This window comes from Akkermansia sp. NBRC 115031, from assembly GCF_030268505.1.
Taxonomy (GTDB): Bacteria; Verrucomicrobiota; Verrucomicrobiia; order Verrucomicrobiales; family Akkermansiaceae; genus Akkermansia; species Akkermansia massiliensis.
Map to the genome: position 1 here is coordinate 1 of NZ_BSQU01000003.1, position 115,343 is coordinate 115,343.

The following is a 115,343-nucleotide window of genomic DNA, read 5'->3' on the forward strand; positions in this document are numbered from 1 at the left end:
GCTCGGAGGCGGTGGGCATCTGCCCACCCCAGAAGAGAGGGCTGGAGTGCTGCCATGTCTTGGCGCGGTAGTCCTTGCCTTCCGGGTAGGCTCCGATCACCGGAGGCTTGCCCCATTTGACCGATACCCCGTAGTAGGCGATGAATGTGGAATCCAAAGAGGGAGTTCCGTATTCGCCCGCCTTCTTGGCTTCTTCATTGGTGCCTTCATTATGTTCCCACATTTCCGCCGGAAGTTTAATCTGGTCGACCAGAGGTTTTTCCCACGCGCCCCAGTTCAGGTTGAGGATAGCCGGCATGGTTTTGGCGAAGATGTCGATTTCAGCCGTGTTTTTCCCATTCAGGGAGGAGGAGCTGTTCATCTTGTTGGGATTCATGAGACCGGCCCCCATGACGAAGGTTCCCAAGGCCTTTGATGCTCCCTTGTCCCCGTATTTGACGGCGAGGACATGATTATCGGGCGTACCATTGAGTTGGCTGGTATCTTCCGCGAAGATAATGGAAGCCTTGGCGATGCCCTGCTGATTATATCCACTGCCGTCCAGCAGTTCGTAGCGAACACCGTCCGTCAGGTTGACGGCATAGGAGCTGACCTGGCCAGGCTCCTGGGACCAACCTTCCTTGAGCGGGAACCTGTCCGGTTTGAAATCACCGCTGTTGGGTTTTGTCTTATAAACCTCATTGCCATTGGCAATGTTGGAAACGACCGGCTGGGCAAAGACAACGATTTCTCCAGCCTTCAAGGTAGAAGGTTCTCCCTTGATCGTGGCCCCATCTCCACTGAGTTTGGATGTGGTGCGGAAAGAGGCGCCAAAGTCGGCTACCTGGCGGTTGTTATAAGAGGCGTTTAAGTAGGGGACCAGGCAGGATTCCCCGTAATTGGACAATTGGCCTTCATCCAGCTGGTTCCATGCGAATTTGATATTGTGGGAAAGCAGCAGGGGCATGAAACGATGTTCGCCGAAGTAGGCGCCCCAGACGCCGCCGTCGGCTCCGGTCAGTTTCATATCCACATTGTAGGGGTTCCACCAGACGTACACCGGAATGACGGCGATACGGAAGTCAATCCATCCACCGCGGTTGGGATGCTTGTTGCCGTGTTTGACATAGTTAAGTCCCACGAAAGAATAAAAGCGCAGCAGGATGGGATGGCGCATGTACGTGTAGCGGTTGTCCATCATTTCCATACTGGCCGCAGAGTCCGCCGCAATCAATGTGCTGGGGGAGCGCCCATTCCATTGCAGGGTGGCGGAAGAATCTTGTCCGTCCCTCTTCGTGGAGGAGTCCCACACGTTGGCCCACAGGTAGAGCTGGTTCCAGGAACCGATCGGGCGGTTCTGTTCCGATGGGTTTCCGTCCTCGGACGTATACGGCCGGAGACCGATATCCGAGGTGTCTCCGCGGAAATCTTCAGGCAGCTTTTCCTGGGAAAACATAATGTTGAGGTCCTTTTTAAGACCTCCGAATTTAGAATCCGTCAAGAGACTGGAAGAAACCAGGGAGATGTCATGGTACACCTCTCCCAAGTCTTTCAGCCGGCCGTTTTTACTGTTAGCCAGTATCGTATCAAGGGAGATGAGTTTTCTGACTGTGGACATGTCGTTTCCGGAACTCGATGCCATCATGGAAGAAAGGTTGAGGGGCTCCAAATCAGGACCGGGCGTGTCCCACGTGGAGCGCATCACCGTCAGGGCATCCGTGCTTTCTTCCGAGGCATGCGGCATCAGGTTGATGCGCGCCTTCTGGTTTTCTCCCGTTACCCACCACGCAATGTATTTGCGCACGCTGGAATTTCTTTTAAGGCCAATGGTTTTGGATGAATCGTCCACACGCACCATACGGGCGTAGATTTCCTTTTTGTCTTGGTTCTTGGCGCCTACGGGCGTTCCTACTGTGCCATGGTCCACCAAGGCGACACTGCGGAAATTCTGGTTGGTAAGGGAACGTTTGCCCAGCAGGCTTTTGCCCGCTTCCAGCGTGCTGAGCCTGCGCAGGTCCGGATCGGAAATGAGCCAGCGGCGGAACATGGACTTTCTTCCCGTATCGTAGGTGGAAGAAATGTTCATGCCCTGGGAGTTAGTCTTGTTGAGCCAGGTGTCCCAGCTGTTCCAGACGCCCAGGATGTACGGGGCGTTGCCTTCGCTGGCGCCGGAGGAAAGGATGCCCGAGTTGGCGGAAACGCGCTGGTCGGGTCCCAGCTCACACTGGAGCTGCCCGAGGGCCACTTCCAGGGAAAACCTGGCGAGGGATTTGGCCTCCGCGGCAAAGAGCTGTTTTTCGGAAATGCGGACCTGTGAGGATGCAATGGTAAGAAGGCCAACGCTGAGGAGGGCCAGGAGCATCATCAGGGTGATGGTGGCAATCAGGGCAAAACCCTTGCTTATATGTTTAAATCTTTGGGTTTGCGGAATTGTTCTTTTCATCGTAATTTTCCTGAAAATTATTAAAATCTATTATAAAAACTGGGAGACGCAAAGCTGCTGCCAATAGGTTTTCCGGCACGTCATATCAACATACAAAATAGTTCTTTCCGGGCAAGAAAAATAGTTCTCGTTTTGCAAGTAAAAACGTATCTCTAAAAAGAAAAGACCAAACGTGTTTTTGCATTCACACTCATTTAGTTTTATAGTCAATTAAAAGTAAACGGATTCTAAATCCGCTGCGTGTTTTTCTTTTTCTCAAAAAGCCAGGTTAAGAAATTGTCACAAACCCGTAGTAGACCTGGAGCTTCGTTTTTGGGATACCATGCGGTCAACGGCGCAGGACGCGCCATTTGACCGAACATGACTCCGCATCCAGCCGCCGCCGACCAGACCGCCGTAGAGGTGGATTCCCTGGATTTTTGTTATGGGAGCAAGCAATCCCTGTTCCATGTCACCATGAAGGTTCCCAGGAACCGGGTGACGGCGTTCATCGGCCCTTCCGGATGTGGAAAGTCCACGCTGCTGCGCTGCATCAACCGGATGAATGACCGCATTCCGGAGGCCCGCGTCACGGGCGGCTCCATTCGCATTGACGGGGTGGACGTGACTTCCCCGTCCCTGGACCCCATCCATTTGCGCCGGGAGGTGGGGATGGTTTTCCAGAAGTCCAATCCCTTCCCGATGACTATTTATGAGAACGTTTCCTACGGGTTGAAGCTGGCGGGGGTAAGGAACCGCGGCATTCTGGATGAAGCGGTGGAGGAAAGCCTGAGGCATGCCGCCTTATGGGATGAAGTGAAGGACCGCCTGCATGCTTCCGCCAACGGCCTTTCCGGGGGACAGCAGCAGCGCCTGTGCATCGCCCGTTCCATTGCCGTGAAGCCTCGCATCCTGCTGATGGACGAACCTTGTTCCGCCCTGGACCCCATTGCCACAGTGCGGGTGGAAGAGCTGATGCACCGGCTCAAGGAGGAGTTCACCATCATCGTGGTTACCCACAACATGCAGCAGGCCACCCGCGTTTCCGACCTGACCGGTTTTTTCATGCTGGGAAGGCTGGTGGAGTTTGATTCCACGGAGAAGATTTTTTCCAATCCTTCCATGAAAGAAACGGAGGATTATATCACGGGAAGATTCAGTTAACAGAGAGTTGTTTATGGTTTTTTCAAAGTTTACTTCCAGAAAGGGAGCCGGGCATTTTTCCCTTTCCTCCGGCGTTGTACGGAGGCTGGCCGCATCCTCCGCCAAAAGGAACAGCCTGCGCCGCCAGCACATTTTTTACCATGCCGGCAAAAGCGCCGCCAGTCATCAAGCCAATATTCCTAATCATGAATCACGACGCGCACACCCTGAGGGAGTTTGACGCCGCCCTTTCCTCCCTGAATACGCATTTGCTCCAGATGGCCTACAAGGCGCAGAGCGCCCTTGACCTGGCTGCCGCCGGGCTGCTGCAGCAGAATGAATCCGCCTCCAACCAGGCCATTGCGGAGGATGAGGAGCTGGATGAGCTGGAAATGACGGTGGACCGGGAAGGCCTGCATCTGCTGGCTTTTTTCAGTCCCGTAGCCTCCGATCTCAAGGTGGTGCTGGCTTCCATACGCATGTCTTCCATGTATGAACGGATCGGGGATGAGGCCGTGACGATCGCCAAGAGGGCCAACAAGCTTAACAAGCGCCCCCGCATCCGGGAGGCCGCCCAGGCGGACCCCGTTTACCGGGAGATGGCGGAGCAGTTCAGAGCGGTGAACAAGGCCGTCTCTTCCTGGGACGGGAAGGCTCTGGCGGAGCTGGTTCCCGCGCTGGAGACGCTGGCGGAGCATGCGGCGGCCATGACGGATACGTTCACCCGCCTGCCGGAACAGTATCAGGACAATCTGATTTCCGTGGCGGACCTGATTTTTGTGGGCCGTTCCATGGAACGCATGGCGGAAGGCCTGCAAAAGGTGGTGGCGGAAGCCCTTTATGCGGCGTCTTGACAGCGCACGCCTGAAAAGCTGAAAGACGGGGTTCCGGAGTTTGGCGCGCCGGAACATTTCCTGCCTTTCCCGCTCAGGGGACTGCGGATATGCCTTTTACCTGACGGTCCAGGTGATATTGCGCGTGGCTGACTGGCCGGGACGCAGGATGACGCTGGGGAAGTGGGGCGTGTTGACGGCATTGGGGAAGCCCTGGGCTTCCAGCGCGATTCCCTGGCGCGCCTGGGGCAGGTATTCCCCGGTATACACCTGGAGGCCGGGCGCGTCCGTCGCCACGATCAGGCGGTGGCGGGATTCCGGGTCCAGAAGGATGGCGGCGATTTTGTCGCCGGGTTCGGAATCCAGCACGTAGTTGTGGTCCAGTCCGGCGGCGGTGTCCGGATGGGCGGCGGAGTTGCGTTCTCCCAGCAGGGCTGCCTTCCGCAGGTCAAAGTCCGTTCCTTCCACGGGAAGGATGCGGCCGTCCGGAATGTTGGTGGCGTCCACCGGGGTGTAGGCGGAAGCCCGCACCTCCAGCGTCATGGAGTCAATGGTGAGCTTGCCGGAAAGGTTCCAGTAGGCGTGGTTGGTGAGGTTGACGATGGTGGCCGCGTCCGCGTACGCTTCCAGCCGGAGGTGGAGGGTTTCTTCCACCACGGTATAGGTGGCTACCACTTCCAGATTGCCGGGATAGTTTTCCTCCCCGTCTGCGGAGTGCAGGGTAAGCACCAGCGTGTTGCGCGTGGCTTCCTGCACCTGCCAGATTTTGCTGTCGAAGCCCTGCACGCCTCCGTGCAGGTGGTTGGGGCCGTTGTTGACGACCACGGAATGGGAGTCTCCGTCAATGGAGAACCTGCCTTTTGCGATGCGATTCGCGACACGGCCGCAAATCGCACCGCAATAACAGGTGTCTTTCAGCATGTCTTCAAAGTGCTTGGGCCCTACGATCATGTCCATGCCGTCCTTGACGACGGAGATGATGCGCCCCCCGTAGTTGCTGATGCGTACCGTCAGCTTGTCGGAAGACAGTTCAAACAGTTCTACTGGAGCGCCGCCGGGTAAGGTGCCGAAGATCATGCCGGTATGTAGCTGGTCAGTGAAGGAGGGCCAATTAGTAGGCCAGCACGCGGGAACCGTTGTTGCCGATGATCACGCGCACGCGCTGTCCGACCTGGATCGGGTTGTTCCTGCTGGCGACCTGCACGACCGTGTAGTTGCGGGTGCCGTTCCTTTTCTGGTCCAGGCGCACGGTGATGCGTTCCCCGGTCGTGTTGTTCACGGCCTTGTCAATCTGGTTGCCGGCGATGCCGCCCAGAATGGCGCCGCCCGCTGCCGTAGCGTACTTGGCGTTGCCGCCGCCGAACATGGCGCCGGTCAGGCCGCCCGCCACTGCACCGATGCCGGTGCCGGTATTGGCGTTATTGGCCTGGATTTTGACGTTTTCCACACTGGTGACCGTACCGGTATAGGTTTCCTGTGCGCCGCCGATTTCGTTCAGGTTGTAGGCGTTCGGGGAACCGAAGTTGGTGCAGGAGGTGATGGACAGCGCAATGGCCGCACAGCCGATGGTAAGAATGGAAGTCGTTTTCATGATGACAGTTTATAAAATGGGTTGAAGGTTCAAATCAAGTAATTTCATGGTCAACGGGACGGACGGTTTTACGCCCACCCGGTGGAGAAAACCCTTGCCGAAAGGGTTCGGCAAGGGTTCGCGTTCATTGTGATGGTTTCCGTGAGGTTAGGCCTTGGGAGCTTCTTCCTTTTTGGAGCAGTCGCAGGGCTTTTCACCTTTGCTGCAGGGCTTGTCGCATTTTTTGCCGCACTTGCCTTCCTTGTCGCATTTCTTGTCGCACTTTTTGTCTTTCTTGCAGCACTTCTGAGCAGCGGGGGCGGAGGAATCGGCCGGAGCGGCGGCTTCCTGGGCGTAACCGTTGACACTGAATGCGAAAGCAAAGGCTGCTACAGCGAGGATCTTTTTCATATGATGATGTGTGAGGTTGGTGTTGTTGATGATAAACGGCACATAATCTGCCGTTCTACGACTGATAGAGTAACAGAGTTTAAGATTTGTTCAAAAAAATGTGCAGTCAGCATGTTTTTTTTAGGGAGGTTTTCGATTCAACTGCGTTTTTTAAAACCGGGGTAAGTCTGACAGTGCCGCGGCGTGGACGGAGCGGCGGCTTGCATGGCCTGCCGTCTTAAGGCACGCTAAGAAACATGAGTTCAGCCAAGGAGCCTGTGACGCGCCGTTTCGGAAACGGTTTGACGGTTTTGATCAAGGAGGACAAGTCCCATCCCGTAGTGTCCCTTCAGTACTGGGTGGGCACCGGGTCCATGAATGAGGGCCACTGGCAGGGGAGCGGCCTTTCCCATTTGCTGGAACACCTGGTGTTCAAGGGAACGGAGCATTATTCCGGGCAGGACCTGGCCCGCAAGGTCCAGGAACGCGGCGGCCACTGGAATGCCTATACCAGCGTGAACCGCACCGTGTATTATATAGACGGCCCTGCGGATTCCTGGCAGATTTTCCTGAACCTTCTGACGGAGCTGGTGTTTTTCCCCACGTTCCCGGAGGATGAACTAGAGCGGGAGAAGGGGGTGGTGCGCCGGGAGATGGCCATGTACGCGGACGATCCCGATTCCGTGGCTTACCAGCTTCTGATGCAGACATTGTATCTCAAGCATCCGCGCCGCTGGCCCGTGCTGGGGGAACCCGCCGCGTTTGACTGCCTGACGCGCCAGGACGTGCTGGATTACCATGCCAGCCGCTATGTTCCGAACAATGTGGTGCTTTCCATCGCGGGGGATGTGGATGCCGCGGAGATTTTTTCCCATCTGGAACTGCTGGTGGAAGATTTAAAGTCCCGCCCCCTGAACCGGGAGCTTATTCCCCATGAACCGCACCAGTTCGGTTCCCGCAGGGTGCGCAAGGAATTTGCCGTGCCTTATTCCAAACTGAACCTTGCCTGGCGCCTGCCCTGTTCAGGCCATCCGGATACGCCGGCTCTTTCCGCCCTGGCCAGCATCCTGGGCGGGGGCCGTTCCGCGCGTTTTTATGAAAAGTTCCACGACCGCCTGGGGCTGGTGTACAGCATTGAGGTGCATTCCAACCAGTCCGAGACTGACGAAGGGGCGTTCACCATCAGCATTGACGTGGACCGCGCCCAGCGTGACAAGGTGCGGGACCTGGTGCTCCAGGAACTGCGGAATCTGGCACAGGAGGATTTTACGGAGGATTTGAAGAGAGTTTGCAAGCAGACGCGGGTCAGCCGCCTGCGCCGCAGGAGTTCCGCCGCCGGAGTGGCCTCGGAAATGGGGGCGGACTGGTTCGGGGCGCGCAATTTGAACCTGTCTTCAGAATGGCAGGAAGCCATTGAACAGGTGACCACGGAAGACCTGCACCGCGTGTGCTCCACCTGGCTGTCCTCCCCGAATGTGACGGAAGTCAGCCTGGATCCCGTGGGCAGCAACGCCGCGGAGGAAGACGGTTCCGCCGCCGGGACGGAAACGGCCCTGAGCGAGCATGTGCTTGGCAACGGCATGAAGGTGGTGATTCGTGAGGACCACCGCCTTCCGCTGGCCTATGCCTGCCTGGCCTTCAAGGCCGGCTGCCGTGCGGAGAATGAACATGACGCCGGGGTGACGGATTTGATGTCCGAATGCCTGCTGAAAGGGACCGCCACGCGTTCCGCAGGGGACATAGCGCGTTTTCTGGAGGACATCGGAGGGGCCATCAATACCTCCACAGGCAACAATTCCCTGAGCGTGGGCTGCCAGATTCTGGCGGAAGACCTGGATTCCGGACTGGAGCTGATGGCGGATGTGGTGATGAATCCCTCCTTCCCGGAGGACGCCTTCCTCCGGGAGAAGGAGTCCTTTGTGGCGGATGCGGAGGAGGATTTGGAAGATCCGCTTTCCGTGGCGTTCCGGCAGGAACGGAAGGTGGCCTACGGCCATGTTTCCTACGGGAATTCCCCGTCCGGCACGCCGGAGAGCCTTTCTTCACTGACAGTGCGGGACGTGAAGGAACAGTATGAACGCATCATCTGCGCCTCCAATGCCGTGATATGCATTTCCGGAGATGTCAGGAAGGAGGAGGTTCTCCCTCTTCTGGAAAAGCGTCTTGGCGGAATGAGGGCCGGAATGCCGCCGGTCCTGACTCCCACGCCCGCGCTGCGCGCTGGCCGGGAGGTGTCCGTGCTGGATAAGCAGCAAGCCGTGCTGGTGGTGGGAATGCCGTGCGTGGACGTGGCTTCCCCGGAAATGGCGCAGGCGCTGCTGTTCCAGGCCTGGTGCAGTGACATGGCCGGTCCCGTTTTCACCAACATCCGGGAGGAAGCCGGGCTGGCCTACTATGCCAGCTCCTCCCTGTTCATCGGCATGGACGCCGGAGGCATCTGCTTCTACTTGGGCACCTCTCCGGAACAACTGGAGGAAGCCGGGCGGCGGCTGGAAAAGACTCTGGAGATGATTCATGAGCGCGGCATGACGGAAGAGGAGCTGGAACGCACCAAGGCGTCCGCCCTTTCCTCCCGCCTGCTGGCCATGCAGTCCAACGGAGCCCTGTGCCAGATGCTGGCTCTGGATATCCTGTTCGGGCTGCCCCTGGATGCGTTTGAACGGCAGACAGTCGCCATCAGGAACATGGAGCTGGACCAGGTGAACGCCTTTATCAAGAAGGTGCTGGACCCCGCGCAGCCGCGTTCCTGGTCCATCGTGCGTCCGCCCCTTTCCTGACTTTCCTGAGGAAGCGGGATAACGGAGCGGCTTTTGCTCCACCTCCCGTTTTTTGCCCTGTTGGCGGCCAGGTTCCACCGGAGGCCTGGCCTGCCTGCCGCAAAAGTGGGAATCGGCGTTCCGCCCGGGAATGAGGGCCTTCCGGTCCTCATCAAGTGCGGCTGCGGGAGAAAGGGAAGAAAGCCCAGCTTTGCTTCGGACGGACGTAAATGCGAAAGGCGGGAGCCTTCCGCTCCCGGATGGGAGTTTTCCGTCTTTACCGGTTTTTCAAGCGGAGTATTCCTCTTTTTCTGCCGGGCTGCCCTGCCACCGGGCGTAAAAAAGCCGTTCCCTCGCGCAGGAAGGAACGGCTTGATGAAAAAATGAGGTTCGCGGTTTTAACCGATTTCCGTGCGGCCCAGCAGGTGGGCGCCTTCTTCCATGGCGAGGCTGCGGGTCTTCATGTCCCCGACGACGCGGGCCTGCTGCTTGAGTTCGCAGCGGTCGGAGGTGACCTTGCCTTCTACGTTGCCGTAGATGCGCACGTCTCCGGCGGTGATGTCGCCCTTGATCTGGGCGGTTTCTCCGATGGTGACTTTTCCCTTGTCGGAAATGATTTCACCTTCGATTTTGCCGTCGATGTGCATGTCGTTCTGGAAACGGATGGTTCCCTTGATTTCAATGCCGGAGGCGAGGAAGTTTGTTACGTTGTCTGTCATTGTCGTAAAATGGTTGGGGATGGATGGTTCTGGCTCAGATGGTCATGATGTCCTTTTCCTTGACGGCCACCAGCTCGTCAATGTCCTTCACGTACTTGTCCGTGAGCTTCTGGATCTGCGTTTCCAGATCGCGCTGGCCGTCTTCCGTGACGATGTTGTCCGCCTTGAGCTTTTTGGCGGAGTCCATGCCGGCCTTGCGGGCGCCGCGTACGCGCACGCGGGCTTCTTCCGCCTGGGATTTGACAAGCTTCACGAGGTCCTTGCGGCGTTCTTCCGTGAGGGCGGGAATGGGCAGGCGGATGGAGCGGCCTTCCACCAGCGGGTTGAGGTTCAACTTGCTTTCATTGATGGCGCGGCCGATGTCATGGACGGTGCTCGGGTCAAAGGGCTGGATGAGAATGAGGCGGGGTTCCGGCGTGCTGATGACGGCCAGGCCCTTCAGCTTCATGACGGAGCCGTAGCTGGAGACGTGCACGTCCAGGTTTTCAACGAGGCCGGGGGAGGCTTTTCCCGTGCGCACGCCGGAGAATTCCTGTTTGGCGAAGTCCACGGCCTTGAGCATGGATTCCTCCGTTTCCAATATTAATGTTTCTGCGTCCATGATTGTGGTGGGTGCTAAGTGTTTTTTGTAGGTTGGAAAAAGGGGCGTGCGGAGTTCAGCTGATGGTGGTGCCGATGGGTTCCCCGAGCAGGGCGCGCGTGATGTTGCCCGGCGTGTGCATGTCGAATACGATGATGGGCTTCTTGTTGTCCATGCACAGGGTGAAGGCCGTGGAGTCCATCACCTTGAGCTGACGTTCCAGGCATTCCTGGTAGGAAATGGCGTCAAAGCGCTTGGCGTCGGAAACCTTCTTGGGGTCCGCATCATAAACGCCGTCCACGGAGGTGGCCTTCATGACCACTTCCGCATTGATCTCGCTGGCGCGCAGGGCCGCCGTAGTGTCTGTGGAAAAGAACGGATTGCCGGTGCCGGCGGCGAAGATGACGATTTTATTGTTGTCCAGGTAGGTGCGGGCTTTCAGGCGGATGAAGGATTCCGCCACGTTTTTCATTTCAATGGCGGACTGCACCACGCAGGGGACTCCCGCGCGTTCCAGCGCGCTTTGGAGGGCCAGGGCGTTCATTACCGTGGCGAGCATGCCTACGTAGTCCGCCGTGGCGCGGTCCATGCCGCGCACGCTGGCTTTAGCCCCGCGCCAGAAGTTGCCGCCGCCCACGACCAGGCCGATCTGCACGCCGGCGCGGTGCGCCTGGGCGATTTCTTCAGCAATGCGGGCGACGATTTCCGGGGAAATGTTGTCCATGCTGCCGGGGCTGCGCAGGGCTTCTCCGCTGAGTTTCAGGAGGATTCTTTGATAGGCGGGTGCGGATGTGTCAGACATAGATGCGGATTTTACGCAGACAAGATTGAAATTTCACGGGGCAAAAAGAAAGCAAAAAGAGAGCACCTACTGATTTTTCTCCGCCGTGCCGGAGATTTCCACCTGGATGGGGCTTCTGCTCTCCAGACTGCGGGTGGGGAAGGGGAAGGAAATGCCCTCTGCCGCAAAGCGGTGCTTGATGTCGTGGGCAAGCGTTTTCTGGCAGTCCAGAAAGTTGTCCTTCAGGCACCAGGCGCCGATTTTGAATCCCAGGGAGGAATCCTGGAATCCGGTGAACATGATGACGGGAGCCGGGTCGTCCAGGCAGAGCTTGTTCTGTTTGACCACTTCCTGCAATATGCTCACGACGTGTTCAATGTCGCAATTGTAGTCCACGCCCAGGTCCAGGTCACAGCGGCGCGTGGAAAAGCGGGTGATGTTGCTCACCGGGTTTTTGATGATCATTTCATTGGGTATGCGGACCATGGTGTTGTTCGGCAGCCGGAGCTGGACGGACATGAGGTTGATGGAGTCCACATTGCCGGTGATGCCGCCCACTTCAATCATGTCCCCCAGGTTGATTTGCTTTTCCCCCACCAGGAAGAGGCCGCTGATGATGTTGGACAGGGAAGTCTGGGAGGCGAAGCCGACCGCCACGCCGATGATGCTGGCCGCGCCCAGCAGGGTGAGGATGTCGAACCCCATCAGGGCGAAGGCTTCCACGCCGATGATGATGTAGCCTGCCTCCTTGACTATTTTAACGGTCAGGCGGGACGCCTGGGGGGACATTTTCAGGGCGGTGATTTTCCGGAGCACCTGGCAGAGCAGCTTCAGGAGAATCCAGCTGACCACCAGCCATATCACCACATGCAGGATTTTGGCGCCCACGGACTGCACCATCTCCAGCTTGAGCCAGTCCGGCATGTTCAGAAAATCCATGGTTCTTGTCCAGATATCTTCCCTGGAGGATGCGGCTGCCATGAAATCCATATTCATGCCAAGGATGTAGCAAACACCCCTGTGCGGCTCAAGGGGCGTGCGCGTATTCCTCCTGATTTATGACAGTTCCGGCATTTCCGGAAAGGGAGAGGCCGCGGCCGGGGAAGGAGGGATAGCCGGGAATGTGCGCCTTAAAGGGCCGTCAGGTACCGGATACGCGCGTCAAGATAGAGAAAAAGCGGGAGGGCCTGTTCGGAATGAGGTACACTTTTCCTCCGGCGGAAAAGAAAATGACTTCCATGCCCTTTTCCGTCCCCCGGTCCACACGAGCCATTTTCCATTCCCCTGCAGGACTGGCGGACGTATAAACCAGATAAAATTTCAGGGAACCGTCCGGGCCTTTCTTGGCCGCTTTTGATTTATTGGAAAAGTCATACAGCTCTCCCGCCTGGTTCTTCCAGATTCCGTTTAACAGCTGGTCCACCGGTCTGCCCTCGGAATTGAATGGCTTCATGTAATTGTGGATGGCGATCGCTTCCTCCATGCTTCCCTGCTGGGCCAGCTGCTTCTGCCTTTTTTCCACGGCGGCCAGATATTTCCGGGTTAACGGCTGGCACGCCTTGGAGTATTCCGTCAGGAATTCCTGATGCAGGTTGTTCAATCCCGGCTCCGGTGATTTGATGATGTTTTGCCTGCCGTCTTGCAGGGTGAGCCAGTCAGTACTGGAGTCCTTGTAAATTTGAATGATGGTGGAGTCGTCTTTTTTAACCCAGATGCGCAGGGGCTCCCCGGTGAAGACCACTATTTCCCGGGAGGATTTCCCGGGAGGATTTTCCGGGGTCCGCCCACTGGTCCTGGGGCTGGAATGCTGTTTGTTTAATGTCTTTTGAGAACCGCCTCAGTCCGGCATCCAGAAACTGCGTGAATTCGTTGCTGTCCCCGTTCTTTTTCCACGCCTTTCCTATGAAGAACGGGTCGATGGTGTTGGAAGAAGGCGGAGAGAGAATATCTTTTTTGATGTTTTGAAGAACGGATTGAATCTGTTTGGCTTTTTCAAAGTCGGATTGATTGACCGCCTGCTGCTGGAGGGCGAGAAGTTTTTTTGAAAATGCGGGAAGAAGAGCTTCCCCGCGCCTGGTGCAGAATTTTTGATAGGCTGTTTCAAGGTCCCTGATGTTTTCAGGCGCTTGGGCATTTGCGGCCCAGACGGAGCCTGCAAGGGCAGAAATCAACAGGAAAGCCGGCATGAAGTAGTTCATTCCGGGTAAATTAGAACGGAAGGGTCCGTTGTCAATACTTATATGTTAGAGAAAAGCGGCAAAAAGGCCGTTCCCCGGAAAAGGGAACGGCCTTGAAATATTGCCGGGGCAGCTTACTTGCTGAGGTAGGAGGCCACGCCTTCGTGGGACGGGGTCATGGCCGCTTCACCCTTGTGCCAGCCAAGGGGGCAGACTTCTCCGTACAGTTCGAAGTGCTGGAGGGCGTCTACCACGCGGATGGCTTCATCAATGGAGCGTCCCAGCGGGAAGTCGTTGATGAGCTGGTGGCGGACGATGCCGTCCTTGTCGATCAGGAAGAGGCCGCGGTAGGCGATCAGTTCCCCGTTGACTTCCACGTTGCCGTCTTCGTCAATTTCCTCGTCTCCGGCCAGAACGCCGTAGTCGGCGGAAATGGTCTTGTTGATGTCGGAAACGATGGGGTAGCTCACGCCCTGGATGCCGCCCTGGTCACGGGGGGTGTTCACCCAGGCCCAGTGGGAGAATTCGCTGTCCGTGGAGCAGCCTACGACGGCTACGTCACGCTTGTCGAATTCGCCCAGGGCTTCCTGGAAGCCGATCAATTCAGTGGGGCACACAAACGTGAAGTCCTTCGGGTAGAAGAACAGGATCACGTACTTTTTACCCTTGAACTGGTCAAGACTGAAATCCGGTACGATGGTACCGTTTACAACTGCGTTTGCACTGAAATGAGGTGCCGGTTTTCCTATGAGGAGCATGGTCGGTTTTTTGGTTTGGTTCTAAAAGAATGATTCCAAAAAACGAACGAAAGTCAAGTGGCAATGATGCCTTCTCTGTGGCAAAAGGGCCTGTTTTCTCTTGAAAATGAAGCTTTTTTTGTCAGTATTGCCTGCATGTCATCCTCAAAGGCGCAACAAGACGAGTGGTCCGGCAAAATTGGCGTGATTCTTGCTGTGGCCGGAAGCGCCGTGGGGCTGGGCAACTTTCTGCGTTTTCCGGGGCTGGCGGCCCAGTACGGCGGGGGCGCCTTCATGGTGGCGTACGGTCTCATGCTGGTGCTGGTGGGCGTGCCCGTGGCATGGGCGGAGTGGTCCATCGGGCGGCGCGGCGGCCAGATGGGAGCCCACTGCGCCCCCGGCGTATTCTGGTACCTGACCAAGGGGTCCAGGCTGTGGAAGTTCCTGGGGGTGCTCGCGGTTCTGGGCCCTTCCTCCGTGGCCTTTTACTACATGGTGGTGGAGGCGTGGTGCTGCGGCTATTTCTGGAAGATGCTGACCCAGCCGGAGGTATTTGCCACGGCTGAGGGAACGGCGCAGACCTTTTTCAGTTTCACGGGGATGTACGGGGACGGGAGCGCCCTGCTGTCCGACAACGGGCTGCTCTGGATCGTCGGCGGGGTCATCCTGCTGAACCTGGGAATCATTTACCGGGGCATCAGCAAGGGAATCGAGATGTTTTCACGCTGGTTCATGCCGATACTCCTGCTGATTTCCCTGGTGCTGCTGGTGCGCATTTTGTGCATCGGCACGCCGGACCCATCCTATCCGGACCGCAGCATTGAGCAGGGGCTGGGGTATATGTGGAATCCCAGCAAGGTGCTGGTGGAGGAGCAGGACCGGGACAGCGGGGAGTGGAAGACGGTTTCCATGGTGTCCGCCTCCCACCGGGGGGCCATGGATGAAGCCGTGCGGCAGGTGGAAATGTCCGGCGGAACCCGCAGGCTGACCGAGGTGACGTTGTGGGACGGTTTGAAAAACATTGAACTTTGGATAGCGGCGGCCGGGCAGGTGTTCCTGAGCCTTTCCGTAGGGACGGGGCTGATCCTGACTTATGCGAGCTACGTCAGGAAGAAGGAGGACATCGCATTGAGCGGCCTTTCCGCGGCCGCCTCCAACGAGGTGTGCGAGGTGGGCATTGCCGGCATGATGACGGTGCCTGCCGCCGTGGCGTTCCTGGGGGTGGCCGGAGCCGCCGGGCAGGGAACTTTTGCGCTGGGGTTCATGGTGCTTCCGCAGGCCTTTGCCAAGATGGGCTCCAGCGTGATCTTCGGCAGCCTGTTTTTCCTGCTCCTGACCGTGGCGGCGGTTACCAGCTCCATTTCCATGATGCAGGTGGGCCTGTCCTTTATTGAAGAATTCATGGGGTTGAAACGCAAGATGGCCGTGGTGGTGCAGGGTTTTTTCACGGCCACGGGCACGCTGATCGTCGCCTGGTACAGCGGCAACCTGCTGGCGATGGATACGTATGATTTCTTCCTGGGCACCCTGTGTTTCTTTGTAAGCGCCATGGTGATGATGATTCTGTTTTCCTGGAAGCTGGGAGTGGACCGGGGGCTGATGGATCTGGAAGACGGTTCCGTCATCCGCATTCCCAGAATCTACCGCTTTATCATGAAGTTCGTGACGCCCACGCTGCTGCTGGCGATTTTCCTGACCTGGCTGGCCCAGAACATCTGGGTGAAGCAGGCCGCCCCCATTGAAGCGCTGGGACGCGGGGAGCATGGCGCGGTTATTCCGATGGGCTTTCTGGCGGCCTACACCCTGTTCCTGCTCTTTATCACCATGGCGTCCGGAAGGCACAAGGTGTACCACGGCCCGCGGTAGGCGGGGGAAAACCGGCGCGGATGTCCGTTTATCCGTGGCTTGCAGCAGCCGGAGGTCCAATCCGGAGGCTTGACCGCCGCCGGATTTGATATAGTCTGTTACCATGTCCAGAATGAGGAGGATACGCAGGAAAAAGCCCCGTGCCGGAGGCATTTGGAAAAAGCTGCTGCTGTGGGGCGTGCTGGGGGCTCTGGTGCTGGCTGTGGCGGCGGTAGCCGGCTCCTACCTGTATGTCAGGTCCTATTTGAAGAGTGACGATTTTTTAACCATGCTGGGGCAGTCCGCCGTTGACGACATGAATGTGGATGCCGCCAGGATAGCCCCGCTGGACTGGGACGGTTCCGGCATCCGGTGCGACGGCGTGACGATGGAGGGGCATGAGTTCTTAACCTCCCTCCAGGCAAAAAACATTGAAACGGAGTTCAGCCGCTGGGATTTGCTGAAGCGCGCCTTTGTGATTACCTCCGTGAATATTGCGGAGCTGAAGCTTCAACTGGCCCCGGCGCCCTTCCGTTTCCGGGAAAAGGAAGAGGGACCCAGGAGCTGGGTGGAAAAGAATATCCTGCCGGATATGTTCCGCCTGGAAAAGGGGAGCATTGATTCCCTGTCCGTCTCCTACGGTGTTCCCGGCAAGCTGTATGCCCTGAACGGAACCCGTGTGGAGAGTACCCATGATGCCGGGTCCAGCCAGTACAAGTTTGACGTGCAGGGGGGCAGGCTGCTCCTTCCCTTCAAGGGCTGTCCGGAGTTTTCCCTGATGTCCGGCACGGCGCAGTTCAACCATTCCAGCAGGCGGGTGAACGTTCCCTCCTGCCGCCTGACCACGGATGCCGGCGGCTATGTGGACATCAAGGGGGACTGGGACGGCCTTTCCTCCTCCTGGACGGCGAATATGGTGGTGAACAGCGTTCCCGCCTCTTCCATCCTGGAAAATGACTGGAAGAAGCATGTCCAGGGCAGTGTGAGCGGCGGGGTGGACCTGCGCGGCGGCCGGGACGGCGTGACGCATGTGGCCGGGCTGGTAAGATTGCAGGACGGGATGCTGACCGGGCTTCCCGTCCTGGACAGGCTGGCCCTTTTCTGCGGTTCTTCCAGATTCCGCCAGCTCCCCCTGCACAAGGCGTCCGCCCAGTTCCGCTATAAGGAAGCCGCCTGGCATGTCTCCGACATTCTGGTGGAGAGCGAAAATCTGGTGAGGGTGGAAGGCTGGCTGGAAATCGGAAAAGAAGGCGAGCTTAACGGAAGGTTGCAGGTGGGCCTGCGGTCCGACGGCCTGTGGAGCGCCCTGCCGGGCTTTTCCGACGTGTTTTCCGCTTCCCGCCAGGGAGCCGGAGGCAATCTGGTGTGGGCCAATGTGAACATTGGCGGCACGCTGGACAACCCGTCGGAAGACTTGTCCGCGCGGCTTATCAAGGCGGCGGGAGACCGCCTGACGGAGATCGGCATGGGCAAGGTGGCGGAAGTGGCTGACGTCGCGTCGCGCCTGCTGAACAAGGGGGCCGGGGAAGGCAGGGGGAAGGATGGCACGGAAAAGGGTAACGGGGGGTTCAGGATTCCGGCCGCAGACCAGGTTCCCGCTCCCGTCATGCCCCAGCTTCAGGACGCCGCGGAGAAGGGGCTCAAGACCGGGAGCGACCTGATGAACGGATTGATGAATTTGTAACCTGATTTTTCCAGATGAAACTTTATCCCTACCAGACGGTGCAGGCAGTGGCCGTTATTGCGGAGCGCATCGCGGATACGGCTTTCCGCGCCACCCTGCCGAACGGCAAGACTACTGTGGCTTTTGTGGAGAAAAAGAACGCTCCGTTAAGAGATGTGCTCAAGCCGGGCGACCGGGTGAACGTGACGATTTGCCCGGCGGATTTTGACCGCGCCCGCGTGGACGGCCTGGCGGAATGACGGGGGATTGAGGTTGAAACGGCATATTTCAAGCTGTTTTCATTCCCCTCCTCATATTTGGGAACGTGGACTTTTTGGCACACGGCGGGGGTACGTTTGTGCAGATCCATTTTATTTGCGGGATGGATTCTGCCATGCGGGCTCCGTGGCCCCTTCCTCCGGATTTTTATTCTGTTTTTAGCCGTTATGGCATTTTCATGTGGAAAGGCATATCCATTTTCCCACCGTTTTAAAGCGTCTGAGGATGTTGAATACAAAGACTGAAACAGCAAAGACAAGAACTGGTTCAAAGAATTTCAGGATGGAGTGCAGCGTGCTGTTTTCAATGCTGGCGGGTATGCTGTGATAGAATAGCATAATGCCTATGGGGTGGAAGACATAGACGAAAAAGACGGAAGGCGCCAGGCTGGATAGTTTAGTAGCCGTTCCCGGAGATAGCCGGGTGCAGGCTATGGCGCATACCATGGGGAAAATGACCATGAAGATGTTTTGGACGGATATCAATATGAGGGCGGCATGCTGGCTGTCTCCGGCATCCTGCATGGCGTATTTGCCTACTGCGGCGCACAGCAGCATTACCAGCGTCAAGAATGAAACAAGGGCAAGGTGCTCGCAAATCCATGCGTGAAGACGGATGATGCGCTTCCTGCGCGCGCAAAAAATACCAAGCAGGAACCAGGACATGCCGTACGCTCCCTGTGCTTTAAATAAAAAGGGGATGCCATCTAAACCCGCATGGTAAATTAATTCGGGGGCAGCCCCCAGAATTTGGAAAATGACGGTAAATAACAACAGTGCCGCATCATTCAATTTACTTAACAGAGGGCTGACAAGGCTTAACAGCAGCAGTTCCCTCAAGAACCACAGTATTCCGTAGGCGGGGAAGGTGTTGAAGATATTACAGCCGAAAACGGCAACCATGTTGGCATAGATGGCATGAAGATTGAATTTGAAGTAGATCAACGCTCCAATCAGGCACCAGAGAAGATAAGGAATGAACAGTTTGAGAAAACGGCTGTAATTGAGCGCCTTTTTACTGTCCTGCTTAATAAACAAGGCTGAAATGAAAAAGAAAACGAAGACGGACCAAGCGCCTATTATATTATCGCTGAAATAGTTCCATACATTGGCATGGGATGCTATAATACACAGCATGGTGAGTACCCGGCAGATGTCAATCCAGACAATACGCCCGTGAGATTTAATCTGCTGTGTATTAATGAATTGGTTGTCAGCGATGTTGCTACATGCGTGACTGATTGTTTTCAAAGGGAGTCCGGGTTTGTTTTTAGAGCGTTTTCAAAGGGCCGTCCTGCCTTCCAGCGCTTTCATCAGCGTCAGCGTGTCCGCATGGCTGAGGCCGGCGCCGGCGGGCAGGCCCTGGGCGGGGCGGGAAATCTTGCAGTCCAGTTCTTTGAGCAGGTGGTGGAGGTAGGTGGCCGTGGCTTCCCCCTCCACGTCGGACCCCGTTGCCAGAATGACTTCACAGCCCGGCTGCCGGGTGACGCGTTCCACCAGGGACTGGATATTGAGGTCTTCCGGCTCCACGTCGTCCAGCGGGGAGAGCTTGCCGCCCAGGCAATGGTACAGCCCGCGGTAGGCGCTGCTGCGCTCAATGGGAATGACGTCCGTGGCCTGTTCCACCACGCAGATGAGGCGGCTGTCCCGTTCTTCATCCCGGCAGGCGGCGCAGGGTTCTCCGGCGGTGCTGAAAAAGCCGCAGACGGGGCACGGCGTGACGTGTTCCGCCGCCTGGCCGATGGTGCGGGCAATCGCCTCCGCTTCCCCCATGTGCCCCTGGAGCATCCACAAGGCCATGCGTTCCGCACCGCGGGTGCCGATGCCCGGAAGCTGTTTGAGGGCGGTTACCAGTTCAAGCACGGGAAGGGGATAGTCCAGATTATTCATGAGTGGGGGGAGGTTCGGAATGATGCGGGCCGGGTGACGGCTGGGGCCACAGGATGGCGAGCGCACCCGCGCTCCCCGCGGAGAGCAGGCACGGAACGGCGTTGAAGAAGATGCCCCACAGCCCCAGCACCGGGGTAAAGCAGGCCAGCAGAAGAAGGAAGGCGGCCAGAACGGCCGTTTTACGGAGTGTTCCGCGGATCAGGATCAGGTCGTAAACCAGGGCCAGCGTCAGCGCAATGCACAGCAGGAAGCCCATGCCGGGGGAGAGGGCCGGAGCATCTGCAGCCAGCAGAAACGGAGCGGAGGCCATGGCTCCCTTCAGGGCTTGCGCCCAGGCGGGGGTGACGCCCAGGGAATACAGCACCACGATCAGGATGATCCCCGCTACGGAGAACAGGGCCCACCGCATGAGCAGAATGTCCTGGTGCGTTTTGGAAGGCATGGCTGTGAAATGAAGAAGGCGGAAGCGCGATGGCTGCGGTGGACACAAACATCAGCGCTTCCGCCGGGAAGGGGTTTCCTGAAAGGGTCAGGCGAATCTCTTCACGATGACGGAGGAGTTATGCCCCCCGAAACCGAAGGAGTTGCTCAGGACGGCGTCCACTCTGGCCTCGCGGGCCTTGTTGGGCACGCAATCCAGGTCGCATTCCGGATCCTGGTTGTCCACGTTGATGGTGGGCGGGATGATGTTTTCCTGCATGGCCATGAGGCAGGCTGCCAGTTCCACGCCGCCGGCGGCGCCCAGCAGGTGGCCGGTCATGGATTTGGTGGAGCTGATGAGCAGCCCGTTTTTGGCGTGGTCGCCAAAGACGGCCTTGATGGCCTTGATTTCGCAGATGTCCCCCAGCGGGGTGGAGGTGCCGTGCGTGTTGATGTAGTCAATGTCCTCCGGCTTCATGCCTGCGTGTTCCAGGGCCATCTGCATGCAGCGGGCGGCGCCGCGGCCTTCCGGGTCCGGAGCGGTGAGGTGGTGGGCGTCTGCGGAGATGCCGTAGCCGACGAGTTCCCCGTAAATCTTGGCGCCGCGTTTCTGGGCATGTTCCAGCGTTTCCAGAATGACGACGCCGGAGCCTTCGCCCATGACGAAGCCGTCGCGGTCCACATCATACGGGCGGGAGGCGCGCTGGGGTTCTTCATTGCGGGAGCTGAGGGCTTTCATGTTGCTGAATCCGGAGACGCCCGTAGGCAGGATGGTGGCTTCCGCGCCGCCGCAGACCATGACGTCCGCATCGCCGAATTTCATGATGCGCCAGGCTTCCCCGATGTTGTGGTTGGAGGTGGCGCAGGCCGTGACGATGGACATGTTCGGGCCGCCGAATCCGTATTCCATGGAGATGAGGCCGGAGGCGATGTTGCTGATCATGTACGGGATCATGAAGGGGGACACGCGGGCCGGCCCCTTGGAAAGAAGCGTGGCGTGCTGGCTTTCCAGCGTGCCGAGACCGCCGATGCCGCTGCCCACCATGACGCCTATGCGGGTTTTGTCCTCCGCTTCCAGATCCATTCCGGAGTCCTTGAGAGCCATTCCGGCGGCGCCCATGGCAAAGTGCGTGAAGCGGTCCACGCGGCGGGCGTCCTTGGGCGTCTTGAAATACGGGGTGGGATCGAAATCCTTGACTTCACCGGCGATTTTCGTGGAGTAGTCGGTGACATCCATGGACTTGATGGTGTCAATGCCGCTGCGGCCAGCCTTCATGGCTTCCCAGGTGGATGCAAGATCATTGCCCAAGGGGCTGATCACTCCGATGCCGGTGATAACAATTCTGCGGTCGGTCATAATAAGTGTGAGTGGTTGCAAATAATGCTTGAGTCAGAATAGGCGACATTACAGGAAAGTCAAGCTAATCCCCCCCGTTCCCCAGTGCGGGGCGAACGGGGAATGCGGAAGGGGCTTTCCTGCTGGGGGACAAGGGCTTTCCGGATACGGGCGTTCCCTGTTCCGCCGCGGCGGAGCCGGTCCCGCGAACGGATTTCAGGATAAATTCCACAATGGGAGCCGGGTCCGGCAGGCTGTGGGGATGGTGGCCTGCTCCCGGTTTATGGATCACCCGGATGCTGCCGCCCATGGCGCGGTATTTCCGTTCCACTACAGCCATGTTCTCCTCCAGGGGCACCACGTTGTCCGCGTCCCCCACCACGGCGAGCACCGGAATGCGCGCGTTGGCGAGCGGCGCCAGCCTGTTGACGGGGCTCAGCTTTCCGCTCAGGGCTTCCTGTTCCGTAGCGCCGTAAACGTCCAGCAGGCGGAGCCAGTCTTCCGGGGAGCCTGTTCCCTTCCCCCTGCCGCCGGGCCAGCTCGCCACGTCGCAAACGGGGGCGTCCGCATAAATGGCGGCCACCCGGCCGGGATGCAGGGCCGCCCAGTTGAAGGAAAAGAGGCCTCCGCGGCTGAACCCTTCCAGCACCGTTTTTGGGGAAAGGCGGTAGTCCCGGACCAATGTTTCATAAAACCGGTCCATGATGTCCATGGCTGCGTGCGCGCCGTACATGTTCTGCACGTCCACGTAAGCCACATGAAACCCTTCCTTGAGCAGGGCTATGTCCGCCTGCGGCTCGTTCCCGAAGAATTCCTGCCGCCAGATCCACGGCCTGTTTTCCGCCGGGGTTTTGGGGAGAACGAGGGTGGCGTTCCTGCCCGCTACCTTGAAGTGAAGGGATGGGAAGCCGTGCCAGTCCGAGACGGCCACTCCCTCCCGGATGCAGGGAAGAACGGAAACCGGAACCCCCTTCGGGATGCCGGGGCGGCGGTGGCCCGTTTCCGTCAGCCACGCCAGCTTGTACAGGTTGTGGCGCTCCAGGGCTTTCCTGAACTCGTCCCCTTCCGGAAAACGGACGCGGGCGGGCACGCGGAGGATGGAGGCGAGGGGAGGCCAAATGGCCCTGGCAATCATGAAGTGGCCCTCCTGCCCGGGATGGACGCCGTCCCCGGCGTAAATGAAGCGGGGATTCCTTTTCTTCGCTTCCCGGATTTGGCGGCCCAGCTCCGGGCGCATGTCCACAACCTTCCAGCCGTCCTTTTTACGGCTGGCGAGCCATGCGGCATAAGTGTCCAGCACCTGGTTGTAACGGGCCGCATCCTTTTCCGGGGTATCCGCCATATAGGGAGGCGGCGTGATGGCGATGAATTGGGCCCCGGCGTCTTCCACTCTTTTTTTCAGCCGTTCCATGCCTTGTTGATAGGCCTGGAAGCCTGATTCGGAAAAGGGCTGCATCATGCCGTCGTTCATCCCATAGCAGGCAATGACGAGGGTGGGCGCGTATTTGGAGAGAATGGAATCCAGGCGGTCATGAAGGCACGGGCGGGGGAAGGCGCCCCCGGCGTGGCCCGGTTCCGACAGGCCGGAGACCGTTTCACTGGGGAGCGCCATGCTGACGATTTCCGCGTGCCGGTAGGCCGGAGCCTGCCGCAGGGCCGCTTCCACCAGGGCAGGCCATTGTCCGGAATAGGGGATGCTGTCCCCCAAAATGGCGATTCTGGGCTCCCCGCCCATGGCGTGCGCCAGGAAAAGGGCCAGCAGGACCGGGATGATGCGCAGGGTGGTCATTCTCATGATACCACATTACGCAGGCGCGGGAATGAATGTTTCAGAGGCGCGTTTCTTCCGGAAAATAGAATTTTTCCGGAGCTTTTATCCGGTTCCCGGCTTTTCCGTCCGGTCCTTTTTTCCGTGCCGTGCGCGTCAATGGGGGCTGTTCGCCATGGCCGGCTGCGGCGCAGCCTGGAATTCCAGGGAAAGGGAATTGACGCAGTAGCGCGTGTTCTTCGGCGTCAGGCGTTCTCCGGTGAAGATGTGCCCCAGATGGGCTCCGCACCGCGCGCATGTGATCTCCGTGCGCCGCCCTTGGCCTGCGTTGATGCTTCTGACGGCGTCCGGCAGGGAATCGTCAAAGCAGGGCCAGCCGCATCCGGCGTCGAATTTGTCTTCCGACCGGAACAGGGCTTCCCCGCACTTGCGGCAGCCATAGGTGCCTTGTTCAAAGAAGCTGACGAACTGCCCGGAAAAGGGCGGTTCCGTTCCCTGGTGCTCGATGATGCGCTTTTCCGTTTCCGTGAGGGGACGGCGCGTTCGGGATGGGCCGGGATCAGGCACGCCCTGGGAGGCGGGAATTCCGCCGTCCACAGCCATGACGCCTGCCACCCCTTCCGCAATCGTTCCTATCCATGATGCCCAGTGTCTACGTTCTTCCTGATTCATACGTACCTATGACCAGGTTGGAGCGGATTTCGCTCATTCATACACCAATATCTTGTGGATAAGGTTGATTTTAAGGGGAGAATACTAAAAATATGGGAGTCTGTGGGAGGATTAGTACTCTAAATCCAGCCAAAGCTGCTCCCAGATTCCTTGCCGCTGTTCTTCCTGGGGGTGGGAGATGGACAGCCCCAGAAGGCGGAACGTGCGGTCCCCGGAATCCAGGTCTTCCATCAAAGTCCGGGCCAGGGGCAGGATGTCCTCCTTCTCCGTCAGGGAATCCGGAACGGTCATGCAGCGGGACTTCTGGACGAAGTCCGGGAATTTAACCTTCAGGGTAAGCGTGTTGCCCCGGAAGCCGGAGCGCGCCAGGCGCCCCGTGAGCTCTTCCACCAGCAGGGGAAGGTGTTGTTCCAGGGCCTCCGCCCTGGTGACGTCTGCCCGGTAGGTTTCTTCACAGCCCACGGATTTGCGGATGCGGGAAGGTTCCACGGGGCGGTCGTCCATGCCGCGGGCGAAGTTGTAGAAGATCCCCCCTATCTTGCCGAAATGGCGGAGCAGGAAATCCAGGCTGCGTTCCCGGAGCTGCGCCCCGTTGGTGATGGAGAGGGCGCGCATGCGTTCGGCGGTGGCGTGGCCGACGCCCCAGAAGGCCTCAATGGGGAGCCGCGCGATGAATTCCTCCGCGCGGGAGGGATGAATGGTGAACAGTCCGTCCGGCTTGCGGTAGTCGGAAGCGATTTTTGCCAGGAATTTATTGTAGGAAACGCCAGCGGAAGCCGTCAGATGAAGTTCCTGCCTGATTTCCCTCTTGATGCGCCGTGCAATGTCGACGGCCAGCGGAATGCCCGGCTTGTTTTCCGTGACGTCCAGAAAAGCTTCATCCAGGGAAAGGGGTTCCACCAGGTCCGTGTAACGGTGGAAGATGGAGCGTATCTGCGCTGAAACGGATTTGTACACGTCCATGCGGTTGCGGGTGAAAATCAGCTTGGGACAAAGCTTCATCGCCTTCATGGAAGGCATGGCGGAACGCACGCCGAAGCGGCGCGCCTCATAGCTGGCCGCCGCCACCACGCCGCGCATCTCCGGTCTTCCTACGGCGATGGGCTTGCCGCGGTACTCGGGATGGTCGCGCTGTTCGATGGATGCGTAAAAGGCATCCATGTCCACATGGATGATTTTTCTCTGTTTCATGGGTACGCTTCATGATCCCGGTTAAAGCGGAAATCATGAGGAAAGGAGCGGCCGCATCATAACGCGATTTGCCTGCCAAGTCCAGTTGGACAGGGTAAAGAAAGGCTTGAAAATGAAAGAAAGGGAGGTTTTTGGAAAAGGCGGCGATTTTGAATGAAACGGTTTGGAGGAAGGTGGTTGAGCACCGGAATTTCCAGAGGAAAATGGAGCGCCGTCAGACTAATAGGGAAAGTATCTCTTTCTCCGGTCGCGCCGTGCTGAAAGGAACTTCTCTTCTTCCTAGTCCGGAGATTCGTTTTTTTGCCGGGAACCCGATAAAAGAGGGAGTGGCTGCGCTTGATAAGGAAGCGGAAAAATGAAGGGAACGGGCTGGAGGGAAAAACAGCAGGCAGTTTCCCCTCTGCACGGAGGAAACGGCCTTGTTGGCGTTGGGGCATGGAAAAGGCGAAGGACGCGGACGCCTTTGCCTTTTCCCTTGATGGCAGTGCGACTTTCGCCATCGTCCGGAACAAGGGAGATTTTTTAAAAAAGATCAGAGGCTCTGGCTGCCCACATTTTTTTCTTGATCACGGGGTATTTGAGGCGAAGGTGTTATGTTCATGGCATGAAGGAACGGCATGCTCCGGATTTTTTCCTAAGAAAAAAACTGCCGGGCACGGAACCAGTTGGAGAAATGGTGACTTCATGATAAAAACCGAACATCAGGAAACGGCGATGAAGAGGTATTTTTCCGGAGAGGAGATTGAAATAGGCGACCATATCACCACGGACGGGGGCGAGGATCATAACGTGATTCTGAAAATCATCGATTGTCCCGCAGTCAGGGACGATTATGGCCTTGATTGTTTTGGCGCCCTGATGTCCAGCTCTCAAACCGGGGGTATCATCTTCGTGTCTTTTGATGAAATTTGTTCACCAGATACCAGGCTGCTTCACCGGAAAACGAGTGATGACCATTTGACGGCGATATGAGGGGCATGAATTTCTTGGCCGGAGGAAAGGATAGTGGCCCTTCCTCCGGAACGGGCCGGGATGGCGGCGCATTACTGGAGCGCCAGTTCCATCTGGATATCCACCCTTTCATAGGAGGGGCGGTAAATCTCCACTTCCCTGAATCCCGCCTTCCTGTATAGCTGGATGGCCGGGCGGAGCAGGGTATTGCTTTCCAGAAAGATTTTTTTGCAGCCCAGTTCTTTCGCCTTGGCGATGACGGTCCGGCACAGCAGCATGCCGATGCCTTTGCCCTGCGCGCTGGGGCTGACGGCAAGTTTGGCCAGTTCATACTGATGTACGGGGTCATCCTTCCTGCACAGGGCGCATACGCCGACAGGCTCTTCCCTGTAAAGCGCCACGAAGATGTGGCCGCCCTTGTCCAGAATGTGCTCCTGCGGGTGGTCCAGCGCGTGATGGTCCGGTTCTTCCATCCGCCAGTGCGCCGTAATCCATTCTTCATTGAGGGTCTTGAAAGCGGCCTGGTGGCGGGGTTCGTAGGGAACGATGGAGACGTCCCTGCCTTCCCGTTCCTTTTTTGCTTCCTTCACCCGTTCCAGCAGCGTTTTTTCCGCCAGCAGGCCTTCCCATTCTTCAATGGCGCGCCACAGATCGTTCCGGGTTTGGCGGGAAATTTGCTCCACGGCGGCTTCCACGTCGGGATATTGTTCCGCCATGATATCGGACATTTTCTTTCCCTTGGCGGACAGCATGACGAGGTTTCTCCGTCCGTCCGTTTTATCCTTCTTTTCTTTCACCAGCCCCCTGGCGCCCATCTCCTTGACAATGTTGCTGACAGACGGGTGTGAATGCCCTATTTCCCTGGCAATGGAGGTGATGGTCTTGGCCTCTCCCCGGGACAGGACAAAGAAGACGGGAAACCATTTGGGGCGGATGTCCACGCCGTACATCCGGAAGATCAGGGCGGCGTCATTCGTTATTTTATCCGTCAGCATCCGCAGTCTGCTTCCAATGGCCATTTTGCCTGTCTGGTTGAAGAAATCCATATTCCCGTCTCTTTTTGTATTGTTAAAAACGTAACTGATTACGTAATTGGTTATATGATTATTTCCCAATGTCAAAATAATTTTTTTGGATGCATGTCCGAAAATGGCGGGAATCATGTCCGCGGTTTGCTATAATGGGCCTCAACCGTAGAGTTTGCCAAAACCATGAAAGGAAATGAAAAGGCCTGGTATGCCGCGTTTAAATCCAAGGATGCCCGTTTTGACGGCCATTTCTTCGTGGGGGTGGCGTCTACGGGCATTTATTGCCGCCCCGTATGCCGGGCAAAGCTGCCCAGGGCCGGGAACTGCACCTATTATGCCACGGCGGCTGAAGCGGAACGGGCCGGGTTCCGGCCTTGCCTGCAATGCCGCCCGGAGCTGGCGCCCGGAACCGCCCCGGTGGATGCCGCCGCTTCCCTGGCGCGCCGGGCGGCCAGTTTCCTGGAGGAGAATTGCGGAGACATGGAAAGCCTGGAAGAGCTTGCCGCCCACCTGGGCTGCACCGGACGGCATTTGCGCCGGGCTTTTGCCGCAGAGTTCAATGTTCCCCCCATCCAGTACTTGCAGACTCTCCGGCTGCTGCTGGCGAAGAATCTCCTGACAAGCACGAGGCTTTCTGTTCTTGACGTTGCCATGAGCGCGGGGTTCGGCAGTTTGCGGCGATTCAATGAATTATTCAAAAAAGAATACAGGCTTTCCCCGGCGGCATTGCGGAAGCTGGGGAAGGGGGGAAAAGAGGAGGACGGTTCCGGAATAACGCTGACGCTGCCTTACCGCCCTCCCTACCAGTGGGAGAAGCTGCTTGAGTTCCTCGCGCTGCGGGCCATTCCCGGCGTGGAGGCCGTACGCGGAGGGGAGTATGGCCGCACCGTGCGTCTTGCAACCAGAAGGGGGAAAGATGTTTATGGCTGGATACGGGTGGGCCATTGCCCCGTGAAAAATGCGCTGGTGGTGGAGATCGCGAGGTCTCTGCTTCCCGCCTTGTCCCAGGTGCTTGCAAGGGTGCGGCATTTATTTGACTTGTACTGTGACCCTGCCACGGTGGATGAAACGCTGGCTGCCATGAACGGCCTGTCTCCGGGGCTGTATGTTCCGGGAACCCGTTTGCCCGGCTGCTTTGATCCTTACGAGCTGGCGGTACGGGCAGCGCTGGGACGGCAAATTTCCATGAAAGCCGCGAATGCTCTGGCGGGGAGGCTTGCGCGGAGCCATGGCGAGCCCGTGCGGACGGGGATGGAGGGGCTGACGCATGCGTTTCCTGCGCCGGGGAAGATTCTTTCCCTGAGCGGCCCGGGAAGCGCCGGATGGGGCATTTCCGGAATGACCGCGTCCAAGGGCAGGGCAGTTGTCGAGCTGGCGCGCGCGTTTGAAGAAGGGAGCATTGATTTCAGTTTCCGGGCCGATCCTGATGCGGAAATGAAAAAGCTGACGGGGCTCCCAGGCATCGGAACATGGATGGCGCAATATATCGCCATGCGGGCCTTTGGATGGACGGATGCCTTTCCTTCAACCGATCCCGGCATTAGAAAAGCGCTCGTCCCGCGCACGCAAAAGGAAATTCTTGCTCTGGCAGAAGGCTGGAGGCCGTGGCGCGGCTATGCCGCAGTCAATTTATGGAATTCACTGAAACAACACTGAAACGATAGAAAGATGATGTATTACTTAACACACTATTCGTCACCCCTTGGGCCGCTCACGCTGGCGAGTGATGGGGAACATCTTGCAGGCTTGTGGCTGGAGGGCCAGAAGTATTTTGGAGGTACCGTCAGCGGGAACATGGAGGAAAGGGACGGCCTGCCGGTATTTGCCGCGGCAAAAGACTGGCTGGACAGATATTTTGCGGGCGGCAAGCCTCCGATAGCCGAATTGCCGCTGGCCCCCGTGGGGGGAGAGTTCCGCCAGGCCGTATGGAAGATTCTCTGCGATATTCCCTACGGAGAAGTTACCACTTACGGAGAGATTGCCCGGAAGATGGCTGCGCGCGGGAATAGAAGGAGCATGTCTGCTCAAGCAGTAGGAGGAGCAGTGGAGCATAACCCCATTTCCATCATCATCCCGTGCCACCGGGTGGTGGGCACAGGCGGGAGCCTGACGGGCTATGCTGGCGGAATTGCCGCGAAAATCAGTCTTCTGAAGCTTGAGGGAGCGGACATGTCCCGCCTTTTCATGCCGAAGAAAGGGACCGCCCTTTAAGTGGGCGGGGAATGTCCTGCGGTTGATGTTTCCGGGAGGCCGGCAAGATGTGGTGCGGAATAACCTGCACAGGCGGAACGTTGCCGCCAGACGGTGCGGAGGGGTAATCAAACGCCGTTCCGATGTCTTGCGATTTCAATCAAACAAAAACCGCAGGCACTGATAAACAGCAGCTTGCGGTATGAAAAGTCTGGTAGGCCCGGTAGGAATCGAACCTACATCGTCGGTACCGGAAACCGATGTCCTATCCATTGAACGACGAGCCCATGTTCCCAAGGAACGAGAGAGATAGAATAGAAAAAACGGGCCGGATGCAAGTATTTTTATACGGGTGACGGGATTGGCGTGATGAAAATATTAAAGACCAAAGACTAATGGCAAAAGGGCGCCAGAATGTTCCGGGCTCGGGAGAGCAGAGTTTTCCGTCAGGAGATTTTATGGTGGAAGGAGAAGATGGCTGCCAGAACGGCCACCACCGTAACAGTCATGATGGCCGCAAAGAGGGGCCAGAGGTCCAGGAATCCGGCCCCTTCCAGAAAGATGCGCTGGATGAGCTCCAGGCCGTACCTCATGGGGTTGAGCAGGGTGAGGTCCTGGAAGATTTCCGGCATGCTGGAGATGGGCGTGGCAAAGCCGGAGAGCATGACCATGGGCACCAGCAGCAGGAAGGTTCCCACAATGGCCTGCTGGAGGGACTGGGCAAAGGAGGAGATGCACAGCCCGATGGCCGCCGCCGTGACGATGAAGAGCAGGAGCGCGGCGGAGAGCAGCCAGACGGACCCCTGGAAGGGGATGCGGAACCAGAACATGGCTACCAGCACCACGAAGACGGCCTGCATGATTCCGGTGATGACGGAGGCAATCCCCTTGCCGAGCAGGATTTCTCCGGGGGTGTACGGGGCGACCAGGAGCTGGTCGAAGGTGCCTTCCTCCCGTTCCCGGGCGATGGAGAGCGCGCCGGAGAGGATGGAGTTGATCAGCACGAGCACGGCAATGAGGCCGGGGACGATGAACCAGCGGGTGATGAGGTTGGGGTTGAACCAGGCGCGGGATTCTATTTCCACCGGGGAGGAGCCGCCGCTTTTGGCCAGCAGGTCCGCCCCGTAGGCGGAGGCGATTTGCTGGCCGTAGCTGAGGGCGATGGCCGCCGTGTTCGTGTTGCGTCCGTCCGCAATGAGCTGGAGGGAGGCGGGGCGCCCGGTCTGGAGGTTGCGGGAGAAGTCCGGGGGGATGGTGAGCCCCACGACGATTTCCCGGTTGTCGATCATGCGGTCGATGTCTTTTTCCGTGGCCGCCGTGGCCTGCCGCCGGAAGATGCCCGTGCCTTCCAGGTCCGCGATGTACTGGGCGGCCGTTTCTCCCCCGTCCTTGTCCAGCACGGCGTACGGCACGCGGGTGACGTTCATGGTGGCGGCATAGCCGAAGATGGCTATCTGGAGGATGGGCGGGATGATGAGGGCCATCCGGCTTTTTTTGTCCCTGAGCACGGCCAGCAGTTCCTTTTTGACGAGGGAGGCTATTCTGACGAGGAAGTCCATGGCGTTATTCGAGGGATTTGGGGGCTTTCAGCCGGGCGATGCCCATGAGCACCACGGCAAAGACGCCCAGCGTGATGCAGCACGGAATGATGACGGAGGGGATGTCCCCGGCCAGGAAGAGGGTCTGGAGCAGGGTGACGTAGTAGCGGGCCGGGATGATGTAGGTGATGGCCCGGACGGCGGAGGGCATGTTGAGGATGTCGTACAGGAAGCCGGAGAGCATGAGCGCCGGCATGAAGGTGCCCATGATGGCGAACTGGCAGGCCAGGAACTGGTTTTTGGTGGCGGTGGAGATGACCAGCCCCAGCCCCAGGGCCACGATCAGGAACAGGGCGGAGACCGCCAGCAGCAGGATGAGGGAGCCGCGGATGGGGATGTCAAAGACGAAGGCGGCGAAGATCATGGAGATGGCCAGGCTGACCATGCCCAGCAGGAAGTTGGTGGCGGCCTTGGCCGTCAGGATTTCTCCGCTGCCCACGGGCGTGACGAAGAGGCTTTCCAGCGTGCCCCGTTCATATTCCCGCGCCATGACCAGGGAGGTGAGCAGCGCCCCGATCATGGTCATGATGGTGACGATGACGCCGGGGACCAGGTAGTAGTGGCTGTCGTTGGCTTCATTAAAGCGGGTGCGCGTCTGCACGTCCAGCACGGGGGCGGCCTGGCCGTTCAGGGAGGCTGCCCAGGACCCCACGACGGCCTGGAGGTAGTTGCGGATGAGGGTGGCCTGGTTGGCGTTGACGCCGTTGACCACGATCTGGACTTTCGTGACTCCGCCGTTGAGCGTGTCCGGCGCGTCGCTTTGCAGGGCGATGAAGGCGTCCGCCTCATGGGTGCGCAGCTTTTCTTCCGCCTCCCGGGTGGAGAAGACGCGCGCGGTCTGAAAGTACCTGGAGAGGGTGAGCCGCGTTTCCAGCTCCGTGGACTGGCTGGAGGCGGGAACGGCCAGGTACGCGATGCGCACGTTTTTGATGTCCATGCTCATGCCGTAGCCGAAGAGGAGCAGGAGCACGGCCGGCAGGATGACCGCAATGCCCACGTTGCCGGGGTCCCGGACCACCTGGTGGAGTTCCTTGACGATGAGGGCTCCGATTCTTTTAAGGGAGGCGATCATGCTTCTTCCCCTCCTTTCTTCATGTGTTCCTCCGTGATGGACAGGAAGGCGTCTTCCAGGGAAGCGGGGGCGCCGTCCTCCCGCGGAGGGGCGTGTTTGCGGATGTCGTCCGGGGAGCCTTCCGCCAGCGTGGTCCCGTCCATCATGATGAGCATGTTGTCGCAGAATTCCGCTTCTCCAAGGAAGTGCGTGGTGATGATGATGGTGACGCCTTTTTCCGCCAGGGCGTTGATGCGCAGCCAGAAGTCCCGCCGGGCCAGGGGGTCCGCGCCGGAAGTGGGTTCGTCCAGAAAGAGGATGTCCGGGGAGTGGAGGAGGGCGCACGCCATGCTGAGGCGCTGCTTGTAGCCGCCGGGCAGGTGCGCGGCGGGGGCGTTCATGTACGGGGTCAGGTGGAATTCCTCTTCCATGGAACGGATGGCTTCCTGCCGTTCCTTTCCGGCCATGCCGTAGGCCCCGGCGAAGAATTCCAGGTTCTGCCGCGTGGTGAGCATGCCGTACATGGAGAATTTCTGGGCCACGTATCCCACTTTCCTGCGCGCCCGCGCGGCGGCGGTCCTCAGGTCCGCCCCGGCCACGTTGAGCGTGCCGCCGCTGGCGGGCAGCAGCCCGCAGAGCATGCGGAAGGTGGTGCTTTTTCCGGCCCCGTTGGGACCCAGCAGACCGAAGACCTGCCCCCTGCGGACGGAGAAGCTGACGTGGTTGACGGCAATGAAGCTGCCGAATTTCCTCACCAGGTCCGTCACCTGGATGACGGTGTCCCCTTTTTCCGCCTGTTCCGGTTCCGGCGGTCCGGCGGGGACGGGGATGTCCTGCGGAGCGAGGTCCATTTGATCGGCCAGCAGGGTCATGAAGCCGTCGGAGAAGTCCGGCTGCGCGGGTTTGGGGTGGTATTCCTCCAGCTTTTCCCGCGCAGGGTGGCCGGGGGGAACGATGATGCGGACGGTGTTGCCCTGCGGGGTGGCGTTGATGATGCCGGGCACGGCGGCCAGCCTGCTCTGGAACTGGCGCGCATGCAGCCCCTCCGGCGTGCGCACCGTGACGCACATGCCTTCCGCCCGGGCAATGACGTCGGAGGGCGGGGCGTCCATGAGCAGGCGCCCTTCATACATGATGAGGGTTCTGTTGCAGTAGGCGGATTCGTCCATGTAGGAGGTGCTGACCAGCACTCCCACGCCTTCCTCCCCGGAGAATTGCTTCAGGATGTTCCACAGTTCCCGGCGGGAGAGCGGGTCCACGCCCACGGTGGGCTCGTCCAGCAGGATGAGGGGCGGGGAGGAGACCAGGGAGCAGCACAGGCCCAGCTTCTGTTTCATGCCGCCGGAGAGCTTGCCCGCCAGGCGCGTGGTGAAGCGTTCCAGATTGGTCATGGAGAGCAGGCTGCGGAAGCGTTTTTCCCTGTCCTGGCCGTAGACGCCGTGCATGCGGGCGTAAAGCTCCATGTTTTCCTGCACGGTGAGATCCTCGTAAAGTCCGAATTTCTGCGGCATGTAGCCTATGGAGGCCTGGATGGCCCGGCTTTTTTTCACGGAGTCCAGGTTCAGCACGGAGATGGAGCCGCCGTGCGGTTTCATCAGTCCCGTGATGAGGCGGATGAGGGTGGTTTTTCCCGCGCCGTCCGGCCCCAGCAGTCCCACGATTTCCCCGGCGGAGAGGCGGAAGGAAACGCCGTCCACCGCCGCGAAGGGAACGCCGGCGGGGTCCGGAAACATTTTCCGGACGTTCCGGCAGTCAATCAGGGGCTGGGAGTCCGTAGTCATGGCCTGGGCTGTTCCGGAGGCTGCGTTCCGGCGTTCTGGTCCAGGGGGATGGTGACGGTAGCGGGGGCGCCTAGGCGCAGCCGGTTGTCCGGGTCGTCCACGATGATGCGCACTTCATAGACCAGGGCTGTTCTGAGGTCCGGCGTTTCCACGTTTTTAGGGGTGAATTCCGCCACGGAGGAGATGAAGCCCACCGTTCCCTTGAAGTCCGTATCCGGGAAGCTGTCATTGTGCACGGTGGCGGAGAAGCCGGGCTTCACTTTGCCGAGCTGGGATTCCGTGAGGTAGGCCCGCACCCATTTGGTATGGTTCAGGGAAAGGTTGTAAACGGGTTTCTGCGGGGAGGCCATGTCCCCCTTTTCCAGAATGCGGTTGCGCACCACGGCATTGCTGGGGGCGTAAAGCACGGCGTCTTTCAGGTTCTGTTCCCTGATGGTCAGGTTGGCTTTGGCCTGGTTGTACTGGGCCAGGGCCTGGGCGATGTCTTCCACGCGAGAACCGGCCAGCAGCAGCTCCAGTTGTTTTCTGGCTACGTCCAGATTGGCGGCGGCCACCTGCTGGGAGGCGATGGCGTCGTCCGCCTCCTGGCGGGAGATGGATTTGGTTTCAGCCAGAGCCACCAGCCTCTTGCTGCGCACCCCGGCGTTGTTCAGCGTAGCTTCCGCCGCCTGCACGTTCGCCCTTGCCTGGGCTATTTCTTCCGCGCGCGGTCCGTTTTTAACGCGCAGGTAGTTCTGGCGGGCGGCCTCCGCGGTCTGCCGGGCCTCGTCCGCGGCCTGTTGCAGCCGCACCGTTTCCAGCGTGGCGAGTTTCTGGCCCGGAACGACCGTGTCCCCCTCGTCCACCAGCACGGAATCAATGCGTTCGGAAATCAGGAAGGCCAGGTCCACCTGGCGCAGGTCCACATTGCCGTAAAGAACGGCTTTGTCCTCAGGCCCGGACGGAGCTTCCCGGTAGATGAACCAGGCTGCCGCTCCTGCCGCACAAAGAAGAATCAGGAGGATCACCAGCTTTTTCATGTCTTTATTTATACGCATGTATAATTTATTACAAGCAAAAATGCAGCCGTCATGACGGAGAAGGAATTAGCGGTTTACTAACGGGGGCGGAACAGGCATAATCCGGCGACTTTTACTTTTCCTATTATTGATATGATGACCGCCACCGAGATACGCCAAAGCTTTCTGGACTTTTTCCGCGAGAAACAGCACACGGTCGTGCCCTCCGCTTCTTTGATGCCCCAGAGCCCCGGTTTGTTGTTCACAAATGCCGGCATGAACCAGTTTGTTCCGTATTTCCTGGGCGTATGGACTCCCCCCTGGACGCCCGCCCGCGCCACGGACACCCAGAAGTGCATCCGCGCCGGCGGCAAGCACAACGACCTGGAGGATGTGGGTTATGACTCCTACCACCACACGTTTTTTGAAATGCTGGGGAACTGGTCCTTCGGGGATTATTTCAAGAAGGAAGCCATCCGCTGGGCCTGGGAGCTGGTGGTGGAACGGTGGGGATTCCCCGCGGAACGCCTGTACGCCACCGTGTACGCCCCGGACAAGACCAAGGGCGACCCCGGGGAGTTTGACCAGGAGGCATGGGATTACTGGGCGGAGCTGTTCCGTTCCCGCGGGCTGGACCCGGACGTGCAGATCGTGCACGGGAACGTGAAGGATAATTTCTGGATGATGGGGGAAACCGGCCCCTGCGGCCCGTGTTCCGAGCTGCACGTGGACCTGACCCCGGAGGGGAATACGAAGGGCAGCCTGGTGAACAAGGATTCCGACCAGTGCATTGAAATCTGGAACCTGGTGTTTATCCAGTATAATGCGGAGAGCGACGGCTCCATGCGCAATCTGCCGGCGTGCCACGTGGATACGGGCATGGGTTTTGAACGCGCGTGCTCCATCATGCAGTGCACGGACGGGTTCAAGGATTTTTTCCGCAAGCCTTCCAATTATGCCACGGACGTGTTCCGCCCCCTGTTCGACCGTCTGGAGGCCTTGAGCGGCCGGAAGTACGCGGACGTGTATCCGGCGCCCGGTTCCAAGAGAGTGGAGGCGGGGGACGACACCCTTCAGGAGGCGATTGCCTTCCGCGTGATTGCCGACCATCTGCGCACGCTCAGTTTTTCCATAGCGGACGGCATTCTTCCCGGCAACAATGGCCGTAATTACGTGCTGCGCCGCATTCTGCGCCGCGCCGTGCGCTACGGGCGCCGCCTGGGCTTCACCCAGCCGTTCCTGGCGGAACTGGTGGATACGCTGGTGGAATCCTTCGGCCAGGTGTTCCCGGAGCTGTCCGCCCGCGCCTCCACCGTGAAGGAAGTTCTGAACCGTGAGGAGGCCAGCTTCAATGAAACGCTGGACCGCGGCCTGGAGCTGTTTGACGCTGAGACGGCTTCCGCCGGAAAGGTGAGCGGCGAGTTCGCCTTCAAGCTGTATGATACGTACGGCTTCCCCATTGACCTGACCGCGCTGCTGGCGGAGGAACGCGGCCTGGACATCGACATGGAACGGTTCAACAGGCTGATGGAGGAGCAGCGGGAACGCGCCCGCGCCGCCCGCAAGAGCGAGGTGGTGCGCGCCCTGGATTTGAAGACGGACGCCGTGACGGAATTTACGGGATACGATGTGGACGAATGCGCCGCCACGGTGCTGGAAGTGAGCCGCCAGGGGGATTCCCTGTTCATCATTACGGACAAGACTCCGTTTTATGCGGAGATGGGCGGCCAGGTGTCTGACGCAGGGTTGATTGAAATCGGCGGGGAGAGCTACCATGTGATGGCCGTCCAGCAGATCGGCAATGCCCGCGCCCATGTGGTGGAAGCCCGCGAAGGGCTGGACGTGAAACCCGGCGACCGCGTGCATTTGAGCATTGACGCGGAACGCCGCCGCCGCATTGAGGCGCACCATACCGCCACCCACCTTCTTCACTGCGCCCTGCACCAGGTAGTCAGCCCGGATGCGGCCCAGCAGGGTTCCTTCGTTTCGGAAGACCGCCTGCGTTTTGACTTTAACAGCGCCGCCGTGGCGCCGGACCAGCTCCGCCTGATTGAAGAGAAGGTGAACGGCTGGATTGAGGCGGCTCTCCCGGTGCACTGCACGGAACGCGCCTATGCGGACGTAAAGGGCAATTCCGCGATTGCCCAGTTCTTCGGCGACAAGTACGGGGACGTGGTGCGCGTGGTCCAGGTGGGCGGCTGCAGGAATGAACTGGACGGCGTTTCCATGGAATTCTGCGGCGGAACGCATATTGCCAATACGAAGGATATAGGCCTGTTCAAGATCAAGAGCGAGGGGGCCATCGCCTCCGGCGTGCGCCGCATTGAGGCCATGACGGGGGACGCCGCCCTGGAAATGATCCGCCAGCACGTCGTCGCCAGGAGCCTGGAAATCGCCAAGGCGGTGGAAAAGATCAAGGAAGTCAATTATGAGCTGGCGGACATGGGGCTGGAACAGGTTCCGGTTCCCACGATTGAAGACAAGCCGGGGCTGTCCGCCCTGGGAGCCTCCGACATCCGGACGGTGAATGATTCCCTGGCGCGTTTCGACGCCTCCGTGGAGCATTTCAAGCAGACAGCGCTGGAGGCGGAAAAGAAGCTTAGGAAGGCCCGCGCCGGGCAGTCCGCCGCCAGGGCTGACGCCCTGCTGAATGAATGGCTTTCCGATGACCCCGCCTCCCTGATCCAGGTGGCGGAAGGGGCCGGGGAATTGCTTCAGGAATTGCTGAACGGCCTGAAAAAGCGCCAGTATGCGGGCGCCGCCTTCCTGCTGTGCGTGGACAGTTCTTCCTTGCTCCTGGGCGCTTATTGTGGCAAAGATGCCATTGCGGACGGATTGTCCGCCGGGGATATGATCCGCGAGGTTTCCGCTCTTGCCGGAGGCAAGGGGGGCGGCCGTCCGGACCAGGCCCGCGGTTCCGCTCCGCAGGATGCCGATCCCCAGGCCCTGGCCGCGGCGGCCCGCAACATCATTAACGGGTAAGCCCTTCACGGGGCGCCCCACTGGACACCGATCATGGACAAGAAGATTTTTCCGGACGAACCTGAGATTCCCATTCTGCCGAACCTGTTTACGGCAGGGAACCTGGTGTGCGGGTTTTTCGCCATTCTGACGATTTTTGAAGGGATCAACCAGGCGGACAGCGACGCCGTGGCGGCCTTCTCCTATTACCAGAATGCCACGTTCCTGATTTTCGCGGCGTGCCTGTTTGACTTGTTTGACGGCCGCATTGCCCGCATGCGCGGGCAGGACGGCCCCTTCGGCCGGGAATTCGATTCCCTGGCGGACATCGTCTCCTTCGGCATTGCCCCTGCGCTGCTGGTGGCCAAGGCCGTCCTGTTCCAGCTTTCTCCGCCGGAGGTTGGCTGGGGCATAGGCATCCTGTACCTGCTGTGCGCCGCCCTGCGCCTGGCGCGGTTCAACTGCATGGCCGCCGCTCCCCGCAAGGAGGGGCAGAGCAGCGACTTTGTGGGGCTGCCCGTTCCGATGGCGGCGGGAGCCGTGGTTTCCACCATGTACCTGGTGATGTACCTGGCGGGAAGGGCTCCGAACGGGGCCATGGACCTGGGCGTCTTCAAGTACGTGATTGCCCTGGCGATGGCGGGGGTGTCCGTCCTGATGATGAGCCGGGTGGTTTATCCCAGCTTCAAGCACATCAACATGCGCACGCGGGGGACTATGTACGCGATCGTGCTCATTGTGCTGACGGTCATCTGCATCTTCAAATTCCCGTGGGTGATGCCCGCGGTCATTTTCTCCATTTACCTGCTTTACGGGCTGGTGCGCCCCTGGGTGGCCCGCCGCTGGCGTAACAGGCTGGAAGCCAGCGATGGAGAATAAAAGGGCTTTTTAGGAAGCTGTTCCTCCTTTAAATGGGCCGTCGTGCGCCTGGCCAGGGTGGTTGGCGCGGATTTGCCGTGTTTCAAACCTCGGGCATGCCTTTGGACCAGGTCTTTTTCTGGGGAAAGAAAACGTCCGTCTCCGGAACTCGCCGCAATTTTCCCGCATGGCGGTATAACGTCAAACCGGCCGCGCATCACAGAGACGGCGGCCGGTTGAAAGACGGAGAAAACGGATGGCATGCGCGAAGGGGGGAACCATTGCCCCGAGGGTCCGGCGCTTACTTGCTCTTCTTTTTAAAATCGTCGGCAAAGGGGTCCTTTTCCGGAGCGGTGGGAACGGCGTGCGTCTCAATGTCCTTGGTGCTCTTGACCAGCGTGATGCACACGGGCTTGCTGCGGTTGCCCATGTCGTCATATGTGTAAAGGAAGCGGCGCACGAGTTCCTTGCTCTTGGAATCGAACATTTGCTCCTCCCTCAGGTTGGCGTTGCCGTCGTAACCGTAGCGTACGAAAAAGAGTTCGTTCTTCTGCCCGTCAAAGATCAGGCATGAGCGCAGTTCTCCAAAGGGGCCTCTTTTGTAGAGGGTTACGGAAACGAGAACGTTGTGGATGTTGTAAGTGGTTTTTTTCATCCCCTTGCCGTCCCCGGTCTTTTCAAAGTAGCTGCGCGACCCGTCTTCATGCTTGACCATGCGGGAGGAAGCGGTCTGGACGTTGAAATCATCCTGGCTGGCCGCCAGGGCTCCGGCCGTCATGAGCAGGGGGATGATGAGAAGCAGGGGCGTTGTTTTCATGGTGAAAAAAGTGTTTCTGACTTATTAAAGTGATGTATAGTGCCTTTGACAAGAACGTAATTAGATGAACTGGCTTGTAAGGCGAGACATATTGAATGTGGCGCGCGGCGGCGTGCTGATGGGAATTGTAAACGTCACTCCGGATTCCTTTTCCGACGGAGGGCGTTTCCATACGGTGGAACGCGCCGTTTCCCATGCAAAAGAGCTTGAGCGGCAGGGAGCCCTTATTCTGGACATTGGGGGGGAATCCACCAGGCCGGGTGCGGCGGAGGTCTCCGTGGAGGAAGAACTGGACCGGGTGCTTCCCGTGGTGCGGGAACTCCGCCCATGCACGGACGCCGTGATTTCCGTGGATACGCGCCATGCCGCCGTGGCGGCGGCTGTGCTGGAAGCGGGAGCGGACGTGATCAATGATATTTCCGGATTGCAGGAGGAGGGAATGGCGGAGCTGTGTGCGGAGGCGCGCTGCGGCGTAGTGGCGATGCACATGCAGGGACGGCCTGAAACGATGCAGAACGCGCCTTTTTATGAAGACGTGGTGCGGGAGGTGCGCGGCTATTTTGAGGAGCGTTATGATTTTCTGCTGGGCCGCGGCCTGGTCCCGGAGCAGATTTGCTGGGACCCCGGCATCGGCTTCGGCAAGACGCTGGAACACAATCTGGCCCTGCTGTCCAATATGGACAGGCTGGAGGTGGCGGGACGTCCGGTATTGCTGGGCCTTTCCCGCAAGCGCATGCTGGGAGCCGTTCTGGGTGATGCGGAGCAGGGGCGGGCGCCGCTGAGCACCGCCGTGATGACGGTATGGGGACATTTGCACGGCGCCCGTATTCACCGCGTTCATGATGTGGAGGAATGCGCCCGCGCCCTGCGCCTGGTCCAGGCCGCCGAACCGTTTGTCCGCTGATTGAGCCATGGAACCCGCTTCTTCCCGCCCGGTATTGACGTCTCTGGCGTCTGTTGCGTTCGCCCTGGCCGTTCTGTTCCTGTTCCTGGCGGTGCGCGGAATTTGGCCGCTTGGCGGCCATTACCTGGAATACATGGATAACGGGCAGATGGTGTATCCCACCTTGAAATATTATGCCTCCGCCCTGATGACCGGAGCGTTGGACGGATCCTTCTTTTATGATGTCAATGGAGGAGCGGGCATCCGCGTGAGCCCCTCCCTGCCGCACCAGCTGCTGGTTCCCTCCACCTGGATTGTGGTGGCGATGGGAGACTCCTTCCTGTTGAAGGACATGGTATGGGTGATGCTGGCGGACGCGGCCTGCATCTGCCTGACGGCTTCCTGGTTCCTGAGACGCGTCTTCCCCTCCCTGCCCGTATGCTGGACCGTGCTGCTGACGGCGGGTTATGCCCTGGGGGGATTTTTCCAGACCAAGTACGGGTTCATGCAGTTCCTGGACCACGCCGCCATGTTCCCCCTGTTTGCCCTGGGCCTTTACCAGCTGGTGAACGGAGGGAGGGGGTGGCTGTATGCCGTCGGCCTCTTTCTGCTGGCTACCTCCATGTACAGCGCTTTCATGGCCGTCGTGACCGGCTGGCTGTTCGCGTGGGCCTTTACGCTTCCCCTGAAAGGGACGGCAGAACGCCGCGTCCGGCTGGCGCGCGTGTTCTGGTACACGGCGGCGGTGACGCTGGCGACCTGCTATTACTGGCTGCCCATGATGGAGATGAGCCGGGATTCCATGCGGTCCCTGTTCATGACTCCCCCCACTTTTTTTGAACTGTCCTGGCCGTTTGACCCTCCCAAATTCCTGGAACGCCTGTATGCCTGCCTGCCGGGAATGGCGTGCGCCGCTTTGGCTGCCGTCTATCTGGTTTACGGGAGGAAGGAGGCTCCGCCGGCGAACAGGGGGAGGCGGCTGTTTCTTCTCCTGCTGGCGGCGTCCATGCTCCCTGCATTCATTGAACCCCTTCACCGCGCCGCCCATCTGTGGAGCTACGTGGATTTTCCGGTCCGGTTCGGGTTCATTCCCAATCTGGTGGTGGCGTCGTTCTGCGCCTGGATCCTGTCCGGTGGGAGGCTGCCGCAGTCGGCGGGGCGGCGCTGGGGCTGGGGATGGAGTCTTGGCCTTCCCGTGGCGGCGTTTGCCGTCTCCCTGATTGTCCTTCACGTGACGGATATGGACCTGGTGGCGCGCCTTCTGCCTCTGCTGTTTTTTTCATGCGCATGGCTGTGCTGGAGGCATGTGGAAGGCAAAAGGCTGGTGTGGTCCATAGCCGCCGTGATGCTGCTGGGGCTGCCCGTGGGGGCTGCCGCGTTCTGGAAGCAGGGAGAAGAGGAAAAGGCCGCTGTACTGGCCCTGAATGCGGAATGGCTGGCGCGCGGAATGGACGGGTACGCCGGGCTTCTGCGCGTGAAAGATAGGGACCGCCTGCTGGTGGACAACGCGGATTGCCTGGGGCCTGTCCCGAGCATCGGCAACTTCCGGCATACCACGAGCATCAGCCATTTCCGTTTTCTGAAAAACCTGGGGTACCGGGATGAATTCACACGCACGTACGGTCAGGGGGGCACCCTGTTTTCCGATCTGCTGCTGGGCCATGGCTTTTTGCTGGCGTCCCGTCCCGTGGAAGGAATGGAGAGCGTGCTTTCCCGGGAAGGCATGTATTTATACAGGCTTCCGGGCGCCCGCTGGGGGCTGGTGGTTCCCCAGAGCGTGCTGGGGCTGCGGCTGGATGCGGAAGCCGGCGTGTTCAGCAATCTCAATGCCCTGCATGCCGCGCTTTGCCCGTCAGCGGAAGGCCCCCTGTATGCTCCCGTAGAAGTGCGGACGGAGAGGAATGGCAACTTTTACCGGATGAGCGTGCCGGAATATCCCGGCGCGGTGTACGGCTTCCCGCAGACGGATACGGAGGAACTCCGCGTCAATGGCCGCGCGGTGCCCGTCATGGCGGAAGCGCAGAAGGCCCCCGGCGGGACGTGCCGCACCTATAATGGAGCATTGGAATTAAAGCGTGCGGGTGTAACCGGGGAAACCGTGGTGGAGGGAAGGATGCGGCGGCTGGTGGAGGCTCCTCTTCTGGCGGCTGCGGCGCGAATGCCGGAGCAGGATGTTCCGGTTCTGGGGAAAGGCCAGGATCAATACGGGTTGGAGGCGCACGGACGCGGAGGCCATGTGGAAGTGTCCCTCTCTGCCGGAAAGGGGGAGGCGCTGATGGTTCCGGTGGTGCATGACCGTGGATGGAAGGCCACGCGGAACGGGGTGGACGTGCCCGTGGAAAAGGTGGGGGAATTGATGGCGGTGCGCCTTCAGGAGGGGCGGAACAGGGTGGTGTTTGATTATTATCCGCCTCTGTTGAAAGAATCTCTGTTTGTTTCAGCCGGAACGGCTGTGCTTTTTCTGCTGTATGCGTGGTGGGCGCGGCGGCATCCGGAATCCCAGCTCAGAAGGATGGTACTGGCCTGTGGATACAGGCTCTTCCTGTGTTGCGCCGCCGTGGTGCTGGCGGCCGTTTATGTGGGGTCTGTCGTGTTGTTTGTGGTGCAGTCCATGCTGTAACGGTTTCCGGGGAATGGAGAAAACCGCCTTCCGCCGGTTCATGTACAGGATTTGACCGCTCCTGGCGGTCCCGGGAAGCGTTGCGGGAAGACGGGTAAAACAGCGTGATTGAAGCGGTGAGGCCAGAAACGTATACGTCCCGCGGATTGTTTTCCATGCTGGGAAAGGTGACGGGGCCCGTCGTCCGGTACTGTCCGTTCCTCTGTGGGCCGCCTATGCCGTCGCCGGCATCATGGGGATGCTTCATCGTGACGTGATGCTGACCAGGGATGAAATCCTCGGGCTGATGGAGGACAGGCCCTGCGTTGAAGGCATTCCGCCTGCCGGCTCCATCCGGCTTTCCGCAGGGGCGGAAAAGCATGCCGCGGATTTGGGAAAAGCTTATGCTTGTGAAATGTCCCGGAGGAATTGTTGATGATGAAATTAATGACTTAAAAACGGCTTAGACTATTTCTCGCGGAGTCAAGTTCGATGTCGTTGACATCTTCTACGTTTATTTCCAATGAATTAATTTTCAACAAACCGGGGGGGAGGAAGCGTGTTCCTCTTTTCAGGGGTTCATTTTTAGTTTAGTTATTTTTCAGCAGACTGGGCCGGTTTCGTTGAACTGGATCTGTACCAGTGGCTCAGTCATCTTTTTTGCGCTCCTTGGCAAGTAGACTTAACAATTGACTTTTTACGTGTTTATTTTACTATTTTTTTATGTTTCTGATTGTTAGATCTTATTTATTTATTTGGATCTATTGTTTTTTATACATGGGCATTCCTTCAAATGGCGGAGAATTGCCTGCTTGTCCAGCTTCCTTTATTACGTCTATCGTTTGCACCCGTTCAGGAGATATTTGGGTTGCGACGGAAGGGAAGGGATTGATGCGCTTGCCATACGGAGGGGAAAAATGGGAGCAGCAGAAAGGAAACGGGCTGCCTGATACAACAAATTTCTATGCTCTTCTCGAAGACAGGCAGGGGCGTATCTGGGTGGGGACAGACAATAAAGGAGTGGCTGTGTGGAATGGGAAATCATGGCAACAGTACAACCAGTCAAATGCCTTGCCGGGGGAGAGGATCTTCGCCATGGCTGTATCTCCTGTCAGTGGAGATGTGGCTATTGCTACTTCCGGCGGCCTGACTGTTTATCAACCGGAAACGGAATCATGGAAAGATTACACAAGGGCGGAAGGTTTGCCGGAGGACCAGATTGCTTCTCTCTCCTTTGATCGAAAAGGAACTCTTTGGGCAGCTTTTCAAACTTCCGGAGTGGCTTCAGCAGAACCTTCCAACGGATATTCACGGTGGAATGTAGTGCAGACAAAGTGGTATTGGGATACGCTGCAGAGAGTTCGCCAACCATTTGAAGCCAGAGGGAAAGGCCTGCCTTCAAATTTTTGCAACGCGATTTGTGCCGAATCGGGCTGGATTTGGGTAGGCACCAATTCCGGACTCGGGTACTCTAAAAATAAAACAGACTGGAACTTTCTGAGGGGCAGGGACTATGGGGCGAAAAATGAAGGACTATGGAAACCGGATGAGAAAACGTCTGTCCGGCATGCTCAAAAACTCTTGAAAATGAACCGTAGGGAAAACAATGACGATTCTCTTTTGCCGGAGGATTATATCACCTGTTTTTATCCGTCTTCCCAAGGGATGTGGATAGGATTCAGGGAAAAGGGCGTTTCTTTTGTGCGGAAAAATTTACAAAAAATTCAGACTGTGGATATGCCCTGTGACGATGAAGTGGAAAAATTGGTCAGCGTGACCAGTTTTGCTTCTCTGCCGGATGGCAGCTTGTATGCCGGAACGTATGGAAAAGGATTATTGCATTTGGGCCATGTAGAGAGAAAACGGATTTTCCCGTTGAATGATGTGAAGCATCCTTCTTTCCCGGGCATTGGACAACTGTCGGAACTTTTAAAAACCAGGACAGCAATTGATGGAATGAAAAAAACAAATCCCCCTGCAAAAGCCCTTTTCTGGTATGAAGACTGGGCTACCCGGGGCGACTGGTGCGAACACTATGGACGGAGTTACATGCTCCTGTGCGGAGCTGCCGGTCCTATGGGTTCCGTCCTTGAGGCTTTTGACAATGCATACAGATGCGAATCCGTCAAGGGTCCACACGTCAAAGTGGGTGAAAGCGGTGTATCCGGAAAAGTTATCTGGGAAAATGAACGGGGTGACGAAAACATCCTTTACTGCCCCATCAGCACGACCAGAACGCTTGCCCGGTGGAGTGACCGGGGAGAATCCGTAGACAGAGACTTTGACGGTCCGGACCTTGGCGTGCTGATTCAGGTTCCGGACAAAAAACAGCTCCTCTCCTTTTATTTTTATGATCCAACCCCGCTTGCCGACAATGATCTGGACAACAGCCTCAAGGATTACATACTCGAAATCAGAAAACTACCTGCCAATTTTGATTTTGACTCCTTCCTGGGACTTGGAAAAGAGGAGGAAGTTCAGGAAGAAGACTTATTCCGGGAACCTTCCTATGACGGGCTTAAGGATTACATACCCCTGCCTGTTCTGGCGCGAAGCAGGGTTAAATCATTTGCCGGATGTGGAGTTTACAAGAATTTCATCGTCGAAGGCTCAGGGTGGTACTACGTCAGAATATTGAAAAACTACTCAGTTTCTACAACCCTCAACGGAGTATTTATCTCATCCCTGGACGAAACGAAAATTGCTGTCGACAAACTCCTGGAAAGACTAAATCAAAAATCATTCTACTATGGGCTTTGCATACCATCTCCCCCTCCTTTGAACTCCGAGCAGGCAAGTAAACTTTCTTCTAGCCTCTTAAAATTATGGGCTGCCAGCCAAGACATGAGGCTGTTAAACGGGAAAGAAATCTTCTCATCAAGAAAACTTGGAATTTATGCCTACAGACACCTTCTTGCTACCCAGGCTCCAGATGAAATCAAAAAGAACTGGAGATGGAGACTGAAAATATGGGAAACGGAGGACAGGAAGGACTTCCGGCAACAAATGAAAAAAGCGTGGGCCAGTTTGCAGGATACGGTCTATTTCTACAGATCTTCTGAATGGGCTACATTCGCGCCGGATACCACCATTCCCTTTTCAGTCGATGAAGTCAGAAAAATGTCCGCTTTGAAAATTGATTGGAAACAGTATTTGCCGGGTTCAAACAAGAAACCGGAACTTGACGTTCAACAAATGAAAGAATGGTTAAAGAATAAAAAATAATGAGCATTAAATTATTTACTGCCATCTTCTTGCCGGCATTACTGTTTCATCTGATGCCGTTACACGCGGCGGAGGATTACAAGTGCGAAGTAAAAATAACTCCTGGCGAGAATGTCGCCATGTCCGAAGATGGGGATAAAGCCATACTGGACAAGCAGGAAGGCAAAGTTTACAAATTTAAAGCTGTTGCCAAATTTACTCCTGACTCAGAACAGGAATGGGTAGAATACCGATATGGTAAAACAAGAAAGTATATATGGGAACCTGCGCCAATCATGACGAGCGACCCTCCCAGGGGAAAGGGAGGATTTTCTTCTACGGGAATTTGCTCTCCCAGTGAAGAATACTGGGGAACTGAATTCAAGGTCAAAGTTAAGGTGAACATGGGGGTGGTCGGTCCAAAGAGAAAAAGAGAGGTGGCCGAAGATGAAATGGATGCCATAGCTCCGTTAATTCAAATACAGTTCGCCAAGTTCAGGGAAAATGCCGGGGGCAATGGTTTCACCATTCACGATCAATTCAGAGGGAAGCCTGTTCCGGTTCCGGAATTCAAAAGGGAGGATAAAACACCGGATGACGATAAATCACCCGTAGGGTACTATGCAGGGGATATTCCTTCCTTTACTGTCACCTTCAAGGCGCTGCCGGACTCCATGAAAACAATCAAGGCAACGTGCACCGACGGAATATTTGCCTCTGAAGCAACTGAATTGTCCATTGCCAATGGAAAAGCCGAGGGTGTCGTCACCGCCAAGGAAGCCGTGGAGAGAAAATGCCGGGGACGCGCAGAAAATGCATCCTGGAGTTTCTCTGTTCTGGGAGTGAAGTTATCCGCCAAGGAACAAATGACCATCAGCAAATGCTATGTTCTTCTTGACAGGGGTAATCTGGACAAGCCTTGGAAAACCCTGCTGAAAACAGCTTTTGGGAAGTGGAACTTCAGCGGAGCGACCACCCATGATCAGCTTATGGACAGGCTTAGTCGCGGTATATCCAACAGTGCTTCTTATTACGATGAATGGAACCCGGAAGTGGGAAAAACCGGCTCCCTGTATGTGGATCAGAAACAAAACCCCATGCCCTTGTCGGTAGCCGGAATGGTAGATGCCATCGACAAAGGAACGGCAAAAATCATCTGTGTGGAAGCTGCCGGTCTTATGGAATATTCTGCGTCGGTTCTCGGCTCGGGCGGAGTCAGTTCCAGAGGAGTCGGGTGGACGGAAACTAGAAAAACAACAAACGCACAAGGACAGGAGGAGACAAAATCCTGGCGCTCCGGCCATGCCTGGTGCCTTTATGGAGGTAAAGTACATAACCCTGTTCCCTACAATGCAGGTCCTACCAACAAATCGGAAAGTGATTACATAAAAGACGATTTGAAATCCGATGAAAACAGGAGTAATTTTACCGAACCTGGCGGCTGCTACTTCTCATTTAACAAATAACCATCATGACTTGCACGCACAGTATGAAAATTCTCCCCTTTTTCTTCATTGCCGTAACCCTCATAGGGCAGATTCTTCATGGGGCGCCTGTTGCAGGGAATGACCTGTATCCCGGCCAAACAGTCTGGGAAATAAAACCGGCCGCAGTATGGAACCAGACCACCATAAAATCCAATCCTGCTGAGCGCAAGGCCCGTCTGTATAACCTGTATGAGGAAATTAAACCAGGCGGGAATCCTGTTCCTGGACAGTCCGAGGCGGCAAAAGACATGGAAGGGCTCAATATATCTCAGTACTACCTGGGATGGGACTATGAGCAGAATTACTGGGTCATTGTCGATATCATGGGAAACGTCTACATGGCCGTCAAAATGTTCTACTCCCCAAACCCCGTCTACAGTCGTCAGAAAGCAGTAGATGAAATGCTTGTCTCACAAAAACAGGGACCTCCGGTCAACCGTAACCGTGAATACCGATGGACCATGTTTGGTGACGGTATAAAAATGGCATTTCTGCAAGTCCCGTTTATTTTAGACGAAGATAAAAAATTATGTGGGGAATTCTTTGCAGAACAGGAGGGGTTTTCCCTCATTGCCGCTGACCACTGGTTCTTTCCGCTTATTAGAAAAGAGCTTAAGGATAAAGAACTTTTTGAAATATCAGAGACCATACTCGCCGCACTTAATGGAAAACGCCAATTCGGGTATTTTCCGAAAAGGACGCGGCAGGCGGTGAAAAAGTGGAAGGATATTTCAAAGATGCCTTATCAAAAGAGGACCAGGCGTGAAGAAGAATTAAGGAAATTAACAAAAGGCATGCCCGAGGGCTTATACGACAGGATTGATCGGAATGCTCGCGAGCTGCAACGGAATGATAATATTCTCAACCTGAATATGCCGGACGGGAACGAAGACAAGGGGCCTGAAATGATACCCAATATTAATAGCGGCATCGGAACGGTGCGCTGGCTCAAGAAGCACGTAAATATCCCTTTTATTGCGGAAAAAGGTCATGACGAATCTCATATCAACGGATGTTCCGGTACTTTTAGCGTGAACAAGAATGGACGGGATTATCCCGTCACCTACACGATTCTGCATCTTCATACGAAAGACCAGGCCTTGAGAGCGATGTTCGCGATGCAGGCGGAGCAATCAAAACAACTTATCAAGCCGGATATCCTGAAAAAAATCCTGCAGGTACATCCCGGTCTGGTGGGAGATTACGATGTCTGCCTCAAACCGGTAATCAATGAATTGGGAGTCCCCGTACCCCAGGGAGAATACTCCTCAATTAGTTTCATACGGGGTAATACGGCCGTTATGCTGAAAAACGAGACGATGGATATTTCCGTTTTGCCATTGGCAAAACAAATGGACGAAGCTTTGCTTAAGAATATGCAGTTGTTCATGAAACCCGAAGAAACACGGTAGGTTTCTTGTGATTGAAATTTAATTGCTTAGCGAATATTGGCAAAATAGCTCAAGTTTGGAAGTGCGTCGATTGGTGATTCGAGTCCGGGCAATGGGAAGAAGCGCCAAAGAAATAACGCAGCCCTATGATGTTAAAAGGAACCACTTTATACAATCTGCCCAAACGATGCAGGGAAATAGGGAAGTGTAACCGCATTTCCCAGGTTGTAACCCGGTTCCGGATTCAGAAGGGCTTTTAGTTGCGGAAAAACTTGTCTGATGCCCGCTCTTTTTCCTGATGCCGTTGCCGTTATGGGTAACTTGAGAAGTTACAGGGATTGATGAAATGATGCGATTAGTGGGAACCGGCAGTGCTTTATCTTTTTTAGAGTCCTGCCTTGACTCCTATGGAGGAAATGTGGTCCAGGGTTAATTTTTTGTGTGTCAAGCCAAAGCTTGTTCCCGGTGTTGTTGAGGGGAGTTTTACCTGCTCTTTTTCTGCTATTCGCATGAAGACATTCCTGAGCGGTTCAAACATGATGGTTATTCTTGGTTATAGTTAATTTGCTGTAAAGCGTATCAAGTCTTCGTGCAGCGGGAACGGCTCCGTTCCCTTTTCAATGTTGATGGGTTGACGTGAAAAGGCTTTCCGTTTTTGAAGGATGGTTGACAGGGGAATCTGGCGCGGTAGAGTGGTTTCATGCAGTCTTCCTATTGTCCGAGTCCTTACCGTTATACGCGCCGCGTGACCCGTGAAGTCATGGTGGGGGATGTGGGGGTGGGCGGCTCCAATCCCATCCGGGTCCAGTCCATGCTGACGTCCGATACGCGGGATACGGATGCCTGCGTGAAGGAGGCTCTGGAATTGGCCGCGGCGGGGTGCGAGATTATCCGCCTGACCGCCCAGACCAAGGCGTATGCGGCCAATCTGGAGAATATTTCCCGTGAATTGCGCGCGGCGGGTTGCCATGTGCCGCTGGTGGCTGATATTCATTTCAAGCCGGACGCCGCCATGGAGGCCGCCAAGTGGGTGGAGAAGATACGCATTAATCCTGGCAATTTCATCGACAAGAAGAAGTTTGAAGTGAGGGAGTATTCCGACGCCGAATACCGTGAGGAACTGGACCGCCTGAGGGAGGAGTTTACGCCCCTGGTGCTGTTTTGCCGGGAGCATGGCCGCGCGATGCGCATCGGGTCCAACCACGGCTCCCTGTCCGACCGCATTCTGAACCGCTTTGGCGATACGCCGGAGGGGATGGTGGAGAGCGCGATTGAGTTTGCTCAGATTGCCCGGGACCTGGATTACCATTCCCTGGTGTTTTCCATGAAGGCTTCCAACGTGAAGGTGATGGTGGCCGCCTACCGCCTGCTGGTGGAACGCATGAATGCCCTGGGGCCGGACTGGAATTATCCCATTCATCTGGGGGTGACGGAAGCCGGGGGCGGAGAGGACGGCCGCATCAAGAGCGCGGTGGGCATCGGGTCCCTGCTGACGGACGGCATTGGGGATACCCTGCGCGTTTCCCTGACGGAGGACGCCGTGCGGGAAGTGCCTGTGGCCTACCGCCTGTCCAATCCGTTCCAGCCGTCGGAGCGTTCCGATGATCCCGTTTCTTCCTTCCCCGAACCGGAGTTGAGCTATGATCCCCTGAAGTTTTCCAAAAGGCAGGGAGGGCTGGCGATGTGTTACGGGGTGCGCCTGGGCTGGGAGCAGCCCGTGCGCGTGGTGGTGCCGGATGCGGGGTTTTACGCCCTCCAGACGGAACGGGATGCGATGGGGGACATGATGCCGGAGCTGGCCTTCGGCCAACTGGAGGCCATTGAGGTGGACCCCCGCTGCGGTGACGAGCTGGAGCCGCTGAAGGAACTGGCCGAACCGTCCGTTGTCACCGTGAAGAACGGCCTGGACATGGAACCCGTGTATGCGTTCCGCCTTCTGGCTTCCCGCATGGAAGACAGGCACCTGATTCTGCTGAAGGATACGCTGGTGCCCGGTTCCGTTTCCGATGAGGACGTGCCGCTGGTGGCCGCCCGCAATATCGGCTCCCTGCTGAGCGACGGCATTGGAGATGCCGTGCTGATTCAGGGGGAATCGGATCCCCGGCTGGCTTCCTTCCTCGGATTCAATATTTTGCAGGCTACGGGGACGCGCCTGACGCGTGCGGATTACGTTTCCTGCCCGTCCTGCGGACGCACCCTGTACAATATTCAGGAGGCTACGGCCCGCATCCGGAAGGCCACGGAGCATTTGAAGGGCGTGAGGATTGCCGTGATGGGGTGCATCGTGAACGGTCCCGGCGAGATGGCGGACGCCGATTTCGGCTATGTGGGCGGCGCGCCGAACAAGATCAACCTGTACGTGAAGCACACCCCCGTCAAGTTCAACATTCCCCAGGAGGAGGCCGTGGAGCGGCTGGTGGACCTGATCAAGGAGTACGGGCGGTGGGTGGACCCCAAGTGAGGCTTTTAACGATTCCGGAGAGGTTCCAGCATGGGAAGGATGTTTATCAGCGGCGGCCACGGCGGTTTGGCGCGGGCTGCCGTGGAGTGTTTTACCGCCGCAGGATGGGAGGCGGATGCTCCGTCACACGCTGAACTGGACGTAGGGGACCGTTCCGCCGTGCGCCGCTGGTTTGACGAACATGCTCCGTATGACCTGGCGGTGTGTGCCGCCGGAATTACCAGAGACAGGCCATTCCTGAAACAGACGGAAAAGGAGTGGGACGAGGTGATGAACGTAAATGTGACGGGAGCCGCCTGGTGCGCCCGCTGTGCCGCCGCAGCCATGGCGAGGGAGAAGCGGGAGGGGCAGGTAGTAATGGTGGGGTCTTATGCGGCGCTTCGCCCGGCTCCGTCCCAGGCGGCCTATGCCGCTTCCAAGTCTGCGCTGGAAGGCCTGGTGAAGAGCCTGGCGCGGGAATGGGGAAGGGAGGGAATACGCGTTAATCTGGTGCTGCCGGGGTTCATGCTGACGGAGATGACGGCCGGGTTGAGGGAGAGCGTGAAGGAGTCTGCTTTGTCCAGGCATGTTCTGGGCAGGTTCAATACGCCGGAGCAGGCCGCGGCGTTTATTCTGTTTTTGCAGGAAGTCCTCACGGCAGCCTCCGGGCAGGTGTTCGATTTGGACAGCCGGATTGCCTGATCATGGGCAGCGGATTTCTTATCCGCGTTTTCATCAATGATGGAAAGGTTTTCCGAAAGAAAAGCCTTTCTTCACAGGGATGCAGCATGATCCGCCATGTGTAAAAAGAATAGGAAAGCCCTGGGAACAAGGGCCTCCCGGTCCTTGAAAAGATATATGAACAGGAGGATATGCCGCTTTCCCCCTCCTGGGATTTTATGCTTTATCCGAAAGCCGGAAGCCTGCCGTTCCCGGCGGAATACCCTTAAACCAGCGGAGGTTTTTTCTCAAATACTTTTCCCTCAAGCTTGGAACTTGACCACGGATAAGAAATCCGTTGAAATATCCCCATGAGCTTGCTGTCGGCTGGTGATCAGGGAAAAGGAAAGCCTTCTTCCTATGGTGGTCTGGATATTCCCCTGTCGCGGAATTATGGAATAGACGCCTTGCGCATTGTCGCCATGATGCTGGTTTTGGTTCTTCATCTTTTGGCCGCCACTCATGTATTGCCGCTGGACAATCATGATTCCGCTTCCTACCGGGTAGGGTGGCTTCTGGAGATTGCCGCCTATTGCGGGGTGAATTGTTATGCGCTGATTACTGGGTATGTATGTTGTGACGGGACGTTCAGGTATGAACGCGTGGTTACCTTATGGTTCCAGGTGATTTTTTATACGGCGGGCAGTCTGCTGCTGGTGCTGCTGTTTTCCTCCCAGGTGGTTCATTTTAATGACGTCCTGAATTCGTTGTTTCCCGTTTTAACCGTCCAGTATTGGTATGTGACGGCGTATGTAGGGCTGTTTTTCTTTATTCCTTTCCTTAATGTCCTGGGGAACCGGCTTACCAAATCACAGTTCCAGTATCTTCTGGTTACCGTTTTTGTTCTGTTTTCCGTGGTTCCCACCTTGCTTCACAGGGATGTGTTTCCTGTAGAGGGAGGGTATTCCATCTGGTGGCTGGGCGTTCTCTACATGCTGGGAATGTATATTAAAAAGCATGGCCTGTTGACTGGAATGAGGACGGGCGCCTTATGGATGCTTTATGCCGGGTGTGTATGTTTTGTCTGGGCGTTCAAGATGGTTCTTGACGTGGTGTCCCCGTACCTGATTGGACAGATAAGGGGCGGCGGAACGTTTATTGCCTATAATTCTCCGTTCATTGTAGGAACGGCGGTTGCCCTGTTCCTGATTTTTTCCCGCATGCGTTTTTCATCCCGCAGGACGGTTGCCTGCATTTCATGGCTGGCGGCCGCCTCGTTCAGTGTTTATGTGCTGCATTGCAATGTTTTGATAGGCAAATGGTTTTTATGGGATGTCTTTGAATGGGCCGCGTCTTCTTCCCCTGCGTTGATGGTCGTGAAGGTACTGGCAATGGCTGTTGCGGTGTATGCAGGCTGCTCCCTGGTGGATGCCGTACGGCGTTATTTATTCAAGACTATGGACGTTAACAGGGAAGCCCGTGCAGTCGTCGGCTTTTTCGGGAAGCTGGGCCGTGCCTTCCGGAAAGTGTGCCGTAGATTGTTTCTGCATTCCTGAAGGCAGGGGAAACGTTCTGTTCCGTTATTCCGCACAACTCGTGTTTGAGAACGGAATGGTTTTCCCGCTTATTGCTGTCCCCTGCCTAAAAGGCCCTTGAGCCAGGGAATGACCAGGTCTTTTTTGAAGAAGTGGTTGCTCGGGTCCACATTGGCGAGGCGGAAAAAGGCGTCTCTGTCCAGCCCTGCGGGCAAATGTTCTCCGTGCCAGCGTTGGGCCGGGTCTGCAAAGCGGGGCTGGTGGCGGTACTGGAAATGGTCCGGCGCTCCGGCTGTGCGGTAGGCCGCGGAGATGAGTTGGAAGTCCCTGTCCAGACCGCCTTCCGTACAGATTACGGGACGGGGAGCCAAAGCGGCCACAATATCTGGAAAGTCAAACTGCTTCCAGAAACCCGGAATGAGGTGGCGGATGGAGTTGGGCGCGGAGCGCACTCCCCTGCTGCTGGGCATGGTCATGACTTTGGCGCGTTCCAGGGTACGGCACAGGAAGTCATTGTACACAAAGGCAAAGATGTCCGGATTCAGGACGCCCAGCACCATCATGGGTTCCGTTCCCAGGGAGAAGCCGCTCAGGATGATGCGGTTTTTCTGCACCCAGGGGCGTGTTTTTACCCAGTCCAGAACGCATTGGTCCATATAGGAGGTGTAGCCCAGCCAGCTCCAGTCCATTTCCAGCAGGGAACGGGCCAGGTTTTCATAGTCGTGGGAAGAGCGGCCGGCGGCGTGCTCGGCGTCGCCCTCCTCTCCCGTTCCGGCGTTATCCACCACAACGGCGGCCCAGCCCTGTTTGACGTAGTGGCAGGCCATGGCGTTGCTGCCCGGCTGCGGTACGGGGGGCTGGGCCAGGTCCGGAGACGTTTCCGCCGCCAGTTCTTCCTTGGTTTGATCAGAACCGGGGATGCAGAATAGCACGGGAACCGGATTTTTTTCTGAAGCGGTATCCGGAACAAGTACCAGAAACGGTACGGCAGCGCCCGGGAGGGGATAGGCTTCCCATTTTTCTACCCGGTAGTGTTCCCTCTGCACGGTTTTTACCAGGACGGGTGCGGGAAGGTTGTCATGAAGGGGGAATTTCATCAGTTTTTCCATGGCTTCCCGGACTTTCTTCTGCCAGGCGGGGAAGTCTTCCGGTCTCATGTCCGGAGAGAATGCGCATGACGGCTGAATGTTTTCCAGCATTGTTTGCACGACGCCGCGGGAGGAGACGTGCCGCTGGTCGTTCCGGGAGGAATGGAGTACCGCCCAGTCAGCCGCCTGGAATTTTCCTTGCGGTGAGGAAAAGGAGAGGGAGGGAAGGCAAATGGCCATGAAGAGAAGAGATAAAAATCCGGCGGTCTGAATGGTCATGGGACTATGATTGCCATAAAAGGAAACCCGTTGCAAGACGGCAGGGGTACCGTTTTTCCTGGCTGTTCCTGACGTACCGGAAGCTTGAGTTTTTCCGGGTGCGGCAGTAGTCTGGCCGCCGTCATGATTGCGGGGGGAAAAAGTCACGGAAGACCGGAGCCGCGGGTATGCGGCCTGGGGCTGGCTTCCGGCTTTGGCATGGGGGCGGCAGCCCATCTCACCGGAGTGAGGGAAGGGCGCAGCGTGTTGAAGCCGTTGAGGGAACTGTGGGGGGCGGGGCATCCGTGGGGCGATGTTTTGAGCGGGTGGATTCCGGACAGGAAGCTTTTATGCAGCCGCAGGAACGGCCCTGCCTCCCAGTTGGCGCTGCTGCTGGCGCGGCAGGCCGTGGAGGAAGCCGGTTGGGGAGAGGAAGAATTGAAGGATGCGGCCCTGATTGTGGGCAGTTCCCGCGGGAACGCCTCCGGCTGGCTGAGCCCGTGGCCCGGACGGCGGTCCATGAAGATTCTGGCCGTTCCCAATTCCCTGCACAGTGAGCTTGCCTCCTGCGTCAGCATTGAACTGGGGATTCGCGGGCCTTACCACGTGCTGGCGAGCGGCTGCGCCGCCGGTCTGGATGCCGTGGGCATGGCGGCCATGCTAATGCGTCAGGGAATTGTCAGGAGGGCGCTGGCTATCGGGCTGGATTTGCCCTTGTGCCGGGAGCTGCTGGGGACGTACTGGGCTTCCGGGATGCTTTCCCGCAACGGAATGAATGATCCCTACGGTCCCCATGCCGACGGCATGTGCATTTCCGAGGGAGGGGCGGCCATGGCGCTGGAGTTGTCTTCCGGTCCCGGCATTTACGTGAAGGATTATCTGGTGAATTCAGATGCCTACAGCCCGCTGGGAATGCCGGAGGATGGAAAGAGCATTGCCGCCCTGCTGGATGCCGCCCTGCGGAATTGGGATGGAAGGGTTCCTTTGACCGTCTGCCCCCATGCCAGTGGAACGGCGGGGAATGCCGCTTCCGAGCGGGCCGCTTTAAAACGGGTTTTTGGAACCGGCCTTCCGGATTTAAGGATGATGAAGCCCTGGACGGGTCATGCCATTGGCGGCAGCGGCATTCTGGAACTGGCCCTGATGCTGGCTTTTATCAGGGAGGGGGCTTTGCCACCTAATCCTTTCTGGGTAAGTTCCCCGGCAGGTGCGGCTTGTGTTGCGGAAGAATTGCCTTTGGATGGGAGGCGGATGCTGGTTAAGTCCGCCGCTTCCATGGGCGGCCATAATGTAGTGCTGAGCCTTGACGTGGACGGCTAACATGTTTCTGTAGCGAGAACGCTTATGAAGAATCCTGGACAGTTTTTATCAGAGTTGAAGTCCGCGGGACTGCTGCGCGCTCTGCGGAATGTGGATTGCCTGCCCGGCGGCATGGCCCGCATGGAGGACGGCCGGGAGGTAGTCAACCTGGCAAGTAATGATTACCTGGGCCTGGCTCATCATCCGGCCCTGGCGGAGGCTTTTTCCCGTGCGGCGCGTGATGGCGGAGCCGGGGCCATGGCTTCCCGCCTGGTCACGGGGACGCGCCGGGCGCATTCCGGTCTGGAGGAGGCCCTGGCTGATCTGAAGGGGACTGAAGCGACGGTCAGCTTTTCCTCCGGTTACGCAACCTCCCTGGGGGTGATTACCTCCATTGCGGACCGGGAGGATACGGTGCTGATGGACAAGCTGTCCCATGCCAGCCTGATTGACGGGGCGCGGCTGTCCGGTGCCCGCTTGTCCACGTTCCTGCATAACGACATGGAATCATTGAGAAAAAAGCTGGAGCATTTGCGGAGCGCGAATCCTTCCGGCGGAATCCTGGTGGTGACGGAATCCGTTTTCAGCATGGACGGGGACCGCGCGCCTCTTCAGGAAATCGTGCGCCTGAAGGATGAATTCGGCGCTCTGCTGCTGGTGGATGAAGCACACGGATTCGGTGTGCTGGGAGAACACGGGGCGGGATTGGCGGAGGAACTGGGCGTCTCCTCCCGAATAGATTTTCAGATGGGGACCTTGAGCAAGGCCGCCGGGGTGAGCGGCGGTTATGTAGCCTGTTCCCGCGCCTGGGCGGATGTGATGATCAATTCTGCGCGGTCCCTGATCTATTCCACGGCTCCGCCTCCCGCCCTGGCCGCCGCCGCCCTGGCCGCGGTGGAAGTGATCCGGAGTGCAGAAGGGCAGGAACTGCGCCGTCATGTTTCCGTGCTGGCGGATGCCTTGTCCTCCGCGCTGGGAATGCCCGGCAGGCCCGTTTCCTCCATCTTCCCCGTGGTAATGGGAGAGAATGATGCCGCCCTGGCCGCAGCGGGTACGTTGCTGGAACGCGGTTTTCTGGCTCCCGCCATACGTTATCCTACGGTCCCCCGCGGAACGGCCCGTCTGCGCGTTACGGTGACGGCGGCCCATCGGGACGTCCAGATCGGGCGGTTGGGAAAAGCGTTGGCGGAGTTGCTTCACGGATAATAACATAATTACTTGAATAATGATGAAAGCGTTGTCTTCCCATTCCCTTCATTTGGTCCTGAGCCTGTTTTTCCTGCCGATGATCGTGGTGTATGCCGTGACCGGCCTGCTGTACATGGGCGGCGTGGACCAGCACTTCACTTCCCATGTGGCGGTGCATGAGCTGAATGCCGCCGACCAGCCGCCCTATGAGGATTCCTGCAGGGAACTGGAACGCCGCGGAGTGGCATTGCCGGAAGGAAAGGTAAGGCCGTTCAAAGGGAACTACCTCCTGGGTCCTATGACGGATACGCATGTGCTGTTCCTCAGGAAAGGCCATGCCCTCCGGGCGGAAGTGGTGGAGCCCGGCATTTACCCCAATCTGATGCTGGCTCACAAGGGGAAGGCGGGATGGTGGTTTACTGCGTTAGGATACGGGGCGGCTCTTTCCCTGATTATACTGTATGTTACCGGAATTCTGCTGATGTGGAAAAACCGCGGGAAGCGGAAATTGATGCTGGTCAGCGCCTTCTTGGGAACAGCCGCTGTGGTGGTGGGGTATCTGATGCTTTGAGGCGTGGAATGACAGCCGGATGTCCGGAATGGCAGAGCTTGCATCTTGACAGGAATGCTCTCTTCCAGTAAGGGAAGGGATGAAGGTTCCAAAGGGAATTTTCACTGAACTCCATAGAATAACACGATCATGAATGCTCCTGATTCTTCTCCCCCTCCGTCCTGCTGCAGCGGTTCCCCTTCCTGCACGGCTGCTTTGGTCCTCGGCATTATTGCCCTGGTGCTGGCGTTGATCGGATTTTTCCCGTGCCTGGGCTGGATTACCCTGATTCCTGCGGCTCTGCTGGCCATTATTGCCCTCATCATGAGTATTGTGGCTGTGAGCAAGGGCTCTCCCAAGGGCGCTCTTGTCGTCGCCATTATTGCGTTGGCGGCATCTGCCGCAGCAGGCATTGTCCAGGCATGGATGGCCAGCGCGACCGTGACTTACATGGAACAGCACCAGGATTATGTGGAAAAGAAGGCGCAGGAGATCCAGAAAGAGCTTCAACAGATGGAGCAGCAGAACCAGGAGCAATTGAAAAGGCTCAGGGATGCGGAGGATTCCTCCCCCGCTGATGAAACGGGTTCCCAGGACCTGTAGTTTCTGAAACGCTTTCAAGGGAGCACGGCGATGAATTGCATGCGCTCTGCGTGGCGTTCATGCCGCAATAGCTGGATGATCAGGAAAGTGTGGCTGCCTGCATGGGCCATCCTGTCCTTACTGTTGTTGGCGCCGTCCCTCATGGCCCTGGCAGTCAGTCCTGCCGGGATGAATTCACTGGCGGCTTCCGTGGCCGTGCCTCACCGGGAATGCCCTTTGTGCGGCATGACGCGCGGGTATGTGGAAATGGCCCGCGGGAATATACGCGCCGCATGGGAGAGGAACCGGGGCGCTCCGGTCTGGTTTATGGCTGGGCTGCTCAATGGAGGAGCTGCCGTGTTTTATCTGGCATGGTGTTGGCGGAGGAGGGCAGGCTTGGGGAAGAAAAATGGTCTTCCGGGATGAAAAAACAGCAGGCGGAAAGGGAAAAACAACTTCCTGACCGGTGCAGGGCCATGGATGTGTCATGCGTTTTTTGTCATACTGGCGATGTTCTGAAGAAGGCATGCAGCTAGGGAAGCAGTATGATTGACCATGCAATCATGGTATTTATTTTTAGCGCATTGAGAAGCGTTCGGCCTTTGTTTTGACATGAGCCGGGGATGTTGGAACAGGAGAGAGCCGTCAAGGGGCAACAGGGAGGTTCCTTGACAGATTTTACACGCTTTCTTTAACATTAGAGCGTTTCCGTGTCTGGAAATCCAATGAAAAAATGAAAGATGAACAAAATAAACTACTCGGATCCCCGCCGTTCCGTCCCCGATACCGTTTCAACCATTCTTGCATTGGTTCTGGGTATTGTAGGATTGATTCTCGCGTTGCTCGCCTTTCTTCCATGTCTGGGGTGGGTAGCAATTGTTCCCGGCCTTCTCTGTGCCATTCTGGCTATTATTCTGGGAGCGGTAGCGGTAAAGAGGAGTGATGACAGGACGTATGGTTCTGCCAGGGGCGCGCTGACTTGCGGGTGTGTCGGCCTGGTGATCATTATTGGAGCGATCATTTATCAGGGCATGATTCTGGCGCCTGTGATGAAACAGGCGGATGCCCATACGGAGGAATTCACATGGACGGCTTGCAGCGCTGTGAGGGAGGCGCGGAAGGAAATGCACCCCAACGCATGCGAGGCGGTGGACCGTGTTATCTCTTTGATCGACCATCCGGAGGAAAGAAAAGAGACGGTGACGGAGAGGTTCCTGGAGGTAGCGCCACCGGCTCCAAGGGGCGCTACTGCCGTACTGGAAGGCCCGGTGCCTTCTGTTTCCGGTAAATGAGGCGGTAAAATCTTTGAAGGCAGGGCACCCGGTGTTCGTTTACCGGCTGTTTCTTCTGTCATGGAAATCCTGCAGGCAGGGCGGTTTGAAGGGGATTGCATGTCCATTCAAACCGCCCTTCTTCATGCACGCGGCAAAGAGGCTTTGGCTGGCGGAAACGTACAGGGCGGAGAAGGGCCTTTTTATGGGATTCAGCATATTGAGTCTTCCGTGCGGATGAGAGGAAAGAGATAATTTGACAGGCGGGAGGACGGAATGGATGCAGTTGCAGACTTTTCCGGCAGTCTGAACGGCTGGTTGGAGAAGAGGGTATCCCCTGCTTGTGATAATGTCCATATCGGTGGAAATGGGGCCAGGTATTCATTTTCTTTTCTTGCCGAGGGGCAACGCGGAGGAAGGGCCGGAAGAAACGCATGAGAGGAAAAGACAGACTCATTACTGCCACCGTGAAAATGCCTCAATTTATTTGAAACCAATGTCCTAGGCCCGTTAAAACAGCGTGCATTCATACAGGGTAATGATGAAGGTTGGAACTGATGCAACGCATCATTTCATTACAACTCACGATTATCTGTATGAATGAATCCATATCAAATTCTCCGCAGCCTGATCCTGTGGAGCAGCCGGGAATCATCTTTTTCATTCCCTGCAAGGCAAACAACGCTCCTCTGCTGGTGGAAGCTGTACAGGGCATCCGCCGTGCCGTTCCGGAAGCGTCTGTCATTATTCTGGACGATGACCGGGCACGCTGTCCCCAAACCGTCAGGGAAGTGCTGAGGAACATGTCCGTGGAATGGAAAGTGCTGAAGAAAACTGATACGTCCTCCGAACATGCGGCCGCTATTCTGGCTCTGATGGCTCAGGCTGTGCGCCATGAACATGATGTGCTGGTGCGCACCAAGCCGGACAATCTCATTCTCCATGCCGGTTTTTTAAGGGAATTTGCCCGTTCCGAAGCGGGATTATCCGGAACCTGTCTTCGGTCCGGCCTGCTGTGCAATGAGCTTTATGCCCTGAAGCCTGCTGTGCTTCGGGCCATTCTCCAGCATCTGGAGCAATCCTCCTCCGTGATGAAATGTCCGGAGGGCGCCGTCATCCTGGGAGCGTTTACCGCCCTGTTCCCGGATGGGGCCCCACTCCTCGCCAGGGCATGGACGCGAGGAACCGGAGGCCCCCTGTGGGGGCATTACAACTGGACGACCTTTCCGTCTGCGGAATCCCTGGCAGACATGGACATGATCTCCATGAGCCGGCGTTATCAGGACAAGGTGGCGCGTCGCGCCCGCATCTCCGTCATGAGATGCCTGCGGAACGCCATCTGTAACCGTCCTGTTTCCGTGGACCGTCAGCCTGCCGCCTGAACCTGACCCAAAGCATCTGCCGGGAATGGGGCCGGGGAAATTCCATGGCGGCGTTTTCCCTTATTCCCGGCAGATGCATCAATGACAATAAAACAATGAAAGAAATTAATGATCAGTCATCCGCTCCGGAACAATCCGGAGAAATGCCCAGCCACCCCGTGACATTTGTCTCCAATGATGAACCGTCTCCGATGCCGTGGCCCAATACGTGGTACCCTGTCACTCCCATAGGGCCGGAGACGGAATACCCGTGCCCGTGTTCCGAGGGCGACTCCGGTACGGGAAGTACGGACAACAACAGCGTGGACTTCTCCATAGAATTCGGACGCTTTCCCAAGTGGCCGGAATTGAGTGGAGGCCGCCTGATGCTGAACCTGAACATGATGGATGCCGGGTTATGCTGGGGGACCGCTTTCCAGTACGAGCACATTTCCCAGCGCCGTCTGGAAGTGGCTGAAACCCTCAATGCATCCATCAGCCGCCCGGAAGAACCGGAAGACGTTTCCCGGGCGGTGGTGAAGACGGAAAAAGGATTTCCGCGTTATTACAGCTTTGCCTCTCCAAATATTTCCGGGGCAGAGGCGCTTGGCGGTAGCCAGATGTTCCAGGACAGGATGCGGCGCGTTGTGGTGGATGGCGTTTCCTATCTGGAAGAAGTTCAGGAAGACGGCATGACCATGCGCTTCCGCCCCAATTCCGCCTTATTTGATCATATCGTAACGCCGCTCGGCGTGAAAATCACCTTTGCTGAACTGGCCGCGGAACTTCAGGTAGTCAGGCAGGATGTCTCTGACGAACCCGGCAGTGCGGTGGAAACCTTCAATTCCCTTTCCCTGTTCATGCTGAAGCAGGTGTGGAATAAGACGGACGGCTTGCTGGACCTAAGCGATGTTCAGAGCATTAGATGGTATGCCCCCGCAGACGTGACAGGGCGGCACAACGATGGCACGTATATCATTCGCAAAGGAGCTGTTCCCATCAAGACATGGAAGCTGTCCTGGACGTTCGCGGATACGGAGACGATGGTTGCCAGGGCTGTGGATGAAGAAAATCCGGAAGTGACCCAGATGCTGTTGCAGACATTCCGTATTGAAGAACCGGGAGGTTTTATCAGCGAATGGCGCGCGGGTCTTTACCCGGATGACCTGACTCTGGTGAAAGGCGAGGGGGATGATGCCATCAGCATCGTCACCAGATGCCTTCCGGCGGCCGGCCATGAAAACCTGGTTGCCAAGGATATTAACGGACAGGCCATGGTGGCGGGAGGGTACTACACAGACAAGAAGGAAAAATTCAAGTATGTATACAGCGGCGTGGCCGGAACCGGGCATGCCGTGCTGTGTTCCGCAGAAAAGGAAGTATACCAGCGCCGTTTGTACGGGGACGTCATTATCTCCCGCACGGAAGGATATGGAACCCCGCTGGAAAGAACATGGACGTACGGATACGGCAGCGATCCTTCTTCCCCCAATTATGGCAAACGCATCAGGGAAACGCGCCCGGACGGAGCCGTGGTGGAGATGGAGTATGATTCCAACGGGAACGTGATTCAACGGACGGAGCCGTGGTATGGAGACATTCAGAAGAAAATTACGTATGAATATATAACTGACAAGTTTAATGACCGCCGCGTGAAGCAGGAGACTGTAATGTTGGTAAGCCCTGTAAGCAGTTATGACCTACAGAGAACATCATACTCTTATACTGAAGATTCAGGAGTATATTCCGAGGAACGGCAACGTTATTTTTTAGGAAACTGGTATGGTCTTAATTTGAATCGTTCGTGGTATAGGGATCATGCAACTTGTTGTTATGCCAAGGGACGGCTTAAAAAGGAATCCCGGGAGGACGGGGTTGTGGTTAATTATGACTATGCCCTCTGTTCTGATTATGGAGCCGTGTGGAAATGTATGGAGACTCTTCAAAATTCCGATGGGCCCGTAGCGGGTAAATCTGCTCGTTTAGTGCATTATTATGGGGAAAATGGGGATGAAGTAGCTGTAGATCATCAGGTTCATGTGGAGAAAGAAGGCTTTGTCTCTGTGGATTTTCAACAAATGACATACGACGCATCCCATCGGGTGATCCGAATAGACTACGCCAACGGTCTGTATTCCATGGCTGAATGGAGTTGTGCCGGTCCCTTGTGGAAAACGGATGTACGCGGCTTGCAGACCCGTTATACCTATGATGGTGCCAAGCGTGTGGTGTGTGTGGAACAGGATGCCGCTATTCCGGTGGCAGACTGGAACGGCCCGGAAATGACAGAAATCTGCCCCGATACTATTACAAAAATGAAGTATGACGGTACTGGCCGTACGACTTCCATTGAAACTCTAGTTGGGGGAAAAAAAACGTCTGTTTCCATGCAATATGACATGGTGGGACGTATCATTCTAAGTACGGATGAACAGGACAGAAAAACCTCCTACACCTATTCCGAGGATGGATTAACGACGACGGAAACTCTTCCTTCGGGAACGACTTTAATTTCCCGGTATTTTCCTTCAGGGTTGATCCGGGAGGAATCAGGAACAGCCCGTGAGGCCAGGTACTATACTTACAGTGTAGAGAGCGAAGGTGTATTGAAATCTACGCGGTTGGGCGCTTCTTTGGAAACAATTGTAGAAGACCGTTTGGAAAAAGGAAATGGAAATGTGACTCGTATCAGGCGCCGTTCCGCTTCAAATGGTAGTTCCCTCTCAATGGAAATAGTGTATGAGGCTGCCTATGATACTCATGAAAGGGTCATTACGGCTCGGGAAGGAGGAAGCAATAAAATGATATACGGATATGATTTATTGTCAGGCGAGTTATCACACAAGGTCCGTGATCGAGTCAGTGAGGTAAGTACCAGAGCAGGTATTCAACAATGGGAAAATTCCTACAAAAGGTTAGGAGAAAATATTCCGGGAATACCTGTAGGTGCAGGATCGTCGGTATACAGGGAAAAACATTTTACGGTATACATATCAGATGAACATATAATTCATACATATACCTATGAACTTATTTCTAAAAAGAATGCTTCTTTGTCCAACCTTGTTTCTTTGATTCTTCATCAAGATGAGTATGGACGCTGGTCTTGGGAAAAGATTTATAATGAAAGAGGGAATATGCGCTTTCTGAAAGGCCGTGAAACCTCTTCTGTTGAAGTGGAAGAAGTTAGCTTAAATGGAGATATAGTGAGGCACAAGGGAGAGGATGGTAAGGTAACCAGGTACAAACGTACTTATCATGTTAATGGTGATACGCTTACAGTCCAGGATGCCCGTGGCGGGGACATAGTCATTATCAATGATGTTGCTGGACGTGAAATTACCCGTACAGACCAGGACGGTAACGCAACTACCACGGTATATGATTCTGTTACGGGAAAGCCAAAATGTATCACAACGCCGGATGGCAAACAAACGTGGTTTTCCTATGATTCCCGCGGGCGTTTGACCAGCCGGTACGGCACAGCTGTCCAGCCCATGAAATGGGAATATGATACGATGGATCGAATGGTGGCACTACATACATATCGCTCCTCTGGTACTATTCTGGATACGGTTCCCTCCTCCGGTTCTGATGTGACACGCTGGAACTATGATCCAATTAAAGGCGTGCTACTGGATAAAACCTACGCGGACGGCTCCAAGACCTCCTATACTTATGATAGTTGGGGACGCCTTTTAACACGTAAACAGGACAGAGGGGTGCTAACTACCTATGGATACGATGTAGTTACCGGTCAATTAACCAACATCAGGCATAGTGACGGAACACCTTCCGTTTCCATCACGTATGATGTTATGGAACGTATTTCCGCGATACAGGATGCTTCTGGTTCCCGCATCGTGGAATACAACGGTCTTGGCGATGTGAGTTCGGAAACTACATCCGGATTGACGGAAAGCGCGCTTACCTACGCGTATGATTCCCTGGGACGCCCATCAGGCTATACGCTGTCCTTGAACGGAACAAAGATACAGCAGACAACCTTGGCGTATGATTCAATGGAACGGATTTCTTCGGTATCAATCAATGAGAACTCTTTCTCATACGGTTATGATGAAACTTCCGGATGGCTTAACCATTTGGAATATCCGAACGGAATGATCAGGAAAACGGTTTTTCATGCCACTTTGCCGTTGATATCATCTTTGGTTTATTCGAACGGAACTTCTTCGGAGCCTCTGCTCAAGCATACCTATACCTGGGACAATATGCAGCGGCCTTCTATGCGGGAGGACTATGTGGACTCCTCTGCGATGCTTTCGCGTCGCCATACATATGGCTATAATGCACGTGGAGAACTAATAGAAGATATGATGAATATAGGCGGTTCCTTCAACTATGCCTACGATAACATCGGTAACCGTCAGACTGCAGTCAGACGTGGAGTTTTCAGTTCTTATGATAGCAACAAACTGAGACTGTATGAGAACGCGGAACATTCCGGTGTGGTCTTTACACCCACATATGATACCGACGGCAATCAGACTAGTGTGAAGACAGCCACAGGAGTCTGGACTGTCCAGTATAACGCGGATAACCGTCCAGTGGTCTTTACACAAGGCATCAAAAAGGTGGAATGTGTGTATGACTATCTTGGACGGCGTGTGGAAAAATTGGAATATGATGGAAACACCTTGACCAAACGCACCAGATTCGTGTATAGGGGATACTTAATGGTAGCAAGCATGGACTGCACGCAAAATACCTCCAACCCTTCCTTGTTGGGTACGTGGTTCTGGGATCCTGTGGAACCGGAGGCAACGCGTGTGTTGGCCATGTGTACACATAACGCGGACAAGAGTGTGTCCTCTACCCGATATGTGGCGCATGACCTGCTCAAAAACGTGAGTGCTTTATTTGACTCTTCGGGAACTCGGCAGGCGAAGTTTGAATACACGCCCTATGGAGAAATTCTGACTGTAGAGGGAGCTTGGGCTTCGACAATGCCATTCCGCTATTCCTGCGAATACTGTGATGAAGACTTGAGCTTGATCTATTACAATTACCGACATTATAATCCGCAAGATGGAAGGTGGCTTTCTAGAGAACTTCTGGGAGAAAGAGAAAGTATGAATCTTTATAGGTTCATGGTGAATTCTCCTTCTTGTTGGAATGATTTACTCGGCCTCAAGCGGATAACCGGTTATCAGTCAGATGGATCGATAATAACCAATATGAAACATGATTTTGATGCTGAATTTTATAAGGAAAGTTGTCATATTGAATTCATTGTGAACATCGAACTTGATGGGTTTGATCCATCCAATGAGAAACATATTGAGCTGTGGAATAAGCTTGATAAAAAGATGAAAGATGAATTGGGTAAGCTAAATGTGGCAGTAGAAAATCCTGATGATCCCAAATGTTGCTGTAAATCTGTAAATATTATTGTTGCCGTGATTCGGGCAGGTTCCCCTGCAGCTGGGTTATTGAGAGATAAGAAAGCACATGCCAAAGTCAAGTTTGAGCCGACTGGCACTTTTTTACCAACTCCGGAAAGTAGATCGTTGTCAAACCACTGGGTTAACCCTAATCCTGATGTTATGGCTCACGAAGTATTACATTTGTTTGGAATTAAAGATGAATATTTAGATAAAAAGGTTTATCCTGAGAAAACTGAGCAAGATATTCCAGAAGATGCAGATACATCTATTATGGGGGCAAAATTTGGAAACATAAAACCCAGACACATAGAAAAAATGTTAGAATTAGCAAAACTAAAAAAATTAGAAACATGCAAATTAAAAATATCATAGCACTGATCATTTTAGCTTCACTCCCTAATGTTTCTTGTCAGAGCATAAGAGAGGCGGAAGAAATTAATGTTTATCATTGTAAGGGAGTGGTCGATCCAGGTACATCATCATATTATTATTTTTATCAAATAAATGGTAATGCAATAAATGTGAAAAAAATGATTCCAGATATTTATGCCCATTCTTCCAAGGATAAGCTGGAATTTGATGTAAAAGAAAATTCGAATGAATTTATTTCAAAATTGAATGATTTAATAAATAATGTAAAAAGTTCAAAGGTTGATTTTCAGCAAAGAAAAGAAATAACAGTCAATATGCCGGGAAAAAGTTTCATATATTATGCAAAATCTGATGAGGCGGGACAATATATTGATGCAGTTGTAGATGTCGTTCTTAACATGTATAAGGATAAAAGTAGAATTACTGTTAATAAAAGAGACTGAAATATCATGTTTTTATCCAGGGTTTAGAATAAAATAAAACAAATACCGAGGCATGTTCATGCCTCGGTATTTATTTAAAGGCCGTTAGGTTAATAGTTAGCAAGCTGGGTATCAACGAAGCCGTTCCGTTATTTTAGCGAATACTGTGACGAAGATATGAGGTTAATCTACCGTCACTGCAATCGCTGGGAGGAATGGATTTCTAGGAATCCGATTGGAGAATTGTTTTGTTAGCAACAACGCATGATGAATTACATAGAGAATTACCTCGAGAAAATAGGAATGATACCAAATATGTTGGATGGGTTCTTTATATTATAGATTTTGAATAAATATATTATTAATGATTTTTATATGAAAAGATTTTTGATTTTTGCAATTCTTATTTTAGTAAGTGTGGCAGGAGTATTATTCGTAGCTCTAAAATTGAGAGAACCTTCCGAAGTTCCCACACCCTTTATAGGTTTCACTAATTTTGAAAAGAGGGGAGGATCTACCCATGCGTATGTTGTTTATGCAAGACATTCCTTAGGGAATGGCGAGAAACGCCGAACGGTTACATTACCTGAAAATGCGACAACAAAAGATTTTTATGATGTTGTAGCACAGTCGGCTCTTAATAACGAATGTGTTGAATTAGATTTTGTACACACAGGAAGCGAAGGGAGTATTTATTTTGTTAATTATGCCGTGGGAAGCAATCTGATTGTTGACACTGCCATGGATTATTTATCTGAGCCTGCTTATACAGAAAAGGATGATTCCGGTTTAGAAATTTTTAGATTGAATTGTTATCACGATCATTATATAGCCAATGGTAAAATAAAGAATTACGATGATATTTTAAAAGAATTAAAAAGATTAAATAGGAGACATGTTCCGTTTTGTGCCTTGGTATCGTTTGAAGAGGTTATCCCGTTAAAAAAAATATGGAAATTATTGTTTGCAGTCTATGCTTATTCTGATAGCCGTGTTTATTTGTTATTGCCCCAATATGGGAGCGAAGGGAAGAAAATTATAAAATAAATTAGACCGTCTTCATTCTATTATGCATATGGCTTTATTTTTACTTAGACTGTTATATAATAGATTGGAAATTTATAAATGGTTATTGATAAATTTATTATTTAAATCTATGGGGTTTTCAAGAATCATATGATAATTATTTGGAAAGAAAAAATGATAGACTTGTTTCATTTAAATATTAAGAAAATGTGATTATCAGTATGATGTCTTCTATTTCTAAGTTTTTAATATAAAGTAAATTATACGCCGAGGTACATATGTGCCTCGGTTTTTGTTCATAGGGAGCTCAGTTGATGGGAACGAGCATGGATTGCATGTCCTACACCTCCAATTCATTTTTATTTGGCAGACAGCTTTGGAGCTTTCTGAACTGGGGGTAAAGCGGGGTTTGGGGTGCAAGGTACAACGCGAACGGGGAAGAAAAGGCAAGTGGTGCCTAATGTTATTCCAGGGGCTACGGGTTATTGGCCATTGTGTCAGGATAGACTATCAATGCTATTGGAAGAGAGGGAGATGAGTATCGATTCCCTTTTTAAATGGTGCTGCCTTTTGAGGAGAGCTGTTTTTGTCCTATTGCCTGTGGTCTTGTGTATGGGATGGTATATATGGACTTCATGAAAGGATTGGTTTCGCTGGCATGGGTCCGATACTTGAAGCGTTTCTTTCGGGGAGCGAATCGTGTGTGAAGATTGAGGACTATTCACGGAAAGCCTGTTTGGTTCTTGAAAAGCGAAGAGGCTTTCGCTGTCTGTTTTTAAAATGGTTTCAGGTTCTTTCTGCTTGTTAGGAAGGAATGTTTTTTTACTTTGGGTGAAAGTGGCCGGGAATAAAAAAGCAGCTTGACCTGCCTTCTCTGATTGGCTATAGGGAGGGGCCAAGTGGAAGCTCCCTTAGAAAGCTCTCTTGAGACCCGTCTATAAAGGATTGCCGGTTTTTTAAATGCCGGGAGGGGGAAGAAAGGTCTGCTGCGCAGGATTCTTCATGAACGCCAGAAGCGTTCTCGATATGGAATATTTTGATTTTTTCTTTATTGCATAGTTTTCTAATATTGCTTTTTTTGATGAAGTTGCGCTGTTTTCTAACATTTTTATTCTAGGCCCGTTTGATTTTATATATATAGTTTTTGGATATTGTATGAATATTTGCATGTCCATCTATAGATCAATCGAATTGCGGAAGAATACATCCGGAAGTTATAAGGTCAGACTAACCATTGACCGGGGGAGCAAGTTCTGCGGCGCCAGGAAGTCGCTCGGTCTTGGCACCCATCAGGAGGATTGTGCGTTAAGGCGCGCCTACCTGATGCGGTGCTTATTGTTCCATATGGGATGGTTTCCCGGTGGAAAGATTGCCGTCAGGAATTCCGCCGAATGCGGTATTAAGGAGGTTGTGTGGGACAGCATGGACTGCATCGGAGATTCCGGAATGTTCAGGCTCACCGGAAGGGGCTGCCGCGTCGCCACGGATGAAACGATGGTCATCTGGTTTCAAACGAATGGAGATGAGGCAGTGCAGTGTCTTCGTTTGCTCATTTCCGGATGGAGAATAGATGACCGGGCGGGTGACCTGAGGGTTTTGATTCAGGGATTACAGCATTGCGCCTCGGAACAGCGCCAGCATCCCTGCCGGATTTTGAATATTGAAATCGGGTCCGGTTCCATGATGGCAGCGCGGGACGAGTGTGTATTGAAGGGCTAGGGAGCCGGACCGTTCCGGTTAAGTCAATTTTCAAGAGGGTTTTCTGAACGGTCGGAATTGCTTTTAATATATAACGAATAAGAACATATGGATTGTTTTGAAGAACGGCGGCAGGTTCTACTGCAGGAGCTGGCCGCCCTGTCCGGGGAGGGGGCTCTGTACGGTTTTTTAATGCGCCAGGGGGAACAGTTGCCGCCCTTTGCGGAGGAATGGAAAACGGAAGCCTGCCTCCTGCGGGGATGCCAGTACCGGGTATGGCTGCGGCTGGAGCTTGCAGGCGGTCTGGTGCGGATTGATGCCGATAGCGATTCCCTCATCAGCCGAGGTTTGATGGCTCTGTGGGTGCGTCTGTTTTCCGGACTGAGGCCGGGAGAAGTGCTGGCCGCAGAGACGGATTTCCTTCATCAGGGTGTTCTTGGCGGCTGGCTGATTCCTTCCCGGGCGAATGCCCTGGGCAATATGGCCTCCAGAATCAAGTTGGGCGTGCTGCGGTTGAAGCAGGAGGCGCGGAAGGAGGCCGCAGTGTCTGGCTCTCCTTCTTCCCTGCCGGAGCTTTCCTTGGAGCCTGTTGAACAAGGCCCGTTGCGGCAGATGGAGATGTCCGGCAGTTCCTGTCATGATGATCGCAAACAGGAAAAAGAGTTCCAGCGATAGAGTTATTGATGATGAAAAAGAAAGCAAGCATTCACGTTCATTTGTTCGTTTATTCGGGAGACGCCGCCCTGGTCGGGGAGAATCTGCTGTGTGTCCGGCATGCCCTCCCCGGAGCCCATTTGGTCGTGATTGACGACGGGCGCCATCCTTGCCCGGATGAGGTGAAGGCGCAGGCGGAGGAACTGGGGGCGGAATGGCGCGTGTCCTTTTGGGAAAGAGGCGGCAATTTGAGGGGGAAGGCCTGTATTGAAGGGATGCTGGGGGAGATGCTCCGGAGCATGGACGATGAAGGGGATACCCTGGTGAAGATAGATGCGGATACGGTGATGGTGTCGGGAGATGATTTGCTGTGTTTTGCCGACCGGAGGGAGATGGTGTTCTGGGGCAGCGGTTCCGTGGAACAGCGTGTTTACGGCTGCCTGTATGCCTTGAAGGCGTATGCGGCCGTAAAAATCCGGGAGTATGTTCGCAGGCTGGAGCTGCTGCCGGACGCGCCGGAAGATATTGTGATAGGCACCAGCGCTTTTAATTTATATCCTGGAGAGGAACGGCACATGGTTTATGCTCCCTTTGGTCCGGACGCGCCGGACAGCGGGTGGACGGCGTATTACTGGGGACGTTATCCGGAGGTGAAGGGTTACCAGCGTTTCACCATGGTGACGACGGGCAATCCTCCTCCGCAGCCGCTGGACAAGCGTCACCGTTTGCCCGTCATGAAGAATTTACGGCAGATGGCGGATATCCGGCGGCGTCTGACGGGTGCCGGGCACGGTTTATAGGAAGGGATTTCTGTCTTGCCGTTGGCGTGGTTCCGGATGCAGGAAGCTCTTTGAATGAAAAATCCCCGGATGGAAAAACTTCCATCCAGGGGTTTGTGTTTAAAGATTCCGGTTATTTTTTAGCGGGCAGTTTCACCTGGATGTGAATGTCGCGCAATTGCCGCTCTTCCGCAGCGGCGGGGGAGTCGCTCATCAGGTCCGCTCCGCGATTGTTTTTCGGGAACGCGATGACTTCACGGATGGATTCCGCGTTGCAGATCATCATGACCAGGCGGTCCAGGCCCAGCGCAAGGCCGCCGTGGGGCGGAGCGCCGAAGCTGAAGGCGTCCAGGATGTGGCCGAATTGTTCGCGGGCCTGTTCCTCCGTAATGCCGAGCGCCTTGAACATGGCGGATTGCAAGTCGCGTTCATGGATTCGGATGGAGCCCCCGCCCAGTTCCGTCCCGTTGAGCACCACGTCGTAAGCCTGGGCGCGCAGGTCTGCGGAGAGTTCTCCCTTGAGCAGTTTTTCCTCGTCTTCCTTGACGGGGCGGGTGAAGGGGTGATGGATGGCCATCCAGCGCTGTTCTTCCTCATCCCAGCCCACCAGCGGGAATTCGATGACCCACAGGAAGTCGCGTTCCGTGTTGTCCTTAAGCAGTTCCATGAATTCGGCGCATTGCAGGCGCACGCGGCCCAGAATGTCGCAGGAGGGTTCCCACGGGCCGGCCGCAAAGAGGACGAGGTCTCCGGTTTCAATGTTGAGGGCTTCCGTGAGTTTTTGCTTTTCTTCGTCGGAAAGGAATTTGGAGATGGGGCTTCTCCAGTCTTCCTCGCGCACCTTGATGTAGGCCAGGCCCTTGGCTCCGGCTTCCACGGCGGTTTTCGTCAAGGCGTCGATTTGTCCGACGGAGGCGGAGCCGAACCCCTTGGCGTTGATGGCCTTGACCACGCCTCCATTGCTTACGGCGGAGGAGAATACCTTGAACCCGCTGTTTTCAAAGATGGAGGAGACGTCCGTCAGCTTCATGCCGAAGCGGCGTTCCGGCTTGTCGGAGCCGTACTGGTCCATGGCTTCCCTCCACGTCATGCGGGGGAAGGGGGTGGGGATGTCCACGTCCAGGGATTCCTTGTACACGCGCTTGAGCAGGCCTTCCACCAGGTTGTAGATGTCTTCCGGCGTGATGAAGGAGGCTTCAATGTCCACCTGGGTGAATTCCAGCTGACGGTCCGCACGCAGGTCTTCGTCACGGAAGCAGCGGGCGATCTGGAAGTAGCGTTCCATGCCGGCTACCATGAGCAATTGCTTGTACTGCTGCGGGGCCTGGGGGAGGGCATAGAATTTGCCGGGTGCCAGGCGGGAGGGGACCAGGAAGTCGCGCGCGCCTTCAGGCGTGGATTTGGAAAGGATGGGCGTTTCAATTTCCAGGAAGCCGTGTTCGTCCAGATAGTCGCGCGTGGCCTTGGTCACGCGGTGGCGTATCTGCATGTTGCGGACCATGGACGGGCGGCGCAGGTCCAGAAAGCGGTACTTGAGGCGCAGGTCTTCATTGGAGAGGGCCCGGTCCAGCTGGAAGGGGAGCACGTCCGCCTTGTTGATGACGTTCAGGGTGTCCGCGGAGACTTCAATTTCCCCGGTCGGAAGGTCCGCATTGGTGGTGTCCACCGTGTCCGTTTTCAGGCGCGCAGCCACGGTGCCGGATATCTGGATCATGTCTTCGGAGCGGAGCTGCTGGGAGGCCTTCGCCACGTCCTGGTTGACTTCCGGGTGAAAGACTACCTGCGTGATGCCGGAGCGGTCGCGCAAGTCGATAAATATGACGCCGCCGTGGTCACGGACGGAATCTACCCAGCCGATGAGGGTGGTCGGCTTGCCGATGTTCGCAGCGCGCAATTCGCTGCAGGTATGAGTGCGGTATGAGTTCATCTTTGTTGAAAATGGAAGGGAGGAAGAAACGTATCAATCACGGCCGGTCAGGGAGGCCAGGGCGTCAAACAGGTTCTCCATGGCGACAGTAGAGGAGGAGCGCGCATGCAGGTCGCGCAGTTCCAGGGCAGGGAATTCGTCTCCCACAATCAGGGCCGCGCGCGCGCCGGATTTGACGGCTTTCTGGAGCTGGCCGTTGATTTTGGTGAGTGTGAGGGGAAGGTCCACGCTGTACCCCTGGTCCCGGAGGGCGGAGGCGATGGAGAGCATTTCCGCGCGGCGGTTTTCGGAGGCCTGCACCATGAAGACGTCGCATCCCGCGGCGGCCAGCGCCGCATCCTTCAGCGCCTTGGCATGGGGGGTCTGGTCAATGAGGTGGGTGATGACGGCATCCCCCATGGCAAACCCGGTGGCCGGCATGTCCACCGCATTGTTGGAGAGGGCGCCTACCAGCGTATCGTAGCGGCCACCGCCGGCCACGGCGCGCAGGCTGCGCTGCGTGTCAAAGATTTCAAAGACCAGCCCGGTGTAGTAGGCCAGGCCGCGCACCACGGAGAGGTCCAGCCTGACGTAGCCGTCCAGTCCGCGGGCTTCCAGGTCTTTCAGCAGGATGTCATAGCGTTCGGAGGCTCCGGCGGGCGGGTTCTCAATGAAGGCCACCAGGTCGCCGCGGCTGATGTGGAAGGAGTCCAGCTTGCGCTGGCATTCTTCCGGACGGTCGCGTTCAAATTTGTCCACAATGCCCAGAAAGGCGGGAATGTCCTGTTCCTGCACGCCGTGTTCCGCGGCAAACCTGATCCAGGCTTCGCGGTCGGAGACGCGTACGATGAAGTCGTTCTGCGTAAAGCCCAGCTCCCTCATGCAGTCGATGGCCAGGGCAATCAGTTCAGAGTCCGCCCACGCGGAGCCTTCCCCAAGAATGTCCGCATTGAATTGGTAGAATTCGCGCAGGCGTCCTTTCTGCGGCTTTTCGTAACGGAAGCAGGAGCCGATTTCAAACCACTTGAGCGGCTTGGTGTATTCCCGCTGGTAGGCGGCGGCGATGCGGCCCAGGGAGGCGGTGAGTTCCGGACGGATGGTGATGTCCCTGTCTCCCTGGTCCGTAAAGCGGAAGAGCTGGGTGGGCAGTTCGCCCCCGCTCTTTTTAAGGTAAAGCTCCGTGGCTTCCACGGTCGGGCCTTCCCATTCCAGGAATCCATAGCGGTGCGCCACCCTCTTCCATGCGTTAAAGAGATAGTTGCGCACGGCGCAGTCCGCCGGTGCAAAATCACGGAATCCGGGAAGTGGTTGAAAGCGAGCGTCTGGCATAACCTGGGAAAAAGGATGTTGTCTGAGGACGAAACAGTTTACAGAATTCCCATGCCTTGGCAAGTCCACATGCTTACGATGAAGGAATTTCAACGGAAGGCCGTCTATCGGAATATGCCTCCTCAACGTCCATGATTGTTTTTATTTTTCTCTCTTCCAGCGGAGAACCTTTCCGGGAGGACGGCGTTCTGCCTCCATCCCCGTAATCCTTTATAGGAGGTTGGGCCATGTGGCGTGGAAAGCTTTATATGATATTAAAGTTTTCAGAGTTGAAGTTGCTGTAGAATCTGCCCTGCGTGGCGGTAAACCGCAAGACGCAATAATCCGGGTCGGTCACTCCCTCCGGGTAGTACATGGTGTCACCCTCCCTCCAAATCATTTCCTTATAGATGCTGTCCTCCAGCACTTCCATGGAGCCGAGAAGCATGACGCCTCTGAAGAATCTCCGGTCACAAAAGTAAATGCAGGCTTTCGGGTTGTCTTGATATTGCCTTGCGCGCATGGAGGAGGTGTTGGTGGTGAAGTAGAAGACCTTGATGCCTTCCCTTTTCCGGGGCGGCAGCATAGCTTTCGTATTCGGATAGCCCTGTTCATCAATAGAGCTGATGAATGCCACTTTCTGATGGTCAATGAGATTTCCGACTGTTGCTTCCGCGTTTTTCATTGCTGTTTTCCTGATTGGGATGGTAGGCCAGAAGAGCCGCATTGTAAACTTGTCTTATTTATTTGGACTGTTTCTTTAAACGGTTTTTCCGGGAATTGTTTGATAGCGTATTATGCCCCGGGATGTCCGGGCCTGAAATGCGGTTCAAGGGGAGTTTGACCTTGCCGTCTCCAGGATATGACGTAGGATAAATGAGATTTTTTCTCTTTTTTGGAATCTAATATCAGTATTGATTATGTGTAAAGAATGCGGATGCGGAGGTGAGCACACCCATGAAAGTCACGGCCACGGCATGGACGTCCATGTTCCTGTGTTGGACGCCAATGACCGGCTGGCAGAGCGCAACAGAGGTTTTTTCGCAGCAAAGAATCTTCTGGTTATCAATGTTTTTTCTTCCCCCGGGTCCGGCAAGACCTCTCTGCTGCAGAAGACGGCGGAGATGCTCCGCGGCCGTGTGCGCATGGGGGTGATCGTGGGGGATCTGGCGACGGATAATGATGCGGAACGCCTGAGCCGTGCGGATATTCCCGTGGTGCAGATTACGACGGGCACCATGTGTCATCTGGACGCCCGCATGATTGCAGAAGCCATGAAGAAGATGCCTTTGAACGATCTTGACGTTCTGATTATTGAGAACGTGGGCAATCTGGTTTGCCCGGCTTCCTATGATCTGGGGGAAGGCATGCGCGTGGTGTTGCTTTCCGTGACGGAAGGGGAGGACAAGCCGTTGAAGTATCCTCCCATGTTCCATTCCGCGGATGTGGCCCTGGTGACTAAGTCCGATCTGGCGGATGCCGTGGATTTTGACCGGGACGCCGCCCTGGCCGCCCTGAACAAGGTAGCCCATCATGCGCACGTGATTGAGTTGTCCTCCAAGACCGGAGAGGGAATGGACGCGTGGTGCGACGAGATTGTGGAACGCGCGCGCCGCGTCCGGGAAGGCAGGATCCAGCACCATGGCCATCACTACCATTGAACAGGCCGCTGCGGCGTTGAAGTTTGAGATAGCCGGCATCGTCCAGGGGGTCGGTTTCCGTCCCCATGTGTACCGTTTGGCTGTGCGGCACGGATTGAAGGGGTTCGTGCGCAATACGGAGTCCGGCGTGGAAATCCATGTGGAGGGGAAGCCCGGCGCTCCGGAACGTTTTTTTGCCGCGCTGATGGATACTTTGCCGGAGCACGCCCGCGTGTATGGCGTGGAGCAGACCGTGTGCGAGCCTGCCGGGTTTGAAGAGTTCCGCATTGTGGAAAGCGATTCTACTCCCGGCGGCGTTCCGATGATGCTGCCGGACCTGGCCCCGTGTCCGGAGTGCCTGAAGGAGATGCGCGACCCCGCCTCCCGACGGTATCATTACCCGTTTACCAATTGCACGCACTGCGGCCCCCGCTATTCCATTATTGAGGAGATGCCGTATGACCGTGCGGGCACCAGCATGAAGAAGTTCCGGATGTGCCCGGAGTGCCTGAGGGAGTACCGGGATGTGGAGGACAGGCGTTTCCATGCCCAGCCCATAGGCTGCCCGTCGTGCGGCCCTTCCATGAAGGTGCTGTTTTCAGACGGTTCCGAACTGGGGTTCGGCCACGGGTTTGACACTCCCGCGGAACAGGTGGCGTGGGTACTGGCGGACGGCCTGATTGTGGCTCTGCTGGGCGTGGGCGGCTTTCAACTGCTGGCGGACGCTTCTTCGGAAGCCGCCGTCAGGCGTCTCCGCAGGCTGAAGGAGCGGGATGCCAAGCCCTTTGCCGTGATGGTGCCGGATGTGGACGCGGCGGGGAAGCTGTGCCGTTTGTCGGAGGAGGAGAAGCGCCTGCTGGCTTCTCCGGCGGCCCCCATCGTACTGGCTCCCGGAAGGAAGGATGTGGACCTGGCTCCTTCCGTGTGCATGTTCAGCCGTTTTGTGGGGGTGATGCTTCCGTCCTCCCCCCTTCATGCCCTGCTGATGGATGTATGGAGAAAGCCCCTGGTGGTGACCAGCGGCAATCTGAGCGGGGAGCCCCTGTGCATTTCCGTGGAGGAAGGCTTGCAGAAACTGGGCCATGTGGCGGATGTGTTTTTTGTGCATGACCGTCCGGTCGTGCGGCCCGTGGATGATTCCGTGGTCCGCGTCATGGACGGAAGGGCCATGATGGTGCGCCGTGCCCGCGGGTATGCTCCGCGGCCCGTGTGGCGCACGTCTGCGGAAGCTCCCGACGTTCTTGCGCTGGGCTCCGGGTTGAAGAATACCGTTTGCTGGCTGAAGAACGGCGTGGCCGTCATGAGCCAGCATCTGGGCGATCTTGACAGCGCGGCTTCCCTGAACGCGTTTGAACGGACGGTGGAGACGCTGGGGCGCACGCTGGGTGCTGTGCCGCAGGTGATTGCCGTGGACGCCCATCCGGACGGCCCGTCGTTTACCCTGGGCAGGCGTCTGGCGCGGGCATGGAATGTGGAAGTCGTTCCGGTGCAGCATCATCAGGCCCATGTTCTGGCCTGTGCCGTGGAGAATGAGACGCCGTTGCCCGCCCTGGGCGCGGCCTGGGACGGCACGGGATTCGGCACGGACGGGACGGTATGGGGCGGAGAGTTTTTTGTGATGGAGGAGGAAGGCGCTCCCCGCAGAGTGGCGCGGCTTAGGCCGTTTTTGCTGCCCGGGGGGGATGAAGCGGTCCGGGAACCTGCCCGGTGCGCCTGTTCCCTGGCGCGGCAGATGGCGCCGTGGCGCACGGATGGGCTTGAACAACGTCTGCAGGGTGGAATGACCATGCAGAAGCGGGAAGCCCTGGAGGCGATGATGGCCCGTAATATTCAAGCTCCCGCCACTTCATCCATGGGGCGCTTGTTTGACGCCATGGCTTTCTGGTGCGGCTTTGACGGCGTGGCGGGATGCGAAGGGCATGCCGCCATGATGCTGGAGTCATGGGCTGCGGCGGTTTCCGGGGAAGAAATGCCGGGGGAACCGTATGAATGGGTCATGCATGAGGAGGGCGGCCTGCTGGAACTGGATTGGCGCCCGATGCTGAAAGCCGTGGACGATGACCTGCTGAGAGGCGTTTCCCGCGGCTGCATCGCCCGCAAGTTTCATGAGAGCCTGATGAACCTGGCTTTTGACGTGGCGGAGCGTTTCTCACTGGACAGGCTGGTGCTGGGCGGCGGATGTTTTCAGAATGCCTTTTTGCTTGAAGGCCTGGCGGGAATGGCACAGTCTAGAAGGTGCCAGTTGTCTCTGCCGCAGCGGGTGCCGTGCAATGACGGGGGAATTTCCCTGGGGCAGGCTGCGGCAGTCGTGCGCCAATGGAAAGGATAATAATATGTGTTTGGCTGTTCCCGGAAAGATCGTGAGCATTAATGAGACGGACCCGCTGTTCAGGCTGGGAGTGGTTGATTTCGGCGGCGTGACCCGTGAAGTGAACCTGGCCTGCGTGCCGGAGGCCGTCTTGGGGGATTACGTTATTGTTCATGTAGGGATGGCCCTGAGCGTGCTGGATGAGGAGACCGCGCTTCAAACCCGTAGGGAAATGCGGGAGATCGTGGAGAATACCGATCCCGTGTAAGGGGAGGGGCGTTTGCCGGATTGAACATTTTTAATGGCTTATGCAGGAGGAAGTTCAGCAGTTGCTTGAGGAGCTGCGCCATGCCGTGACGCGTCCGTGGGCGGTGATGGAGGTGTGCGGGGGACAGACGCATGCTATTGCCTCCCTGGGGCTTGAGGAGCTGCTTCCTCCTGGGCTTCGTCTGATTCACGGCCCCGGCTGTCCGGTTTGCGTTACGTCGGTGGATTTGATTGACCAGGCCGTGGAGTTGAGCCTGCGGCCCGGCGTGGTTTTGTGCAGCTACGGGGATATGATGCGGGTGCCGGGCTCCCGCGGAGATTTGTTTTCCGCCAAGGCTCGCGGCGGGGACGTGCTTTTGATGTATTCACCGCTGGAGGCGGTTGCTTTCGCCGGGAGCCATCCGGAAGCGGAAGTGGTATTTTTTGCCGTAGGATTTGAGACGACTGCTCCGGCCACGGCTCTTGCCATGCAGCAGGCCTGCGCTCTGGGTTACGCCAATTTTTCCGTGCTCTGTGCCCATGTGCAGGTTCCCCCCGCACTGGAATGGCTGATGGATCAGGACGAGGGAAGGCCGGACGCCTTTCTGGCCCCCGGCCATGTCTGCGCCATCATGGGGGAGGGGGATTACGGCCGTTTGGCCGCTCGTTACCGGACGCCCATGGCGGTGACGGGGTTTGAGGCTCCGGACCTGCTCCGCGGCATCCTGATGTGCGTCCGCCAGTTGGAGAACGGGGATTGCACGGTGCAGAATGCCTACGGGCGCTATGTGAAGCCGGAGGGGAACAGGGCGGCGCAGGAAAGGATGAAAGAGGTTTTTGAGCCGGAAGACCGCCATTGGCGCGGCCTGGGCCTGATTCCCGGCGGCGGCATGAGGCTGCGCCGGGAGTGGGAGGGCATGGATGCCGCCCTGCGTTTCGGATGCGGAAAAAGCGCCCATGGCGCGGATGAAGCTTCCGGATGCGTGGCCGGCCAGGTGCTGAGGGGGCTGATTCGTCCTGCGGAGTGCCCGTTTTTCGGCACGTCCTGTACGCCGCTGGCTCCCCTGGGCGCGCCCATGGTGTCCGGGGAAGGGGCCTGCGCCGCCTATTACCGTTATAAAAGAAGTTGATTCCATGTTTGAATGTCCTGTTCCGGAACCTGTTTCCGACCGTATCCAGATGGCCCACGGCGGCGGAGGCCGTCTGATGAATGACCTGATCCGTTCCGTCTTTCTGAACGCGTTCGGCACTCCCTCCGGCGGCGTGCAGAATGACGCGGCCGTTCTGGATTTTCCGCCGGGGCGGCTGGCAATGACCACGGATAGCTTTGTGGTGCAGCCTCTGGAGTTTCCGGGAGGGAGCATCGGTTCCCTGGCGGTGCACGGCACGGTGAATGATCTCGCCATGGGCGGCGCGGACCCGTTGTACTTGACGGCAGGCTTTATCCTGGAAGAAGGGCTTCCGCTGGAGGCGCTGAACCGCGTGGTGCAGGATATGGCGGCGGCGGCGCGCGCGGCGGGCGTCCGCATCGTGACGGGAGATACAAAAGTGGTGGAGCGCGGAAAGGGTGACGGCATTTATATTAATACCGCCGGGGCGGGCGTGGTGCGCCATGGGTTGGAAATCAGCCCTTCTTCCGTCCGTCCGGGGGATTCCGTGCTGGTCAGCGGTGATCTGGGGAGGCACGGCATGACGATCATGAGCCTGCGGGCCGGGTTGTCCTTCGGGGAGGGACTGGAGAGTGATTCCGCCCCGCTGCATGAATCCGTGGCTGCCGTCGTCCGGGCCGGAATCCCCGTGCATTGCCTGCGTGACGTGACCCGTGGCGGGTTAACCGCCACGCTCTCGGAAATTGCGGAGTCCTCCGGCCTGACGGTGAAACTGGATGAAGTGTCCATTCCCGTGCGGGAGGATGTCAGAGCAGCCTGCGGCCTGCTGGGGCTGGACCCTCTTCAAGTGGCCTGTGAAGGCCGTTATCTGGCTATTCTTCCCCGGGAGCATGAGGAAGAGGCCCTGCGCCTGATGCGCGGCTGCGGCGTGTCCGCCGGGGCCTGCGCGATAGGCCGTGTGGAAGAGTTTGGAACGGCGCCCCTGCTGATGACGGGGCGGCTGGGGGTGGAACGGGTGCTGGGCATGCCTTCCGGGATGCAGCTGCCCCGCATTTGCTGATGCTTCCCGCGGTTTCCGCCGGCGTTGCATTTCCGGCTTTTTGGCAGGGAAGCGGTTGGGGCCGCCTCCCTGCCGGTCTGGCATTTCATAGGGATTTGCCGGAGCGGCTGCGTGTACTTCCGGAGAAGCTACAGCCGGCTTGGTATTGGGGGAGTTGGTTGTTGGAAGATGGTCAGGAGAGTTCCGCGTTTCCGGCTCCGGCGTCCGGCAGCGTCTTTAATGCCGCTTTGGCCTGGGTATGGTCCTGGGAGGCCGCCTTTTCCAGCCATTCCCTGGCGGTGGCCAGGTTCTTTTCCACGCCGAAGCCGTGCTGGTAGATGATGCCCAGGTTGTATTGTTCGGAGGCATAGCCGGCTCTGGCTGCCCGAAGGTTCCTGTTCTGCCATTCCCTGGCTTCAGCTTCGGTGAAATCCTGGTTCTTGCAGAATTGTTCCCATGTTTTTCCGAATTTCATGGCAGCCCGCGCAAATCCCATCAGGGCCGCTTTTTTAGTGTGTTCATCCGCCAGGCTCGCGTTCTTTTCCACGCCGGCGGGTCCCAGCCGGTACAGGTAGGCCAGTCCCCAGTATCCGTTGGGGCTGCCCAGGTCCGCGGCTTTCTGGAAGAGCTGGAGCGCGTCCTGATATTTTTTATGGGACATGGCGAACACCGCATTGGCCAGGAAGCGTTCCGCCTTGGTGAATTCGTAAAATTCGGGAATGGCGGCCCATTCGGATTTGAGTTTGTCCCTGTCCTTTTTGGACTTGGGCGGCATGCCGGCAGGCGGGGAAATCCGGAAAACGGGAATGTAGCCGGAGGCCCCCATGTTGGCCAGGCCGGCCATCAGGAAGCAGCCCGGCTGAATGCGCCACATGTGCATGTACAGCACGCGTTCCGCGGGCAGGGACTCCTTCTCAATCCAGTCCGGCAGATTCATGGGCGGGCCATAGAGGCCCGTCAGCCCGTTCAGCATGCGCTTGTACAGGGATTTCAGGCGCGTATCGTATTCGTCCTTGCCTGCCTTGGTGCTGGAGTAAAAGGAGACGGCTCTCAGGCCTCCATCCTTGTTGTACTCAAAATGAAGTGAAAAGAAAAGGCCGCCAATGGGCTTTTTCGTTTTGTAGGCGCCGTTCAATCCAGTGCGGCTCAGGTAGGCGTCCGTTCCCGGACCTTCCAGGGATTTGCAGGCTTTCAGGGAACTCAGAAGCTGGGCTTCCTGCAAGCCTGTTTCCAGAGGGCCGTAAAGCGGCGAGGCGGTACAGCAGGCGGATGCATAAAGCATGGCTGCATAGCGATAGCAATCTATCAATTTCATTGGGGGAATGGGGTAGGGGATGGGGGTCGGTTGTTTCAATAGCGAATTAGGAATCCGGATGAAATGGCCGACAGCGCTAAAATAAGATGAACAATCATTATATTCAAGTATTTATGCTTTATTCTAACAAACATATTTTATCAAGGCTTTCGTCTAGGAAAATACTGGATTGATTTGGAGAAACAGGCTTGATATGAAAAACTAGTATTGACGCCGGATTCCTAATCCGGGGTGTTTAAAGCAGGTTGAAGGATAATATGCAAGAGTATCAGGAGCAATGAAGGAGATAACCGGCTGCGGTTTCCGGACCGGGAAAAGGCAGAGATAAGCATCCGGCGTTCCGCCACGTTTTCCCGGCTTTCAGAACATGGGAATCATTATTATTTTTATTAAAAATCTTTCTAAATATTCCTTCATTTCCGTTTTATGTATCCCGTATGCATGCATTTTGGCGGATTATAAATCCGGCTGTCGGGAAGGAATAATTTTTTTAATAAATAATAGAAACATTATCAATGGTTAATAAGAATATCAGATTTCACGGCCTTTGGATTCCATTGTGTTTTTTCCCGTCCTGGATACGATGAAAATCATTTTTTCTCAAAAAATTTGGTTGACGGCGGATTTATAATGCGCGGATGACCGCATGTAGTTTCAGAGCGTCTGATATTCAATGATTCGTCTGTTTTTTTACGGAAATGTGCGGTTTTGGCGGCGGCACCTTCCAAACAGGGAGTGGGGGAGGCCGCCTCCTCTGTTCGGTTTCCCGTGCAGGAAAAGCGGGGGGGACATGCCGGAATCTGTCCGGCACGGTTGTTTCTCCTGCTGGGGACGGGGACGGATGACAGCAGCCTGTGACGGTTTCGTTTCCCTCCTCAGCTTGCCTGGGAAGGCCTTTCTGCCCATGGTGCCGGCGCATGAGAATTGATGTGGCAACGGATACGTATGAACCTGACGTGAATGGAGTGGCCCTGACGCTGGAGCGGCTGGTCCGGGGGCTTCGGACGCGGGGGCATCTGGTGCATGTGTTGAGGGCTTCCGGGAGGGACGGAGCTTCCGTTCCCGGAGAGACGGCCATGCCGTCTCTCTCCCTCCCCATGTATCATGAGGTGAAAATAGGGCTGCCTTCCGCAGAAAGGTTCCGCTCCAGATGGATGAAGAAGAGGCCGGATGTGGTTTATGTTGCCACGGAAAGCCCCATGGGGGCCTCCGCCGTGAAGGCCGCCCGCGCTCTGGAGATTCCCGTGGTGATGGGATTCCACACCAATTTTCACCAGTACATGAAGGATTACCATTTCTCCGGGCTGGAAACCGCCGCCGTGAATTACCTGCGCAAGCTCCACAACCGGGCAGGGATGACGGTGGTGCCCACGGAGGAGATGCGCCGCGCGCTGGAGGGGCTGGGATTTGAACGCCTCTCCGTAATGGGGCGCGGGGTGGATGCCGCCTTGTTTGACCCTGCCAGGAGGGATGCCGGCCTGCGCCAGTCATGGGGCGCCTGGCGGGATGAAGTGGTGTTCGGCGTGGTGGGGCGTCTGGCCCGGGAGAAGAACCTGGTGACGGCCCTGGGACTGTACACGCGCCTGCAGCGGGAGTTCCCGGCCTGCGGCATGAAGATGGTCGTGGTGGGGGACGGTCCCATGATGAGCAGCCTGCGCAGTGAGTTTCCGGACGCCGTGTTTTGCGGAATGCGCAGCGGGGAGGACCTCGCGCGCCATTACGCCGCCATGGACGTGCTGCTCTTCGCCAGTGAGACGGAGACCTTCGGGAACGTTCTGCTGGAAGGGATGGCCAGCGGCCTGGCTACGGTCAGCTACCGGTACGCCGCTTCCGCAGATGTGGTGCTGGACGGCATCAACGGCCTTCAGGCGGAGAAGGGGGACGCGGAGGGTTTTTACTCCGCCATGCGCCGTCTGCTGGAGGACAGGGGGATGATCCGGAGGCTCGGCGAACAGGCCCGCAGGACCGTGCGCGCCAGAGCGTGGGATTCCATCCATGACAGGTTTGAAGAACTGCTGGCCTCCGTGGCGCGGGAGGAGAATGGAACCGGCTACGCCCGCCCCCCGCGGGATGCGGTGCTGGAATGCCGCACGGTCTTTTTGTCAGACCTCCATCTGGGCACGAAGGATTGCAAGGCGGACGAATGCCGGAGGTTCCTGAAGCATGTCCGTGCGGAAAAAATAGTTCTGGTAGGGGATATTGTGGACGCCTGGGCCCTCTCCTGCGGCAGCCGCTGGCGCAGGCGGCATACGCGCCTGATCCGCACCCTGCTGAAAAAGATGGAGCAGGAGGATGTGGAAGTGCTGTACCTGCGCGGGAACCACGACGATATTCTGGAAAAATTCCTTCCCTTTCATCTGGGCGGCCTGAAAATGGCCAGGGAGTGCGTGCACCGGGCGGCGGACGGCAGGCGTTACCTGTGCGTGCACGGAGACGGTTTTGACGCCATCTCCACCAACCACCGGTGGCTGGCGATGCTCGGCTCCCTGGGCTACGACGTTCTGCTGACGGTCAACCGGCTTTACAATAAATACCGCGCCTGGCGGGGCAGGGAATATTATTCCGTCTCCCGCGCCATCAAGAGCCGCGTGAAATCCGCCGTCAATTTCATTGGGAAATATGAGGAGCAGCTCCAGAATCTGGCGGTGAAAAGGCAGTGTGACGGTATCATTGCCGGGCATGTGCATCATCCGGCGGATACCATGGTGGGGGAGGTGCGGTACCTGAATTGCGGGGACTGGGTGGAAACCATGAGCGCGGTGGTGGAATACGGGGACGGCCGCATGGAAACGCTGCTTTACAAGGATTTCATGAAACGCCTGGCTTACGGCAAATGCGGAACCGGAGCGGAAGCTTCCTCCTGCAAGGAAGCTTCGTGACGGGCGCCGGGGATAGGCTGTCCGGGGGGTGTGGGACAAAATGGCCGCGTGTGACATTTTGTCTCTTTTTGGTGTGACAATATGTCCCATTGCTGCTCGGCAGGAAAAAGAGCGGTCGAAATGATGCGATGTTATAATACGATGAATTTATGCTGTTTATGTTTATTTTTCAACAGGGCTTACAAGGCTGGCATGCCATTTGCAGAAAGAGAGGCAAGAACATGAGTTTGCCTGCATGACACTTCAGGTCATGGGGAAATCAAATCTCAACGAAATCCATTTAAAACAATCTAAGATAACGATATGGCTAAAATATTAGGAATCGACTTGGGCACGACCAACTCGTGCATGGCTGTGATGGAAGGCGGTCAGGGTACCGTACTTGAAAACAGCGAAGGTGCGCGCACCACTCCCTCCATTGTTGCCTTCACCAAGAGCGGTGAACGCCTCGTGGGGCAGGCCGCCAAACGTCAGGCGGTGACCAACCCGAAAAACACCGTGTTTTCCTCCAAGCGCCTCATCGGCCGCAAGTACAGCGAGCTGACGGAAGAAGATAAGAAGGTGCCTTATGAAATTGTGGAGGCCCCCAACGGGGACGCCTATATCCGCGTGGACGTAGGCGGGGAAAAGAAGACTTTTTCTCCCCAGGAAATCGCCTCCATGGTCCTGGCCAAGCTGAAGGCCGACGCGGAATCCAAGCTGGGTGAGACGATCACGGAAGCCGTGATTACCGTTCCCGCCTATTTCAATGACGCCCAGCGCAACGCGACCAAGGCCGCCGGTGAAATCGCCGGCTTGAAGGTGCGCCGCATCATCAATGAACCGACGGCTGCTGCCCTGGCTTACGGCCTGGACAAGAAGTCCAATGAAAACATTGCCGTGTACGACCTCGGCGGCGGCACCTTCGATATTTCCGTGCTGGAAATCGGTGACGGCGTGTTTGAAGTGAAGGCTTCCGACGGCGACACCCACCTGGGCGGCGACGACTGGGACAACGCGATCATCACCTGGATCATGGACGAGTTCAAGAAGGATTCCGGCATGGATCTTTCCAACCAGCCGGACGCCATCCAGCGCATCAAGGAAGAAGCTGAAAAGGCCAAGATCGCCCTTTCCTCCACCCAGAGCTATGACATCAGCCTGCCGTTCATCACGGCGGACGCTTCCGGACCCAAGCACATCCAGCTGACGCTGAGCCGTCCCAAGCTGGAACAGCTCACGGAAGACCTGCTGGACCGTACCCGCAAGCCCGTGCTGGACTGCATCGCCGCCTCCGGCCTGAAGACCGGGGACATTGACGAACTGGTGCTGGTGGGCGGCATGACCCGCATGCCCGCCGTGCAGGAAATGGCCCATACGCTGGCCGGCAAGGAACCCCACAAGGGCGTGAACCCGGATGAAGTGGTGGCCGTAGGCGCCGCTATCCAGGGCGGCGTGCTCCAGGGGGACGTCAACGACGTGCTTCTGCTGGACGTGACCCCGCTGACCCTGTCCATTGAAACGATGGGCGGCATCGCTACGCCGATGATCGAGCGCAACACGACCATTCCGGTGCGCAAGAGCCAGGTGTTCTCCACCGCCGCGGACAACCAGCCCGCCGTGGACATCCGCATCTGCCAGGGTGAACGCAAAATGTTTGAGGACAACAAGCTTCTCGGCAACTTCAAGCTGGACGGCATCTCCGCCGCTCCGCGCGGCGTGCCGCAGATTGAAGTGACCTTTGACATTGACGCCAACGGCATTCTGCACGTCTCCGCCAAGGACAAGGGCACCGGCAAGGAACAGAAGATTTCCATCCAGGGCTCCAGCGGCCTTTCCAAGGATGAAATCGAACGCGCCAAGCGTGATGCAGAAGCCCATGCGGAAGAAGACAAGAAGCGCGCCGAGGAAATTGACACCGTCAACCAGGCGGACTCCCTCTGCTTCTCCGTGGAACGCCAGCTCAAGGAGATGGGGGACAAGATTCCCGCAGACCTCAAGCGCGAGATCGAAGACAAGGTGATGCACCTCAAGGAAGCCATCTCCAAAAAGGAATACACCGCGATCAAGGCCGGGAAGGAAGACCTGGAATCCCGTCTGGAAGCCCTTTACAAGGCAGCGGAAGCCGCCCAGCAGTCCGCCGGTGCAGCCGGCCCCATGCCGGGAGCCGCTCCGGAGGAAGAAGCTTCCGACGGCCCCCGCAAGGCGAAAGGCCGCGTGGTGGACGCCGAAATCGTCGACGACGACAAATAAGCAACCCCTTCCCGCCGGAGGGGGGGAGCAACTTCCCCTCCGGCGGAACATTACATCCATATATTCATCTATAACAACACAAAAACAACATACTATGGCAAACATCAAACCCCTAGGACAACGTGTGCTGGTCAAGCGCATTGAAGCTGAAACCAAGACGGCCGGCGGCCTGTTCCTGCCGGACACCGCCAAGGAAAAACCCCAGGAAGCCGAAGTGATCTCCGTAGGCACCGGCGGCCGCGATGACAAGGGCGCCTTGATTGAATTCACCGTGAAGCCGGGCGACCACGTTCTTATTTCCAAGTACGGCGGCACGGAAATCAAGCTGGACGGAGAAGACTACCTCATCCTGTCTGAAAACGACATTCTGGCCATCATTGGCTAAATCACACGACACACTCACTCAACATCATTTTAAAATAACCTGATATTATGGCTAAACAAATCCAATTTGACGAAACCGCGCGCCAGGCTCTGCTCCGCGGCGTGGAACAGATTGCCAAGGCTGTCAAGAGCACGCTGGGGCCTGCCGGCCGCAACGTGGTGATCGACAAGAAATTCGGTTCCCCCCTCATCACCAAGGACGGCGTGACCGTCGCCAAGGAAATCGAACTGGAAGACCCGTTTGAAAACATGGGCGCCCAGCTTGTCCGGGAAGTCTCCTCCAAGACCAACGACGTGGCCGGGGACGGCACCACCACCGCCACCGTGCTGGCTGAAAGCATTTACCGCGAAGGCCTGCGCAACGTCACCGCCGGCGCCAACCCCATCTCCCTCCAGAGGGGCATCATGAAGGCCGCGGACGCCGTGGTGGAAGAACTCAAGAAAATCAGCAAGCCTGTTGACTCCAGCAAGGAAGTGGCCCAGGTTGCCACCGTTTCCGCCAACTGGGACGCCGAAATCGGCCACATCATCGCGGAAGCCATGGACAAGGTGGGCAAGGACGGCACCATTACCGTGGAAGAAGCCAAGGGCATTGAAACCACGCTGGACGTGGTGGAAGGCATGCAGTTCGACAAGGGCTACCTGTCCCCCTACTTCGTGACCAACGCGGAAACGATGGAAGCCGTGCTGGAAAACCCCTACATCCTCATCCACGAAAAGAAGATCAACAACCTGAAGGACTTCCTTCCGCTGCTTGAAAAAGTGGCCAAGAGCGGCCGTCCCTTCCTGGTCATCGCGGAAGACATTGAAGGCGAAGCTCTCGCTACCCTGGTGGTCAACCGCCTGCGCGGCGTGCTGAACATCTGCGCGGTTAAGGCTCCCGGCTTCGGCGACCGCCGCAAGGCTATGATGGAAGACATTGCCATCCTGACCGGCGGCAAGTGCATCACGGAAGACCTGGGCATCAAGCTGGAAAACGTGGGCATTGAAGACCTCGGCCAGGCCAAGCGCGTGGTCGTCTCCAAGGATGAAACCGTCATCGTGGAAGGCGCCGGCAAGTCTGCGGACATTGAAGGCCGCATCTCCCAGATCCGCCACCAGATCAAGGACACCACGTCCGACTACGACCGTGAAAAACTCCAGGAACGCCTGGCCAAGCTGGCCGGCGGCGTGGCCGTCATCCATGTGGGTGCCGCTACGGAAACGGAAATGAAGGAAAAGAAGGCCCGTGTGGACGACGCCCTGCACGCCACCCGCGCTGCGGTGGAAGAAGGCATCGTTCCCGGCGGCGGCGTGGCCCTGATCCGCGCCCAGAAAGCCATTGACACCCTCAAGCTGGAAGGCGACGAGGAAACCGGCGCTCAAATCGTCTATCGTGCGGTGGAAGCTCCGCTCCGCCAACTGGCCAGCAATGCCGGCCGTGAAGGCGCCCTCATCGTCGCCAAGGTGAAGGGGATGAAGAAAGCGGCCGACGGCTACAACGTAGCCACGGACAAATATGAAGACCTGCTCACCGCCGGTGTGGTGGACCCGACCAAGGTAACCCGTTCCGCCCTGCAGAACGCGGCTTCCATCGCCGGCCTGCTGCTTACCACGGAATGCGTCATTGCCGACAAGCCCGAGAAGAAGGGCTGCGGATGCGGCTCCGGCGCTCCCGACATGGGCGGCATGGGAGGAATGGGCGGCATGGGCATGATGTAAGCCCCCGTCCGTTTCTGCGAGACACGGCAATCGACTTCAAGGCTCCCCGGTTTTCCGGGGGGCCTTTTTGTTTTGTATGGAAGGCGGCAGCCGCCACTCCGCGGGAAGGGATTTCAGGAAAATGGGCCGTGGCTGCCGGAGAACCGGAGGAAAACCAGGCTCCGGAAGTACCCGGAAGAAACGGAAGATTTCACGGGAAGCAGGTGTAGCGCTATGGTTTTCATTGAAAATCATATTGTTGTATCAATGTGACGGAATGTTCACGTTTTAAAACGGGCGTGCGGAAGCGGCCTCCTGTAATAGAGGGCCGTTTATTACGCTTATGGACCCAATCTATTACTTCATCATAGGGCTGATTCTGGTGCTCTCCTGCTTTGACCTCGTCGTCGGGGTCTCCAATGACGCCGCCAACTTCCTGAACTCCGCCGTCGGTTCCAAGGCCGCGCCGCGCAGGACGATCATACTGGTGGCCGCCCTGGGCATCATCATTGGCTCCCTGTTCTCCAGCGGCATGATGGAAATCGCCAGAAGCGGCGTATTCATGCCGGCCCAGTTCACCTTCCATGACATCATGCTGATATTCCTGGCGGTGATGCTGACGGACGTGATTCTGCTGGACGTCTTCAACACCTTCGGTCTTCCCACCTCCACCACGGTCTCCATCGTCTTTGAACTGCTGGGCGGCGCCGTGGCGGTTGCCCTGTTCAAAATCTGGTCCGCAGAGCCGGGCGCAGCGCAGGAACTGTCCAGCTACATCAACTCCTCCAAGGCGCTGGCGATCATCTCCGGCATCTTCTCCTCCGTCTTCGTCGCCTTCATTTGCGGGATAACGGTCATGTGGATTTCCCGCCTCATCTTCTCCTTCAACTACAAAAAATCATTCAAATACCTGGGGGCCGTCTGGTGCGGCTTGGCCCTGACGGCCATCACCTACTTCGCCATCTTCAAGGGGCTGAAAGGCAGCACGCTGGTCACCAAGGACATGATCCGCCACCTGGACGCCCACATCTGGCTGTACGTATGCTGCAGCCTGGTATTCTGGACCGTCCTGATGGCCGTTCTCCAGAACATTTGCAAAATCAACATCCTGAAAATATCCGTCCTGGCGGGCACCATGGCCCTGGCGCTCTCCTTTGCCGGAAACGACCTGGTCAACTTCATCGGCGTTTTCATGGCGGGGCAGTCCTCCATGGAGATAGCGTCCGCCGCTGCGGCGCAGGGCGCGGACCTTTCCACCCTCACCATGGGCGGCCTCATGGCCCCCGTCACGGCGGACTGGCGCTACCTGCTGGGCGCGGGCGTCATCATGGTGCTGGCCCTCATGTTCTCCAAAAAGGCGCAGACCGTCACGGATACGGAGGTCAACCTGGCGAGGCAGGGCGGGGGCGTGGAGCGGTTCGGCTCCGTCCCCCCGGCCCGCATGGCCGTGCGCTATGCGTTGAACGCCTCCCGCGCGGTGGAAAAAATCATGCCCGCCTGCGTGGGAAGATTCATTGAAAAACGTTTCCAGCCCGTGCCGGACGGCCCGGATAACGGAGCCTCCTTTGACCTGATCCGCGCTTCCGTGAATTTGACGGTCGCCGCCCTGCTGATCTCCCTGGCTACATCCCTCCGGCTTCCTCTTTCCACCACGTATGTGACGTTCATGGTGGCGATGGGTTCCTCCCTGGCGGACAAAGCCTGGGGGCGGGACAGCGCCGTGTACCGCATCACGGGGGTGATTACGGTAATTTCCGGGTGGTTCTTTACGGCCTTTGCCGCATTCACCATGTGCTGCATGGTGGCGGCGTGCATCGTTTACGGAGGCCTGTTCGGCATTGTCGCCATGTGCGCCCTGGCTGCCTTCCTGCTGCTGAAAAGCTCCAGGCTCCATAAAAAAAGAACCCAGGCCGCGGCACTGGCGAAGGTGGCCAATTACCGGGATCCGGCCTGCGCCGCCCGCTACAATGAAGAAATCATTGAGCTGATGAAACGCATGGCGGAAATCTATGAAATGAACCTGGAAGCCCTGAACGTGGAGGACCGGAAGCGGCTGAAAAAGCTCCGGAAGGAAGCTCGCGGCATCCGCCGCTCCCTGAGCGACCGGATGGCGATGGAAGTCATGCCCGTCGTCCGGGAACTCCCGGATGAAGAGGCGGACCGCGGCAAGCGCTACGTGCAGATGGTGGAATACGCCACCTCCGTCTTTGAATCCCTCTCCAACATCACCACGGCCAGCCATGCCTACATAGACAACAATCATGAAGGGCTGGACATGGACAGGATAGAGCACTTGAGGGGGATGAACAACCGCGTTTCCTCCCTGTACCCCCGTTTCCGGGAAATGATGGAAAGCAATGACTATGCCGGGCTGGACCAATGCCTGGCCGGCATGGACGCGCTGGATGAGGAATTTGCGGAGGCGGTCAAGCAGCAGATCATCCTGCGGGCGGAGGACGTATCCGACATGCGGCGGGCGCTCCTCTACCTCAACCTCCTTAATGAAACCCGAACGATGATCCGCAAGGTTCTTCTTTTGGCGAAAATTCAGCGGAAATTTGTTCTTGGCTGGTAAAGGCCTGTAATTCACGGCTGCGCCGGAGGCGGCTGCTTCCGGCGCAGCGGAAGAGGGAGCGGCATTTTCTTATCCGGAAATTCTCCCGGAATACCCGGGAAGCGGGAATGGGGGAAATTTATTTTCCGGAAAGCGAAAGCCTCCGGAATGCTCGTCTTTTTAAAGTGTAAAGAAAAACCGCAAGCATTGAGGAACAATTGCTTGCGGTATAAAAGTGGTACGGGCGATGGGAATCGAACCCACGTCTCAAGCTTGGGAAGCTCGCGTCCTACCATTGAACGACGCCCGCATGAAATGCGGATGCCTATTTAGCGGTAGAAGGCAGGTATGTCAAGACCACAGAAAAATCGTGTCTTCTTTTTTGATATTTTAACACAGAAATGAAAAAAAACTTGTCTTACCCCCGAGGCTTGAACATAATGCCTCTGTTGTGCGGGTATAGCTTAATGGTAAAGCTCCAGCCTTCCAAGCTGATCACACGGGTTCGATTCCCGTTACCCGCTCCATTTTTTCATTAAATTCACCTGCTAGATACTTCCTTTATGAAAGCCAGGTTCATGACAAAGACGGCGCTCAGTGCGCTGGCACTTGCGTTTGCGGGCGCCCTCCCCGGTGTGGCTCAGCAAACTGCTTCTCCGGCAGCCGTTCCGGCTGTTAATAAGGTTAAAGCCTCTGCTGTTGAAAAGGCTTTTATGAATCAAATGGCAGGTGTTGTCCAGGCCAGCCTGAAGGCCGGCGCCCTGGATATGAAAGCCGTGACCGAGATTCTGAACGCCGCTGTCAAGGCCGGCGTGTCTGACCAGGTGATGGGCTCCCTGGTATCCATGGCCGCAGGCGCTTTCCCGGGCAGCGCGCCCGCTGTTGCTTCCGCCGCCGTTAAAAGCTATGGAACCCAGGTAACGGAAGCCAACGTACGCAACGTGATTGCCTCTGCTGTGGCTGTGCAGCCCCACCCGTATGCGTCCGTCTCTCCCATCTCGGAAGCGGTTACGAAAGCTCTGGGCAGCTCCATGGTAGCCAATGCCGTTCCCGGCATTGCCGTGGGCGTGGCGGCCCAGACGCCTGACAATCCTCTGCAAGGGGTGACCACTCAGACCAGCGGTCTGGTGAGGCCTGGTGAGGAAGCATCCGGAGGGGCCCTGGTCCTGCCGGGCGGTCTTCCCGTGGGCGGCTCTGCTACAAGCCCCGCTCCCATCTCCAATCCTGCCGGAAATTAACCCGATCCATTTATCAATAGCATGAAGAGTCTTTTTTATCTCTCCTTGATGGCTGCCGGCATGCTTGCCGTCCATGCCAACGGGCAGTCCCTGTACACCCTGGCAGGACCGGTCGGTCTGGAAGAATCCCTTCCCCTGAAGTGGACATTCAATCTGGCCGGCGGTTATGACGACAACGTCAACGCTTCCAACTATGACCAGCAGGAAGCCGCTTTCATCAGCACGGACATCGGCGCCTCCCTGGCCAACTACGATTCCGTGACCCAGTACTCCTTCTCCGCCAAGCTTGGGGGTATCTTTTACCTGAAGGACCTTGAGGGAGAGACGAACGAATCACTTTCCAACTCCACTCTCTCCGCCAACCTTTCCCACAGCTTTGACCAGACCCTGCGCTACAACGGCAGCGTGTCCTTTGCGTGGCAGCCGGAACCCAACTATTCCAACGGCATTGCCAACGCCCGCCGGGACGGCGACTACATTTACGTGTACGTCTCCAGCTCCGTGAGCAAGGCATGGACCTCCCGCTACTCCACCACGCTGGGCGCCAACTTCTCCATGATTCAACTATCAGGAGGACTCCGCCAAGACGGACAACCGCGACTATGTGGGCATGGACTTCACCAACCGCTACAAGTGGACGGAACGCCTGGCTATTTCCCTGAGCTGGAACGGTTCCTACTGCGACCGCGAATACGGCAACAACGAATTCTCCAACTTCGTCATGGCCGGCGCTGAATACGCTGTGGCTGAAAATACGTCCGCCACGCTCCGCGTAGGTCCCCAGTTCAAATATGTGGAAAGCTACGGTACCAGGACCTATCCTTCCGCAGAATTCGGTTTGAACCACCGCATGAGCGACCGCTTCATGATCGGCACGTTCATCCGCTACTCCAACGAAGCGACGAATACGTACATTCCCTACAGCGGTGCCAGTTACTATTCCAATGAAACGTGGCGCTTCGGCGTGAACAGCACGCTGAAACTGACGCACCGCGCCAGCCTGAACTGCGGCGTAAACCTGATTTCCAGCGAGTACAGCCGCCTGAGCTCCGGCAGCAACAGTGATACGTCTGACCTGACCTTCAATGCTACGGCCGGCATCAAGCTGCTGCTGACTAATGCGCTGGCTCTTACGGCCCAGTACTCCTACACCAACGGTTCCTACGGCGGCTATAACTACCCGATGCCCTCCTACAACCGCAACGTGTTCTCCTTCGGCGTGAATTACAGCTTCTAAGTCTTGACTGACCATTAATGTCCTTACTCCTCTAATTGCGAATGTTCATTCACAATTAGAGGAGTTTTTATCTTACTACCTCACTATCTTTCATGAATGCCCAGGATCAGCAGAACAGTGATCGCATCGTACGCAACATTGACTATTTGCAAGTTTTAAAAAATCGCTGGAAGGAAGTCTTCCTGGTCTTCCTTCTGGTGCTGGTCATTTCCGTGGTAGTGACTTTCCTGATGCCGCCCTCCTACCGGGCGACGAGCCAGTTCCAGATCAAGCTGCCCAAGCCCGTAATGGAAATCGGCCAGGGGGGGGACGTGGTCGCCTCCTCCAACGTGACGGCTAACTACATTCCCATGCAGTATTCCGTGCTGACTTCCACTGAAGTTCTGAAGGTGGTGTCCAGGAAGCTGAATCTTGCCGCGGAATGGGGCATGACGGATGAAATGGCGGCATCCAATCTGGCCGGCATGATCAAGGTGGCTCCCGTGCGTGCGACGGACCTGGTGGACGTCATTGTCTCCGGCCCGGATCCCAAACTGGTGCAGAACATCGCCAAGGCGGTTCCCGAGGCTTACAAGCAGGACCGTGAAATGCGTGAAAACCGCCTGGTGGAAACCGCCATCAAAAGTTTGAAGGACGTTCTCCGGGAACAGGAGGATACCGTCAATGAAAAGATGATGTCCCTCAAGAAGCTGATTGCGGAAAGCTCCTACCTTCCCACTACCTGGAGAAACGGTGAAAACCGGAGCACTCTGACGGCCGGCATGGAAGAGGAAGACTTCCGGAACGCCAAATCCCAGGCCATGCAGTTTGAAAAGGATGAAAAGGAACTGGCTTCCTACGTGCAGGAACTGCAGCGTCTGCCTGACGACAAGCTGCTGGATTACGTCATCAGTTCCGACCTGCTGAATGCGGAATCCGTAGGAGCCAAGGCCCTGCGTGAAACCTATGCCGAATTTTCCGACAAGCTCAAGGAGAAGGAAAACCTGAAAGCCCAGAACATCGGGGCCAGGCACCCCAAGATGCTGGCGCTGCTGGAGACGGAAAGGATTCTGGGAGAGAAGCTGAACAAGGAGCTGATCGGGCTGCGCTCCTCCCTGAAAAGCAAGCTGGAAATGGTTTCCGCAAGCCGGAAGCACTGGGAGGCGACCGTCGCTCAAAAGGAGGAAGCTCTCCAGAAGCATGTCCTGCAGGTTCCCATGTATGAACAGGCCAGCCGTGATTATGACGCCGCGCTGGACCAGCTCAAGGACCTGGATTCCCGGTACAAGGATGAAATCGCCCGTCTGCGCGTTCCCCGTGAAGCGATTGAAATGTACCAGCTTCCGACCTATCCTGCCGCTCCCTACAAGCCGAACGTGACCATCAACCTGGCGGTGGGCGCCGGGGCCGGGCTGCTTCTGGGCATCGGGCTGGCCCTGTTGCTGGAATTCATGGACACCTCCGTGAAGACGATGGAGGACGTGGAACGGGCTCTGCAGGTTCCGGTGCTGGGCATTATCCCCAAGAATGTGCCGATCCTTCATTCTTCCGATGTGATGGGCCCGGATGCGGAAGCCTACCGTATTCTGCGAACAAATATAGAATTCAATAAAAAGGGATTGGAGGAAATTTCCCTGACCTTTGTTTCCGGCAGTGCCGGGGAAGGGAAGACCACCACCCTGTGCAACCTGGCCTATATCTGCGCCCAGGGCGGCTATGCCACCCTGATGATTGACGCCGACCTGCGCCGTTCCAAGCTTCACCGGTATTATGAACTGGACAATGAAGTGGGACTGACCTCCTATCTGCTGGAAGACTACCCGCTGGAGGAAGTGATTTTCCAGACGCCCATTGAAAACCTGTACGTGATGCCTGCGGGCCCCACGCCCTTCGACCCGTCGGGCGCGTTGAATTCCCGCAAATTCAATGAACTGCTCCAGGAAGTGAAGCAGCGCTTTGACATCGTGCTGGTGGACTCCCCGCCCATCCTCGGCGTCAGTGATTCCGCCGTCATCGTGAGCGAGGTGGATATGACGCTCATGGTCGTCCAGCCCCGCAAACTGCCGCTGAAAGCCCTCCTGAGGCAGAAGCAGGTGATTGAATCCGTAGGCGGCAACCTGGCCGGCGTGGTGATGAATAATGTGGACATCACGTCCGATCACCAGTATCAGTATTACACGACTTATTACTCCTATTATTCTGCGGATGGCGGTTCCTCCGGCGAGAATGCGGACGCCTCTTCCATGAAGAAGGCCGAGCGTTCCGGAAAGGCCAAGGAGCTGGCGGCTACCCAGTCCCATGATAGTGAAGATCTGTACTAACCCATTGCTCCATGAAAAAATACATTTGTTCCCTCCTTTGCCTCTTGCTGGGTGCGGCGGGGCTGGCGTCCGCCCAGTCTCCGGACGCCGTGCCTGCGCAGGGCACCATTGAAATTCAGGTGCGCGGCATTCCTGCGGATGACGCTACGGCCATTTCCGGCCAGTATCTGCTGGACGGCAACGGGACGATACGCATGCCCCAGCTTCCGCCGGGCCACGACGTGCTGCGCGTGGTAGGCAAGACGGCGCGCCAGATTGAAGATATGCTGATGGCCGCCTATAAGAAGGCGGAATTGTACACGGCCCCCACCTTTCTGGTGAAGGTGCAGAGTTCGGACGCGCGGCTGACGGAGCACATTGTGCTGGTGAGCGGCGGCGTAGCCATGAAGAAAAACGTCTTGTGGCGGCGCGGCATGACGCTTCTGGAAGCGATTGTGGGCGCGGGCGACATTACGGACTGGGGTTCCCGGTACGTGCAGGTGACGCGCGGCGGAAAAACCGTGACGTACGATTATTTCTCCATCAAGGACAGGGCGATTCCCATTCAGCCCAATGACCGCATCTTCGTTCCCCAGCGCGGGATTTTTGAAGGGCGGCCCGCGAAGCTCCTGCCCTGAAACATTCTTTTTTCATGCCCGGCTTTCCATAGGGAAGCCGGGTTTTTTATTGCCCCGGTTCCCGGAAAATCCATGGAATGCCGGAAAAAACACGTGGGCCGGCGTCCGGGATGGGAACAGGCCGGTGGGAGATGGAACGCGGAAGGCCTGTCATGAAATTTCCCAGGCCCTTTTCTGGAAATGGGCCGTGCATGCGTGGAACCGTATGGTAGAATCATAGCGGGAAAAAAGTTTTCCCTTGAACCGTACGGCGCCAGTAAAAACGCTGGTGGAAGGGGTTTTTTCCCTGTGCCCGTGAACCTCTGTATTCACCGGAACGGAAGGCCTGCGGGGCGGAAAAAGTTGAGGAACATGCTGTTTCCGCCGGGGGCGTAGGCCCTTTTCCCGTGATTGGCTGATACGGCCTCCGGGCATATATTGCGATGAAATGAGTTCAGTATGAATGTAAAAAACAGAAAAACAAAGAAAAATGTTGAACATTCTTGGACTCAATGCATTTTTGGAATCTTCCAAAAATGTTAGAGTTTCGTGCGGAATGTCTGCATGGAGCTTCGCAATCCCAATGTAAAAACTCATTAACCATGATATACCATTTTAAGAAAACATTCATCGGAGTAGGAGGACGGGAGTACATTAACAATCCCAAGCTGAGCTTCCCGGAACATGTGAAAATCCGCCGTCGGGGAACGAATCCCAAATCCGGCCAGCCTTATGCGGAAGCGGGCAGCGCGTTCGTGGAAACGTCCTCCATCGCCTCGCGGCTCTGCTGCAGCGCGTCCGCCGCCCGCCAGTACCTGCACCGTCACGGAGCCCGCTTCCGCGTGGTCCGCAAGGGGACGGGTTCCCTGGCCCTGTACTGGCGGCGTGCGGATGTGGACCGGATTCTCGCCCGGCGGGAGCCTGTACGCCGCCGCGTGCCACCGTGCTACATGGACATGGCCGAGGCTATCGACATGCTGGGGGTGGTGCGCAGCTACATTTACAGGCTCGTGAAAAAGGGGCTGCTGCGCGAATACCGGTGCCGGATGAAGACCGCCCGCGGCCTCCGGGTGCGCTGTTTTTATCACCGGGAGGACCTGGAGCATATCAGGCTGCACGTGCTCCAGAAAAGATGATGGGGCCGGTTTCCGCAGATGCGTTTTTGGCTTGAGCGCGGGCCGGATTGTGTCACGTTATGGGCATGATAGCTTTTCTGCGCGGCACGGTGGCGGAATCATATCCCCAGCGGTTGATTCTGGATGTTCATGGCGTGGGGTATGAGGTGATTGTGCCCCTGTCCACCTTTGACAGGCTGAACCCTCTTCCCGGCAGGGAGCTGACGCTGAAAACCTACCTGCATGTCCGGGAGAACATGCAGGTGCTCTACGGCTTTGCCACGGATGCGGAGCGGGACATTTTCCTGCTGCTGATCGACCGCGTTTCAGGCATCGGCCCTGCCACGGCCATCGCCATTCTTGGTTCCCTGTCCGTGGAGCAGTTCAAGCAGGCGGTGGTGAGCGGGGACGTTTCCGGCATTGCGCGGGCCAAGGGCGTGGGCAAGAAGACGGCGGAACGCATTGTCCTGGAGCTGAAGGACAAGGTGGGACTGGCCGCTACGTGGGAGGCCCAGGCGCAGGGCGCCACCTCCCAGGCAGCGGGGGATGCGGAGCTGGCGTTGATTGCGCTCGGGTTCAAGCAGGTGGAGTCCCGCAAGGCGATCGCCGCCCACCTGAAAGACCATCCGGACGCGGATGCGGACGAACTGATCCGCGCCGCCCTGCGCTCCATGAACTGACCGTCTTCCCCACCCGGGGACCGGCTCTGCAAGCATTTGACTTCCATGCGGGAGCATGCCCGCGGGCAGGGCTTCCTGCGGTCTGCGCAGGCGCGGGAGCATACTGCCATGATGGGGGAACAATAGTGTTGACGGCTGGTTGAATCGTTTTTAAACTTACGGCGTCCATGGTACTTAAATAAGTCCGGGACTAGTAATTAATCAAATCTGAAGCCCTCAATCTTATGGCCAAATATGCTATTAACGGTTTTGGACGTATTGGTCGCAACGTACTGCGCGCCATGTCCAAGGAAGAACGCAACAAGGTTGTTGCCATCAATGACCTGACCCCCATTGAAATGATCGCCCACCTGCTCAAGTATGACTCCACGCAGGGCAAGTTTGACGGTGAAATTTCCATTGATGGAGAATATCTGGTCGTTGACGGTCACAAGATCCTCATCACCGTGGAACGCGACCCCGCCAACCTTCCCTGGAAGAAGCTGGGCGTAGACGTCGTTCTGGAATCCACCGGCCTGTTCACCAAGCGTGACGCCGCCAAGAAGCACCTTGAAGCCGGCGCCAAGAAGGTGCTCATTTCCGCTCCCTCCCCGGATCCTGACCTGACCTTCGTTCTGGGCATCAACGACAGCGAATACGATCCCGCCAAGCACGACATCGTTTCCAACGCTTCCTGCACCACCAACTGCCTCGCTCCCATGGTGAAGGTGCTGGACGACAAGTTCGGCATTGAAAAGGGCATGATGAGCACGATTCACTCCTACACGAACGACCAGCGCATCCTGGACCTTCCCCACTCCGATCCCCGCCGCGCCCGCGCCGCCGCGATCAACATCATCCCGACGACCACCGGCGCCGCCAAGGCCATCGGCGAAGTGATGCCGAACCTGAAGGGCTCCCTGAACGGCGCTTCCTTCCGCGTGCCGACCCCGACCGGTTCCCTGACCGACTTCGTGGCCGTTCTCAAGAAGAACGTGACCGTGGAAGAAGTGAACGCCGCCATGAAGGAAGCCGCTGAAGGCCCGCTGAAGGGCATTCTGGATTACTCTGAAGAAGCCCTCGTTCTCCAGGACATCGTTTCCGACCCCCACTCCTGCATCTTTGACTCCGGCTTCACGTATGTGGTCGGCGGCAACCTGGTGAAGGTCTGCGGCTGGTACGACAACGAATGGGGCTACTCCAACCGCGCCGCTGAAGCCATGAAGAAGCTGGGCGACAGCGTGAGCTGCGGCTGCTCCTGCGGCAAGTAAGTTCTTCCGAACAACGCTTGCTCTTCAGTTGCACGACAAGTCTTGCCGGTTGCCTGCTTCAACCTTCCGGTTCCTGAACCGGGTTTGTCCAGGCGGCCGGGGATTTATCCGGGAGGGCAGAAATGCCCTCCCTTTTTTATTCCATTGAACCAAACAATATAAACCGATATGGCTAAACTTACTGTACGTGACCTTGATGCCAAGGGAAAGGAAGTCCTGATGCGCGTGGATTTCAACGTCCCCCTCAAGGATGGGGAAATTACCAATGACGCCCGCATCGTGGCCGCCCTCCCCACCATCAAGTTCCTGCTGGACCAGGGCGCCCGCCTTGTCCTCACCTCCCATCTGGGCCGTCCCAAGAACGAACCCGATCCCGCTTTTTCCCTGAAGCCCGTTGCCGCCCGCCTTTCCGAACTGCTCGGCAAGGAAGTGAAATTCGTTCCCGCCGCCATCGGCCCGGAATCGGAAGCCGCCCGCGCCGCCATGAAGGACGGCGACGTGGTCCTGCTGGAAAACGTCCGCTTCTATCCCGGTGAAAAGAAGAACGATCCGGAATTTGCCAAGGCTCTTCTGGGCAATGCCACGCTGTTCGTGAACGACGCGTTCGGCACCGCCCACCGCGCCCACGCTTCCACGGAAGGGGTGACGCATTTTGCGGAAAAGAGCGCCATGGGCTTCCTGATCGAACGCGAACTGGAATACCTGGAAGGCAAGCTGGAAAACCCGGAAAAGCCCTTCGTGGTAATCATGGGCGGCGCCAAGGTGTCCGACAAGATTGAAGTGCTTTCCAAGCTGATGGAAAAGGCTGATACGTTCCTGATCGGGGGCGCCATGGCCAACACGTTCCTGGCGGCTGAAGGGTATGACCTGGGCGCTTCCAAGATTGAAGGCGACAAGCTGGATCTGGCCCGTGAAATCCTGGCGGAAGCCAAGGCCAAGGGCGTGAAATTCCTGCTTCCTGCGGACGTGCGCGTAGCCATGAAGTTTGAAGACGGCGCTGAAACCTTCTGCACGGCTCCCTTCGCGGAAGGCGGCAAGGTGCCGGAAGGCGGCATGGCCATCGACATCGGCGACAAGGCTATTGAAGAATTCTCCGCCATCATCAAGGACGCCAAGACCGTTCTGTGGAACGGCCCGATGGGCGTGTTTGAAATGGACTGCTTTGCCAAGGGCACCAAGGAAATTGCGGAAGCCCTGGCGGATTCCTCCGCCATCTCCATCGTGGGCGGCGGCGATTCCGTGACGGCGGCCAAGAAGTTCAAGGTCCAGGACAAGCTTTCCTTCTGCTCTACGGGCGGCGGCGCTTCCCTGGAACTGCTGGAAGGCAAGGTGCTTCCCGGCGTGGGAGCCCTGACCGACAAGTGCGGCTGCTGCTGCCAGAAGTAACCGTTCACGGCCGGCGGATCGTTTTCCGCATGGTGCCTTGAATGAACCTTTTCATTCCCCGTGCCCGTCTCCGGGTGCGGGGATTTTTTTGCTCCCTGCTGACGCGGCGCAAACTGCGGAAGTTTGCCGGCTCCCGCGGTTTAAGGGAAACCCGTTCGTGCTCCGGTGGCTGCCGGTTCCGGAGAGGGGGATGCAGGGAAAGGCGGCACAGTCCTTTTTTGGGCTTGCTCTGCGTGTGGCCCGCGCTAGGCTGGACATGTATGAAAATGCTGCGCAGCTTCCTGGCCGTGTTCCTGTTGTGCTCTCCCGCGCTTGCGGCGGACGCCTCCGTTGCGGGGAAGAAGGAGCATGGGGGGTATCCGGCCCGGTACATGCTTCTGGAATCCTCGTCCCGCAACAGCCAGAGCCTGTCTACGCCCGTGGCCGCGTATGTGAATGACGAAGGCGCGGAAGTGGCGCTTATCGGGGCCATTCATGTGGCGGAGGCTGATTATTATGCCCGGCTGAACAAGCTGTTCGGCAGTTATGACGTGCTGCTGTTTGAAATGATCGGCGGGGAGGGGCTCCGGAGGGAGGAGGAGCTCCGCCGTAAAATAGACCGCAATAAGCCTATGGGAGGGCTGACGCTGGAGGAGGCGCGGGAATGGAACCGGATGGTGGAGTGGAGGAAGAGAGCCGCCCTTGAGGAAAAGTCTTTTTTGCTGGGGCTGCTGGGAAGCGCGTACCGGGAATTGAGCGCCGCGCTGGGCCTTCAAACCCAGCATCAGGGCATTGATTATTCCGCGCCCCATTTTATCCATGCGGACATGACGCTGGCGGAATTCCGGCAGGCGCAGGCCAGTAAGGGAGAAAACTTCGCCAGCCTGATGCTTAAATCCATGCTGTCCTCCCTGGTGGAAAAGCCCGGGGCGTACCAGCCGAATGAATTCGGCATGATGGTGGATTTGCTTGCCGGGAACAAGGCGGGACTGAAGAATGAACTGATGCGCATTTTTGCCCATGCTCCGAATGATTTGGAGGATACCGTGATTCTGGAAGGCCGGAATTCCAAGTGCATGGAAGTGTTTGACCAATGGCGCGGCAAGGGCGTTCGCAGGATAGGCATTTTTTATGGCGCGGCCCATCTTCCCGGCCTGCACGGAGCTCTTCTGGAACGCGGCTACCGCCTCCGGGACGTGCAGTGGCTCCCGGCGTGGAGCACCATGGAGAAGGCTGGCCAGGACTGACCCTTTTGCCGTCTTTTCCGGTCTTTCCGCGGGTAATGAAGTTGGTGACTGCCGGAGGCCGTAAATGATGGGAATTCTCCCTTTCCGGAAAGGCCGCTTCAAATGGAAAGGGAGAAGAGGAAAATAGCCTCTTCCCCTTTCCTGATGAACTCCCGTTGAGCAGACGGAAGGGAACGCTACTTTCCGGCGGGGACCAGGCGGGCAATGCCGCCGCCCTTGACGCGCATGGTGAAGGAAAGGGTGCTCCCGGAATGGAGTTCCCGGTTTTCCACCTTCCAGCCGTCGTTCTTTTCCGGCAGGTCGCGGAGGATGGTGGCCCGGTACGCGGTGTTCCTGTTCAGGAAGTCCAGGGGAATGGAAACGGTGCGTTCCCGTCCGTCCCCGTTCATCAGGGCAATGTACCACTGGTCCCCGGAACGCCGGGCAAAGGCGGCGCATTCCCCGATGGCGGACGGCGGCAGAACGATGGTCTCATCCCAGACGGAGGGAATGTTCCGGACGGCTTCGCGTTCTGGGGAGCCTTTCGGGAAGGCGGCTTCCATGTCTGCGGGGTTGGATACCCAGTGGAGGACGGGGGACGTATAAATGATATTGGCCGCCATCTGGAGGGGCCAGGAAGAGCCGCGCAGCTTGGGCCCGTGGCCGAAGTAGCCGCCAGTGAAATCAGCGTGGCCGGAGACCAGCCGGGTGAAGGGCAGTGCGCAGTAGTGCTGTCCGCCGATGGCGGCCCAGATGTTCTGTTCCCCGCCGTAGATGCCTTCCCGGCTCATTTCATGCGGCCAGGAGCGTTCTTCCCCCGTGGGGGTATTGGCGCCGTGAAAGTTGACCATGAGCTTGTTTTTCGCCAGGTTTTCCGCGACGGCGTCATAAAAGGCCAGGCGTTCCCGGGAGGCGGAATCCATGAAGTCTATCTTGATTCCCTTGATGCCCGTTTTGGCAAGGCTTCTGAAAAAGCTGCGCATGCTTTCCCAGTCGTTGGCGGGGTTGTTGACGTCTGACCAGCGCACCCATACCCAGATGCCTACTTGTTTGCCGGCGGCGTAGCTGGCCAGTTGAGCCACCTTGTCCATGCTTTCCGGCACGGTTTTGCCCCATTTCTTCCATCCTTCGTCAACGAGGTGGTATTCCCAGCCGAATTCGGAGGCCATGTCGACAAAGGCGTACTGGTCCTCTTCACGGACGTTTCCGCGGTCCCACCAGGTCCAGGTGGAGCGGCCCGGCTTGATCCAGGGCGTTTTGGCTCCTTCAGGAAAAAGGTTCCTGTCCGGTTCCGGAGCCAGGGAAGGGATGACGTCGTTCCGGACCAGGCCGTTCAGGTCGTCGTTCACCAGGATGACCCGCCAGGGCATCTCTGCGGAAGAGGGGGCGGAAAAGCCTTCCGGGTCCTGGAAATATACCGTCCTGCATGCGCCGTCCTGAAGGGAGAATTTAATGCCGCTCCACTGCCTGTTGAAATTGGCGGCTTCCTGGATGAGGGCGAAGCCTCCGCCCGGCAGTTCCGCCGCAACCGGCATGGTGCGGACATGGCTGCGGGGATTGCCGGGGTCTTTCTTGAAATCGACTATTCTGGAAGGAGACCAGACTCCCTCGCAGGGACCCAGTGCGGAAGCGGAGTCCTGGGTCCACAGGACGGCTTTTTCCGGGAAGGCGAACGACGTTTTTTCTTCCCCGATGTTCAGCACGGGCGCTTTTTGCATGTCTTCCGTCCACTCGTAGCGGAAGGCGACTCCGTTGTTGAAAACGCGGGCGCGGAGGCGGAGGCCGGAATTATCCCCGGAAACCACGTATTCGTTGAAATGGACGGAAGCGGAGGGGTATTTGCCGCGCGTTTCAAAGGTGTCGTGGATGTTGTCCTTCACTTTTTTCACGCTCCATCCCGTAATGCCTCCGGCAAGGTCCTTGCCGTTCACCACGATGCCCAGGCCGGAGGGCTCCAGAACCGTCCTGTTTCCCTTTTTCAGGGAATGGGCGGCCCGGTTATCCGCGTGGAGCATCCAGGACAGACGGCCGTCCGGGGATTGCAGAGAGGCATGCAATTCTCCCGCCTGTCCGGAACCGGGCAGGAGGCATCCTGCCATATTGCTGAAAATAATGAGAGATTTTACAATCATATCTTTGTCAGAATACGTCCATCTTGGCCCGTTTATTGCAAAAGTATGTTTTGGAAGGGCGGCAGCCAGCGCATCTACTTTCCGGAATGGGGGAAAAGGCCCTCCCTGCGTGAAGGCCGGGTGGTTCTCCGTTAAATCCGTGGAAGCCGTGAGCTGTTCATGAAGATGAAAAATGGCGGATGTCTTGTTTCCCGTGCAAGAGGTTATGGAGAAATAACCAACCCGGTGAGCGGCAAAAGAATAATCTTTACAAATTAGGTGGAAAAGATAAAAGTAATTTCCTGATCAGATATTAGGATGGAGAGTTGCGGCTCAAATAGTGTTCCCGATTTTCACCATGCGGCAGTTCCGGGAAAAGATGCTCATTTGAATAATGTTTCCGTGCATGGATCCAAATTGACCCCTCCCTCTTCCTGGAACGAGTTTTCCGTTTATTCCAAGGAACTCCCGGACGGAGCGACGTTGGAGCATTATAAAATATTGAAGGTGCTGGGAAGCGGCGGATTCGGCATTACCTATCTGGTCCGGGACTTGATGCTGAAGAGGAAAGTGGTTTTAAAAGAGAATTTTCCTTCTTCCTATGCTTACAGAGATCCGTTTACGGGGCGCGTGGTTCCCAATAATGAGCATGACGCCGAGTATTTCAAGTGGACCCTTTCCAACTTTTTGAATGAAGCCCGCATTCTTGCGAGGCTGGATTCTCCAGGTATTGTCCGGGTTCTTTCCGTTTTTGAGTGCAACGGCACGGCTTATTTTTCCATGGATTATGTTCAGGGGCTTCCTCTGGATTACCTGGGAGAACAGCAGCTGCTTGCCGGAAACTGTTATTCGGAAGCCAAGTTGAAGGGATTGCTGATGCACATCCTCCAGATTTTGGATTACCTTCATAAAAAAGGCATCTGCCACAGGGACATCAAACCGGGAAATATATTGCTTACACAGGAGGGAACTCCCGTTTTCGTGGATTTCGGCGCGTCGCGCCACATGGAGAGCACCCATACCCAGACTGTCCTGACGACTCATGGCTTTTCTTCTCCGGAACAGGCTCTCGGCAGGAAAAACACGGGACCCTGGAGCGACATTTATTCCCTGGGCGCTACGTTCTATTCCCTGCTGAAGGGGGGTGCGCCCCCCAGAGGAGAGGAGCGGCTGATTCACGATACCATACAGCCTTTGGCATTGTCCGCGCCCTTGTCCTCTCATTATTCGAAAAATTTTCTCAGGACCATAGACAAGGCCCTTTCTCCTCGGGTGGAAGATCGTTATAACTCCGCGGAAGAGTGGATGAAGGATCTGGGAGTGGAAGGAGGGGCGCTCTCAACCATTAAGTTCTCCAGTGAGGAGTTCAAGTCCGCCCGTAAGCGTTTTTTCAATCTGTTTGCCTTGTCCTCTTCCCGCATCATGTCGGAAGGGCACGAAAAGTGGGGGGCCGGATGGAGGAAGGTGCTGGGGCTCTTCGTTGTTGCGGGCGTGATTGGCGCAACCCTCGGCTATTTTGTTTATGACTGGGGAGGCGGCCCGGAGGAGGACGATGCTTTAGGGCTTCGCTTTCCCAGTGTAATGTCCACCCCCATTCCCCAGATTATTTCAGAATCCAGGGGCGTTTCCTTGCTGAGTCCCGTGGAACGTTTTGACGTCAGGCTGGATAGTCCGTCTTTGTCGCGCCATGCTCTTCCGTCCCTGCTTCCCGACCGCTTTTCCCTTGCGTGTGTTCATTTGAGAGTGCTTCAGGAAGATAAGATGTGCCCGCCTCTGTATTTGACCATACGTGATGAGGAGGGAAAGCTGGTTTCCCGGTCTCTCAACGGTTTTTCCTTCACCTTGATCGAGAGTCCTGTGCTCACCGGGTTCCGCTTTGTGGATCTTCCGGCGCTGAATGTGGATGCGCCTTACAGGTTCAGTTTTGAAACCAAGGATAATGTTCCTCATCCGCTGAAGGTTGTTTCTTCCCAGGTTACGACGCTGGAGAGCGGGAAAACCGTGAGGCCCCATTTTAAATTCATTTGCGCGATGGATGACTCCGAGGTGAGAGATTCGCTGAACAGGCCGGAAAACGGCAGGATCCGGGAAATGCTCATCGCCTCCCGGAAAAGGAACCGTACGGAAATTGATTCCATCGTGCTGACGGAACAGGAGAAGACGCAGGTGCGGAAGTTCGCCAAGGCGGGGTATCCCGCCGCCCAGTATAAAATAGCCCGTCTCATCTTTGAACGGGATGGGAGATACGGAGAGGAAGGAGGCGCCTGGCTTTATAAGGCGGCCATGGGGGGCTTTATTGTGGCGCAGAGGGATCTGGCGTTTCTTCTTGTGGGGGGCAAGGAATTTTTCCCGGATATGCTTCAGTGCCCGGTCAGCCTGTCCCAGAACTATTCTCAGGCGGTTGATTTCCTTCTGATGTCCTTTGCCGCGCAGGATCCTTCCGTGCTGTATATGCTGGGTGTCTTGTATTCCCAGGGGTGGGGGGTGGAATATTCCGCGGAGATGGTCGCGCGCCTGTCCAGGCTGTTGGCCGGTTCCGGTTACGACCTGTCGCGGCTTACCTTGTCGGCCCCCATTTTATCCCATTGGGAGCTTCTGGGGCAGAAGGAGGAAACCTATACGAGGATGCGCTGCTCCATTCCCGGCAGGAAGATGAGCCAATTTTCAGGACTGCGGCTGGTACGGACCTCCGTGGAAGGGGGAAGTATCCTTATTGACAAGGTGATTCTGTTGCGGAACGGGCAGGAGGTCATGTCCCGTTCTTTCCGTACGGCCCTTACCCGGGAGTCTCCCGTCCTGGAGGTCTCCATAAACATGGAGGATTACGCAAAGGAAATGGACAGTTCCGAATGGTCGATAGAGGTCATCATGGCTCCGGCCAATACGTCCGGCATCATGGAAATGATGAGGAAGAAGGAGTTTTCCGGCGCGGAAGAGCTGCGAATTTGATGGAAGGATTTTACCACGGGAAAGGAGAGAACGCGGCATGCGGTTTCCGTCCGTTATCGGAAGCCGTTCGGGGCGGAAGGCCCCGGCGCCGGGGCCTTCCTGTTTCCGCTGGATGGCCCGGCCGGGAAGGCTGTGGCGCGGTTTAGATGTTCTTCAGCATTTCCAGCGCTTCCCGTAGCTTGTCTGCGGGAGAGACGCCTGCCAGCCGCGGAAATTTGTTGGACAGCAGGATAAAATCCCCGTTCCTGGTGAGCATCAGGCGCTGTCCGCTGATTTCCACCATGGAGATGTTTGCTTTGGATGCCAGTATCTTGATTTTGTGGGAATCCAGCAGGTGATGCACCGTTTCCGGTGCAGGGCCGAAGCGGTCTTCCCACGCGCGGAGCAGGGCGTCCGCCTCCTTCAGGGTGCGGACTGCCGCCAGGTCCTTGTACGCGGAAATGCGCAGGGCTGCGTCGCTGATGTAATCCCGGGGCAGGAAGGCGCCCAGATAATCCTTGCGGGATTTGGCGGCGAACTGCGTCTCGCTGTTCACGATGAAATCCGTTCTCAGGGCCGCGTCCGGCCGGGGAGCCGTGTGCCTGCCCTGCATGTGGGCGATGGACTGCTGGAGAAGCTGGCAGTACAGGTCAAAGCCGATGGCGGCAATGTGGCCGCTCTGCTGGGTGCCCAGCAGGTTGCCCGCGCCGCGTATTTCCAGGTCCCTCATGGCTATCTTGAAGCCGGAACCCAGCTCCGTGTACTGCTTGATGGCGGAGACGCGCTTGCGGGCGTCTCCCGTGGTGGCGGCGGACCTGGGGAGCATGAGGTAGGCGTAGGCCCGGTGCCCCGCGCGGCCCACGCGGCCGCGGAGCTGGTAGAGGTCCGCCAGGCCGAAGCGGTCCGCGCGGTCAATGATGATGGTGTTGGCGTTCGGGATGTCGATGCCGGATTCGATGATGGTGGTTGCCAGCAGGATGTCCGCCTTCCCCTGCACGAAGGTGCGCATGACCTTCTCCAGCTCGTCCTTGGGCATCTGTCCGTGGCCGATGACGATGCGGGCCTTGGGCACCAGGGCCTGGATGCGGTCCCGGAACAGTTCGATGGTTTTGACGCGGTTGTGCAGCAGGAAAATCTGGCCGCCGCGTTCCAGTTCGCGCTCCATGGCCTTCTTCATGATGCGTTCGTCATAAGGGCATACGCTCGTCTGCACGGGCTGCCGGTTGACGGGCGGCGTTTCAATGGAGCTCATGTCCCTAGCTCCCATCAGCGCAATGTACAGGGTGCGGGGAATGGGCGTGGCGGACAGCGTGAGCACGTCAATGCCCTTGAAGCGTTCCTTGAATTTCTCCTTGTGCCTGACGCCGAAGCGCTGTTCCTCGTCAATCACCACCAGGCCCAGGTTTTTAATGGACACGTCCTCGGAGATGAGGCGGTGCGTGCCGATGACGATGTCCACGGCCCCGGACTTAAGCCCTTCCAGCGTAGAGCGGACGTCCGCCGCGCTGCTGAAGCGGCTGAGCATTTCAATCCGCACGGGGTATTCGCTCATGCGCTCCTTGAACGTGCGGAAGTGCTGTTCCGCGAGCACGGTGGTGGGCACCAGCACGGCCACCTGGCGGCCTCCCGTCACGCATTTGAAGGCGGCGCGGATGGCCACCTCCGTCTTGCCGAAGCCCACGTCCCCGCAGATCAGGCGGTCCATGGGGCGGGTGGCTTCCATGTCCGCCTTCGTCTGGGCGATGGCGCGGAGCTGGTCCTGGGTCTCCCGGAAGGGGAAGGAGCTTTCAAACTCCCACATCCATTTGCTGTCCGGAGGGTGGCTGTAGCCCTTTCCGGTCTGGCGTTCCGCCTGCACGTTGAGGAGCTGGGCGGCGTAGTCCGCCACGGAGCGTTCCGCGGACTTTTTGGCGCGCTGCCATTTGGAATCCCCCAGCTTGTTGAGTTCCGGCGTCTTGCTGCCCAGCCCTATGTACCGTGAAACCAGGTGCGCCTGGCTGAGGGGGACGTGCAGGATCGTATTGTCCCGGTAAAGGATGTTCATTTCCTCGTCTCCGGAGTCCGGAGAGGTGGAAATGTTGATGAATTTGCCGATGCCGTAGCTGGTGTGCACCACCAGGTCTCCGGGGTTGATGTCCTTCAGGGAGGCCTGCGCGCGGGCCTTGCGCGCCTTGTCCTCCCGGCTGGCGCGGCGGCGAGCCGTGGCGGACTGGTACCTGCCGAACAGCTCCGAGGAGGAGAGAACGGCCGTTTTTGCCCCCGGAATGCTGAAGCCGCCGGGCAGGTCCCCGCGCAGGGCGGTGATGGACAGCAGCGCGGGCGTTCCGGCGCAGATGTCCCGGAAGCGCTCTTCCTCCCCTTCGTTGGGAAAAAACATGCTGACGTTCCATTTCCGGTCCAGCCATTCTCGGATCTGGCGTTCCGCCAGCTCCCGCCGCATCTCCTGCATCACGAAGTCCCCGGCGTCAAAGCTGCCCAGGGGATTGTCATGGATGGCCAGGGAGAAGTCCTCCTCCCCCTCCGCGTTCTCCGGCGGTGCGGTGAGGATGCACACGTTCCCCCGTTCCTTGCAGAAGGGGGCCGTAATGATCAGGTCGCCCGGCTTGATCCAGGCCCGCAGGGTTTCCACGCCTGCCGCTTCCGTCAGGACGAGGTTGACGTGCTCCGTCTTCCGGAAGGAAATCTGGGAGTCCACGTCAAATTCCCGGATGGATTCAATCTCATCGTCAAAAAACTCCAGGCGCACGGGATGGGAGGACTGGAGCGGGAAAACGTCCAGAATGCCGCCGCGGCGGGACCACTGCCCGCGGGAAATGACCTGAGGAACGCCCTCGAACCCCGCCTCCTCAAACAGCCGTATCAAATCGTCAGGGGCGTGCGTTTCTCCCGTTTTCAGGGTCATTCCCTGGTTCTGCATGCCGTCGGGGGAGGGAACCTCGTCATTCAGGCTGCCTTCCGTCAGAACGACGGTTTGCCTGCCCACATGGCCGGAAGCGATGCGGTGAAGGACGTTCAGCCGTTCCGCGGCAAGCTCCGGGTCTCCCACTTCCTCCCCCAGGGCCACCTCTTTTTCCGGGACGAAGAGGATGTTGCGCACTCCCCATGTTTCCAGTTGCGCGGCAAGGGATTCCTGCGCGCGCAGATGGGGCGCGATCACCCAGGCCCGGGCGGTATCCGGAATGGTCCTGATGCACAGGGCCGCCACGAACGGAACCCCGGGCAGGGAAGTATGGTCGAAAACCGCCTGTTCCTCCGTGCCCAGTTTCGCGAGTTCCCGGTGAAAGGGTGCGGTGCGGGCCACCCTGTCCATCAGGGCGGATATGGAAGCGTCTTCTGCCATGCGTGTCTGATAGCCCCTGCTGGTGGAAAGTGTGCCGCCTTTCCCTGCCATGTCAACGGTTTTTCAGGGCACAGACTGTCCTCCGGCCATTGACGGAAGCGTCTTTCCGCATGCGCGGCGCGGGTCAGGAGGAGGAGCGGAAGCGGATTTTAACGCCGGCCTTGCGCCATTTCTGTTCAATCTCCTTGGCCAGCTCCTCATAGCTCCGGCCATCAAGGAGGAGCTTTTGCGCTTCTTTTTCACTGCTGCCGGACTGGATGGCCTTCATGTAGTTCTTCACGCGCTGGGCGTCCCCCTTGCCGTCCATGTGGTAGAAATAGTAGGCCATCAGGGCGGCCAGGCCGTAATTCAGGTTGGCGTTCTCTCCCGTGAACTGGGAATAGGGCATGTTCATGTAGGACTCCAGGCTGGGCGCCTCAAAGTCGTCCCCCAGGGCGCGGCCCCCCGTATTTTTCTTGCCGTATTCCGTCACGCGGGAGACAATGTGGGAACGGTTGGCCCCGAAGTTGAAGCGGCCTCCGGAATACGGGGTCATCCCCATGTATTCCGCGGAGCCTTCACAGAACCAGCTTGCCTGCTTGGCCTCCGGGGACATGAGCTGGTGCGTCAGTTCATGGATGAGGGTGGAGGAATCCTTGTCGCGGTCAATGATGTACGTGCTCCCCATGGTCTTGACGCCCAGGGAATCAAACGGGACCAGGATTTTGCCGCGGTCTCCGCTGCGCGTCGTCCCCAGGAAAATGCCTGCCGTGCCTTCACGGCCTCCGTTTTCCAGGTACGTGCTGAACTTTTCGTACAGGTAGGCGGGGAATTTGGCGGAATCGTCGTGAGGGGGGATGTTGCCGATGGGAAGCGTTTTGTTCGCCAGGTGGGTGGCCTCGAAGAGAAGGCCCAGGCGCTTGATCATGCCGGCGCCCAGCTTGGCGTCGCAGATGAAGCGGAAATGGGGCGTTTCATAAATATACTCCCCTTGTTCCTCCTTGATGGTTTCCACCTTGAAATTGTCCTGGCATTTGACGGTCCTGGGCCATGGCAGGTGGTAATTGTCCGCGGGATTGGAGGAGGCAGTCCCTCCCTTTCCCCGGGCCGCGATGAAATCCCTGTCTTCCCGGGAAAGCTGGGCGAGCGGGATGGAGACGGTTTGGCCGCCGGAGCGTTTCAGCACGGCTTTCTGGCCGTCCAGCCTGACGAACTCGGCTTCCAGGCTTTTCCCCTGGACGCTGGTCCAGGTGCGCCCCTGCGCGAGGGGAAGGAAGGAGAGGGAGCACAGGGCTCCCGTCACCAGGTACAGGCATGCGGGATTCTTCATAAGGCTGGAGTTGGGGATATGAAAGAAAGTTGCTGTTAATGTTTGGGACGCGGCAGCATCAGGAGCAGCAGTCCGCAGAGCAGCATCAGGCATCCTGCCGCCGCCAGGGTGGTGGTCAGCGGAACGCCCTGGTCCTTGAACCATCCCCCGAAGAAGGAGATAAGGGCGCCCACGCCCGCGGACGTGAGGTTGAGGAGGCCATAGCCGGTGGCGGAATAACGCTCGTCGATATGGGAGCGTAGCACAGGCATGAGGGTGGCGTCCAGCGATCCCTGCGCCAGCCCCTGCGTGGCGACGAGGCCCAGCATGAGCACAAGGGGAACCGCAATGTCCCAGCCGAAGATGCCGGGCAGCAGAGCCAGGACCACCAGCGGGCCGGATATGGTGAAGGTGATGCCGGGCACCAGGGCGCGGGCGCGGGCGTTGCGCCGGTACCACATGTCCGCCAGAATGGCGCCGCCCAGCACGGCCACGTACTTGGCTACGGAGCTCCACAGGGTGGCGGCGGGGCCTGCCTCCGCGGAGGAAAGCTGGTATTTATCCTGAAGCAGGGTGGGGTACCAGGTGAGCAGGAACCAGTTCCCGGCGCCTGCAAAGGCGACCACGGCCAGCAGCATCCACATGGGGCGGCCGCTCAGCAGGCTGGAAAGCACGGCGCCGGTGGAAAGATTGGACGCGGGTTCCTTGATGGCCCGTTCGTCATTGTCCACATTGATCAGGACCGTTTTTTCCTTGGGTTCGGACGGCTTTTTGGCCTGCGCCGTATCCGCAGGGGCCTTGGCCGGGTCTTTCAGGAACAGGATGAGGACGATGGCATACGCCACGCCGATCAGGCCGAACAGGGCGAACGTCATGCGCCAGCCCGTCCATGAAGCCATGGTGGCCCCGAAGCCGGCCACGGCCATGCCCACGTAAATGCCGCTCATGTGCAGCCCCGTGGCGATGGAGCGCGTGCTGCCCCGGTGGTAGTCCGTAATCAGGGCCAGGGCGGCGGGGATGTAAAAGGCCTCACTGATGCCCATGGCGCCGCGCGCGATGAGCAGGGACGTGTAATCCTCCGCATGGCCGGTCCACCAGGTGACCACGGACCAGACGACGAGGGAGCAGAGAATCATCAGGCGGCGGCTGTAGCGGTCCGCCAGGAAGCCGCCCACCGGGCTGAGCAGGGCGTAAATCAGCAGGAAGACGGAGGTGACCATGCCGAACTGGGCTTCCGTCTGCGGGATGTCCCGGACGATGGGTTCATGCAGCGCGGAAAGGAGCTGGCGGTCAAAATAGTTCAGCATGACCACGAACCACAGGACGATGACGGCCACCCAGGCCCACAGGCCCGGCCTGGTGTTCGGGTCCGTGACGGCGGAAACATTTTTAACGCCGTTGCGCACGGCGGAAACGATGATGATCGCCATGACGATGACGGTCAGGATGAGAACGGCGTAATCAACCGTGCTCATTTCAAAATGGTACCCTGCGGAGGCGGAGGCGTTCACGGGGGTCCGGACGCCCGGGGCGGTTTCCCCGCTGATGGTCATGATCTCGGAACCCTTCACGACGGCGGGCGCGGTGGCGATGCCGACGGGCCACTCCCCCTGGTGCGTCCATTTGTTTCCGATGACGTCATAAACCAGGATGTCGCGGGACTGCACCACGGGCTTGGACGGGTCCGGCGCGTTGCCGCGCTTGTCCCCGCCGATGAGGATGATGGAATTTTCACGTACCGGGGCGGGGCCTGCGGCGGCGGCTACGGGCGTTCCCGGTCCGGCAGGCTGCTGTTTGCCCGCGGCTCCCCATTCGGCGGGATCGTTGGACGTCATGTCGTAGCCGATCATGTCGGAAAGGTACGTTCTGGCGGTTTCTCCGGCGGCATCCCTGGACAGGGTGCAGCCGCCTGCGATGAACAGGGTGCTGTCACAGACGGCGGCGGTGGAGAGGATGCGGCCCGCACCGGGGAAGGGCGGGAGGGACGCCCATTTCATTTTGGCCGTATCCGGAGTGGTGTCCAGCATGTAGATGGTATTGAGGGCGGCTTCCGGCTGGTCGCTGTCCCGTCCGCCGATGACGAACAGCTTGTTTCCGTGAGCGGCGAAGGCGGCTTCCGTAACGGGGACGGGGAGGGGAGGAAGCTTTTCCACGGAGCCGTCCGCCTTGATCAGCAGGGCGTCTTTCAGGATGCCTTCCGCATTATGGCCTCCGGCTACCGCCAGCCCCTTGCCTACGCTTGCAAAAGCCGCGTAACCCAGCGGAGCGGGCAGCGTCCCCGCCTTGCTCCATTGGCCGTTGCGGAGTTTGAAAATATCCTGGTGGTACGCCTTAGGCCCGCGTTCTTCCGGCGTTGAGGCTCCCGGAGCGGCCTGGGGGAAATTGGCGCCGCCTGCGGCGATGATGGACTGGGTGCCGTCACTTTCCGTAACGGTTCCAGCCGCCATTCCAGCGCGGCCCGCCGGGTCCGGCAGGTCGGGAATGGCTCCGGCCGGGTGTACATCCACGGAAAAAGAGGCGTTGGCAGCGGG

88 protein-coding genes, 3 tRNA genes and 1 pseudogene (1 of these 92 running past the window's edge) are annotated in these 115,343 nt (G+C 57.0%); 54 read left to right on the forward strand and 38 right to left on the reverse strand.

Features of this window, described 5'->3' with window-relative positions:
* Window positions 1-2,422, reverse strand: a pseudogene (locus tag QSJ36_RS04895) (hypothetical protein); the annotation flags it as partial.
* A 360-nt stretch (window positions 2,423-2,782) separates the two neighbouring features.
* On the opposite strand from QSJ36_RS04895, the gene pstB reads away from it, so the two are divergent.
* Both pstB and QSJ36_RS04905 read left to right on the forward strand, forming a co-directional pair.
* Complete coding sequence (gene pstB, locus QSJ36_RS04900; RefSeq protein ID WP_102721019.1) at window positions 2,783-3,565, forward strand: phosphate ABC transporter ATP-binding protein PstB; 783 nt, start codon at window positions 2,783-2,785, stop codon at window positions 3,563-3,565.
* A gap of 185 nt (window positions 3,566-3,750) precedes the next feature.
* Window positions 3,751-4,398, forward strand: a complete 648-nt coding sequence (locus QSJ36_RS04905; RefSeq protein WP_180970978.1) for a PhoU domain-containing protein — start codon at window positions 3,751-3,753, stop codon at window positions 4,396-4,398.
* 96 nt (window positions 4,399-4,494) lie between these two features.
* Here the strand turns inward: QSJ36_RS04905 and QSJ36_RS04910 are convergent, their stop codons facing one another.
* From QSJ36_RS04910 to QSJ36_RS04920, 3 genes are all read right to left on the reverse strand, one after another.
* On the reverse strand, window positions 4,495-5,454 hold the full coding sequence (locus QSJ36_RS04910) for an aldose epimerase family protein (protein ID WP_285467369.1): 960 nt from the start codon (window positions 5,452-5,454) through the stop codon (window positions 4,495-4,497).
* A gap of 34 nt (window positions 5,455-5,488) precedes the next feature.
* A complete protein-coding gene (locus QSJ36_RS04915; protein WP_022396303.1) occupies window positions 5,489-5,968 on the reverse strand; it encodes a glycine zipper 2TM domain-containing protein in 480 nt (159 codons plus the stop codon).
* A gap of 147 nt (window positions 5,969-6,115) precedes the next feature.
* Entirely contained in the window at window positions 6,116-6,358 is a 243-nt protein-coding gene (locus tag QSJ36_RS04920) for a hypothetical protein (protein ID WP_022396302.1), read from the reverse strand.
* A gap of 236 nt (window positions 6,359-6,594) precedes the next feature.
* Here QSJ36_RS04920 and QSJ36_RS04925 point away from each other — a divergent pair, with 236 nt between their 5' ends.
* Window positions 6,595-9,114, forward strand: coding sequence for a pitrilysin family protein (locus tag QSJ36_RS04925; protein WP_285467385.1), 2,520 nt, complete (start codon window positions 6,595-6,597; stop codon window positions 9,112-9,114).
* A gap of 377 nt (window positions 9,115-9,491) precedes the next feature.
* Here QSJ36_RS04925 and QSJ36_RS04930 read toward each other — a convergent pair whose 3' ends face one another.
* The 7 genes from QSJ36_RS04930 to QSJ36_RS04960 all read right to left on the reverse strand — a co-directional run bounded on the left by QSJ36_RS04930 (window position 9,492) and on the right by QSJ36_RS04960 (window position 14,108).
* On the reverse strand, window positions 9,492-9,812 hold the full coding sequence (locus tag QSJ36_RS04930) for a polymer-forming cytoskeletal protein (protein WP_012420356.1): 321 nt from the start codon (window positions 9,810-9,812) through the stop codon (window positions 9,492-9,494).
* 34 nt (window positions 9,813-9,846) lie between these two features.
* A complete protein-coding gene (gene frr, locus QSJ36_RS04935) occupies window positions 9,847-10,413 on the reverse strand; it encodes a ribosome recycling factor (protein ID WP_022396300.1) in 567 nt (188 codons plus the stop codon).
* A 55-nt stretch (window positions 10,414-10,468) separates the two neighbouring features.
* A complete protein-coding gene (pyrH, locus tag QSJ36_RS04940) occupies window positions 10,469-11,194 on the reverse strand; it encodes a UMP kinase (protein WP_022396299.1) in 726 nt (241 codons plus the stop codon).
* A gap of 66 nt (window positions 11,195-11,260) precedes the next feature.
* On the reverse strand, window positions 11,261-12,169 hold the full coding sequence (locus QSJ36_RS04945; protein WP_102721015.1) for a mechanosensitive ion channel family protein: 909 nt from the start codon (window positions 12,167-12,169) through the stop codon (window positions 11,261-11,263).
* Window positions 12,170-12,314: 145 nt separating this feature from the next.
* Window positions 12,315-12,914: a hypothetical protein gene (locus tag QSJ36_RS04950; RefSeq protein ID WP_285467441.1), complete on the reverse strand. Its 600-nt coding sequence runs from the start codon at window positions 12,912-12,914 to the stop codon at window positions 12,315-12,317.
* A complete protein-coding gene (locus QSJ36_RS04955; protein ID WP_285467442.1) occupies window positions 12,877-13,371 on the reverse strand; it encodes a hypothetical protein in 495 nt (164 codons plus the stop codon). The genes QSJ36_RS04950 and QSJ36_RS04955 overlap by 38 nt, the downstream gene beginning before the upstream one ends.
* A 113-nt stretch (window positions 13,372-13,484) precedes the next feature.
* Window positions 13,485-14,108, reverse strand: coding sequence for a peroxiredoxin (locus QSJ36_RS04960; RefSeq protein ID WP_022396296.1), 624 nt, complete (start codon window positions 14,106-14,108; stop codon window positions 13,485-13,487).
* Window positions 14,109-14,243: 135 nt separating this feature from the next.
* Here QSJ36_RS04960 and QSJ36_RS04965 point away from each other — a divergent pair, with 135 nt between their 5' ends.
* The 3 genes from QSJ36_RS04965 (at window position 14,244) to QSJ36_RS04975 (ending at window position 17,855) form a co-directional block, all read left to right on the forward strand.
* Window positions 14,244-15,953, forward strand: coding sequence for a sodium:calcium symporter (locus QSJ36_RS04965; RefSeq protein WP_180971681.1), 1,710 nt, complete (start codon window positions 14,244-14,246; stop codon window positions 15,951-15,953).
* A gap of 103 nt (window positions 15,954-16,056) precedes the next feature.
* Window positions 16,057-17,616 carry a hypothetical protein gene (locus QSJ36_RS04970; protein ID WP_285467445.1) on the forward strand — a complete coding sequence of 520 codons (1,560 nt, stop codon included), beginning with the start codon at window positions 16,057-16,059 and terminating at the stop codon, window positions 17,614-17,616.
* A gap of 14 nt (window positions 17,617-17,630) precedes the next feature.
* Window positions 17,631-17,855 (forward strand): translation initiation factor IF-1, encoded by a 225-nt coding sequence (locus tag QSJ36_RS04975; RefSeq protein WP_022396293.1) that lies wholly within the window; start codon window positions 17,631-17,633, stop codon window positions 17,853-17,855.
* Window positions 17,856-18,050: 195 nt separating this feature from the next.
* Here the strand turns inward: QSJ36_RS04975 and QSJ36_RS04980 are convergent, their stop codons facing one another.
* From QSJ36_RS04980 to QSJ36_RS05015, 8 genes are all read right to left on the reverse strand, one after another.
* Complete coding sequence (locus QSJ36_RS04980) at window positions 18,051-19,124, reverse strand: acyltransferase family protein (RefSeq protein WP_285467446.1); 1,074 nt, start codon at window positions 19,122-19,124, stop codon at window positions 18,051-18,053.
* 30 nt (window positions 19,125-19,154) lie between these two features.
* On the reverse strand, window positions 19,155-19,763 hold the full coding sequence (recR, locus tag QSJ36_RS04985; protein ID WP_022396291.1) for a recombination mediator RecR: 609 nt from the start codon (window positions 19,761-19,763) through the stop codon (window positions 19,155-19,157).
* The gene (locus QSJ36_RS04990) at window positions 19,756-20,205 is read right to left on the reverse strand and encodes a hypothetical protein (RefSeq protein WP_022396290.1); all 450 of its coding nucleotides are present in this window, start codon (window positions 20,203-20,205) and stop codon (window positions 19,756-19,758) included. The genes recR and QSJ36_RS04990 overlap by 8 nt, the downstream gene beginning before the upstream one ends.
* Before the next feature lie 87 nt (window positions 20,206-20,292).
* Window positions 20,293-21,540: a beta-ketoacyl-ACP synthase II gene (fabF, locus tag QSJ36_RS04995; protein WP_285467449.1), complete on the reverse strand. Its 1,248-nt coding sequence runs from the start codon at window positions 21,538-21,540 to the stop codon at window positions 20,293-20,295.
* Window positions 21,541-21,604: 64 nt separating this feature from the next.
* The gene (locus QSJ36_RS05000) at window positions 21,605-23,314 is read right to left on the reverse strand and encodes a GDSL-type esterase/lipase family protein (protein ID WP_285467451.1); all 1,710 of its coding nucleotides are present in this window, start codon (window positions 23,312-23,314) and stop codon (window positions 21,605-21,607) included.
* A 129-nt stretch (window positions 23,315-23,443) separates the two neighbouring features.
* Window positions 23,444-23,959 carry a peptide-methionine (R)-S-oxide reductase gene (locus QSJ36_RS05005; protein ID WP_022396287.1) on the reverse strand — a complete coding sequence of 172 codons (516 nt, stop codon included), beginning with the start codon at window positions 23,957-23,959 and terminating at the stop codon, window positions 23,444-23,446.
* 111 nt (window positions 23,960-24,070) lie between these two features.
* Window positions 24,071-25,150 (reverse strand): DNA polymerase IV, encoded by a 1,080-nt coding sequence (dinB, locus tag QSJ36_RS05010; RefSeq protein ID WP_285467452.1) that lies wholly within the window; start codon window positions 25,148-25,150, stop codon window positions 24,071-24,073.
* 56 nt (window positions 25,151-25,206) lie between these two features.
* Complete coding sequence (locus tag QSJ36_RS05015) at window positions 25,207-25,587, reverse strand: hypothetical protein (protein ID WP_285467453.1); 381 nt, start codon at window positions 25,585-25,587, stop codon at window positions 25,207-25,209.
* Between QSJ36_RS05015 and QSJ36_RS05020 the strand changes: the two genes are divergently transcribed.
* Window positions 25,586-26,122 carry a hypothetical protein gene (locus QSJ36_RS05020; protein ID WP_285467454.1) on the forward strand — a complete coding sequence of 179 codons (537 nt, stop codon included), beginning with the start codon at window positions 25,586-25,588 and terminating at the stop codon, window positions 26,120-26,122. The genes QSJ36_RS05015 and QSJ36_RS05020 overlap by 2 nt on opposite strands.
* Window positions 26,123-26,193: 71 nt before the next feature.
* Here QSJ36_RS05020 and QSJ36_RS05025 read toward each other — a convergent pair whose 3' ends face one another.
* Window positions 26,194-27,147, reverse strand: coding sequence for a bifunctional helix-turn-helix transcriptional regulator/GNAT family N-acetyltransferase (locus QSJ36_RS05025; protein ID WP_345783927.1), 954 nt, complete (start codon window positions 27,145-27,147; stop codon window positions 26,194-26,196).
* Window positions 27,148-27,312: 165 nt separating this feature from the next.
* On the opposite strand from QSJ36_RS05025, the gene QSJ36_RS05030 reads away from it, so the two are divergent.
* Together QSJ36_RS05030 and QSJ36_RS05035 are read left to right on the forward strand one after the other, a co-directional pair.
* On the forward strand, window positions 27,313-28,785 hold the full coding sequence (locus QSJ36_RS05030) for an AlkA N-terminal domain-containing protein (protein WP_285467457.1): 1,473 nt from the start codon (window positions 27,313-27,315) through the stop codon (window positions 28,783-28,785).
* 15 nt (window positions 28,786-28,800) lie between these two features.
* Window positions 28,801-29,340, forward strand: a complete 540-nt coding sequence (locus QSJ36_RS05035; RefSeq protein ID WP_345783928.1) for a methylated-DNA--[protein]-cysteine S-methyltransferase — start codon at window positions 28,801-28,803, stop codon at window positions 29,338-29,340.
* A 191-nt stretch (window positions 29,341-29,531) separates the two neighbouring features.
* Here QSJ36_RS05035 and QSJ36_RS05040 read toward each other — a convergent pair.
* The 5 genes from QSJ36_RS05040 to QSJ36_RS05060 form a co-directional block, all read right to left on the reverse strand.
* Window positions 29,532-29,606, reverse strand: a tRNA-Arg gene (locus QSJ36_RS05040).
* A gap of 159 nt (window positions 29,607-29,765) precedes the next feature.
* On the reverse strand, window positions 29,766-30,878 hold the full coding sequence (locus QSJ36_RS05045; RefSeq protein WP_022396281.1) for an ABC transporter permease: 1,113 nt from the start codon (window positions 30,876-30,878) through the stop codon (window positions 29,766-29,768).
* A 4-nt stretch (window positions 30,879-30,882) separates the two neighbouring features.
* A complete protein-coding gene (locus QSJ36_RS05050; RefSeq protein ID WP_285467460.1) occupies window positions 30,883-31,989 on the reverse strand; it encodes an ABC transporter permease in 1,107 nt (368 codons plus the stop codon).
* The gene (locus QSJ36_RS05055) at window positions 31,986-33,749 is read right to left on the reverse strand and encodes an ATP-binding cassette domain-containing protein (RefSeq protein ID WP_285467462.1); all 1,764 of its coding nucleotides are present in this window, start codon (window positions 33,747-33,749) and stop codon (window positions 31,986-31,988) included. Before QSJ36_RS05055 ends, QSJ36_RS05050 begins: the two co-directional genes overlap by 4 nt.
* Window positions 33,746-34,786, reverse strand: a complete 1,041-nt coding sequence (locus QSJ36_RS05060) for an efflux RND transporter periplasmic adaptor subunit (RefSeq protein WP_285467463.1) — start codon at window positions 34,784-34,786, stop codon at window positions 33,746-33,748. Before QSJ36_RS05060 ends, QSJ36_RS05055 begins: the two co-directional genes overlap by 4 nt.
* 117 nt (window positions 34,787-34,903) lie before the next feature.
* On the opposite strand from QSJ36_RS05060, the gene alaS reads away from it, so the two are divergent.
* Together alaS and pssA are read left to right on the forward strand one after the other, a co-directional pair.
* Window positions 34,904-37,729, forward strand: a complete 2,826-nt coding sequence (gene alaS, locus QSJ36_RS05065) for an alanine--tRNA ligase (protein ID WP_285467730.1) — start codon at window positions 34,904-34,906, stop codon at window positions 37,727-37,729.
* Window positions 37,730-37,762: 33 nt separating this feature from the next.
* Window positions 37,763-38,587 (forward strand): CDP-diacylglycerol--serine O-phosphatidyltransferase, encoded by an 825-nt coding sequence (pssA, locus tag QSJ36_RS05070; protein ID WP_022396276.1) that lies wholly within the window; start codon window positions 37,763-37,765, stop codon window positions 38,585-38,587.
* A 280-nt stretch (window positions 38,588-38,867) separates the two neighbouring features.
* On the opposite strand, the gene QSJ36_RS05075 is transcribed toward pssA, so the two are convergent.
* On the reverse strand, window positions 38,868-39,383 hold the full coding sequence (locus tag QSJ36_RS05075) for a hypothetical protein (protein WP_102720996.1): 516 nt from the start codon (window positions 39,381-39,383) through the stop codon (window positions 38,868-38,870).
* Window positions 39,384-39,447: 64 nt separating this feature from the next.
* Between QSJ36_RS05075 and folP the strand changes: the two genes are divergently transcribed.
* The 6 genes from folP to QSJ36_RS05105 all read left to right on the forward strand — a co-directional run bounded on the left by folP (window position 39,448) and on the right by QSJ36_RS05105 (window position 48,968).
* Window positions 39,448-40,287, forward strand: coding sequence for a dihydropteroate synthase (gene folP, locus QSJ36_RS05080; protein ID WP_022396274.1), 840 nt, complete (start codon window positions 39,448-39,450; stop codon window positions 40,285-40,287).
* 7 nt (window positions 40,288-40,294) lie between these two features.
* On the forward strand, window positions 40,295-42,886 hold the full coding sequence (locus tag QSJ36_RS05085) for a YfhO family protein (protein ID WP_285467467.1): 2,592 nt from the start codon (window positions 40,295-40,297) through the stop codon (window positions 42,884-42,886).
* 232 nt (window positions 42,887-43,118) lie between these two features.
* Entirely contained in the window at window positions 43,119-43,301 is a 183-nt protein-coding gene (locus QSJ36_RS05090; RefSeq protein ID WP_022396272.1) for a hypothetical protein, read from the forward strand.
* A 341-nt stretch (window positions 43,302-43,642) separates the two neighbouring features.
* Window positions 43,643-46,090, forward strand: coding sequence for a two-component regulator propeller domain-containing protein (locus QSJ36_RS05095; RefSeq protein WP_285467469.1), 2,448 nt, complete (start codon window positions 43,643-43,645; stop codon window positions 46,088-46,090).
* Entirely contained in the window at window positions 46,090-47,535 is a 1,446-nt protein-coding gene (locus QSJ36_RS05100) for a hypothetical protein (protein WP_022396270.1), read from the forward strand. Before QSJ36_RS05095 ends, QSJ36_RS05100 begins: the two co-directional genes overlap by 1 nt.
* Window positions 47,536-47,540: 5 nt before the next feature.
* Complete coding sequence (locus QSJ36_RS05105; protein ID WP_215840575.1) at window positions 47,541-48,968, forward strand: hypothetical protein; 1,428 nt, start codon at window positions 47,541-47,543, stop codon at window positions 48,966-48,968.
* 364 nt (window positions 48,969-49,332) lie between these two features.
* Here the strand turns inward: QSJ36_RS05105 and QSJ36_RS05110 are convergent, their stop codons facing one another.
* Window positions 49,333-49,485 carry a hypothetical protein gene (locus QSJ36_RS05110; RefSeq protein ID WP_156340805.1) on the reverse strand — a complete coding sequence of 51 codons (153 nt, stop codon included), beginning with the start codon at window positions 49,483-49,485 and terminating at the stop codon, window positions 49,333-49,335.
* Window positions 49,486-49,647: 162 nt separating this feature from the next.
* Here QSJ36_RS05110 and ispG point away from each other — a divergent pair, with 162 nt between their 5' ends.
* The 3 genes from ispG to QSJ36_RS05125 all read left to right on the forward strand — a co-directional run bounded on the left by ispG (window position 49,648) and on the right by QSJ36_RS05125 (window position 53,603).
* On the forward strand, window positions 49,648-51,408 hold the full coding sequence (gene ispG, locus QSJ36_RS05115) for a (E)-4-hydroxy-3-methylbut-2-enyl-diphosphate synthase (RefSeq protein ID WP_022396268.1): 1,761 nt from the start codon (window positions 49,648-49,650) through the stop codon (window positions 51,406-51,408).
* Window positions 51,409-51,438: 30 nt separating this feature from the next.
* Window positions 51,439-52,089 carry an SDR family oxidoreductase gene (locus QSJ36_RS05120; RefSeq protein WP_022396267.1) on the forward strand — a complete coding sequence of 217 codons (651 nt, stop codon included), beginning with the start codon at window positions 51,439-51,441 and terminating at the stop codon, window positions 52,087-52,089.
* A 329-nt stretch (window positions 52,090-52,418) separates the two neighbouring features.
* On the forward strand, window positions 52,419-53,603 hold the full coding sequence (locus tag QSJ36_RS05125; protein WP_102727348.1) for an acyltransferase: 1,185 nt from the start codon (window positions 52,419-52,421) through the stop codon (window positions 53,601-53,603).
* A 68-nt stretch (window positions 53,604-53,671) separates the two neighbouring features.
* Here QSJ36_RS05125 and QSJ36_RS05130 read toward each other — a convergent pair whose 3' ends face one another.
* Window positions 53,672-54,949, reverse strand: a complete 1,278-nt coding sequence (locus QSJ36_RS05130) for an alpha/beta hydrolase family protein (RefSeq protein ID WP_253232249.1) — start codon at window positions 54,947-54,949, stop codon at window positions 53,672-53,674.
* Between the two features lie 84 nt (window positions 54,950-55,033).
* Between QSJ36_RS05130 and QSJ36_RS05135 the strand changes: the two genes are divergently transcribed.
* From QSJ36_RS05135 to QSJ36_RS05150, 4 genes are all read left to right on the forward strand, one after another.
* Complete coding sequence (locus tag QSJ36_RS05135) at window positions 55,034-56,248, forward strand: beta-ketoacyl synthase N-terminal-like domain-containing protein (RefSeq protein WP_285467479.1); 1,215 nt, start codon at window positions 55,034-55,036, stop codon at window positions 56,246-56,248.
* 24 nt (window positions 56,249-56,272) lie between these two features.
* Window positions 56,273-57,433, forward strand: coding sequence for an 8-amino-7-oxononanoate synthase (locus QSJ36_RS05140; protein WP_102736437.1), 1,161 nt, complete (start codon window positions 56,273-56,275; stop codon window positions 57,431-57,433).
* Between the two features lie 19 nt (window positions 57,434-57,452).
* Window positions 57,453-57,986, forward strand: a complete 534-nt coding sequence (locus QSJ36_RS05145; protein WP_102720988.1) for a hypothetical protein — start codon at window positions 57,453-57,455, stop codon at window positions 57,984-57,986.
* A 129-nt stretch (window positions 57,987-58,115) separates the two neighbouring features.
* Window positions 58,116-58,568: a hypothetical protein gene (locus QSJ36_RS05150; protein WP_102733121.1), complete on the forward strand. Its 453-nt coding sequence runs from the start codon at window positions 58,116-58,118 to the stop codon at window positions 58,566-58,568.
* A gap of 14 nt (window positions 58,569-58,582) precedes the next feature.
* Here QSJ36_RS05150 and QSJ36_RS05155 read toward each other — a convergent pair whose 3' ends face one another.
* A complete protein-coding gene (locus QSJ36_RS05155; RefSeq protein ID WP_257228080.1) occupies window positions 58,583-58,711 on the reverse strand; it encodes a hypothetical protein in 129 nt (42 codons plus the stop codon).
* Between the two features lie 576 nt (window positions 58,712-59,287).
* Here QSJ36_RS05155 and QSJ36_RS05160 point away from each other — a divergent pair.
* The 9 genes from QSJ36_RS05160 (at window position 59,288) to QSJ36_RS05200 (ending at window position 71,559) form a co-directional block, all read left to right on the forward strand.
* Window positions 59,288-59,839 carry a hypothetical protein gene (locus tag QSJ36_RS05160; protein WP_022396259.1) on the forward strand — a complete coding sequence of 184 codons (552 nt, stop codon included), beginning with the start codon at window positions 59,288-59,290 and terminating at the stop codon, window positions 59,837-59,839.
* Between the two features lie 60 nt (window positions 59,840-59,899).
* The gene (locus tag QSJ36_RS05165) at window positions 59,900-60,073 is read left to right on the forward strand and encodes a hypothetical protein (protein WP_156340806.1); all 174 of its coding nucleotides are present in this window, start codon (window positions 59,900-59,902) and stop codon (window positions 60,071-60,073) included.
* A 341-nt stretch (window positions 60,074-60,414) separates the two neighbouring features.
* Window positions 60,415-61,200 carry a hypothetical protein gene (locus tag QSJ36_RS05170; RefSeq protein ID WP_102720985.1) on the forward strand — a complete coding sequence of 262 codons (786 nt, stop codon included), beginning with the start codon at window positions 60,415-60,417 and terminating at the stop codon, window positions 61,198-61,200.
* A gap of 44 nt (window positions 61,201-61,244) precedes the next feature.
* The gene (locus tag QSJ36_RS05175) at window positions 61,245-66,959 is read left to right on the forward strand and encodes an RHS repeat-associated core domain-containing protein (protein WP_285467485.1); all 5,715 of its coding nucleotides are present in this window, start codon (window positions 61,245-61,247) and stop codon (window positions 66,957-66,959) included.
* Complete coding sequence (locus QSJ36_RS05180) at window positions 66,938-67,402, forward strand: hypothetical protein (RefSeq protein ID WP_285467486.1); 465 nt, start codon at window positions 66,938-66,940, stop codon at window positions 67,400-67,402. Before QSJ36_RS05175 ends, QSJ36_RS05180 begins: the two co-directional genes overlap by 22 nt.
* Before the next feature lie 324 nt (window positions 67,403-67,726).
* Window positions 67,727-68,428 carry a hypothetical protein gene (locus QSJ36_RS05185; RefSeq protein ID WP_285467488.1) on the forward strand — a complete coding sequence of 234 codons (702 nt, stop codon included), beginning with the start codon at window positions 67,727-67,729 and terminating at the stop codon, window positions 68,426-68,428.
* 1,323 nt (window positions 68,429-69,751) lie between these two features.
* Complete coding sequence (locus tag QSJ36_RS05190) at window positions 69,752-70,126, forward strand: hypothetical protein (protein ID WP_146017767.1); 375 nt, start codon at window positions 69,752-69,754, stop codon at window positions 70,124-70,126.
* 87 nt (window positions 70,127-70,213) lie between these two features.
* Window positions 70,214-70,780 (forward strand): SufE family protein, encoded by a 567-nt coding sequence (locus QSJ36_RS05195; protein ID WP_102729181.1) that lies wholly within the window; start codon window positions 70,214-70,216, stop codon window positions 70,778-70,780.
* A gap of 8 nt (window positions 70,781-70,788) precedes the next feature.
* On the forward strand, window positions 70,789-71,559 hold the full coding sequence (locus tag QSJ36_RS05200) for a hypothetical protein (protein ID WP_285467489.1): 771 nt from the start codon (window positions 70,789-70,791) through the stop codon (window positions 71,557-71,559).
* Window positions 71,560-71,671: 112 nt separating this feature from the next.
* Here QSJ36_RS05200 and aspS read toward each other — a convergent pair whose 3' ends face one another.
* The 3 genes from aspS to QSJ36_RS05215 all read right to left on the reverse strand — a co-directional run bounded on the left by aspS (window position 71,672) and on the right by QSJ36_RS05215 (window position 75,437).
* The gene (aspS, locus tag QSJ36_RS05205; protein WP_285467490.1) at window positions 71,672-73,465 is read right to left on the reverse strand and encodes an aspartate--tRNA ligase; all 1,794 of its coding nucleotides are present in this window, start codon (window positions 73,463-73,465) and stop codon (window positions 71,672-71,674) included.
* Window positions 73,466-73,498: 33 nt separating this feature from the next.
* Window positions 73,499-74,773, reverse strand: coding sequence for a histidine--tRNA ligase (gene hisS / locus QSJ36_RS05210; protein ID WP_102729182.1), 1,275 nt, complete (start codon window positions 74,771-74,773; stop codon window positions 73,499-73,501).
* Between the two features lie 244 nt (window positions 74,774-75,017).
* A complete protein-coding gene (locus QSJ36_RS05215) occupies window positions 75,018-75,437 on the reverse strand; it encodes a pyridoxamine 5'-phosphate oxidase family protein (RefSeq protein WP_102729183.1) in 420 nt (139 codons plus the stop codon).
* Between the two features lie 292 nt (window positions 75,438-75,729).
* Here QSJ36_RS05215 and hypB point away from each other — a divergent pair, with 292 nt between their 5' ends.
* Genes hypB through hypE form a run of 5 tightly spaced genes read left to right on the forward strand, consistent with a single transcriptional unit; the run spans window position 75,730 to window position 81,115 of the window.
* Window positions 75,730-76,413, forward strand: coding sequence for a hydrogenase nickel incorporation protein HypB (hypB, locus tag QSJ36_RS05220; RefSeq protein ID WP_285467492.1), 684 nt, complete (start codon window positions 75,730-75,732; stop codon window positions 76,411-76,413).
* Window positions 76,394-78,721 (forward strand): carbamoyltransferase HypF, encoded by a 2,328-nt coding sequence (hypF, locus tag QSJ36_RS05225; protein ID WP_102727360.1) that lies wholly within the window; start codon window positions 76,394-76,396, stop codon window positions 78,719-78,721. Before hypB ends, hypF begins: the two co-directional genes overlap by 20 nt.
* Before the next feature lie 4 nt (window positions 78,722-78,725).
* The gene (locus QSJ36_RS05230) at window positions 78,726-78,968 is read left to right on the forward strand and encodes a HypC/HybG/HupF family hydrogenase formation chaperone (RefSeq protein ID WP_102727361.1); all 243 of its coding nucleotides are present in this window, start codon (window positions 78,726-78,728) and stop codon (window positions 78,966-78,968) included.
* Window positions 78,969-79,008: 40 nt separating this feature from the next.
* On the forward strand, window positions 79,009-80,076 hold the full coding sequence (gene hypD / locus QSJ36_RS05235) for a hydrogenase formation protein HypD (RefSeq protein ID WP_285467495.1): 1,068 nt from the start codon (window positions 79,009-79,011) through the stop codon (window positions 80,074-80,076).
* Between the two features lie 4 nt (window positions 80,077-80,080).
* A complete protein-coding gene (gene hypE / locus QSJ36_RS05240) occupies window positions 80,081-81,115 on the forward strand; it encodes a hydrogenase expression/formation protein HypE (RefSeq protein ID WP_102727363.1) in 1,035 nt (344 codons plus the stop codon).
* A 172-nt stretch (window positions 81,116-81,287) separates the two neighbouring features.
* Here hypE and QSJ36_RS05245 read toward each other — a convergent pair whose 3' ends face one another.
* Window positions 81,288-82,409 (reverse strand): tetratricopeptide repeat protein, encoded by a 1,122-nt coding sequence (locus QSJ36_RS05245; protein WP_022396244.1) that lies wholly within the window; start codon window positions 82,407-82,409, stop codon window positions 81,288-81,290.
* 917 nt (window positions 82,410-83,326) lie between these two features.
* Here QSJ36_RS05245 and QSJ36_RS05250 point away from each other — a divergent pair.
* From QSJ36_RS05250 to QSJ36_RS05270, 5 genes are all read left to right on the forward strand, one after another.
* On the forward strand, window positions 83,327-85,288 hold the full coding sequence (locus QSJ36_RS05250; protein ID WP_285467496.1) for a glycosyltransferase: 1,962 nt from the start codon (window positions 83,327-83,329) through the stop codon (window positions 85,286-85,288).
* A 303-nt stretch (window positions 85,289-85,591) separates the two neighbouring features.
* Entirely contained in the window at window positions 85,592-87,520 is a 1,929-nt protein-coding gene (dnaK, locus tag QSJ36_RS05255; protein WP_285467498.1) for a molecular chaperone DnaK, read from the forward strand.
* Window positions 87,521-87,614: 94 nt separating this feature from the next.
* The gene (groES, locus tag QSJ36_RS05260; RefSeq protein WP_022396241.1) at window positions 87,615-87,905 is read left to right on the forward strand and encodes a co-chaperone GroES; all 291 of its coding nucleotides are present in this window, start codon (window positions 87,615-87,617) and stop codon (window positions 87,903-87,905) included.
* A 44-nt stretch (window positions 87,906-87,949) separates the two neighbouring features.
* The gene (gene groL, locus QSJ36_RS05265) at window positions 87,950-89,605 is read left to right on the forward strand and encodes a chaperonin GroEL (protein ID WP_102722434.1); all 1,656 of its coding nucleotides are present in this window, start codon (window positions 87,950-87,952) and stop codon (window positions 89,603-89,605) included.
* 322 nt (window positions 89,606-89,927) lie between these two features.
* Window positions 89,928-92,159, forward strand: coding sequence for an inorganic phosphate transporter (locus QSJ36_RS05270; protein WP_285467500.1), 2,232 nt, complete (start codon window positions 89,928-89,930; stop codon window positions 92,157-92,159).
* Between the two features lie 215 nt (window positions 92,160-92,374).
* Here the strand turns inward: QSJ36_RS05270 and QSJ36_RS05275 are convergent.
* A tRNA-Gly gene (locus QSJ36_RS05275) sits at window positions 92,375-92,448 on the reverse strand.
* 143 nt (window positions 92,449-92,591) lie between these two features.
* On the opposite strand from QSJ36_RS05275, the gene QSJ36_RS05280 reads away from it, so the two are divergent.
* The 10 genes from QSJ36_RS05280 to QSJ36_RS05325 all read left to right on the forward strand — a co-directional run bounded on the left by QSJ36_RS05280 (window position 92,592) and on the right by QSJ36_RS05325 (window position 103,166).
* Window positions 92,592-92,665, forward strand: a tRNA-Gly gene (locus QSJ36_RS05280).
* Window positions 92,666-92,851: 186 nt separating this feature from the next.
* Window positions 92,852-93,376, forward strand: coding sequence for a hypothetical protein (locus tag QSJ36_RS05285; RefSeq protein WP_146019308.1), 525 nt, complete (start codon window positions 92,852-92,854; stop codon window positions 93,374-93,376).
* Window positions 93,377-93,397: 21 nt separating this feature from the next.
* Window positions 93,398-94,111, forward strand: coding sequence for a hypothetical protein (locus tag QSJ36_RS05290; protein ID WP_285467503.1), 714 nt, complete (start codon window positions 93,398-93,400; stop codon window positions 94,109-94,111).
* A gap of 594 nt (window positions 94,112-94,705) precedes the next feature.
* Complete coding sequence (locus QSJ36_RS05295) at window positions 94,706-96,913, forward strand: polysaccharide biosynthesis tyrosine autokinase (protein WP_285467505.1); 2,208 nt, start codon at window positions 94,706-94,708, stop codon at window positions 96,911-96,913.
* Between the two features lie 11 nt (window positions 96,914-96,924).
* Window positions 96,925-97,530: a polysaccharide export protein gene (locus QSJ36_RS05300; RefSeq protein WP_022396234.1), complete on the forward strand. Its 606-nt coding sequence runs from the start codon at window positions 96,925-96,927 to the stop codon at window positions 97,528-97,530.
* 581 nt (window positions 97,531-98,111) lie between these two features.
* A complete protein-coding gene (locus tag QSJ36_RS05305) occupies window positions 98,112-98,645 on the forward strand; it encodes a helix-turn-helix domain-containing protein (protein WP_102722427.1) in 534 nt (177 codons plus the stop codon).
* A gap of 65 nt (window positions 98,646-98,710) precedes the next feature.
* Window positions 98,711-99,304, forward strand: coding sequence for a Holliday junction branch migration protein RuvA (gene ruvA, locus QSJ36_RS05310; RefSeq protein ID WP_102714792.1), 594 nt, complete (start codon window positions 98,711-98,713; stop codon window positions 99,302-99,304).
* A 224-nt stretch (window positions 99,305-99,528) separates the two neighbouring features.
* A complete protein-coding gene (gene gap / locus QSJ36_RS05315; protein WP_022396231.1) occupies window positions 99,529-100,554 on the forward strand; it encodes a type I glyceraldehyde-3-phosphate dehydrogenase in 1,026 nt (341 codons plus the stop codon).
* 168 nt (window positions 100,555-100,722) lie between these two features.
* Window positions 100,723-101,940, forward strand: a complete 1,218-nt coding sequence (locus tag QSJ36_RS05320; protein ID WP_102722426.1) for a phosphoglycerate kinase — start codon at window positions 100,723-100,725, stop codon at window positions 101,938-101,940.
* Between the two features lie 260 nt (window positions 101,941-102,200).
* The gene (locus tag QSJ36_RS05325) at window positions 102,201-103,166 is read left to right on the forward strand and encodes a hypothetical protein (protein WP_102722425.1); all 966 of its coding nucleotides are present in this window, start codon (window positions 102,201-102,203) and stop codon (window positions 103,164-103,166) included.
* A 176-nt stretch (window positions 103,167-103,342) separates the two neighbouring features.
* Here QSJ36_RS05325 and QSJ36_RS05330 read toward each other — a convergent pair whose 3' ends face one another.
* Window positions 103,343-105,244, reverse strand: coding sequence for a glycoside hydrolase family 97 protein (locus tag QSJ36_RS05330; RefSeq protein ID WP_180975941.1), 1,902 nt, complete (start codon window positions 105,242-105,244; stop codon window positions 103,343-103,345).
* Between the two features lie 414 nt (window positions 105,245-105,658).
* On the opposite strand from QSJ36_RS05330, the gene QSJ36_RS05335 reads away from it, so the two are divergent.
* On the forward strand, window positions 105,659-108,205 hold the full coding sequence (locus tag QSJ36_RS05335; RefSeq protein ID WP_180973704.1) for a protein kinase: 2,547 nt from the start codon (window positions 105,659-105,661) through the stop codon (window positions 108,203-108,205).
* Between the two features lie 142 nt (window positions 108,206-108,347).
* Here QSJ36_RS05335 and mfd read toward each other — a convergent pair whose 3' ends face one another.
* The 3 genes from mfd to QSJ36_RS05350 form a co-directional block, all read right to left on the reverse strand.
* The gene (gene mfd / locus QSJ36_RS05340; RefSeq protein ID WP_285467518.1) at window positions 108,348-111,524 is read right to left on the reverse strand and encodes a transcription-repair coupling factor; all 3,177 of its coding nucleotides are present in this window, start codon (window positions 111,522-111,524) and stop codon (window positions 108,348-108,350) included.
* 124 nt (window positions 111,525-111,648) lie between these two features.
* Window positions 111,649-112,833: an SHD1 domain-containing protein gene (locus QSJ36_RS05345; protein ID WP_285467520.1), complete on the reverse strand. Its 1,185-nt coding sequence runs from the start codon at window positions 112,831-112,833 to the stop codon at window positions 111,649-111,651.
* A gap of 35 nt (window positions 112,834-112,868) precedes the next feature.
* Window positions 112,869-115,343, reverse strand: the 3' portion of a protein-coding gene (locus tag QSJ36_RS05350) for an MFS transporter (protein ID WP_022396223.1). Its footprint extends 78 nt past the window's final position; the window shows 2,475 of its 2,553 coding nt (coding positions 79-2,553); the start codon falls outside the window, past its right edge; the stop codon is at window positions 112,869-112,871.

Coding starts and splice junctions, on each gene's coding strand:
- QSJ36_RS05170 (WP_102720985.1), top strand. CDS start 60,415: ATGAATGAATCCATATCAAATTCTCCGCAGCCTGATCCTGTGGAGCAG.
- QSJ36_RS04970 (WP_285467445.1), top strand. CDS start 16,057: ATGTCCAGAATGAGGAGGATACGCAGGAAAAAGCCCCGTGCCGGAGGC.
- QSJ36_RS05055 (WP_285467462.1), bottom strand. CDS start 33,749: ATGACTACGGACTCCCAGCCCCTGATTGACTGCCGGAACGTCCGGAAA.
- QSJ36_RS05305 (WP_102722427.1), top strand. CDS start 98,112: ATGATATACCATTTTAAGAAAACATTCATCGGAGTAGGAGGACGGGAG.
- QSJ36_RS05190 (WP_146017767.1), top strand. CDS start 69,752: ATGGGATGGTTTCCCGGTGGAAAGATTGCCGTCAGGAATTCCGCCGAA.
- QSJ36_RS05325 (WP_102722425.1), top strand. CDS start 102,201: ATGAAAATGCTGCGCAGCTTCCTGGCCGTGTTCCTGTTGTGCTCTCCC.
- QSJ36_RS05015 (WP_285467453.1), bottom strand. CDS start 25,587: ATGCCCCAACGCCAACAAGGCCGTTTCCTCCGTGCAGAGGGGAAACTG.
- QSJ36_RS04905 (WP_180970978.1), top strand. CDS start 3,751: ATGAATCACGACGCGCACACCCTGAGGGAGTTTGACGCCGCCCTTTCC.
- dnaK (WP_285467498.1), top strand. CDS start 85,592: ATGGCTAAAATATTAGGAATCGACTTGGGCACGACCAACTCGTGCATG.
- fabF (WP_285467449.1), bottom strand. CDS start 21,540: ATGACCGACCGCAGAATTGTTATCACCGGCATCGGAGTGATCAGCCCC.
- groES (WP_022396241.1), top strand. CDS start 87,615: ATGGCAAACATCAAACCCCTAGGACAACGTGTGCTGGTCAAGCGCATT.
- QSJ36_RS05285 (WP_146019308.1), top strand. CDS start 92,852: ATGAATCAAATGGCAGGTGTTGTCCAGGCCAGCCTGAAGGCCGGCGCC.
- QSJ36_RS05290 (WP_285467503.1), top strand. CDS start 93,398: ATGAAGAGTCTTTTTTATCTCTCCTTGATGGCTGCCGGCATGCTTGCC.
- QSJ36_RS05005 (WP_022396287.1), bottom strand. CDS start 23,959: ATGAATCAGGAAGAACGTAGACACTGGGCATCATGGATAGGAACGATT.
- QSJ36_RS04915 (WP_022396303.1), bottom strand. CDS start 5,968: ATGAAAACGACTTCCATTCTTACCATCGGCTGTGCGGCCATTGCGCTG.
- QSJ36_RS05245 (WP_022396244.1), bottom strand. CDS start 82,409: ATGAAATTGATAGATTGCTATCGCTATGCAGCCATGCTTTATGCATCC.
- QSJ36_RS05125 (WP_102727348.1), top strand. CDS start 52,419: ATGAGCTTGCTGTCGGCTGGTGATCAGGGAAAAGGAAAGCCTTCTTCC.
- alaS (WP_285467730.1), top strand. CDS start 34,904: ATGACCGCCACCGAGATACGCCAAAGCTTTCTGGACTTTTTCCGCGAG.
- QSJ36_RS05200 (WP_285467489.1), top strand. CDS start 70,789: ATGATGAAAAAGAAAGCAAGCATTCACGTTCATTTGTTCGTTTATTCG.
- QSJ36_RS05030 (WP_285467457.1), top strand. CDS start 27,313: ATGAAAGGAAATGAAAAGGCCTGGTATGCCGCGTTTAAATCCAAGGAT.
- QSJ36_RS05250 (WP_285467496.1), top strand. CDS start 83,327: ATGAGAATTGATGTGGCAACGGATACGTATGAACCTGACGTGAATGGA.
- hypB (WP_285467492.1), top strand. CDS start 75,730: ATGGACGTCCATGTTCCTGTGTTGGACGCCAATGACCGGCTGGCAGAG.
- QSJ36_RS05160 (WP_022396259.1), top strand. CDS start 59,288: ATGAACAAAATAAACTACTCGGATCCCCGCCGTTCCGTCCCCGATACC.
- QSJ36_RS05045 (WP_022396281.1), bottom strand. CDS start 30,878: ATGGACTTCCTCGTCAGAATAGCCTCCCTCGTCAAAAAGGAACTGCTG.
- QSJ36_RS04930 (WP_012420356.1), bottom strand. CDS start 9,812: ATGACAGACAACGTAACAAACTTCCTCGCCTCCGGCATTGAAATCAAG.
- QSJ36_RS04910 (WP_285467369.1), bottom strand. CDS start 5,454: ATGATCTTCGGCACCTTACCCGGCGGCGCTCCAGTAGAACTGTTTGAA.
- QSJ36_RS05270 (WP_285467500.1), top strand. CDS start 89,928: ATGGACCCAATCTATTACTTCATCATAGGGCTGATTCTGGTGCTCTCC.
- QSJ36_RS05085 (WP_285467467.1), top strand. CDS start 40,295: ATGGAACCCGCTTCTTCCCGCCCGGTATTGACGTCTCTGGCGTCTGTT.
- QSJ36_RS05140 (WP_102736437.1), top strand. CDS start 56,273: ATGAAGAATCCTGGACAGTTTTTATCAGAGTTGAAGTCCGCGGGACTG.
- QSJ36_RS05345 (WP_285467520.1), bottom strand. CDS start 112,833: ATGAAGAATCCCGCATGCCTGTACCTGGTGACGGGAGCCCTGTGCTCC.
- QSJ36_RS04920 (WP_022396302.1), bottom strand. CDS start 6,358: ATGAAAAAGATCCTCGCTGTAGCAGCCTTTGCTTTCGCATTCAGTGTC.
- QSJ36_RS05035 (WP_345783928.1), top strand. CDS start 28,801: ATGTATTACTTAACACACTATTCGTCACCCCTTGGGCCGCTCACGCTG.
- QSJ36_RS05300 (WP_022396234.1), top strand. CDS start 96,925: ATGAAAAAATACATTTGTTCCCTCCTTTGCCTCTTGCTGGGTGCGGCG.
- hypD (WP_285467495.1), top strand. CDS start 79,009: ATGCAGGAGGAAGTTCAGCAGTTGCTTGAGGAGCTGCGCCATGCCGTG.
- hypE (WP_102727363.1), top strand. CDS start 80,081: ATGTTTGAATGTCCTGTTCCGGAACCTGTTTCCGACCGTATCCAGATG.
- QSJ36_RS04960 (WP_022396296.1), bottom strand. CDS start 14,108: ATGCTCCTCATAGGAAAACCGGCACCTCATTTCAGTGCAAACGCAGTT.
- folP (WP_022396274.1), top strand. CDS start 39,448: ATGAACTGGCTTGTAAGGCGAGACATATTGAATGTGGCGCGCGGCGGC.
- ispG (WP_022396268.1), top strand. CDS start 49,648: ATGCAGTCTTCCTATTGTCCGAGTCCTTACCGTTATACGCGCCGCGTG.
- QSJ36_RS05105 (WP_215840575.1), top strand. CDS start 47,541: ATGACTTGCACGCACAGTATGAAAATTCTCCCCTTTTTCTTCATTGCC.
- hypF (WP_102727360.1), top strand. CDS start 76,394: ATGGCCATCACTACCATTGAACAGGCCGCTGCGGCGTTGAAGTTTGAG.
- QSJ36_RS05175 (WP_285467485.1), top strand. CDS start 61,245: ATGGCGGCGTTTTCCCTTATTCCCGGCAGATGCATCAATGACAATAAA.
- QSJ36_RS05145 (WP_102720988.1), top strand. CDS start 57,453: ATGATGAAAGCGTTGTCTTCCCATTCCCTTCATTTGGTCCTGAGCCTG.
- QSJ36_RS04925 (WP_285467385.1), top strand. CDS start 6,595: ATGAGTTCAGCCAAGGAGCCTGTGACGCGCCGTTTCGGAAACGGTTTG.
- QSJ36_RS05000 (WP_285467451.1), bottom strand. CDS start 23,314: ATGAGAATGACCACCCTGCGCATCATCCCGGTCCTGCTGGCCCTTTTC.
- QSJ36_RS05090 (WP_022396272.1), top strand. CDS start 43,119: ATGGGGATGCTTCATCGTGACGTGATGCTGACCAGGGATGAAATCCTC.
- QSJ36_RS04955 (WP_285467442.1), bottom strand. CDS start 13,371: ATGAACTACTTCATGCCGGCTTTCCTGTTGATTTCTGCCCTTGCAGGC.
- QSJ36_RS05075 (WP_102720996.1), bottom strand. CDS start 39,383: ATGAAAACAACGCCCCTGCTTCTCATCATCCCCCTGCTCATGACGGCC.
- QSJ36_RS05110 (WP_156340805.1), bottom strand. CDS start 49,485: ATGTTTGAACCGCTCAGGAATGTCTTCATGCGAATAGCAGAAAAAGAG.
- QSJ36_RS05155 (WP_257228080.1), bottom strand. CDS start 58,711: ATGAGGGACGGCGCCAACAACAGTAAGGACAGGATGGCCCATGCAGGC.
- QSJ36_RS04975 (WP_022396293.1), top strand. CDS start 17,631: ATGAAACTTTATCCCTACCAGACGGTGCAGGCAGTGGCCGTTATTGCG.
- QSJ36_RS05230 (WP_102727361.1), top strand. CDS start 78,726: ATGTGTTTGGCTGTTCCCGGAAAGATCGTGAGCATTAATGAGACGGAC.
- QSJ36_RS05165 (WP_156340806.1), top strand. CDS start 59,900: ATGGAAATCCTGCAGGCAGGGCGGTTTGAAGGGGATTGCATGTCCATT.
- QSJ36_RS04990 (WP_022396290.1), bottom strand. CDS start 20,205: ATGCCTTCCAAAACGCACCAGGACATTCTGCTCATGCGGTGGGCCCTG.
- QSJ36_RS05100 (WP_022396270.1), top strand. CDS start 46,090: ATGAGCATTAAATTATTTACTGCCATCTTCTTGCCGGCATTACTGTTT.
- QSJ36_RS04965 (WP_180971681.1), top strand. CDS start 14,244: ATGTCATCCTCAAAGGCGCAACAAGACGAGTGGTCCGGCAAAATTGGC.
- pssA (WP_022396276.1), top strand. CDS start 37,763: ATGGACAAGAAGATTTTTCCGGACGAACCTGAGATTCCCATTCTGCCG.
- QSJ36_RS05060 (WP_285467463.1), bottom strand. CDS start 34,786: ATGCGTATAAATAAAGACATGAAAAAGCTGGTGATCCTCCTGATTCTT.
- QSJ36_RS05150 (WP_102733121.1), top strand. CDS start 58,116: ATGAATGCTCCTGATTCTTCTCCCCCTCCGTCCTGCTGCAGCGGTTCC.
- QSJ36_RS05320 (WP_102722426.1), top strand. CDS start 100,723: ATGGCTAAACTTACTGTACGTGACCTTGATGCCAAGGGAAAGGAAGTC.
- QSJ36_RS05130 (WP_253232249.1), bottom strand. CDS start 54,949: ATGACCATTCAGACCGCCGGATTTTTATCTCTTCTCTTCATGGCCATT.
- QSJ36_RS05050 (WP_285467460.1), bottom strand. CDS start 31,989: ATGATCGCCTCCCTTAAAAGAATCGGAGCCCTCATCGTCAAGGAACTC.
- pyrH (WP_022396299.1), bottom strand. CDS start 11,194: ATGTCTGACACATCCGCACCCGCCTATCAAAGAATCCTCCTGAAACTC.
- aspS (WP_285467490.1), bottom strand. CDS start 73,465: ATGAACTCATACCGCACTCATACCTGCAGCGAATTGCGCGCTGCGAAC.
- QSJ36_RS05295 (WP_285467505.1), top strand. CDS start 94,706: ATGAATGCCCAGGATCAGCAGAACAGTGATCGCATCGTACGCAACATT.
- ruvA (WP_102714792.1), top strand. CDS start 98,711: ATGATAGCTTTTCTGCGCGGCACGGTGGCGGAATCATATCCCCAGCGG.
- pstB (WP_102721019.1), top strand. CDS start 2,783: ATGACTCCGCATCCAGCCGCCGCCGACCAGACCGCCGTAGAGGTGGAT.
- QSJ36_RS05095 (WP_285467469.1), top strand. CDS start 43,643: ATGGGCATTCCTTCAAATGGCGGAGAATTGCCTGCTTGTCCAGCTTCC.
- QSJ36_RS05215 (WP_102729183.1), bottom strand. CDS start 75,437: ATGAAAAACGCGGAAGCAACAGTCGGAAATCTCATTGACCATCAGAAA.
- QSJ36_RS05180 (WP_285467486.1), top strand. CDS start 66,938: ATGCAAATTAAAAATATCATAGCACTGATCATTTTAGCTTCACTCCCT.
- gap (WP_022396231.1), top strand. CDS start 99,529: ATGGCCAAATATGCTATTAACGGTTTTGGACGTATTGGTCGCAACGTA.
- recR (WP_022396291.1), bottom strand. CDS start 19,763: ATGAATAATCTGGACTATCCCCTTCCCGTGCTTGAACTGGTAACCGCC.
- QSJ36_RS04945 (WP_102721015.1), bottom strand. CDS start 12,169: ATGAATATGGATTTCATGGCAGCCGCATCCTCCAGGGAAGATATCTGG.
- frr (WP_022396300.1), bottom strand. CDS start 10,413: ATGGACGCAGAAACATTAATATTGGAAACGGAGGAATCCATGCTCAAG.
- QSJ36_RS05120 (WP_022396267.1), top strand. CDS start 51,439: ATGGGAAGGATGTTTATCAGCGGCGGCCACGGCGGTTTGGCGCGGGCT.
- dinB (WP_285467452.1), bottom strand. CDS start 25,150: ATGAAACAGAGAAAAATCATCCATGTGGACATGGATGCCTTTTACGCA.
- QSJ36_RS05025 (WP_345783927.1), bottom strand. CDS start 27,147: ATGGATTTCTTCAACCAGACAGGCAAAATGGCCATTGGAAGCAGACTG.
- mfd (WP_285467518.1), bottom strand. CDS start 111,524: ATGGCAGAAGACGCTTCCATATCCGCCCTGATGGACAGGGTGGCCCGC.
- QSJ36_RS05330 (WP_180975941.1), bottom strand. CDS start 105,244: ATGGCAGGATGCCTCCTGCCCGGTTCCGGACAGGCGGGAGAATTGCAT.
- QSJ36_RS05020 (WP_285467454.1), top strand. CDS start 25,586: ATGGAAAAGGCGAAGGACGCGGACGCCTTTGCCTTTTCCCTTGATGGC.
- QSJ36_RS05195 (WP_102729181.1), top strand. CDS start 70,214: ATGGATTGTTTTGAAGAACGGCGGCAGGTTCTACTGCAGGAGCTGGCC.
- hisS (WP_102729182.1), bottom strand. CDS start 74,773: ATGCCAGACGCTCGCTTTCAACCACTTCCCGGATTCCGTGATTTTGCA.